76 protein-coding genes (1 of these 76 running past the window's edge) are annotated in these 115,343 nt (G+C 46.2%); 49 read left to right on the top strand and 27 right to left on the bottom strand.

Annotated elements, in window-relative coordinates:
* Positions 1 to 282, bottom strand: the beginning of a protein-coding gene (locus tag HGH91_RS22660; RefSeq protein WP_211092393.1) for a vitamin K epoxide reductase family protein. 1,329 nt of this gene lie to the left of the window's left edge; only the first 282 of its 1,611 coding nucleotides appear in the window; it begins with the start codon at positions 280 to 282; its stop codon lies beyond the left edge, outside the window.
* An 826-nt stretch (positions 283 to 1,108) separates the two neighbouring features.
* Between HGH91_RS22660 and HGH91_RS22655 the strand changes: the two genes are divergently transcribed.
* From HGH91_RS22655 to HGH91_RS22635, 5 genes are read left to right on the top strand one after another with little or no spacing between them, the layout of a single operon-like run.
* Positions 1,109 to 1,261, top strand: a complete 153-nt coding sequence (locus HGH91_RS22655; RefSeq protein WP_168741083.1) for a hypothetical protein — start codon at positions 1,109 to 1,111, stop codon at positions 1,259 to 1,261.
* 9 nt (positions 1,262 to 1,270) lie between these two features.
* Positions 1,271 to 2,422 (top strand): hypothetical protein, encoded by a 1,152-nt coding sequence (locus HGH91_RS22650; RefSeq protein WP_168741082.1) that lies wholly within the window; start codon positions 1,271 to 1,273, stop codon positions 2,420 to 2,422.
* A 1-nt stretch (position 2,423) separates the two neighbouring features.
* Positions 2,424 to 4,205, top strand: a complete 1,782-nt coding sequence (locus tag HGH91_RS22645) for an FAD-dependent oxidoreductase (protein ID WP_168741081.1) — start codon at positions 2,424 to 2,426, stop codon at positions 4,203 to 4,205.
* 2 nt (positions 4,206 to 4,207) lie between these two features.
* Complete coding sequence (locus HGH91_RS22640; RefSeq protein WP_168741080.1) at positions 4,208 to 5,170, top strand: FAD:protein FMN transferase; 963 nt, start codon at positions 4,208 to 4,210, stop codon at positions 5,168 to 5,170.
* 53 nt (positions 5,171 to 5,223) lie between these two features.
* Positions 5,224 to 6,576, top strand: a complete 1,353-nt coding sequence (locus HGH91_RS22635; RefSeq protein ID WP_168741079.1) for a S41 family peptidase — start codon at positions 5,224 to 5,226, stop codon at positions 6,574 to 6,576.
* 102 nt (positions 6,577 to 6,678) lie between these two features.
* Here the strand turns inward: HGH91_RS22635 and HGH91_RS22630 are convergent, their stop codons facing one another.
* The 4 genes from HGH91_RS22630 to HGH91_RS22615 all read right to left on the bottom strand — a co-directional run bounded on the left by HGH91_RS22630 (position 6,679) and on the right by HGH91_RS22615 (position 13,575).
* Entirely contained in the window at positions 6,679 to 8,454 is a 1,776-nt protein-coding gene (locus HGH91_RS22630; protein ID WP_168741078.1) for a RagB/SusD family nutrient uptake outer membrane protein, read from the bottom strand.
* Between the two features lie 26 nt (positions 8,455 to 8,480).
* Positions 8,481 to 11,858: a SusC/RagA family TonB-linked outer membrane protein gene (locus HGH91_RS22625; protein ID WP_168741077.1), complete on the bottom strand. Its 3,378-nt coding sequence runs from the start codon at positions 11,856 to 11,858 to the stop codon at positions 8,481 to 8,483.
* A 79-nt stretch (positions 11,859 to 11,937) separates the two neighbouring features.
* On the bottom strand, positions 11,938 to 12,930 hold the full coding sequence (locus tag HGH91_RS22620; protein ID WP_168741076.1) for a FecR family protein: 993 nt from the start codon (positions 12,928 to 12,930) through the stop codon (positions 11,938 to 11,940).
* 87 nt (positions 12,931 to 13,017) lie between these two features.
* Positions 13,018 to 13,575, bottom strand: coding sequence for an RNA polymerase sigma factor (locus tag HGH91_RS22615; protein ID WP_168741075.1), 558 nt, complete (start codon positions 13,573 to 13,575; stop codon positions 13,018 to 13,020).
* A 358-nt stretch (positions 13,576 to 13,933) separates the two neighbouring features.
* On the opposite strand from HGH91_RS22615, the gene HGH91_RS22610 reads away from it, so the two are divergent.
* Positions 13,934 to 16,735, top strand: a complete 2,802-nt coding sequence (locus HGH91_RS22610) for a glycoside hydrolase family 78 protein (protein ID WP_247651817.1) — start codon at positions 13,934 to 13,936, stop codon at positions 16,733 to 16,735.
* 6 nt (positions 16,736 to 16,741) lie between these two features.
* Here HGH91_RS22610 and HGH91_RS22605 read toward each other — a convergent pair whose 3' ends face one another.
* From HGH91_RS22605 to HGH91_RS22585, 5 genes are all read right to left on the bottom strand, one after another.
* A complete protein-coding gene (locus HGH91_RS22605) occupies positions 16,742 to 17,557 on the bottom strand; it encodes an SDR family oxidoreductase (RefSeq protein WP_168741074.1) in 816 nt (271 codons plus the stop codon).
* 253 nt (positions 17,558 to 17,810) lie between these two features.
* A complete protein-coding gene (locus HGH91_RS22600) occupies positions 17,811 to 18,821 on the bottom strand; it encodes a hypothetical protein (protein WP_168741073.1) in 1,011 nt (336 codons plus the stop codon).
* A gap of 442 nt (positions 18,822 to 19,263) precedes the next feature.
* Positions 19,264 to 21,957 carry a glycoside hydrolase family 2 protein gene (locus HGH91_RS22595; protein ID WP_168741072.1) on the bottom strand — a complete coding sequence of 898 codons (2,694 nt, stop codon included), beginning with the start codon at positions 21,955 to 21,957 and terminating at the stop codon, positions 19,264 to 19,266.
* A 61-nt stretch (positions 21,958 to 22,018) separates the two neighbouring features.
* Positions 22,019 to 23,470: a RagB/SusD family nutrient uptake outer membrane protein gene (locus HGH91_RS22590; RefSeq protein ID WP_168741071.1), complete on the bottom strand. Its 1,452-nt coding sequence runs from the start codon at positions 23,468 to 23,470 to the stop codon at positions 22,019 to 22,021.
* A 30-nt stretch (positions 23,471 to 23,500) separates the two neighbouring features.
* A complete protein-coding gene (locus tag HGH91_RS22585) occupies positions 23,501 to 26,860 on the bottom strand; it encodes a SusC/RagA family TonB-linked outer membrane protein (protein WP_168741070.1) in 3,360 nt (1,119 codons plus the stop codon).
* A 394-nt stretch (positions 26,861 to 27,254) separates the two neighbouring features.
* Between HGH91_RS22585 and HGH91_RS22580 the strand changes: the two genes are divergently transcribed.
* Both HGH91_RS22580 and HGH91_RS22575 read left to right on the top strand, forming a co-directional pair.
* Entirely contained in the window at positions 27,255 to 30,005 is a 2,751-nt protein-coding gene (locus HGH91_RS22580) for an alpha/beta hydrolase family protein (RefSeq protein ID WP_168741069.1), read from the top strand.
* A gap of 100 nt (positions 30,006 to 30,105) precedes the next feature.
* The gene (locus HGH91_RS22575; protein ID WP_168741068.1) at positions 30,106 to 31,020 is read left to right on the top strand and encodes an IS481 family transposase; all 915 of its coding nucleotides are present in this window, start codon (positions 30,106 to 30,108) and stop codon (positions 31,018 to 31,020) included.
* A 201-nt stretch (positions 31,021 to 31,221) separates the two neighbouring features.
* Here HGH91_RS22575 and HGH91_RS22570 read toward each other — a convergent pair whose 3' ends face one another.
* Positions 31,222 to 33,894, bottom strand: coding sequence for a TonB-dependent receptor (locus tag HGH91_RS22570; protein ID WP_168741067.1), 2,673 nt, complete (start codon positions 33,892 to 33,894; stop codon positions 31,222 to 31,224).
* Between the two features lie 520 nt (positions 33,895 to 34,414).
* On the opposite strand from HGH91_RS22570, the gene HGH91_RS22565 reads away from it, so the two are divergent.
* From HGH91_RS22565 to HGH91_RS22555, 3 genes are all read left to right on the top strand, one after another.
* Positions 34,415 to 36,244: a hypothetical protein gene (locus HGH91_RS22565; protein WP_168741066.1), complete on the top strand. Its 1,830-nt coding sequence runs from the start codon at positions 34,415 to 34,417 to the stop codon at positions 36,242 to 36,244.
* Between the two features lie 55 nt (positions 36,245 to 36,299).
* Positions 36,300 to 36,863, top strand: coding sequence for a TlpA family protein disulfide reductase (locus HGH91_RS22560; RefSeq protein WP_168741065.1), 564 nt, complete (start codon positions 36,300 to 36,302; stop codon positions 36,861 to 36,863).
* Between the two features lie 140 nt (positions 36,864 to 37,003).
* A complete protein-coding gene (locus HGH91_RS22555) occupies positions 37,004 to 37,237 on the top strand; it encodes a hypothetical protein (protein WP_168741064.1) in 234 nt (77 codons plus the stop codon).
* Positions 37,238 to 37,498: 261 nt separating this feature from the next.
* Here HGH91_RS22555 and istB read toward each other — a convergent pair whose 3' ends face one another.
* The 3 genes from istB to HGH91_RS22540 form a co-directional block, all read right to left on the bottom strand.
* The gene (gene istB / locus HGH91_RS22550; RefSeq protein WP_247651816.1) at positions 37,499 to 38,212 is read right to left on the bottom strand and encodes an IS21-like element helper ATPase IstB; all 714 of its coding nucleotides are present in this window, start codon (positions 38,210 to 38,212) and stop codon (positions 37,499 to 37,501) included.
* A gap of 47 nt (positions 38,213 to 38,259) precedes the next feature.
* Complete coding sequence (gene istA / locus HGH91_RS22545) at positions 38,260 to 39,810, bottom strand: IS21 family transposase (RefSeq protein WP_168741062.1); 1,551 nt, start codon at positions 39,808 to 39,810, stop codon at positions 38,260 to 38,262.
* A gap of 482 nt (positions 39,811 to 40,292) precedes the next feature.
* Positions 40,293 to 42,899 (bottom strand): alpha/beta hydrolase family protein, encoded by a 2,607-nt coding sequence (locus tag HGH91_RS22540; protein WP_168741061.1) that lies wholly within the window; start codon positions 42,897 to 42,899, stop codon positions 40,293 to 40,295.
* A 366-nt stretch (positions 42,900 to 43,265) separates the two neighbouring features.
* Here HGH91_RS22540 and HGH91_RS22535 point away from each other — a divergent pair, with 366 nt between their 5' ends.
* Positions 43,266 to 43,526, top strand: coding sequence for a hypothetical protein (locus HGH91_RS22535; RefSeq protein ID WP_168741060.1), 261 nt, complete (start codon positions 43,266 to 43,268; stop codon positions 43,524 to 43,526).
* Positions 43,527 to 44,044: 518 nt separating this feature from the next.
* Here the strand turns inward: HGH91_RS22535 and HGH91_RS22530 are convergent.
* Positions 44,045 to 44,272 carry a hypothetical protein gene (locus tag HGH91_RS22530; protein WP_168741059.1) on the bottom strand — a complete coding sequence of 76 codons (228 nt, stop codon included), beginning with the start codon at positions 44,270 to 44,272 and terminating at the stop codon, positions 44,045 to 44,047.
* A gap of 150 nt (positions 44,273 to 44,422) precedes the next feature.
* Between HGH91_RS22530 and HGH91_RS22525 the strand changes: the two genes are divergently transcribed.
* The 10 genes from HGH91_RS22525 (at position 44,423) to HGH91_RS22480 (ending at position 61,138) form a co-directional block, all read left to right on the top strand.
* A complete protein-coding gene (locus HGH91_RS22525; protein WP_168741058.1) occupies positions 44,423 to 44,989 on the top strand; it encodes an RNA polymerase sigma factor in 567 nt (188 codons plus the stop codon).
* A 95-nt stretch (positions 44,990 to 45,084) separates the two neighbouring features.
* Positions 45,085 to 45,975, top strand: a complete 891-nt coding sequence (locus tag HGH91_RS22520; RefSeq protein WP_168741057.1) for a FecR family protein — start codon at positions 45,085 to 45,087, stop codon at positions 45,973 to 45,975.
* A gap of 79 nt (positions 45,976 to 46,054) precedes the next feature.
* A complete protein-coding gene (locus HGH91_RS22515) occupies positions 46,055 to 49,501 on the top strand; it encodes a TonB-dependent receptor domain-containing protein (protein ID WP_168741056.1) in 3,447 nt (1,148 codons plus the stop codon).
* Positions 49,502 to 49,511: 10 nt separating this feature from the next.
* Positions 49,512 to 51,233, top strand: a complete 1,722-nt coding sequence (locus HGH91_RS22510; RefSeq protein ID WP_168741055.1) for a DUF4397 domain-containing protein — start codon at positions 49,512 to 49,514, stop codon at positions 51,231 to 51,233.
* A 7-nt stretch (positions 51,234 to 51,240) separates the two neighbouring features.
* Entirely contained in the window at positions 51,241 to 52,425 is a 1,185-nt protein-coding gene (locus HGH91_RS22505; protein WP_168741054.1) for a DUF4397 domain-containing protein, read from the top strand.
* Positions 52,426 to 52,475: 50 nt separating this feature from the next.
* On the top strand, positions 52,476 to 53,528 hold the full coding sequence (locus HGH91_RS22500; RefSeq protein ID WP_168741053.1) for a fasciclin domain-containing protein: 1,053 nt from the start codon (positions 52,476 to 52,478) through the stop codon (positions 53,526 to 53,528).
* A gap of 11 nt (positions 53,529 to 53,539) precedes the next feature.
* Positions 53,540 to 54,736, top strand: coding sequence for a fasciclin domain-containing protein (locus HGH91_RS22495; protein WP_168741052.1), 1,197 nt, complete (start codon positions 53,540 to 53,542; stop codon positions 54,734 to 54,736).
* A gap of 17 nt (positions 54,737 to 54,753) precedes the next feature.
* Complete coding sequence (locus HGH91_RS22490; RefSeq protein ID WP_168741051.1) at positions 54,754 to 55,731, top strand: fasciclin domain-containing protein; 978 nt, start codon at positions 54,754 to 54,756, stop codon at positions 55,729 to 55,731.
* A gap of 5 nt (positions 55,732 to 55,736) precedes the next feature.
* Positions 55,737 to 58,973, top strand: a complete 3,237-nt coding sequence (locus tag HGH91_RS22485; RefSeq protein WP_168741050.1) for a carboxypeptidase regulatory-like domain-containing protein — start codon at positions 55,737 to 55,739, stop codon at positions 58,971 to 58,973.
* A 20-nt stretch (positions 58,974 to 58,993) separates the two neighbouring features.
* A complete protein-coding gene (locus HGH91_RS22480) occupies positions 58,994 to 61,138 on the top strand; it encodes an IPT/TIG domain-containing protein (RefSeq protein WP_168741049.1) in 2,145 nt (714 codons plus the stop codon).
* A gap of 80 nt (positions 61,139 to 61,218) precedes the next feature.
* On the opposite strand, the gene HGH91_RS22475 is transcribed toward HGH91_RS22480, so the two are convergent.
* The 3 genes from HGH91_RS22475 to HGH91_RS22465 form a co-directional block, all read right to left on the bottom strand.
* Positions 61,219 to 62,685, bottom strand: coding sequence for a RagB/SusD family nutrient uptake outer membrane protein (locus HGH91_RS22475; protein ID WP_168741048.1), 1,467 nt, complete (start codon positions 62,683 to 62,685; stop codon positions 61,219 to 61,221).
* A 25-nt stretch (positions 62,686 to 62,710) separates the two neighbouring features.
* Positions 62,711 to 65,866 (bottom strand): SusC/RagA family TonB-linked outer membrane protein, encoded by a 3,156-nt coding sequence (locus tag HGH91_RS22470; protein ID WP_168741047.1) that lies wholly within the window; start codon positions 65,864 to 65,866, stop codon positions 62,711 to 62,713.
* A gap of 472 nt (positions 65,867 to 66,338) precedes the next feature.
* Positions 66,339 to 66,728 carry a VOC family protein gene (locus tag HGH91_RS22465; RefSeq protein ID WP_168741046.1) on the bottom strand — a complete coding sequence of 130 codons (390 nt, stop codon included), beginning with the start codon at positions 66,726 to 66,728 and terminating at the stop codon, positions 66,339 to 66,341.
* A 132-nt stretch (positions 66,729 to 66,860) separates the two neighbouring features.
* Here HGH91_RS22465 and HGH91_RS22460 point away from each other — a divergent pair, with 132 nt between their 5' ends.
* Positions 66,861 to 68,402 carry a sulfatase gene (locus tag HGH91_RS22460; RefSeq protein ID WP_168741045.1) on the top strand — a complete coding sequence of 514 codons (1,542 nt, stop codon included), beginning with the start codon at positions 66,861 to 66,863 and terminating at the stop codon, positions 68,400 to 68,402.
* A gap of 67 nt (positions 68,403 to 68,469) precedes the next feature.
* On the opposite strand, the gene HGH91_RS22455 is transcribed toward HGH91_RS22460, so the two are convergent.
* Positions 68,470 to 69,672 carry a copper amine oxidase gene (locus tag HGH91_RS22455; protein ID WP_168741044.1) on the bottom strand — a complete coding sequence of 401 codons (1,203 nt, stop codon included), beginning with the start codon at positions 69,670 to 69,672 and terminating at the stop codon, positions 68,470 to 68,472.
* A 90-nt stretch (positions 69,673 to 69,762) separates the two neighbouring features.
* The gene (locus HGH91_RS22450) at positions 69,763 to 70,998 is read right to left on the bottom strand and encodes an ROK family transcriptional regulator (RefSeq protein WP_168741043.1); all 1,236 of its coding nucleotides are present in this window, start codon (positions 70,996 to 70,998) and stop codon (positions 69,763 to 69,765) included.
* Between the two features lie 159 nt (positions 70,999 to 71,157).
* Here HGH91_RS22450 and HGH91_RS22445 point away from each other — a divergent pair, with 159 nt between their 5' ends.
* The 12 genes from HGH91_RS22445 (at position 71,158) to HGH91_RS22390 (ending at position 89,399) form a co-directional block, all read left to right on the top strand.
* Positions 71,158 to 72,372 (top strand): AGE family epimerase/isomerase, encoded by a 1,215-nt coding sequence (locus HGH91_RS22445; RefSeq protein WP_168741042.1) that lies wholly within the window; start codon positions 71,158 to 71,160, stop codon positions 72,370 to 72,372.
* Positions 72,373 to 72,412: 40 nt separating this feature from the next.
* Positions 72,413 to 75,598 carry a SusC/RagA family TonB-linked outer membrane protein gene (locus HGH91_RS22440; protein ID WP_168741041.1) on the top strand — a complete coding sequence of 1,062 codons (3,186 nt, stop codon included), beginning with the start codon at positions 72,413 to 72,415 and terminating at the stop codon, positions 75,596 to 75,598.
* A gap of 18 nt (positions 75,599 to 75,616) precedes the next feature.
* Positions 75,617 to 77,305, top strand: a complete 1,689-nt coding sequence (locus HGH91_RS22435; RefSeq protein WP_168741040.1) for a RagB/SusD family nutrient uptake outer membrane protein — start codon at positions 75,617 to 75,619, stop codon at positions 77,303 to 77,305.
* A 31-nt stretch (positions 77,306 to 77,336) separates the two neighbouring features.
* Positions 77,337 to 79,013, top strand: a complete 1,677-nt coding sequence (locus HGH91_RS22430) for a DUF5018 domain-containing protein (protein ID WP_168741039.1) — start codon at positions 77,337 to 77,339, stop codon at positions 79,011 to 79,013.
* A 56-nt stretch (positions 79,014 to 79,069) separates the two neighbouring features.
* The gene (locus tag HGH91_RS22425; protein ID WP_168741038.1) at positions 79,070 to 80,473 is read left to right on the top strand and encodes a family 10 glycosylhydrolase; all 1,404 of its coding nucleotides are present in this window, start codon (positions 79,070 to 79,072) and stop codon (positions 80,471 to 80,473) included.
* 4 nt (positions 80,474 to 80,477) lie between these two features.
* Positions 80,478 to 81,857, top strand: coding sequence for a DUF5009 domain-containing protein (locus HGH91_RS22420; protein WP_168741037.1), 1,380 nt, complete (start codon positions 80,478 to 80,480; stop codon positions 81,855 to 81,857).
* A gap of 6 nt (positions 81,858 to 81,863) precedes the next feature.
* A complete protein-coding gene (locus HGH91_RS22415; RefSeq protein WP_168741036.1) occupies positions 81,864 to 82,535 on the top strand; it encodes a GDSL-type esterase/lipase family protein in 672 nt (223 codons plus the stop codon).
* A 21-nt stretch (positions 82,536 to 82,556) separates the two neighbouring features.
* Entirely contained in the window at positions 82,557 to 84,473 is a 1,917-nt protein-coding gene (locus HGH91_RS22410; protein WP_168741035.1) for a sodium:solute symporter family protein, read from the top strand.
* A 1-nt stretch (position 84,474) separates the two neighbouring features.
* The gene (locus HGH91_RS22405; RefSeq protein ID WP_168741034.1) at positions 84,475 to 85,143 is read left to right on the top strand and encodes a GDSL-type esterase/lipase family protein; all 669 of its coding nucleotides are present in this window, start codon (positions 84,475 to 84,477) and stop codon (positions 85,141 to 85,143) included.
* The gene (locus tag HGH91_RS22400; RefSeq protein ID WP_168741033.1) at positions 85,144 to 86,076 is read left to right on the top strand and encodes a DUF4434 domain-containing protein; all 933 of its coding nucleotides are present in this window, start codon (positions 85,144 to 85,146) and stop codon (positions 86,074 to 86,076) included.
* A gap of 99 nt (positions 86,077 to 86,175) precedes the next feature.
* Positions 86,176 to 87,477 carry an NRAMP family divalent metal transporter gene (locus HGH91_RS22395; protein WP_247651815.1) on the top strand — a complete coding sequence of 434 codons (1,302 nt, stop codon included), beginning with the start codon at positions 86,176 to 86,178 and terminating at the stop codon, positions 87,475 to 87,477.
* Between the two features lie 116 nt (positions 87,478 to 87,593).
* The gene (locus HGH91_RS22390; RefSeq protein ID WP_168741032.1) at positions 87,594 to 89,399 is read left to right on the top strand and encodes a right-handed parallel beta-helix repeat-containing protein; all 1,806 of its coding nucleotides are present in this window, start codon (positions 87,594 to 87,596) and stop codon (positions 89,397 to 89,399) included.
* Positions 89,400 to 89,407: 8 nt separating this feature from the next.
* Here HGH91_RS22390 and HGH91_RS22385 read toward each other — a convergent pair whose 3' ends face one another.
* Together HGH91_RS22385 and HGH91_RS22380 are read right to left on the bottom strand one after the other, a co-directional pair.
* Positions 89,408 to 90,238 (bottom strand): formylglycine-generating enzyme family protein, encoded by an 831-nt coding sequence (locus HGH91_RS22385; RefSeq protein WP_168741031.1) that lies wholly within the window; start codon positions 90,236 to 90,238, stop codon positions 89,408 to 89,410.
* The gene (locus HGH91_RS22380) at positions 90,213 to 90,938 is read right to left on the bottom strand and encodes a hypothetical protein (protein WP_168741030.1); all 726 of its coding nucleotides are present in this window, start codon (positions 90,936 to 90,938) and stop codon (positions 90,213 to 90,215) included. The genes HGH91_RS22385 and HGH91_RS22380 overlap by 26 nt, the downstream gene beginning before the upstream one ends.
* A gap of 201 nt (positions 90,939 to 91,139) precedes the next feature.
* Here HGH91_RS22380 and HGH91_RS22375 point away from each other — a divergent pair, with 201 nt between their 5' ends.
* The 8 genes from HGH91_RS22375 (at position 91,140) to HGH91_RS22340 (ending at position 97,365) form a co-directional block, all read left to right on the top strand.
* Positions 91,140 to 91,718, top strand: coding sequence for a hypothetical protein (locus HGH91_RS22375; RefSeq protein ID WP_168741029.1), 579 nt, complete (start codon positions 91,140 to 91,142; stop codon positions 91,716 to 91,718).
* Between the two features lie 11 nt (positions 91,719 to 91,729).
* On the top strand, positions 91,730 to 92,680 hold the full coding sequence (locus tag HGH91_RS22370) for a DUF6600 domain-containing protein (protein ID WP_168741028.1): 951 nt from the start codon (positions 91,730 to 91,732) through the stop codon (positions 92,678 to 92,680).
* A gap of 167 nt (positions 92,681 to 92,847) precedes the next feature.
* Entirely contained in the window at positions 92,848 to 93,603 is a 756-nt protein-coding gene (locus tag HGH91_RS22365; protein WP_168741027.1) for an MBL fold metallo-hydrolase, read from the top strand.
* Between the two features lie 18 nt (positions 93,604 to 93,621).
* Positions 93,622 to 94,104 (top strand): DUF5946 family protein, encoded by a 483-nt coding sequence (locus HGH91_RS22360; RefSeq protein WP_168741026.1) that lies wholly within the window; start codon positions 93,622 to 93,624, stop codon positions 94,102 to 94,104.
* A gap of 28 nt (positions 94,105 to 94,132) precedes the next feature.
* On the top strand, positions 94,133 to 94,855 hold the full coding sequence (locus tag HGH91_RS22355; protein ID WP_211092392.1) for a DUF92 domain-containing protein: 723 nt from the start codon (positions 94,133 to 94,135) through the stop codon (positions 94,853 to 94,855).
* Positions 94,856 to 95,069: 214 nt separating this feature from the next.
* The gene (locus HGH91_RS22350) at positions 95,070 to 95,624 is read left to right on the top strand and encodes an SMI1/KNR4 family protein (RefSeq protein WP_168741025.1); all 555 of its coding nucleotides are present in this window, start codon (positions 95,070 to 95,072) and stop codon (positions 95,622 to 95,624) included.
* Between the two features lie 16 nt (positions 95,625 to 95,640).
* Positions 95,641 to 96,222, top strand: a complete 582-nt coding sequence (locus tag HGH91_RS22345) for a Crp/Fnr family transcriptional regulator (RefSeq protein ID WP_168741024.1) — start codon at positions 95,641 to 95,643, stop codon at positions 96,220 to 96,222.
* A 69-nt stretch (positions 96,223 to 96,291) separates the two neighbouring features.
* Positions 96,292 to 97,365, top strand: a complete 1,074-nt coding sequence (locus HGH91_RS22340; RefSeq protein ID WP_168741023.1) for an NADH:flavin oxidoreductase — start codon at positions 96,292 to 96,294, stop codon at positions 97,363 to 97,365.
* An 80-nt stretch (positions 97,366 to 97,445) separates the two neighbouring features.
* On the opposite strand, the gene HGH91_RS22335 is transcribed toward HGH91_RS22340, so the two are convergent.
* The 3 genes from HGH91_RS22335 to HGH91_RS22325 form a co-directional block, all read right to left on the bottom strand.
* On the bottom strand, positions 97,446 to 97,715 hold the full coding sequence (locus HGH91_RS22335) for a hypothetical protein (RefSeq protein ID WP_168741022.1): 270 nt from the start codon (positions 97,713 to 97,715) through the stop codon (positions 97,446 to 97,448).
* Between the two features lie 78 nt (positions 97,716 to 97,793).
* A complete protein-coding gene (locus HGH91_RS22330) occupies positions 97,794 to 98,693 on the bottom strand; it encodes a LysR family transcriptional regulator (RefSeq protein WP_168741021.1) in 900 nt (299 codons plus the stop codon).
* Positions 98,694 to 98,789: 96 nt separating this feature from the next.
* On the bottom strand, positions 98,790 to 99,923 hold the full coding sequence (locus HGH91_RS22325) for a hypothetical protein (protein ID WP_168741020.1): 1,134 nt from the start codon (positions 99,921 to 99,923) through the stop codon (positions 98,790 to 98,792).
* Positions 99,924 to 100,044: 121 nt separating this feature from the next.
* Here HGH91_RS22325 and HGH91_RS22320 point away from each other — a divergent pair, with 121 nt between their 5' ends.
* The 5 genes from HGH91_RS22320 (at position 100,045) to HGH91_RS22300 (ending at position 108,887) form a co-directional block, all read left to right on the top strand.
* Positions 100,045 to 101,337: a hypothetical protein gene (locus HGH91_RS22320; RefSeq protein WP_168741019.1), complete on the top strand. Its 1,293-nt coding sequence runs from the start codon at positions 100,045 to 100,047 to the stop codon at positions 101,335 to 101,337.
* 77 nt (positions 101,338 to 101,414) lie between these two features.
* Complete coding sequence (locus tag HGH91_RS22315; protein WP_168741018.1) at positions 101,415 to 101,798, top strand: hypothetical protein; 384 nt, start codon at positions 101,415 to 101,417, stop codon at positions 101,796 to 101,798.
* A gap of 85 nt (positions 101,799 to 101,883) precedes the next feature.
* Positions 101,884 to 106,248, top strand: a complete 4,365-nt coding sequence (locus tag HGH91_RS22310) for a CusA/CzcA family heavy metal efflux RND transporter (RefSeq protein WP_168741017.1) — start codon at positions 101,884 to 101,886, stop codon at positions 106,246 to 106,248.
* Between the two features lie 19 nt (positions 106,249 to 106,267).
* Complete coding sequence (locus tag HGH91_RS22305) at positions 106,268 to 107,410, top strand: efflux RND transporter periplasmic adaptor subunit (protein WP_211092391.1); 1,143 nt, start codon at positions 106,268 to 106,270, stop codon at positions 107,408 to 107,410.
* Positions 107,411 to 107,471: 61 nt separating this feature from the next.
* Positions 107,472 to 108,887 (top strand): cation diffusion facilitator family transporter, encoded by a 1,416-nt coding sequence (locus tag HGH91_RS22300; RefSeq protein WP_168741016.1) that lies wholly within the window; start codon positions 107,472 to 107,474, stop codon positions 108,885 to 108,887.
* Positions 108,888 to 108,901: 14 nt separating this feature from the next.
* Here HGH91_RS22300 and HGH91_RS22295 read toward each other — a convergent pair whose 3' ends face one another.
* Both HGH91_RS22295 and HGH91_RS22290 read right to left on the bottom strand, forming a co-directional pair.
* Complete coding sequence (locus HGH91_RS22295; protein WP_168741015.1) at positions 108,902 to 110,119, bottom strand: FAD-dependent oxidoreductase; 1,218 nt, start codon at positions 110,117 to 110,119, stop codon at positions 108,902 to 108,904.
* Positions 110,120 to 110,261: 142 nt separating this feature from the next.
* Positions 110,262 to 111,707, bottom strand: coding sequence for an amino acid permease (locus HGH91_RS22290; RefSeq protein WP_168741014.1), 1,446 nt, complete (start codon positions 111,705 to 111,707; stop codon positions 110,262 to 110,264).
* Positions 111,708 to 112,036: 329 nt separating this feature from the next.
* Between HGH91_RS22290 and HGH91_RS22285 the strand changes: the two genes are divergently transcribed.
* Positions 112,037 to 115,204: a TonB-dependent receptor gene (locus HGH91_RS22285; RefSeq protein ID WP_168741013.1), complete on the top strand. Its 3,168-nt coding sequence runs from the start codon at positions 112,037 to 112,039 to the stop codon at positions 115,202 to 115,204.
* Positions 115,205 to 115,343 lie beyond the last annotated feature (139 nt).

Below are 115,343 nucleotides of genomic sequence, written 5' to 3'. Positions count from 1 at the left end.
CACAAGTCTTCCTTTAGTATTCTTGACAATTGTAATGAAATTCTTCTTTTGATTGTTACCTTTTACTATAGTAATAAACGGTAAAGGAATATCATCAATCTTATCTGGATTGAATCTCGCAGTCACATTTTCAACCTTAAAATCATCTAGAAGATCACTCAAGCTTAATAGAGACGGGAAATTTGGGTGCTTCTGTAGTTCTTGCCTGATAGTACTTTTTGTAATTTTAATTTGCGCAATTTTACAGAGTAGCTCAGCAACTCGAATTACATTCGGCTTCACGGGATTAAAAATGCTTACCATAACGAGGACCTAATCATTTGAGTGAACAAATAGGAAATAGAATATCAATATCAAATACAAGTAGTTAAGTGGTAAACTTATCACTTGAATACCGATTGATCAATAATATTTACTGGTAGACTACTGGGTCGATATTTATGACGTGGTTCTTAAATATCACTTCCATACAACAATACCTATGTAGGGTACCATCAACGACGGGTATAAACTGAATTCACTTAGGGTTTTAAGCTACCTTTGGTTAATAATGGAACAAAATCTTTTATGCTACTTAAGCTATTCACAATAATAATATTTTTAAAAATTAAATATAGAGATATTTTTTACAAGATAAAAAACGTGAGATTTCACCTTTGTATTTGAGCAATGCTATCCATGAAAATATTACCTGGCTAATTGCAGGCAGTGCTGGTTTTTGATGAGTCTTGTTAAGAGAGGAATAATTAGGGAAGGAACGGTATGACAACAAGAAGGCCTACAGGCGAACATTCCATCGAAATATTTGCTGTTTGTCGGCTTGAAGCAACGTAATTTGCATCTCCAGTATAATAGTTCGCAGCCGGTAACGTTTATACTGGGAACTAATGTTAGTGGTGATGGTAAATAGAACAAGCCCCAAACTGTTGCCGCCGTCCCGGATAAAGTCGCGGAGGTGATGTTCCCGAAGCAAGTGCGAGGAGACTGGATACGCGTAACAGCTACCGCAGCGGTGCAGGCAATGGCATATTTTTCTTCATCGGAAATGATAACAGGAATAGAATAGTGGCATCGGTGTACAACAGACTTAGTTCCGTGAATACCGCTAATGCCTGCCGTGACCTGGATGAACTATAAAACGGTGACCGTAGCGCCCGGTGCTACCTTCCGGTACAATTTCCCGGAAGGATTTCAGGCCAGGTGGATCCGTTTCAACAGCAACCAGGCGTGTAAAGCCACCGCATGGCTCGACTATCAATAATTACCGGATATGAAGTACCTGTTTGTTTTTCTATTACTCATGATGGGTTATACCGGGTATGCCACAGATTTCCGTATTGATACGGGCAATGTGGACATACTGAAGAATCGTGCCTTGCTACCCGCCGCCGCGAAATGGGAATCGTTTACCATCCGCGAAAATGACACGCTGACGTATACCCTGCAATTAGCGATGGATAAAGCAGGCAGGCCGCTTTACTATTCCAGGAACATATTTACGCCGGTTTGCTATACAGGAGAATGCAAGCCGGTGTATATCAATTTTTACTGGGACCTGTTGGGAAATTATATTCGCTATGATTTGCCCGCGGCACAAATGCTTACCAAGCTGGACCACCGGGAATTTACCTGGCCCGACTATGAAAAGTTGCAGGCGATCCTCGCAAAAGACAATTCGTTGCTGGCTGATTTGCAGATAACAGACCTGATTGTACCCGGTACCGAAAAGCTGACCGATTCGGTGGACGCCCACACCGGCGCTACCTTGAAAACGATTCAGCAGGAAGTGATTTCCGGCGCTGTATACACCTGTTACACCTTATGGCATATTGTGCATGGCCCCGTGGTAGCGGAAATGCAGCGTATTACGGAAGGTTATAACAGCAAGGACCTGCAGCACCGCTTTTTATTGTCCGGTAGCTATGCGTATCAATATTGGGCACTCGATAAGGTGATGGATAAAAACGGTGGGATCACGCCGGGGTTTGAGAAGGATTTACAAGATGTGATAGGCGGTAAAAATATTTTTATTTCCCGGTATATCTTGCAGAAGATAGCTCCGACATTTTTCAATAGCCAACAACGGCAGGACTGGCTATGGGATATATATGCTAATAGCGTATACCCATTTCAGTTAGATATCCTGCGTAAATTGAAAACGGTAAAAATCCGGCCAAAGCTGACCACCCGGATAGCCGGCGCCCTGGCTGATGCCAATGCTACGCAGACTGGTTTGTTATTATCCCTGTTGCAGAGCGCATCTCCCTTACCGGCACCGGCTGTACAACAGCTGGGCAATGTGCTTGAAAAGGCAGCCGGTGACAGGGCGGCCGTCATTGTTTCCTTGTTGCAGCAACAACCCGGAACACCTCAAATCAAAACAATACTGAAAGATTATTTACCTCAATCAAATAACAGATAAGATGAAAAGAATATTCCACGTATGGCTGCTCTGTTGTTGTGTTTTATCCCTGAAGGCGCAGCAGCAAGTGTTTGTAGAAACCGAATCATTTACCGACAGGGGCGGTTGGGTCGTGGACCAGCAATCCTTTGCTGTAATGGGCTCGTCCTACCTGATGGCACATGGTATGGGACGCCCGGTAAAAGATGCATCCACCACGGTTACCTTCCCAGCCAAAGGCAAGTATCGCTTGTGGGTACGCACTAAAGACTGGGCGCCATTTCCCAAAGGCCCCGGTAAGTTCCAGGTGCTGATCAATGATGTAGCCCTGAAACCTGTATTTGGAGAAAGCGGCGATGATACCTGGAAATGGTACGATGGGGGAGAAGTAGCTGTTAACAACGAGCAGGTGAAAATATCCCTGAAAGACCTGACCGGGTTTAATGGCCGCTGCGATGCCCTGTTGTTTACCACGGCGTCTAAATTTACGCCACCCAACGAATCTGTTGCCCTGGCGGCATTCCGGCGTCAGTTGTTACACCTGACCGAAAAGCCAAAAGAAGCGGGTAACTACGACCTGGTGGTAGTAGGTGGCGGTATTGCCGGTACCTGCGCCGCTATTTCCGCTTCCCGCATGGGGCTGAAAGTAGCGTTGATACAAGACCGGCCGGTATTAGGTGGTAACAACAGTTCTGAGGTGAGGGTACACCTGCGGGGAGAAATTGATAAGAACTATTACCCCAAACTGGGAAGAATTGTAAGAGAGATGGACAACGGAGATCCGGGCAACGGCAACCCGGACGGAAGCGAATATGGCGATGACCGGAAAATAGCCATCGTTAAAGCGGAGAAAAATCTCTCCCTTTTCCTGAATACCTATGTGTATAAGGTAGAAAAAGAAGGCGATCATATTACCGCTGTAATCGGGCGGGATATAGGCACCAACCAGGAAAGCCGTTATACCGGTACTTACTTTTCTGATTGTACCGGCGATGGCACCATTGGCTACCTGGCAGGAGCGGAGTTCCGCATGGGGCGCGAAAGCAAAGCGGAGACAGGAGAATCGCTGGCAGCAGAAAAGCCCGACAGCTTTACGCTGGGTACCTCTAACCTCTGGGCCTCCGTGGCGGTAGACAGTGTTACGACCTTCCCGGCTACGCCATGGGCACTGCAGTTTTCCGATGAATACCATATCGACAGTTACCGGGCCGACTGGGAATGGGAAACCGGCTTCGGTAATTTTAATACCATCCGGGATGCAGAGAAAATACGTGACCATAACCTACGCGCCGTGTATGGTAACTGGTCTTATCTCAAAAATAGCAAACCGGAAAAATATGCGAAGCAGCAACTGGCCTGGGTGGCGTATATAGGCGGAAAGCGGGAATCGAGGCGACTCCTGGGCGATCATATCCTAACCCAGATGGATATACAGGAAGGAAAAATGTATCCCGATGGTGCGGTGACTGCCACCTGGACGATAGACCTGCATTTCCCCGATCCCAAGAACAGCAAGTACTTTGAAGGACAGGAATTTTTTGCCGGCACCAAACATATTAGAGTAGCGCCTTACACCATTCCTTACCGCTGCCTGTATTCGCATAATATCAGCAACCTGTTTATGGCAGGGCGTAATATCAGCACTACCCACGTGGCCTTTGGCAGTACCCGTGTAATGCGCACCTGTGGTATGATGGGAGAAGTGGTAGGCTTCGCGGCTTCGATAGCGAAGAAATATCATAGCAGTCCCCGGGACGTATACCAGGAGCACCTGAAGGAATTGATGACCATTTTAACCGAATAGCTATGCCCGGCATCGGTTGGTTGTTATGGATATGGATTGCCGGCATTCATTCGCAGGTGATCAAGCTGGAAGGCAGCGCCCAGGGTACTACCTGGCATGTGATGTATACCGATGCCCGGCAGCGGAATTTCCAGGCGGTAATTGTGCACGCGCTGGAAGATATTGATCAGTGTTTGTCGCATTACCGCCCGGATTCCGAATTGTCGCTCTTTAATAAAACCGGGTCCTGGCAGTACCAGCTGCCCTATTTTTACCCTGTGCTGCAAAAGTCGGCCGAAGTATATGCCGCTACCAATGGGGCTTTCGACCCTACTGTGATGCCCCTCACCGAAGCCTATCGCCAGGGAAAACGCACCCACGCCCCCTGGTGGCAAAAAGCAGATTCGCTATTGCAATATGTAGGTTTTACCAACATCGCTTTTGATGAAGTACAGGTGCACCAGCTCAAAGCGCAGGTGCGCCTGGATTTCGATGGTATTGCCCAGGGCTACAGCGTAGATGTAATAGCCCGCCTGCTGGAGCAGCAGGGAGTTACTGATTATATGGTGGAAATAGGGGGAGAAGTGCGCTGTAAAGGGCTAAAAAACGGCGCTCCATGGACCATTGCCATTGATTACCCACTTGCTACCAACGACCGCCCCATTAAGGTAAGTATGTATAATAAGTCGGCCACCACGGCCGGCAACTACCGCGACTACTACCAGCAACAGGGCAAAACATTTGCGCATATTGTGAACCCTAAAACCGGCTTTTCTACTCCTACTGATTTGTTGAGTGTCACCGTATTTGCCGATGACGCCATTACCGCCGACGCTTATGATACTGCGTTTATGGTGATGGGACTGGCAGCCACACAGCAGTTCCTGGCGCGGCGGAAAGACCTGGATGCCTGCCTGATTTACCGCGATGCCAACGGAAAGCTGGTCGTGTATATGACGCCCGGGTTGAAGCAGTTTGTGAATTAATCAAGTGACAGCGGCTTGCATAACGCCGGACTTTTCTTTGTAAATTGGTGCATATGTTTATCCTGTTGCGATTATATGTCCTATGCTTCCTCCTGGTAATAGTGTTTCCCCTGAAAGCCCAGGTGAGCCATGACCATGAGTATACGATAGCCGAACTAAAAGAAGATTTTCGTTTTGTAAAAAAACAATTGGAAGATACCCATCCTGCCTTATATCGTTATACCTCCCGGAAGACTTTCCGTATCTTTTTTGACAGCCTGTATACCAGCATCCGCGGTCCTATGACGGAGCAGGCTTTTTTGAGCCGGCTGCAGTTGCTGAATGAAAAAATCGCTGATGGGCATACCATGTTTTTGCCCAGCGCTGCCACCATGGCCTATAATAACCGGGAAGGCAGGTTTTTGCCTTTGTTGGTGCGATGCCTGGATAATAAACTATACATCCGGGAAAATAACTCCCCCGATACTTCCCTGCATGCAGGTGATGAAATACTCGCGATCAACCATGTGCCGGCTAGTAAGGTGATGCCGGCGCTCCTGCAACGGCAAATCAGGGACGGCTACAATCAAACTTATCCGCGATGGATACTGGAGCAGTATTTTGCCGCCTATTATAGTTTTGTTTATGGACAGCCTGCGCAGTTTTCCCTGCTTATCCGGCAGGGTTCCGGTGACACGCTGCTACAAACTGTAGGGGCGTTAACGAAAGACAGCATTCGGCGGATGCACCGCCCGCAGCCCGATTCAGCAGGGCAATGGCTGTATCCTGTCATAGAAGCGCCCGCAGGTATCCGGTTAACGACATTACCTTTTATGCGGGAGGTAGCTAACCGGAAGTTAGCATGGCTGAAAATCACCACCTTTGATGCCGATGTATTGAAAGCAACTTACCACCAGGATTACCAGGCGGCTACTGACAGCGTGTTTGCCTTGTTGAAAAAAGAACCCGTAACAGACCTGGTGCTTGACCTGAGAGATAACCAGGGGGGCGACTTTGAGCCTGGGCAATACCTGCTATCCTATTTACTTAAACATCCGCTGACCTATTTACCCGGTGGAAAAGCAACCAAACTGATCACGCCTGTGCCGGGGCACTTTACGGGGAAGCTGTATGTGCTGATGAATGGCGGCACTTTTTCCAGTGCGGCTGTTACGGCTGCTTATTTAAAAGAATGTACCAGTGCGTTATTAATGGGAGAGGAGTCGGGTGGCAACGCTTATGAGATCAGTGGTGATCCTGTGGCTTTGCAGCTGCCGCATACCGGGATTCAGGCATTTATATCTACGACCAATTATGTGATCAGGAAAGGTGATAACCGGGGCCATGGCGTATTTCCGGACAAAGACCTGGGGGAGGTGCAAGGGTCTGCAAATGGGCTTATCAGGCTTATACAAAATGAATTTTAAGCGTTAGCTGATAAGCTGACTAGCTATTGCAGCGAACTATCCAACGGGTTTATGAAGCCCCAGCCAGGTAGTTCGCTACAATAGCTTATACTGTCAGATCCGCTAGTACCCCGGGTTTTGTACTATTTTCGGATTCCGGTCAATTACATCCTGGGGTACCGGGTTGAGATGCATTTTTTGTGTAAATACGTGTGGGTGATTGAGTGGCACTATTTCGTATTTCCATACACCCGCGTTATCGGCGGGCGACGTATTGGTAATTTTCATGGCATGTCTGTCTACATTCATCACTGTATTCGCTGTTTTCAAGCGGATGATATCATAGAACCGCTTGTTTTCAAAACAGAGCTCTACTCTTCTTTCCTGGTAAATGGCCGCCTGCATCTCGGATTTTGACAAGCCGGGAGCCAGGTCTGGCAGGCCTGATCGTTTGCGCACCTGGTTAATGGCATTATATACCGATGCATCAGGGCCGGCTGATTCGTTTTGAGCCTCGGCATAGCCCAGTAGTACTTCGGCATAACGATAGTAAATAAAATTGGCTCCGCTGACGGCGCCGCCACCGGGGCGTACCTGGGGATTGAGCCGTTTTTTGAAATAGTAAGCAGTATTGCTTACGTCATCGGTGCCGAAATCTATCTGGTTTTTAGAAGGATGAACTTTATCGATCCGGGTATAGATGGTATCGGCTTTGTCCATCCAATCCATTTTATAGGGAGCGCCATCATAAACAATCCAGTCATAGAATCTTTTCTCGCGGCCCACATATGGCTGTTGAGGGTTGTAGCCGGAAGCAGGATCGGTAATGGGTTTTCCGTTGGCCATGAAGAACTGGTCAACCAATTCCTGGGTAGGGCAATAGTTGCCCCAGGTATAATAGCTGCCGTTAATCCATACAGGGCCGCCATATTGTTCAAACGAAGATCCCATTGTATTGGCTACTACCTGCCGGTCCCAAATGACTTCTGAATTGTATTCATTGGCTTCATGCCAGATGGCGGCTGTGTTGGGGAATAAGTCGTAGGATTTATTACTTCCGTATTGGTCGATGAATTGTTTAAAAGTGGCAGCGGCGGTAGTCCATCGTTTGCTATCGTAATTATTGTAGCCGGCTACCTGTTGGGGATCGGCGCCAGCGGCAGGTTGTCCTGCATTGAATGCGGGGCTGGCAGCATATAGTTCTACCCATCCTTTCAGTGCGAGGGCGGCGCCCAATGTAGCGCGGCCGGCATCGGCATCACCATGGTTATATTTTACAGAGAGGTAGCCGCCTTTCACAACGGAGTCGAGTTGCGTAGTGATAAAATTCACCGTTTCGGCAAAGGTGTTGCGGGGAGTATATAAGCCTGCACTATCCATAGTTCGTCTGTCGGCGGGCGCAGTAATAATTGGCAGGCCACCTATATGCATCCAGAGCTCACTGTAGAAAAAGGCGCGCAGAAAGCGTGCTTCATCTATTCTTTTATTGAACCAGGCAGGGGAGAAGTTGGCGGCATGGGCTTTTACGTTGACCAGGAAGGTGTTGCACTTACGTATGCTGTTAAATATAGCCGGCCAGTTGGTGAGATCGCCGGAGCCGGTTATACCGCCCCATACCGTATAATCGTTGGATGCCGGCGATATTATTCCTTGTTTCCAGTTATAGGAAGTATAATAAAATCCCGCATCATTGTCATCTGTATAATTATCCAGGTTTTCGGGTTGATTCCAGTAGTTGGGTAGTGTATTGTAGATATCATTCAGAAACAGGTCGGCATTACCTTCTGTGCTCCACTGTGTGGCATCTGTTAATTTGGTTTTATCGGTATTTTCCAGGAATTGTTTATTACAGGAGAGCAGTAATACACTAATGATCAGGAGCCGGAATATATGGGTCATAATATTTTTGTTTTAAGAGAATGAAACTAGAATGTAATGTTCAGGCCAAAGACAAATACTTTCTGATTAGGATAGGCGGTTTCCAGGTCGGTATACCCTACTTCCGGGTCCATAAACTTCAGTTTGCTGAAGGTGAGGAGGTTTTGTCCGGATACATAGCAACGAACGCTCTGCATTTTTGCGGCATTAGCGATGCGTGCTGGTAATGTATATCCAAGTACAGCTGTCTTCAGGCGGAGGTATCCTGTTTTCATCATCCAGAAATCGGAATTCTGGGTATTGTTGGCATAGGGCGACTGATTGGCGCGCGGGTAGCGGGCATCCTGTGTAGTCGGTGTCCAGTGGTCATTAAGATATTCGTAAGACGAATTGCTATTGTTATTGTTGAACGGAACTGTTTGGAAGCCGCGGATATTTAAACCTGCCAATGCAGCGCCCTGGAAGAACAGGCTAAGATCGAATCCTTTCCAGGAGGCGCCGGCAGTAAATCCGTAAGTGATAAATGGATATACCGGGTTGCCGGTTACCACTTCGTCATACGCATCAATTTTACCATCTGGCTTGCCATCCGGGCCACTGATATCGGCATAGCGGATATCGCCGGGATGCAGTACGCCAAATTGGGTAACATTGTACCCATCCTGGCTATCTATGATACCATCGTTATTTTTATCATCGGAGGTGCTAAACAATCCGAGTGAATGATAGCCAAACTGTGTGCCCATTGGCCGGCCGGTTCTTTTACGGTTGGGGTTATTAAAAGTGGCTGCTGTTTCAAACACCTGGATCATTTTGTTTTTGGCATAGCTGAAATTTCCGTTCAGGTTGAGTTGCAGGCCATTGGCGAAACGATGCTGGGTACCTGCAGATATTTCTATCCCACGGTTTTCCATGATGCCCTGGTTTTCATCAGATAAGCCCAGCCCATATTCTACGGGCACCGTAACGGCAGGAGGCAACAACATGCCTGTTCTTTTTTCATGGAAATAGTCGAGCTCCAGTGTGAGCCGCCCTTTCCAGAAGCTGGCATCTAATCCTACATCTGTTTTGGTGGATATTTCCCAGGTAATATTAGGGTTAGCTTCGGTGGTAATCCGGGATCCCTGCACCATTGTGCCGTTGCCGAAGGCGTAGGCGTTGCCATATAAGTTATAGCCATTCAAATACTGGAAAGCGGCGCCGGCGAGATTGCCAGATTTACCCCATGATCCGCGTAACTTCAGGTAATTGAGTATGGAACTACGGTCACGAAGAAAATTTTCTTCCGAGATGATCCAACCGGCTGAAAAGGCGGGAAAATATCCCCAGCGTTTGCCAGGTGCAAAGAAGTAATGTCCGTCATAACGTCCGGATGCCTCAAAGAGATATTTATGATCGTAGATATATCCAACGCGGTATACGAAACCCAATTGACTTCCACTCACAGAGGAGCCATTATTATCGAAATCATTTTTGTTGGAACTGCCCATGCTCAGTTCATCGGTGTTAATGGCAAAATTATTACGCCGGGCCGAGAAACCGGTAGAGTCGTTTCTACGGGCTTCTGCTACCAATAATCCGCTGAAATCATGTTTGCCGAAAGTATTATGATAATTCAGGTATCCCTGGTAGGTGAAGTATTGATTTTTAGCATATTCCTGGTTTAGCCACGTATAGGCGGCTGCATTTCCTTCAGAGGTAGAAATCTGTTTCGTATAGGTGTACGGGGTAGTAGCCGTATTTTGCGCGTAAAAATAAAAAGGGGTATGCCATCCTTTTATCGTAAACTCATTGGGATCGTAACTGAAAGTACCTTTGATACTAAGCCCTTTTATAAAAGGCAGTTGTTGCTCTACCGCGATGGTTGTTAACAGGGAGTTAGCATCCCGGTGGGAGTACCCGGCATTTAGGATACCCACCGGTGAATTACCGGCAAACTCGCCCCATAGCCCATTGCTATAGTAAAGATTGGTAATGGGTATCAGTTTGTAGGCACTGCGGAATAGCTGACCCGGCGTAGTAGCGGCATCCACGCTGTTGGTATTTTGTACGGCGCCTATGAGCGACAAGGTAACGTTGGTGGTAGCGGTGGCATTGATTTCCATATTAACGTTATAGTCATAGCGTTTATATTTTACAGGATCGAACATACCATTCTGTTGCAGGTAGCCCATACTGGCAAAGTATCGCATTACTTTGCTGCCTCCGCTAAGCTGCAGGTTATAGTTTTGTACGGGAGCCTGCATATGAACCAGGTCTTTCGTATTGCTGATGGGATATTTATCGGGATCTTTAGCATGGAGGTCGGCGTAGTTGTTGATAAGATCCTGGGCAAAAGGTTGTTGGGTACCATTTGGATTTTCGTTCAGGTATGCCTCATTACGCAGACGCATATAATCTTGCGCATTTAGCATTTTGGGGTAATAGGTAGGAGTTTGCCAGCCATAATAGCTGTTGAGGGAAAGCGTAGGCACGCCGGTTTGCCCTCTTTTGGTGGTGATCAGTATAACGCCATTGGCGCCGCCGAGGCCATAAGGAGCTACCGCTGCGGCATCTTTCAGCACGGTAACAGAAGCAATGGAGGTGGGAGCCACTTCATTGATATTGTTGCGGATAATGCCATCAACAACAATTAAGGGGGAGTTATTCCCTGTAGTAGCGATGCCCCGGATGTGGATATCAGGGTTGTCTTTGCCTGGCTGACCTCCATTAGGCCGCATGCTTACGCCGGAAATATTTCCTGCCAGGGAATTGGATATATTGGCCACCGGAGATTTAGCCAGTTCCTTTCCCTGCACTGCGGCTACCGCGGCCGTAGAAGAAGTTTTCTTCTGTGTGCCATAACCCACTACTACCACTTCATTCAGGCCGCTGGCGCTTTCTTTCAGGGTAATGGTGAGTGGTCCGTTATGGTTACCGCTGACTTCCTGCTGCTCGTAGCCAACATAGCTGAAAATAAGGACTGCACCAGGAGTGGCTGGTAATTCGAAATGGCCGCTTTCGTTGGTGACGGTGCCGATGGTAGTTCCTTTTACTTTTACGGATACGCCGATCAGGGGATCGCCTTTTTCATTCTTTACTGTACCTGTTATTTTGTCGGCATTTACTGTATTTGTCCTTATTACGATGGCATTATTGTTCAGCATTGTATAGCCCAGGTCGGTACCCTGGAGGGCTGTAGCCAATAGCTGTGGCACTGTAGCATTTTCCACATGTAAGGATACCGAAGTTTGATCTGGAAGCAGATCATCGTTGTAAATAAGACGGCAGCGGCTTTTTTCCTGGATAGTTTTCAATACCGTTTTGATACTGGCTTTTTCCAGGGAGATGGTTATTTTTTCCTGCGACCATGCCGTGGCATAACCCTGGGTGCAGGCCAGCACAAGAAGCGTGATGGCTACTTTTAGCAATAGCTTTGTTTTCATAACATGGAATTAATAAGTGGTTGATGTAATAAAACGGGCGTTATAATACGTTAGATCATTGTAGATTTAGTTAAACAGGTCATTTGTCTATCCATACTTCCCTGTTATGTACCTGGAAGGTAAAGGATCGGGATAACTGCAAGGCTTTCAATGTTTCTTCTATCGGTTCTGTGTCTATAATGCCGGAGAACTTTAACTGCATCAGCGATGGATGGGCGAAATGTATGGATACGCCATACCATTGTTCCATCTGCTGTGCAAGGGTTGCAAATGATTCGTTGTCAAATACGAGCTTGTTGTTGAGCCACAACAAGTCGGTTGCCTTTCCACTGCTGTCTTTTTGCGCGAAGGAGCGCACTATATTGGTACTGGCAGTAGCGGCTGGTACAATGATTTTTTCATTTGGCAGTAACTCCACCGCTTTCCCGGGTTGATGGGGGAAAGACACGGCTATTTTCCCGCTGATTAGGGTCGTCGAAATAATGCTATCAGTCGCGTACGCCTTTACATTAAAGGATGTGCCCAATACCGTAATATTCATACGGCTGGTATGAATAACAAATGGGTGGGCGGCATGTCCTGCCACTTCAAAGAACGCCTCCCCGGTCAGTGTTACTTCCCTGTTTTTTTTCCCGAACTGGCGGTCGTCGTATACTAACCGGCTATGATGGTTAAGACATACCTTGCTGCCGTCGGGTAATGTCAGGCTGAGTTTACCCGTGCCGGCTTCACTGATTTGTTGCCGTGGGGAGTAAACATACGGCATCATGATCTTCCAGGCAATCCAGCCTATGACCACGATGATTGCAGCAGCCGCAGCCAGCCTGCGCGGGGAACGCCAGGCGAAGGAATGACGCACCCGGATGTTGACACGATTCCATATACGTTGATGCACTACCGGATGAGCCGGCATTGCGTCAGTAGGCAATTCCCATATGGATGTGGCCAGCGTTTTCAGTACTGCTGCATCCGGATGCGCTGCGATCAGTGCATCCAACGCGGCCAGTTCTTCAGCGGTGATTTCGCCGCTGGCGTATTTGCCCAGTAAAATCCATATGATGTTGTCACTCATTTTTAAAAACTTTGTTATCAGCATCCGGCGCCGGAGTATAAGACAACAAAAAAAGCAGTATACCCCCAAAAGCACCTGGATTTTTTTTTAGAAAGGGTTGCCGACATGTTGTGCTTTTATCCTGAGTAGTTTTTTCAGGGCGATACCTACCTGGTTTTCTACTGTTTTTATAGATATGTCTAAAAGGGCGGCCACTTCGCGGTATTTTAAACCGTCTTCTTTTACCAGCTTAAATATCAGGCGACACTGTGGGGGTAGCTCATTGATGGCTATGTAAATCTGCTGCATGGCTTCATGGCCGATCAGCAGGTCTTCAGGGGTATCGCCTGCCGGCGGTGCTGGTAGTATAGTGTCATCCAGCTGCGATGTTTTATGTGGTGCGTATTTGCGGAGATAATTGAGTGCAATATTACGGGTTGTTGCATAGAGGTACCATTTCAGGTTTTGTACCTGGTCAAGGTGTTGTCTTTTTTGCCATACCTGGATGAACACATCTGCTACAACTTCTTCAGCCATTTCTCTTGTATGTATTATAGCCAGGGCCAGGTGGAACAGGGATGGGCTAAAGTGGTCATACAATTTTTTCAATGCAGGCGTATCACCGGTATGTATTCCATGTTGCCATTCGGAGATCTCATCGTGCATGAAAGTAAAAATACCCAAATTATGGGTAAATGCAAGTGAATAAATTAAGTGTCTTTAAGACATAATATGTATGGTTGCAGACTATTATCGATACAGTATTTATAATGAATAAAGATGTGCTGATAGCCATGCATATTTTAACAGCGCATTTGCTACCCGAATGCTGTATTGCTGCATTGGTGCTGTTGGGCCTCGTTGGGGTGTTTTTTTTCTGTGTATGGCTACCCAGGGTAAAATATCCCTGAAAATTTTATATATTAATCTTAACGGAGGAGGTAACCGAACTGACCTTTTAATAAAGTAATCGAGGCTATAGTGAACATGGAACCTTAAACCTTTGATCAAATATCACCCTATTATGATGCTAAAATTCCGCTTCACACTGTGTTTGTTTTTCATCACCACCCTTGTTATGGCCCAGGAGGTAACGGTACAGCACCTGCAATGCCAGTACCGGGATAACCCCATTGGCATCGATGCGCTGCATCCGGCGTTGAGCTGGCAGCTGGCGGGTAATGGCAGCAATATCAGTCAAACCGCTTACCGCGTACTGGTGGCAGATAAGCCGGAATTGCTCCGCAGAAATAAAGGGAATATCTGGGATTCGAAGAAGGTAAACAGCCACGAATCATTGCAGATCCGGTATGAAGGCAAAGCGTTGCGTGCCGCTACCACCTATTACTGGAAAGTAATGGTATGGGACGAACATGCAAAAGCTTCTGACTGGAGCGAGCCTGCGCAATGGTACACGGGCCTGTTGCAGGCGGGCGACTGGAAAAATGCGCAATGGATAGGCTATGAGCAAATGCCGGAACAGGAGCGCATTGTGCCGGCTATTACCGACGACAGCGATCCTAAATATCGACAACGAAAAGATATACTGCCCTTACTCAGAAAGGAATTTACCCTTCGTAAACCCCTGGAAAGGGCCACGGTGTTTATCTGTGGCCTGGGGCAGTTTGATCTCCATATTAATGGTAAAAAGGTAGGGGATCATTTTTTGGATCCGGGTTGGACAAAATATGATCAGCACGCGCTCTATGTTACCTTCGATGTTACTTCACAGCTGCAGCCGGGCGCCAATGCGCTGGGCGTAATGCTGGGGAATGGATTTTTTTATGTGCCGGGTGAAAGGTATCGTAAGCTGACCGGCGCCTTCGGCTATCCCCAGCTGCGGTGTAGGGTATTGTTGCAATACAAGGATGGGAGTGCAGACGATATAGTAAGCGATCCTTCATGGAAAGCGGCTCCGGGGCCTATTACTTTTTCCAGTATTTATGGCGGAGAAGATTACAATGCTACCCTGGAACAAACAGGCTGGGATCAGCCGGGGTTCAGCGATGCGTTGTGGCGGAATGCGGTAGTGGTGGCTGGCCCGCCGGTATTGAATGCCCAGGGAGCATTCCCGTTAAAGATATTCGATCGCTTTGAGCCGGTGAAAGTTACCCGGCTTGCGTCGGGCACCTGGCTGTATGACCTGGGCCAAAATGCATCCGGCATTCCTGCCATCTCTGTAAAGGGGAAAAAAGGGGCGGTGATAAAGATTATCCCTGCAGAACTGCTTAGCGAGGTAGGGCTGGCGGATCAACGGGCGGTAGGCGGACCGGTATACTTTAATTATACGTTGAAGGGAGAAGGTACAGAGTCGTGGCAGCCGCAATTTATGTACTATGGCTTCCGCTACCTCCAAATAGAAGGTGCCGTGCCGGAGGGCAAAGCCAATGTAGCAGATCTGCCTGTACTCACTGCCGTACATGGCTTACATACCCGTAACGCAGCGCCAACGATCGGGCAGTTCAGCTGTTCTAACGATTTGTTCAACAGAACATTTAAACTGATTGACTGGGCCATTCGCAGTAATACGGCCAGTGTTTTTACCGATTGCCCGCACCGGGAGAAGCTGGGTTGGCTGGAAGAGGCGCACCTGGTGGGCAGTTCCATTCGTTATAACTATGATATCGCCGCACTTTGCCGCAAAGTAGTACGGGACATGATACACGCACAAACGCCGGAGGGGTTGGTACCTGATATTGCGCCTGAGTATGTGCATTTCGATGAGGGATTCCGCGACTCGCCGGAATGGGGGAGTAATGCGGTGATTTTGCCTTATTATATCTATCAGTGGTATGGTGATCAGTCGGTGCTAACGGAGAGTTATGATATGATGACCCGTTACGTTGCCTACCTGGAGAAGAAGTCGGATCATCACCTGTTGAGTCACGGTTTGGGCGACTGGTACGATATCGGTCCGAAGTTTCCGGGGGAAGCGCAGCTAACGCCAAAGGCAGTAACGGCAACGGCTATGTACTATTATGACCTGAGTATCCTGGCCAGGGTGGCGGGTATTTTAGGTAAGCAGGACGACAGGCAGCATTACCTGGCATTGGGAGAAGCGGTGAAGGAGGCATACAACAAGGCCTTCTTTAACGATAGCACGCATCAATATGCGAGCGGAAGCCAGACCGCCAACGCCATGTCGGTATACATGCAGCTGGTGCCGCCGGAACATAAAGCAGCCGTGGTGGAAAATATAGTAGCAGATGTACGCCGGCATAACAACGGCATTACTGCGGGCGATATCGGTTATCGGTATTTATTGCGGGTATTGGATGATGAGGGACGTTCGGATATTATTTACGATATGAACAGCCGGTCGGACGTACCGGGCTATGGTTTGCAGCTGGCCAAGGGAGCTACGGCGTTAACAGAGTCGTGGCAGGGTTACCGTGATGCGTCCAATAATCATTTTATGCTGGGGCACCTGATGGAATGGTTTTACAGTGGGCTGGCGGGCATAAGGCCGGCGCCGGGTAGTATAGCATTTCACGATATTGTGATCCGTCCGGAGCCCGTGGGCGATGTTACGATGGCGAAGGCTAGTTATTCATCTCCCTATGGTACTATTGGCAGCAGCTGGACAAAAGAAAGTGATCATTTTTCGCTGGAAGTGGAGATTCCTGCCAATACACGGGCGACTATTTACCTGCCTGCCAGTTCTACTTCCGATATTACGGTAAATGGAAAAGTGGTGAATGTGGCTAGTGGGTATAAAGACGGGCGTTATGTGATGGAAACGGGTTCCGGTAAGTACCTATTCCAGGTAGTGGATACGCCCCCGGCGAATTCATCGGCGGGAACGTATGCCGGGATCATTCATTGATGTTGTTTACAGGAACAGGTCTTTTTGCAGTTTACCTCCGGGAACTACCGCATATTTATCAAAATTGGTGATGCCTGCCTGTTGCAATACCGCTTCATCGATCAGTGTTTGACCGGTGTAGGTAGCGGGTTGTTGCAGGATGTATTCCACAGCGTCGGCGAGGATGTCGGGGGTGCGGCTTCTGTTGATCAGCGCTTCTCCGCCGAGCAGGTTTTTTACCGCGGCCGTGGCGATAGTGGTAGCAGGCCAGAGCGCGTTGGAGGCTATCTGGTAGGGAGCTAATTCTGCTGCCCAGCCCATGGCCAGCATGCTCATGTTGTATTTGCTGATGGTATAGGCCACATGGGGGCCAAACCATCTTGGGTCGAGGTTTACGGGAGGGGAGAGGGTGAGCAGGTGTGGTTGTTTTCCTTTTTTCAGGTAGGGGATACAGTGTTGCGTTACCAGGAAGGTACCGCGCACATTGATATCATACATCAGGTCGAATCTTTTGGCGGGGGTTTGTTCGGTGTTGGTGAGCTGGATAGCGGAGGCGTTGTTGATCAGCACATCGATGCCCCCGAAGGTGGCGACAGCTTTTTCCACAGCCTGGGCGATCTGTGCTTCTTCGCGGATATCTACCTGTACGGCGAGGGCTTTACCGCCGGCGGCTTCCACTTCTTCAGCGGTGGAGTAGATGGTGCCCCCGAGCCGTGGATCTTCTTCTACGCTTTTGGCGGCGATGACGATATTGGCGCCTTTGCTGGCCAGTTGTAATGCAATGGCTTTGCCGATGCCCCGGCTGGCGCCTGTGATGAAGATAGTACGTTGTTGAAAAGACATAAAATAACCCTTACATTTTGCGGTGGAAAGAAAAGGAATTTACGAAATCTCTTCCGGTTCGCAAAAGAAGGGTTTAGTTTGTACACACAGCAGGGAAAAAAATAACCCTTACATTCCGCGATGAAAAAGGGGTCTGGTGGGATCTTTTCCAGGTCGCAGACGAAGGGTTATTTTGAGGGATCGAAAACCGCGAAGCCAAGACTAGCTTCGCACAAAACAACCATATCTGTACTGAAGCTTATGTCGGTGTCCTTCATTGGGCATTACGAACCGCAATATAGGAGCAGTCGAAATATGCCTCGAATTTCTTTATGAATTTATCGGTATCTCTCATACCGATGGCGTTAGCGATGATGTTAGGTTCTGCTTTGGTGTTGACAATCAGTTTGAACGCCTGGTACATTTTACATTGAAAGTGGAATTGTTCCGCGGAGATGAAGCAGGTAGCTTCAAAGGCGGCTTTCAGCTCTCTGGCATTAACATCCAGGATATACGCCATTTTAGCGCTGTTAAATTCTTCTCCTACATTTTCTTTCAGGAATTTAACCGCATGGGGTACTGCCTCCATTATTTCGGGGGCAAACTTCGGACTGGGTAAATGAGATACCTTGTCTTGGTTGGCGAAGTTAATGAACAGGTCGAGACAGCTGCGATACAGGAACTTATCTGCCAGCATTTCAATATACCGGCATCCACAGATCTGCTGAATAATTTCAAAGCAAACCTTGTTGATTTTATACGGGCGATCGTGCAGCGGTCCGCTACCTCCAGTGAGTTCTTTTTGTGTTAACTGCGCCAGTTCCGGGTGTTTAGTGGACAGCTTAGAAAACACATGCGGCAGTACGTTGATATGAAAGCTGAATAGGGTATCGCCTCTTTTCATGGGCGCCTCATGGAAGGCGGCATCCAGTTTAAAGAGGTTGACTTCCTTGCCGCTTAATTTATAGGGGCCGTTATCCGTTATTTCCGCCATCACATCGCTGCCAGCCATAAAGTGGAGGGCAATGACCGGTTTAGTGGTAACGGGTAACAGGGTGATGTTTTCCATGGCGAATACTTCGTGTGTCCATAGAGAGAAAGGTCCCAGTCGAACGGACTGACAAAGCATATCGAAGTCATAGTCGTGCGTATAAAACACGCTGGCTGCTGGAATAACTAAGTTTCTGTATTCTTCGGGAATTGTTTCAATCGGGGTATAGTCGGTATCATCTGTCTCAATCCGGAGTACTTTTCCGGGCCATCTAAGGTGGTTAGGAATTTTCATAAGTTTGAAATTTTTTAATTAGATGATTGGTCGAATGTTTGAAGCCACAGTTAACAAAAGGGTCGGAGGATAATAACAAACTGTCAGCGTCATTTTTTTTGAATTTTATGATTTATTTAAATTTCAAAAAAGTGTGTCTTTTAATGGTACACCTAAAACCCTATTTGTTTTCGAGATGTGCCGGACATATTTACATATATATTATACACTGCTTAAGAATTAGTTGTACTAATTCTTCCTGTTTCTTTTCTGCGGCTATCCTCATCTTGAACAAACTCACATAATAAATACACCGGTCAAATTCATAACGTACCATAGTTTTAAAATTTTTTTTGAGATTTTTGAAAAAAGGGGTCACCAATAGGAATATTAGTGACGATTCATAAGAATGACAAGGGGTGTAAACCAACCACCCACTTGTACCGCGTTGTTTACCCAAAGCTCAATTATTTGGAGGCCAGGTTGGCTGGCCGGCTTTCATTTTTTGAAGGGTTTCGGCGAAGGTTTTTTCATTAGGAGTTCCTTTGATCATATTTAATGCTTTTTCCTCCCATTTAATTGCTTCTTTCGATTGATTAGTTCTATGTAATAATTGTGCGTAGGTATCGTATGCTTCAGCAGAATTGTCCAGATTCTCTATTGCATATTTCATTACATCTCTGGCAAATTTTAGTACTTCTGGGTCAGATACATGTTCATATAGAACCCAAGTGACGTTGTTTAATGAGTAGCCGGTTGGATGGGTAAGAGCTCGTTTAAAATACAACACGTAATATTTGCCAAAATTCTTCCAGTCACTTGACTCAAAACCATAATATATCATCCGCCTTCCTAAAACATATTCTTCTCCCAAATTGCCATATTTGATACGCACTCTTTGTTGGATTTCGTCCCAATTGGGATTCGACCTATATATTGGAGCTATGTTTTCGGCATCAATTACTTTTTCAATCTTTCGTATTGCGCTATTTTTTCCTAACTTAGTATCCACTAATTCTGGTTTATCCCGGCAAATAATGAACCCTCTGTCCTTATCCGTCCTAGCTGTTTGAAGTAAGAAAATTAGATTTTCCTTTGAATAAGGATCTGCTAGTATATCGAAGTAATCATTTCCAATAATGCAAGCATTATTCTGATCTTTTTTACGTAGTGCCATTAAGACTAATCTTCTTAGAAGAGAGGAATCCCTTCCTCCATTTTTGTATTCTGCCAATAATTCTTCATATTTATTATCATTGTCGCTTGTGTCGATATTCATAACCACAGATAAACTAGAATCCGATGTAAATCCGCCTGATTGATTGACTAGTTTTTTATTAATATCTCTTATTTCGCTAACTGGAATTTTAATAATTGCTCTATCGTATGTAAGCAAGCCATTTTCCTCCCCTTCTACATCAAATGGTTGGGTATAGATAGAAGCACTTAATCCTACTCTTTCCAGATCCCTAAGTTTCTCCATCATATGTGTATATCTCTTTTTTAACTCGCCGGGATTCACTTGTACATATCCCCATCCCTGTATATCATTCCATTCATGATTGGGAACTGATACGCCGACGCCACCAAATTCGCCAAGAACTCTTGCTTGGTTAGGCTGTGCTACTGGAATTCTCGGATTTGGGTAAGAATGAACATCCGCAATATCACTATGTATCCATGGCGTTTCTGAAGGTTCTCGTAATTCGTCATTTACGAATAATAGTTCTCCAGAATGAGCATTTAAGATTCGGCTAGTATCGTATTTTTTAACCCAGTCAGTTAATCTTTGTTGATCATATGCCCCCCATCGTTCATTGAAAAGTACCCAGGTGACAATTGATGGATGGTTATGTAATTGATCCATAGTTTCTCGTATCTCTTTTTCAAAAATGGCTCGTGAGCCATCGGGGAGGTTATATGGTGGATTTACAAAGTCTTGCCAGACGAGAACGCCAATTTTGTCCGCATAATAGTACCATCGTTCAGGCTCGATCTTAATATGTTTTCTAATTGTGTTGAATCCAAGCGACTTTATAGCTTTTATATCGAAGGAAAGCGCATCATCGGTTGGCGCGGTGTATAATCCATCCGGCCAGAATCCCTGATCTAAAACGCCTAAATTATAAGTATACTTATTGTTAAGGAAAATTCGATCCATCCCTTTGTCATCCTTCTGAATATTAATTTTACGCATGCCAAAGTAGCTCTTTACCAAGTCCAATGGACTACCATTTGCTGTAAGTTGTACGGAAAGATCATATAAGAAAGGATCGTCTGGAGACCATAATCTAGCGTTGGGGATATTAATAGTCGTATTTCCCTGATTCTTGATTATTGGGACGGCTACAGTATTAATAATTTTATCATTTGATAATACTTTGATCTCTAGTTTACAGTTTTTTGCATCTCCTTGGGTGACGATGTCTAGATGGAGTGATTTCTGGTCTATATCCGGGGTAGCTTTTAGATAAGTAATATGAGTAGATGAAACTGTTTCCATCCATACAGTTTGCCAGATTCCGCTTGAAGGTGTATAATATATATTCTGTGGATGCAATGCTTGTTTCCCATGCGGATTGGGTCCTTGGTCGGTTGGATCATATACTTTAACAAGAATTTCATTGTTACCAGGTAATAAAAAATCTGTTATATCAAAGCCGAAACTTTGATACCCCCCACTATGCTGCCCAACTTTTTTCCCATTTATAAAGACACTTGCTAGCCAATCGACAGCGCCAAAATTGAGCAAAATTCTATTTTCATTATTTACAACTGGGCAAGGAATAATCTTTCGGTACCACAGCCTTTTGTCTGGATCAAGTTGTTTTTGTACACCGGAAAGGGCCGACTCAATAGGAAAAGGAACTAGGATCGTGCCTTCAAATGAATTTGGCATTTCGACTGAAGAGTCAGTAATACAGTAGTCCCAAGGTCCATTTAGATTTATCCAGCTATTTCGCTGTAGTTGAGGACGTGGATATTCTTTTAATACATTCATTGGGCTTACATCCTTTGCCCAACGAGTTGCCATGCGAATTGGCTTTGTTTGATAATTTACTGTTATTATATTATTGTCAATATTTTTTTTTATTTGTGCCAAACAAGGTGTTAACGATAATGTTGAAAGCGCAAATAGACTGAGTTTCAGTTTCATTAGTTATTGTTAAGTGATGATTGAATTGAGAGATACATATATCATTAAAGGATTTGATGGTTTAGTATCCTGGATTTTGTATGATATTTCCATCAGCTAGGATATCTAGTGGGGGAATTGGATATAACTGCCAGTTTGAGCTCCAGGTTCCTCCTTTTATTGGGGTGACAATAGCCATTATAGAATCCACAGTTTGAAGCCTTTTCATATCAAGCCACCTATGTCCCCATTCGGTAAATAGTTCTAGTTGTCGCTGATGGTATATTTCAGATAGGATTTGGACAGAATTATTAGTTTTGAAATCTTCAAGCCACGCCCTTTTTCTAATGACGTTAATGTCATCCAGGGACCCTTGAAGATTGTTTTGTTGTGCTCGTGCCTCTGCTCGTATAAGGAATTGTTCTCCCAGCCGCAGCACTGTGTGGTATTCAGTCAAGGGCGCATTTATACTGTCGGATTTGTATTTATTTGCATAATAGTATGTTTGTCCTGATATATCTATACTATTTATCCATCTATTTTTCCGTTGATCATTATCTTCAAAACTATTGACAATCTGATTGCTGAGATATACAGGCTTGAGGAATGATAAGCCGGTCGAATGAAGTACATAAGTTTTTGCATCTTCAGTATTTGATGCAATGTTTACGGGCTGTAATTGCCAGATTGCTTCCCAGTTATTACTTAGGAATACATTGTTTAACGAATCGAGGTGATACACTGAGGAGTTATTGATTATTTCAGTTGCCTGATCTTCTGCTGATTTCCACTTGTGTGTGTATAGGTAGCATCTAGATAATAAGGCAATGGCAGCCCATTTATTTGGCCTAACTCTCTCAGTGGTCTTGCCGGTAAGAGCCGAATTTAGATAGTCGCCTGATAATAGCGACTTGGCATCGTTGAGATCTGAAATAATTTGAGCCCAGACGTCGGATTTCGCAGAGCGGACAAGAACGTTGTTAACTGTATAATTGGTACTGAGAACCAAGGGGACGTCGCCATATAAGTTTACTAGATAGAAGTAAAAGAATGCCCTCATAAACTTGGCTTCTCCTAATAATTGATTTTTCACACTTTCTGATAGTTCAGTTGCCTTAGGTACATTTTCAATTACTGAGTTTACGGTGAATAACTTTGGATATATATTAACCCATATACTATTAGCAGATCCCATGGACGACGCAATTATCTTATTTTGGTAATATGCTTCTAGATCAGGATTATTTGCGCCCGAGTAAAGAGTTAGTTCATCTCCTGACAGGCCTGTAAAGAAGCCAATAGAAGTAAGGTCTCCAATTGTTATTGCAGAGCTGCTCATTTGGGTATATATTCCAGTTAATAACGCGGCCGCAGTTTGGCTGTTAGTGAATACATTTTCTCCACTTATACTTGTTGTTGGATTGTCTACTTTAATAAGCTTCTTACAACTGATTTCAAATAGACAAATTATAAGAGCAAGAAGTACTATGGCAGTTTTGGTAAGAGTTTGCGTGATAGAGAGTATAATCTGCATAAATATGTATTTTATGGCAAAGAGTACAAATCAAAGTATAATTTGAGCGCCAAAAGTGATTACCCGGAGCGGAGGAAGGGAAATAGTGGGAGTCTCAGGATCAAAGCCCGGGTATTTTGTAATAGTGAATAGGTTTTGCCCTTGTATAAATACCTTGGCACTTTGTAGGTGAATTGCATCCTTCCATTTACTGGGCAATTCCCATGAAATAAATATATTTTTTAGTTTTATATATGATGCGTCAACCCAGGCGGCGTTACTATTTCCTATGAATGACAGATTTTTGCTACCATCCGCGCTGAATGCTTGATGCGTTGCTTTGTCGCCTTCTTTTTGCCACCTATCCAATACAAGCGTTGATTGATTGCCTCGTCCGTAGTTTCCATTCCCTGGATATACGTAGCCGTTAATTCCATATGTTACGACATCGTATGCCGTTTTTTTGTAGAACTGAAAGAGAAAATTGACTGAGAATCCTTTGTAATTAACTGTATTTTGTAAACCTCCGTAGAATTTCGGATCTGAGTTCACAATAACGGTTTTGTCAGTCGGGTCTGATGGTTGGTAGGTAAGGTTACCTTTCGAATCTCGAAACTCATAAAGACCCGTTGTGTCGTTTAATCCAGCATAGTTAAATACTTGTTGCATGGATAACGGTTGACCCACTTTGATGAAATTATAGTGATCAGATCCGAAGTAGGACAACAGTTGATTTTTAGGTATCGTAAGATTAATACTCGTTGTCCAAAGGAGGTTTTTGTTTTTGATGTTCGTTGAACTAATTGTAAATTCCCACCCTTTATTTTGTACTACTGCCGGAAGATTTCTTGTTACACTTGTAAACCCGGTGATTATTGGAAGCCTGAAATCTAGTAGCTGATTGGAAGATCGATTTCTATTATAATTTGCCGTGAATAACATTCGGTCTTTTAATATCCCTAGTTCCAAACCGAATTGAAGTTTCTTGGTTTCTTCCCACTGTAAATATGGATTAGTCAATCGTATTGCTGTTAACCCGAGCGAATTCTGGTAAGAATTTCCAGAAACGGTTTGTGATTGATATAAATCCAAGAACAGATAATCCGAAATTTGATCGTTTCCGGTTGTGCCATAGCTGCCTCTGATTTTACCAAAACTGAAGAATGGAAATATTCGTTGGATAAATGGCTCTTGTGTAAAAATCCAAGCGGCGCCAATAGCTCCGAAGTTATGGAATTGACTGGCTGGACCAAACCTCGAGCTTCCATCCCTCCTTGCAGTTAAGTTGACGATGTACTTATCAAGCCAATTATAGTTTATTCTAATATAAATCGCATTGTATTTATACACAGTATTTATTGTTGTCCCTTGCAGGCTAGTAGCAGATGCCAAGTCTTCAATTGCCAGGTCATTGTTGAAGCCATAAGCAAGTATATTTTTTTGATTGCTATTTTGTTGTGAAATAGTCGTCCCCAATACGGTATTTAGTTGTCCCCTGTTTATAGGCCGTTTGTATTCAATTCGAGGATCTATTAGCCACGAATTGATACTATTTGTCAGAAATTGACTATATCTGTTATTGTTAAATAAAACAAGGTATTCTGGGGCTTTATTGGATAAAGGACTCACCAATAGCTCGTTTGTCGACATATTGTTATAGCCAACAGCGTTGATAAGGTTGAGGCCGGGAATAATCTCATAGCTGAGAACCATATTACTGGTTAGATTGTTTGTTTTATTTGTGCTTTTAATTCCAAGAGGTGCAATTGGATTGAAGAAAAAGGTTGTAGAGCCATTTACGTTTGGTTGCCAATTAAAGCTGCCGTCGGGTTTATAAGGATTGGGAGCATTGGGAGCTGTCCAAACGGCAGCTGGTGTTAAATCCGTAGCAGGAAGTTTATTGTTGTCAAAGAGATAAGAAGCAGATAACTGTAACTTGAATTTTTGATTTGTAGAAGTACTGTTTATATTAAAATGTAATGATCCTTTTGTGTCAGTAAACCTTCCTGGCATTACAGTATTTTGTTTATTATATCCTGTGCCTACCAGAAATTGTGTTTGCTTGGTTCCACCTGAGACGCTTGTCTGGATATCAGTGAACTGAGCTGGGTGGCCAATTAAGTACTTTTGCCAATTTGTGTTCCTTGTTGTATCCCAATCTCCATTTAGATCCCAATCATATGCAGAAGGGGTTGTTCCATCATTTTTTAATGCCTCGCGACGCATTGCAAGATAGTCTTTGGTGTTGAGCATATTTATCATGTGTCCAATCTCGCTCCAGCCAGTTTGAACTGTAGCATTGGTTCTTACTTCTCCAACTTTTCCTTTTTTCGTTGTAATGAGTATTGCTCCGTTAGCTGCCCTTGACCCGTAAATAGCTGTAGCATCCGCATCTTTTAATATCTCTATGCTTTCAATATCTGCAAGGTTTATATAGTTTAGGGGGTTACCTGTAATGCCGGGTATTCCAGAGGTTCCAGCACTTTGATTGTTTGTCGGTAACAGTTGGGAAATGTAGGGCACACCATCAATTACATAGAACGGGTCATTTCCATTTCGTAGGCTATTTACACCTTGGATTCTGACCGTAACCCCAGATCCAGGCAGGCCGGAGGCTTGTTGGATCTCAACGCCAGCGACTCTTCCTTGTAGGGCAAGTAAAGCATCGCCGACTGGTTGTTTTTCTATTTCATTACCTTTTATGCTGGTTATGTTTCCTGTGTTTAGCTTTTTAGTTGTACTTCCATATGCAATAACTACCTTCTCATCCAAAATGGTGGTGTAAGATTTTAGATGAATTAGTACATTCTTGTTTGTAATGAGGAATTGCGTTGATTCAAATCCTATAGAAGTAATAATTAATGTGTTGCCTACCTCAACATCGCCCATTTTGAAGCTCCCATCTGGATTTGTAATAGCACCTCGCTTGGTATCTTTAAGCCTGACAACAGCTCCTGGAATTGGATTTCCAGCCATGTCTATAATTTTTCCTGATAGTTGAAAGGATGTAGAAATCGTATCAGGTATATTTACAGGCGAGGGAATGAGATTGTTTATATACGATTTCTTAAATATCAGTACGCTTTGATCATTTATTTTGAAAGATAGATTTTCGGAATCATTTAGAAGGAATTTCATGACTTCCGGCAGGTCAGTTTGTTTAAAATTTACACTAATTTTCTTGTCTTCGCTAAGGGAAGTTTCGTGTGTGTTGTTATTTATAATAAGCCCAGTTTGTTGATATATTTCTTTGAATACAGTTTTTAATGGAACATTGGTCGCAGAAAGGGTTATCTTATGTACCTGCCTTTTGGCATTGCCAAATGTCGATTGCGAATTAATCGTTATTAAAATGAGTATGACTATTGTTATTGATCGCCCTATTAACTTACATTTTGTTGAACTTGCCATAAGATGACTTTTTATTCGGGTACATGATTTTAGTTGATATTTATAATACCCCTAGCGCAGCTAGGAGGTACCACTATTTAACTATATATAGTAGCAGTGGTTATTTATAGCCGCTTTATAGTACCTTTTCCTTTTGGCGTGTGTATTCAATATATCTTAAGGATGTATATATATTGATAGATACTGTTAATAGATAGCAGTACTTGTTGTTAAATTGAATGGTTGACTGACTAGATATATGCATCTTATTTTTGGATCTGTCAATGCATATACCTAGCGGCTTAGATAATAATCTCATTATTCATTTTATTCATTGAGGCGATAAATTCAATGAACGGAATGATAAGTAATTATTAAGCTAACTATGGTTATTAAGAGATTAATTACAAGAAGAATGAAATCACTTTTCTGCTTTGTTTTGCTTTGCTGTCTTTGCATGAGTTCTTATTGTCAGGAGCCGGATTCTGCAAAGAATGTTTCGAATGTATTGGCGTCAAATGCCTATAGGGAGTGGACATCTGTGGCTAATGGAGCTATTACAAATAATGGTCTGTATGTTTCATATTTTATCGATAATCAGCCTATCGGACACCGTACACTTGTATTGAAGAGATATGATGGGAGTTGGGAATATCAAGTGCCATTTGTCCAAAGCGTACAATTTACTCCAGATAGCAAAGCAGCCATATTTGTGCAGAATGGAGATTCTTTGTGTATAGTTAAGCTGGGCAATTCTCAAATTGAGCTAGTTGATCGCACAGAGTCGTTTGAAGGTCCGATGGATGGTGGTGGTAAATGGGGAGTCTATAGAAGGCGTATTGGCAATGAACTAATTGTTTGGAATTTTATTTCCAATGAGAAGGAAGTCTATAGGTCAGTAGACAAGTTTGTTATGAGTGAAAGTGGCCGCCAATTAATAATGAATAGAGTAGATACGCTCAATGGGAATGTCGAACAAAGTCTTATTCTTGTTGATTTTTTGAGTAAGAAAGTGACTGTCTTGTGGACAGGAAATCAGCATGTGGATCGAATCTTGGTTGACAGAAATGGAACACAAATTGTTTTTTTAGTTTCAGAAATGAAAGAAACTCGAAAGTCCATTTTTTGCTGTAGGGTAAACTTGGGAGCACCTTTTGTTCTCGTGAACGATTCTTCTCTTATAGCAGAAAGAGGAGTGAAATTGGATTATTTATCTGCAATGAGTGAGGATGGAAGGTATGTTTTCTTTTATGTGAAGGAAAAAGATATTGAAATGGAAAGGACGAAAATCCAGTCAAATGTTGTTGTGTGGAGCTATCTGGATGTAAAATTGCAACCCCAACAGATGGAGGAAAGTACAAGTGTACCAGCGTATGATGCAGTTTGTAATATTAATAATCGCGAAGTAACAATTCTGATTGATAGGAATGAAAATGTTATTGCGAAAAATAAAGGTAACAATGTCTTTTTGATCCTGCATTCGCCTCAAAGCGCTAATCTGGCTGAGGCTTATTGGAATATTGCAGCTCAGAAGACTTATTGGATTAAGTCATTAATGAAAGGCGAAAAATACGAATTGAATATTAACGGGAACGACATGGTATGGCTTTCCCCGGAGGGAAAGTATGTAATATACTATGATCGTGCCAATGAGAATTATTATAGTTATGATATAGCCTCTCATATTTATAGAAATATTACAGGTAACATTGCTGCTTCTTGGATAAATTATGATGACGATGAAAATTGTGCAAATGCAAGGGGAATTGCTACTTGGACAAAAAATGATAAGACGGTATTGATTTATGACAGATTTGATATATGGGAAGTTGATCCGACAGGTTCCAGAAGAGCGATTAACCTCACTAAAGGCTTTGGATATAAGGAAAAGGTAGTTTTGTCATTGGGGCTTTCTCAGTATTTAGATAGTGCAATAACGATACCCGATTATTTAATTCTTAATGGATTTAATACTACTACCAAGGAGAATGGATTTCTAAAAGAAGAACGAAATAGTCGATCTCTGGAAATCCTTTCTATGGGGAACTATATATATCAAATTATAGGTAATCGCTGGATGTTTTCAAATGGTGTTTATCCTATTAAGGCAAAATGTCGTGATAGGTACCTTTTAACAAGAATGAGCGCTACTGAATCTCCTAATTATTTTTATACTGTAGACTTTAGGACATTTAATGGAGTTAGTAAGGTCTACCCGGAAAGGAATTATAATTGGTATACAACTGAGTTGCATAAATGGAAGAAAAGTAATGGTACATATACTGAAGGCATACTTTATAAGCCGAGGGATTTTGATTCAACAAAGAAATACCCCGTTATTCTTTATTACTATGAGCGAAATTCTTTTGCATTGAATTTATACTTGATGCCTGATGACCTTTGGCATAATCTTCAAATGAACATTCCAACTGTGGTCAGTAATGGCTATCTGGTGCTTGCTTTAGATATTGATTATGTAAAGGGCACGCCAATGCAGGGAACTCTAGAAACGGCAGTTTCGGCGGTGAGATATCTATCGACATTATCATTTGTAAATAGTGGGAAAATAGGACTATCTGGAGCAAGTTTTGGTGGTTCTCAAACCAATTATCTTGTCACACATACCAATTTGTTTGCAGCAGCGTCTTCCGCTAGTGGTTTTTGCGATTTGATAAGTGCTTATAATAGTGTAACTCAAGGTGGAATGAGCTTTCAGAATTATTTTGAATCGGATTTGCATCAGGGCAGAATGGGAGGATCTTTGTGGGAAGTGCCGGGTGCCTATATTAAAAATTCTGCAATTTTTAATGCCGATAAGGTTAATACTCCAGTGTTACTAATGCATGGTACCCATGATGGTATTGTTCCGTTTTCCCAGAGTATTGAGTTTTTTACTGCATTGAGGCGGTTGGGGAAGAAGGTTTGGTTGTTGGAGTATACCGATGGGGGACATGGTATATTTGGGGCTTCAGCGGAAGATTATCGTATAAGGATGTTGCAATTTTTTGATCATTATTTAAAGGATTTACGTGCACCGAAATGGATGACGCGAAGTTCTTTAAATGAAAGGAATGACGATAAAGGTGGCTACGAGCTAGATTATAAGAGTTCTACTCCCGGAAGAGGCCTTTTGAGAGACTCTTTTCCAGCGTCGTATAGACGATAAGGAATTTTCCGAATATACTAATTTGGAATAGTTGTTTTCTTATTTATGGAAATCATGACTTTGGTTGACAGTTTTTATCTTGTCAATCAAATGTCTATATATGAGCCCAAAGGAACTATCAGATATTCGTAGAAAGCTTAGAATAATTCAACATGGACAAGAGTCCGGGAATGTATCAAAAACCTGTCGATACTTTGGTATATCCAGGGAAACCTACTATAAATGGAAGAAGGACTATGAAAATGAAGGCGAAAGCGCCTTAATTAATAGTAAACCCTGTCCTGAAAATCCGAAGCTACGTATTGCAGCTGATATTGAAGCTCAGATTATACACTTAAGAACCACTTACCATTTAGGGCAGTTGCGAATATCATGGTACATGAAACGTTATCATGATATTGCTGTTTCTCCTGCGGGAGTATACAATGTTCTTAAAAGAAACGGGCTGAATAAATTGCCACAAAATCAGCGAAAAAGGTCCATGGAACAATTTAAAAGATACGAAAAACAGGTGCCGGGACATAGAATCCAGGTTGATGTTAAATTTTTGTCTTTTACTGATAAGTCCTCTGGGAAAGAGGTTAAGCGCTTCCAATATACGGCAATTGATGACGCAACAAGAGCGCGGGCATTGAAAATATATAACAAGCATAATCAAAGCTGTGCAATTCAATTTGTAGACTATATACGGAGTAAATTTCCATTCCGGATTCATACTATCCAAACCGATAACGGACATGAATTTCAGGCGCAATTTCATTGGCATTGCGAAGATTTGGGCATTCGGCATGTGTACATCAAAAAAGCCAGCCCACATTTAAACGGCAAAGTAGAGCGGTCCCATTTGACCGATCAACAAGAGTTTTACCAGCTGCTTGACTACACAGACGACATTGACATCAATAAGAAGCTGCAGGAGTGGGAGAACTTCTATAACTGCCATAGGCCCAATGCTGCACTGAAGGGCAAAACGCCCTACGAAATACTTAGAGAACGGCTGCAGTCTAAAACGTAGCCATTGTTTGAAATCCCTGCCGGGATGGGGTAAGGGGAATGGCGCGGCAGCAGCGCCTTCCCCTTAAAAAAGATTTAAAATCCAGTTCAAAATGTATATTTGCTCTGTCAACCGTAGTCCGAGTATTCACATCTTATTTTTATTTTATTAATACTTATTAAGATGTCAATGTTTCTTTGTTTTTAAATAGGTTTTCAATACTTATTTTCTTTTCCCTTTCCCAAAGAAGTATGAGAACTTTAGAATGATTAATCTTTTCTGAACATTTGATCGGGTATCCTCTACATAGTTTTCACCTACTTGGCGCATAATGTCGCTATTTTGATTTAGTAAATCCAATACTCCAAGTTTTATGACACCTTGTTGGTTTGAGAATAGAAATTTTGAGATAGAGGCATTTATTTTGAGATTTCTAAAGTTGTATTCACTAGATTGCCCGTTGGATATAATATAGCTTATAAAGCCATTAACCACAACTCCGAAAGGAAGGTTGATATTTCCATTGAATATGAATGAGTAGTTAAAGTATTGGTTGTTGTTCTGTCTACTATTCGAGTATCCGACGCTGTTATAGCCAAGGGCTGCGGAAATATAGAAATCTAATGATTTGTTGTAAAGATATTCATATTTAACTGATTGATTTATAGTTAGATTTTTGTAGTATCCCTTATCTCCATTCACAAAGTTGATATCTTTTCCAACTCTGCAATTCGTGACAGTACTGAATACTGCTTTTTTTCCAGTTGTTGGGATACTTGTTGTTATATTTAAGCCAAAGTTGTGAGCTCCTGTAGCGTTCAGTGGCTGAATGATTTGGCGGCCCGATGAGTCCGAGGAAGTGCCATTAATGATTTGATCTTTGCTGAAATTTCCGTCAATTGATATGGAAGTAAACCTCATATTATTGGGATTGAAATTATCATAGGATAGCGTTATGTTGTCTAATTGTTCGGGCTTCAATGATGGATTTCCTAGTTTTATATATAGTAAGTTAGTGTTATCCTGTATAGGTTGGAGACTGTTCAATGATGGGAATTTTGGATTCCTTTTATAAATAAAATGGACTGTTTTGCTATTAGTGAGGGAGTAATTAAAAGTAAGTCCTGGTAAGAGGCTTGTACTTTTAATTTGGGTATTGGGAGTTAGTTGTATATCATTGTTTGAAATCTCACTTAGAAGAATTGCGAATGAAAATGTGAAATCATATTTTTTCTTTTGGATATGCCAAGCAGCCTTGATATATTTCTGGAATGATATTGTATTGAAATTATTTCCCAGGCTGTCAATTGGATTGTCTATAACGTGGCTTGCAGCATTATATCCGTATACTTTTTTGGTTAGCGGAGACAGATTGTAGTCACTTGCTAGTTTCAGTTGTATTGTACTGCTTTTATACAGAGGGAGGTCATAGTCAATTGAAAAGAATAGCCGTTCAGTTTTTCTATTAACGAAGTTATTTTGCTTAATTGTATCGGATGTTGATTCATTGTTAGTTTGTCTAAGAACGTTTTGCGTGAGGTTATTTGTATTTTCCTTACCAGAAGATCCTGAGTATCCGACTAGTATACTCAATGGATTATTTTTTTTTTGAAATATTTTTTCAAATTTTAAGGTGCTATTAATGCTTTCGCTGTTTCTTTTTGTGGAAATATTCATTGTGCCGCTATTTGCTGCCTGATCTGGGGTACTATATGAGCTGTAAATATTTTCCAGGGCACTTGATTCGGTCGACTGAAGTAAATTTGTATTGAAGTATATGGATTGCGTTGAGTCTATTTTATATCTAAAGTTGATGTTTATTGAGTTTGTTGTGCTTGATGAGGTGTTGTTGATCTGCTGATCGTAAAAATAGTTTGAATTATTTGTGAATGTCTCTCTTGCACTTTTTTGTGCTAAGCTATTTTGTTTGTCTTTCATTAAATAGGATATATCTGCTGATATTTTTGCATTTATGTACTTATTGTAGTTTATACCAACGTTCTTATTGGATTCTTTTCCGATAAGATTGCTGCCCATTCCCTCAAGGGCGCCGTTCATATTGTCGCCATTAAGAACTGCTAATAGCTGCTGCGAATTGGTGAATTTACTCAAATTCAATTTTGTGCCAAAATTCTTATCTGTACTGACACCAATCGTTGTTTCACCAGATAATAAGTTTTGTTTGTTTTCTTTTATCGTTAGATTAATTGTTTTTATTTTTTTTCCGTCACTTGTGATTGCCAGATCGCCGGTGTTGGGCTCTTTGCTAATTAGTTGTATTTTGTCTATTAGATCTGCCTGTAGATTTTTAGTTACTAGATTTATATCTCCACCGTCGAATAGTGGCCGTCCATTAATAAATATTGACTTAACTACTTCCCCATTTAACCTGATAGTTCCATCGTTATCTATTTGCACTCCTGGTATTTTTTTTAATAATTCCTCAAGCGAAGAGTTTGTTCTTGTTTTGAAGTAACTCGCGGCAAACTCGATAGTGTCTTTCCTGATATTTAATGGGCTTTTAGTTTCTATTATTTCCACAGGCGCAAGCGTTAATCCAGTTTTTTTTAATATAATAGATCCAATGTCGATGGTATTGATGTTTAATAGTTCTGTTAAGGGATACATTAAAGTTTCATAGCCTAAGTATTTTATGTACAGTATATATCTGTCGCGTTTGATATTAGGGAAAGAGAAATTTCCATTCTTATCACTAAATGTCAAATCTGCCTGGCTTGAGTCTTTCATGTGTAAACAATATATCGTTGCTGATGATAGGGGAAGGTGACTTTGGCTGTCAAATATTCTTCCTTGTATAGCACCTGTTACGGATGCTTGGCCCCGAGCCCGGGTGATGGATAGAAGCATAAGAAACAGGAGAAGTATTCTCTTCATATTGCGGGTTTTCCTATTTCTGCAAATTGAGGTAATTAATTGCATTAGTATTGCAGTTGGATGCTAATGACCGATTTATATTTTTTAGAGAAATTATGCGAGTGTGTGTGTATTGCAGTGGAGCGTAGTAATTTTGAATTCTAAGGAATAAATGTTTTGAAAGTTGTTGTTTCAAGAATTGAAATTCAAATGTAACCTCTGCTAGAGTATGATGAACCCTCAAAATTATAAGAAAATGCCTACAGATATATTTTTGTCTTTTTCTCTTTCAGATATTATAGGTGCGTGAGCGTTATGGTATGCCCTGTTTATAATCGTATCAGAATGTAGATAATATAATTGATAGAGATCTATATTATAGATACTATACAGTTCATTGTTGGTATAATGGTATCGTAATGTCATTTTTGCTCTGATATAGCAAAATGATGGCCATGTAAAGAGTATTAGGCATGCCGCATATATTGTATCATAATTTCTCTTGTATTTCAATGCCGTAATTGTATAAAATTGTAATTTAATGATGCGTTACTCACCGGTTTCTGGAATCAGTATAAATAGAATTATTAAATTATTATTTGGAAGCGTATTCAGTGTGGATATGCATAAGAATAGGATTAGAAAATCGGCAACGAATGAAGGATCTTCAAATGAGTTTGTGAAGGAAAGGAACGATGGTCACGCGAGCACTACTGGATATGATGATAGGAGTTACAATTGTCATGGTATTCGACCAGGAAGGATGGATGGAAATAGCAAGGATTCATGTGCATACATGATTGGAGGTATTGATTCAGATGCTATAACATCACTTGAAAGTAATTATACGCAGCAACGAAAGGAGAAGGATATACTGGGGGATTCATACCCCAACTTGTTTAGTTTTGTATTTAAGAATCCGGCAAATAGATGGTTTGTATGGACTTTATTTTTTGCAATTTTAATTCAATTTGGCTTGTTTAAGTATTTTTATCCATACGCCAGTTTTATTAGTGGAGATTCGTATGTCTATTTGGAGACAGCTTACCATAATTACTCAATTAATACTTATCCGATTGGATATTCAAAGTTTTTGCGTCTGATAAGTGTTTTTACAAAATCGGATACAATATTTGTTGGATTGCAATATATTCTAGTTGAAATTGCAGCACTATCATTAGTTTTTACTATTTTTTATTTCTACAACTTGAGTAGAATAGCTAAAATAGTTTTGTTTTCCTTTATGCTGTTTAATCCGGTTTTTTTATATCTCGCCAACTATGTATCAAGCGACGCTTTTTTCCTTTTTCTTAGTTTGGTTTGGTTTACCATGTTGATATGGACATTGAATCGTCCGACTAATAGCGTCATAATTATTAGCTCATTCATTCTTTTTATTGCGTTCACTGTTAGATATAATGCATTATTTTATCCTTTCATCAGCGTTTTGGTATTGATTCTGAGTAAAAGAAAGATTCTAATTAGTTTGCTTTCGTTTACTATAAGTATTTCACTTATCTGCGTTTTTATCAATATAACTGCTGACAAATATAAAGAGGTAAGTGGGCATCGCCAATTTACGCCATTTTCAGGATGGCAGATGGCAAATAATGCGCTATATGCCTATCGATATGTAGATAGTTCGCAGCGCAAGAGGGTGCCGAAGAGGTTGGAAATGATTGACAATATCGTGCGCCATTACTTTGATACAACGAGAGATATAACAAAGCACCCCGAAGAGACAATGTTAGCGAGTACAGTTTACATGTGGGACCCTGCTTCTCCTCTAACAGTTTATATGCAGCACCAGTTTAAGAGGGATTCTGCTGTATCAGCGCTTAAGAAATGGGCGACGGTTGCTCCAATGATGGGAGATTATGGAAATTATTTAATTCGAACTTATCCTAAAGAGTATTTAAGATACTATCTAGTCCCAAACGCGATAAAGTATTATGCCCCTCCAGTTGAATTTTTGGATCACTATAATATGGGGATCGACTCCGTTATAATGATTGCAAAGGTTTGGTTTGATTACAAGAGTAATAAAGTTATGACCAGATTTAAGAATTTTGAAGTTAATGTTCTTGACTTTTACCCAATTCTTGCCGGTGTAATAAATGTTACGTTGTTGTTGAGCATAATTAGTTTTTTTGTTTTGAGAGGGTATAGATATTTTCCTGAATTAAAGAAAGGAATACTGCTAGTTAGTGCTACTTGGCTGATTAATTTTGGATTTAGTGTTTTGGCATCACCGGTTGCCCTACGTTTTCAGTTGTTTCCAATACTTGTTTCACTGAGCTTTACAATTGTACTCATAGATCATTTATTAAAGTTAGCTAATAGGGTAGAGCAGAGGGAGCATGATATTTAATAGATCCATTATACTAGATTAATTTCACTTTAGAGTTAATGGTATATAAATTTTTATGAAGAAGAAGGAATTGATATTACTTTCATTAAGCTTGTTGCTCGGTGGACTTTTGTATGCCGGTGCTTGTAAGATATTGGGATTTCCAATACTTGGTAATTCGAGGAAGTTAGTATATAGATATCCGGTGAAGACTGGACATGAGGGTGAAAAGCTACCGTCTTTTGCGCTTTTGCTTTCTGATAGCCTTACATATATAAATACTTCTGATAGTCCGTTTAATAAACCCACGGTATTCTTTTATTTTTCTCCGGATTGCCCTTTCTGTAGGAGGGAAATGACAGAAATTATAAAAGGTATGGACCGTTTGAAGGATGTTCAGTTTTACCTAATTACGCCTTTATCCTTCAGGGGAATGAGGGAGTTTTATCATGAGTTTAGCGTTAATAGATTTCCAAATATAGTCGTTGGCCTGGACTATAAGTTTGGTTTTTCCCACTATTTCAACACCCAAAATGTACCATACATTGCTGTTTATCCGGCCAACAGAAAGTTATCGGCAGCTTTTCTTGGAGAGGTAGGTATCGACCAGATAATAGACCTTGCTGAACTGCTTAAATAGATTATTGCGCAATAGGCGGCTGATGGGAATCTTGCAAGCGAAGTCAGCCTAAACAATGGGGGAGCCGAAAGCCATTATAAATGAGTAGGCATTTTTAATAATGTAAAGTTTAGCTTTTTGAATAAAAAGCATCTATCATTATGAAACAAGCAAAATATGCATTAACAGCTATCGCTGTTTTGGCTGTAATTGGTGGAGCATTAGCGTTTAAAGCTCGTATCGGAACTAATGTTTTCTATACAGAAAAAGATGGCGCTTGCATTCAATCCACTACTTTGCCATATCAAACTGCTGCATCTGGTTTCACCGTTAAGCTTTCTACAGGTCGCACTCTGAGTCCTTGCCCAACTATTACTGTTCAGCAGCTTCCTTAATGAAGTAAAATAATTTGAACGGGTCGAAGTCACGTTTATCTCAATGGTAACTGGTTTTTGAATTCGTTTTGATTATTAAGATTTGAACTATAGAGGCTGCATCATTTCTGGTGCAGCCTTATTTCGTCGATGCGTAGTTTGTCTTGTAGCAGTGAGTCATTGTAAATTCTGGTCATGTTGACCTATGTCTCTGGGATGTTGACCCACCTGCGAAGCAGGCAATAAGAGTAAGAGCTTTATGCGGGATAAAAATACGATGTGTTATTGATTGTCTGACGTTTTTTTTCTTCTCATTGATTCTCCCTTTAGTTCAATGCGGTGTGCATTGGCTGTCAGTCTGTCAAGGATAGCATCAGCGAGTGTAGGGTCATTAATGTATTCATGCCATTTGGCGACAGGTAGTTGTGAGGTAACAATGATGCTCTTCTTTCCATACCGGTCTTCCAGTAATTGCAGCAATGTAAGACGTATCTCTTGTGTCATAGGGGCCAGACCAAAGTCATCCAGGATGATCAGTGTTTGGCGTTCCAGATGATTGAGTAGTTTAATGTAAGAACCATCAAGTTTTGATAGTGTCACTTTTTCAATAAGACGATTCATATTCAGGTAAGCCGTTTTATATCCCTGCAGGCAAGCCTGATGCCCTAAGGCACAGGCCAGGTGGCTTTTTCCACAGCCAGTCGCACCGGTAATTAATATATTCTCACCTTGTTGAAGGTAACGCCCTTCCCCCATGGTCGCTAGTTGTTGCCTGGTTAGATTCCGCTTCGGACTGCATTCTATTTGTTCGATAGTTGCCGGCAGACGCAGTTTTGCCAGCTTCAGGTAATAGGCTGTTTTTTCATTTGCCCGGTTCTGTTCTTCTGACTGTAACAGGTAAGCGACCAGATCATGGCCTTCCAGTTGCTGGTTCATAGGAAGATCTAATTGAGAACGGTAAGCCTGGTACATACCCTGAAGGCGAAGTTGTTGCATTTGCTGAAGTGTTTGTGTTGTGTTCATTGTTGTTTATTGTTTAGTGATTATTGATAATGATCTTTACCCCTGATATTATCATGGATAGGTATTGAGGATATATCAGGTGGAGGTGCTGATTTATCCATCCCTCTTTCAAGAATATTCTTAATCAGGGTATAATTGACACGGCTGCCTGTCAATGCCCGTTTGCAGGCTGATTCCAGCCTGTCTGTACCATACTTCTTTTGAAGCATTAACATACCAAAACAAGCCTTATAGTTTTGTTCGATATAGATACTGTTCTCCAGCATCAGTGTAACTGCCTGATGAGTTGAGGTACCAATGCGTGATGCCTGCATCAAAAGATCATCGCGGTTCCAGCCTTTAATCTGTTGCATTCGCTGATGATGAGGTGGCATATGTTCCGCCAGGGTAGTATATGCTTTATTGTGACCGTCTCTCAGATGTAGTGCAATACGCTCATGGTCCAGGTATACTTCTACTACCCGTTGATCATAGAGTACTTTGACTTTCTTACCCACATGCAGATAAGGAACACTGTAATAACGGTGGTCTTCTGAGAGTTGTACGTGATAGTTACGCTGGACTGTAAGCTGCGCCACTTTTTTAGAGCTAAATGGTTCCGATGGTAAAGGTTTGAGATGAGACTGTTCCTGTTGTTCAAAATAGTACCAGCGAATATAAGGAGTACTTTTATAGGGCTTATTATTGAGTAGCAACAGCTGCTCTTGCATAGCTGTATTGAGCGTCTGAAGACTGGTAAACTCCCTTTTTCTTAACGGGCCATATACATGATTATAGACAATGTTTACGGCCTTTTCTACCATGGCTTTATCGCGCGGACTATAAGGACGGGTAGCACTGAAGGTTGTTGTATAATGTTCGCTGAGCTGCCCGCAGATATCAGTAAATACAGGTTCGTAACGGTTCGGTTGTGTTACCGCTGTTCTTAGATTGTCACACAGAATAGTCGCTGGTACTCCTCCGTAAAATAACAACATTGCATTGATACAATGGACAAAGTCTGCTGTTTGCTGGGTATGTACTGCCATGCAAAAGATAAGTCCACTAAAGGGCAGGATAGCAATGAATACCTCACATTCAATCTGCTCTCCGGTAGATAGATCAACATAATGTTGCTTCTTGCCGGCAAAATCAATCATGATCATGTCTGCAGCCGAATACTCCATATGCATCGTCACATCCAGTTTTTTCAGGTATTGATTCAGATGGTGGCAGTAATGACTGTAAGCATATCCATCCGGATGCTGTTGTAAATATTCCTGCCAGAGCAACTGGCGGGTAACCCCAACTTTTCCTAATTCACCTTGCGCATATTTAAAATGGATGGCCAATTGCTCTAAACGATGCATGTCATGGACCACGCTATCATTACGATAAGCTTTCTCAGCAAGTGTTTTGTTATCTGGACTATCCTGATCTTCTACAGAATTGCTTGTAAGCAGGGATAAGTATTTGCGTACACTATTGCGACTAATACCTAAACGGCGTGCCATCTCTCGTATCCCAACCCCGTCTTTCTCAAGTTGTAAAAGCTGTTTTAATTGTTCCATTGCTATAGGCGTTTGTGCCATGCTCCTATATTTTTAAGGAGCAAATGATAGCAAAAAGCCCTTACTAATGATTACCTGCAGGTGGGTCAATATGCCAGAATGACAATCTTATTATATTCCGGATAAAATAAACCAGGGTGGGTCAACATCCCAGAATCAATTTTTTAGGTGCTTACCAAAAATAATAATCAAGGTGGGTCAACATCCCAGAATGGTGGGTCAACATAAATCAGAGAAGTGGGTCAACATGCTTCAGAATCTACAAGTCATGGCATGTTTATGGAAATTACTACCTGAAAAATTAGGCGTAAGCACTTGTTGGGGAGAGAGTATCGGACCCAATTTCTTGCGATATATTGACCGTTTTCCGTTGTTATTACGTGGGCGAATTGATTTTGGGGACTATTTAATGGCCTTTAATGTATAGTATAAGTATTTAAAGTACTTCAGTCGAACGCGATTGATACGATATGTGAAAGGGGCGTTGGGCGGTTTGGGGCGTACTATTCCAGAGTATTTGACATCCATTCGGGCGCACTCCCATTTTGTAGATAATAGTCAAAGAACTGTTTCATTTTTTTGCTGAAATCTATTTCATCATCTCCCACTAATCCATGGTTTCCTTTGTAGATTAGCATCCATGTTTTTTTCCCTAATTTTCTAAGCGCAACAAAGAGCTCCATGATATTTTGTATATTACAGAGAGCATCGTTTCTTGTATGCATTAGTAATAAAGGTGTTTTAATTTCATTCGCATTTATAACTGCTGAATTTTTAATGTATATATCGGGTTTATCCCAGAGAGTTCCTCCTACGCGAAATTGTCCGGATTCGAACATTCCCTGCATACTACCTCCAAATCCATTTAGAGTATTATATCCACTTATCCAGTTTGCAATGCCAGAGGTAGAGCATGCGGCTGCAAATAAATTACTGTGAGCTATAAGGTAGTTGGTTTGTATAGCGCCCCAGCTACAGCCTTGAATTCCCACTTTTGTTTGATCTATGAATTGTAAACCTGCAGCATAGTGAACTGCGGATATTATCGCGTCGTAAGCACCCTGCATCGGGTCTCCAATATTGTAGTATATGTCTGGACAGAATATCAGGTATCCATTGCTAACATAATAGGGGATATTAATTCCACACCCTCCTTCTAGCGCCTTTGGAGTGATATAGGCATTTAAACAGTCTGTTTTTTTTTCATAATGATTGATGATGATGGGATACTTTTTTGAAGAGTCGAAATTTTCTGGTTTGTAAAGGATTCCACATAGTCGTTTTCGGTCTAATGATATCCAGCTGTGTAGTTCTGTTGTATACCAGATAAATTCTTTCTCAGGATGCTGGTCGCTTATTCTTTTGAATAATTTGAAATCAGTTGTGACAAAGTAGTTGGGTGCTTCTTTTGCGCTCATTCTTCGTATAATGTATTCTTTTGAATGCAGTGCCTTTATGGGCGAGAAACTAGCATTCGAAGGAATGTATGGGTTGTCAGTTATATCATATAGATACGGCCCCATTGTTAATAGCTCCGGGTCCCCGTTTTTTTGAAGTCGTTTTTTAAAGAATCCGTTATATTTTGTATTAACGTTGAAGGCTGATAAAATTAATGATTCATTTCTTAATAGCGGTCTATTTGAGTACTCTGCTAGAGATAAGAAGAAGATTATATTATGTTTCGTGCCATACCCGTTTGTTAAATTTATTGGCGCGTTCTTGCGAGTTGGATCAATCTTCCATATATCCCGTTGTCCATATATGAGTACACGTTCATCGTTTTCTTCCCAACCGCCAATATATCTGCCGTAGCTATCTGTATTCGGATTTTTTTCCCATTTTTCATTGATGTTGATGGTAATGTTTCTTTCAATTCCTGATGATACCTCATAGGCGAAATATTGGTGTGCTGCTGTGTTGAAATAGACGATATATTTACCCATTGGGGATATTTCGACTATCGTATTTTGGGTGATATTATTTAATTTAAGTACGTTTTCTTCATTAAGGAATTTGAGATACCAAGAATAATTACCGGATTCATTCCAGCGGACCTCGTCTCCCGATGTCGGGTTGTGTTGAGTTCTAATTAGAATTATTGAATCTTCTAAGATCGGCGTAAATAGCCTGCTGGATTTGTCATCTATGCGTACAATCTTTTTATCTGATAATCTAATTGCAATTGTCGATATTATGATTTTATTTGTAGATAAACTCGGTGTTTCCATTTCGTTGTCGGAGTAATGCCATACATTTACTGATGTCTTGTTTAAATCCTTTAGATTTTTTTTTTGTTCTATTAGCTTAGCAAATAAATAGTTTCCATGGCTATTGAATTTTTCAATGCGTAAGTGCTTAGCACTATCGTCTATGGACAGTTTTATTTGAATAGCAGAATCCATTGTCGATTTAAAGTACCATATCTGGTTTTGAGCCGCTCCTGATAGAAAACATAATTGCTCTTCCTTACTGTCTAGTGTAATATTGTTCATTTCAGTTCCTTCCCATATTTTTTTCTGTTTTTTTTTATTAACGTCGGTTATTATCAGAGAATTTTGGGTGCCATTTTTTTTATATAGCAAGATTTCAGATTTGTGTTCATGATGCAGAAGGAAAATGTTTTTTGCAAGAAAAGTGGATATCTTACTTGTTTGCATATTTATTAGAATGGATCGATTGGTTGGGATTTTTGAAGTGGCGCATACATATATTCCGTTTATTTTGAATGACGATACATTTGAGATGTAAATAATTGATTTTTCTCCTAAGGTAGAGAGACATAGGCTATCGTGTGAGTTTATCCATACGGCTTTTTTACTGTTATAGGAGAATGCGTAGCTGCTGCTAATTGATGATTGAAGCCTCCATTGGTTTGTTTTAGATGATAATTTGAGTATTCGCTCATTCTCATTGCCAGAACTGAATATATATCCATTATATTTCCCATTGTTGCTGATTTGGGCAGAAGCAACCCATGGCCACCTATTGTAGTTTTTAGGTGTCAGTGGAGGTTTGGTAATACCCCCGGAATCTAGTAAGTGCCTATTTTGTAGATATTGTGTTGGCTGTAGCATCCAGGGGACGATGAGAGTTGTGAGGAAGTAATTCATTGGTAATATCGCTATAAGGTATAGTAATTGGGTAGTAGCAAATTTGCGAATTATTGGTGCTATTAATTAGCGGTTGTTTTTTGTTCGAAAAAGTAATGTAGTTTCATTGCAGGATGTATGTGTAACTTCAACTAGGAGAGAGCTGTCAATTGGTATATGTATTTTTTGGAATTAGGTATTGGTTGTACGATGTTAAGTAAATGGTTAACAGCCGGCACTGCTTATAGCAGATTGGTTGAAAAGAATGCACAAATTCTATCTTCTTCGAACAATTGGCTAAAGACAAAAATTGGATGGAATAAGTGCGTCGTATTAATATACATTAAAAAATAAGATTTAGCTTTTTAATGAAAAAGCGAAACGACTATGAAACGAGCAAAAATTGCATTGACTTTGATTATTCTTATGGGAATTACCGGAGGTGCTCTAGCTTACAAGGCTTCGAGGGTTGGTTCATATTTTTTTACTGAAAAGGTTGTTATTATAGGTGGGCAAGGTACAACTGTGTGTACTGTTGCAACTATGTTGCCTTATACGACCACCCCTCTTGGACCTCTGACAATACGCGCATCGACACAATCCACTTACGGTCCTTGTACCGTTTTGGAAGTTGATTTTTTCCTATGAGTAAAATTTGTGGTGCTTAGCAGTGGATCCTTACAAGTATTGATGTTTTGAATTCCCTTTATGAACCTTTAAATTATTTAGGGTGAAATTTTCACGGAGATAGTTTTTACATAGGAAACTATCTCTGTGATTTTAATAATAGATTTGACGGATATATTTAATTGATTTATTTATGTTATTGATAAATTTTGAGAAGAAATTCGAAAGGGGTAAATGAGTTTTTTTAAACTTTGAGCTGATATTAAAATATGGAAAGGGGGAAGTTTGATTTTTCCAACGATTAGTTTGAATAGAATAGGGATATCCGCCGAGTCATTTAACAACTAATATGTAAAAGGTTTCTGTCTGAAGCCCTGACAAGCTCACAAACTCAAGTGCGGCTCCTATAAATAAATGGATTTATAAGGGATATTAAATGCTTGGGTAATTGTCAATTGCATTTAGTGACAAGCAGAGGTAGTTTTAGAAAATTTGATTCGCTTTATGTAGTACTAGCCTAATTAAAGACCTTTTACGGATTATTGCCCCACTACCACATACTCCCGACACTCCCCCTCCTCCTTCGCCAACTTCACCCTTTCCCCCTGCAAACACCCCGTATCCGGCACCACACTATAATAAAGAACCGTCTTCACCGTACAAGCACCTCCCTCATACGCCGGCTTGTAGAAGTATACCGGCCGGAAGGCGGCTGCTGCTATCGCCGCCAGGCCGGTTATTGCAAGTAAAACACAGGCTTTTCTCATAGCCCGAAGTTAAGCCAAGGAGCTGCATTCGGAATGCGGCGGTGAGGGAATTCCAGTTTAAGATGGGAAAACAAAAAAGATAACACTAACTTAAAACCCCGTCCCCGTCAAATCGACTATTTTGCCGTGCATTTGTTCAACACCACTCCCATGCAATCCAGTGAAGATACAGCGTTGCTTAGTCTTATCCGTGCCGGCGATCAGAAGGCTTTCGAAACTTGCTTTAACCGTCACTGGCCGGCGTTGTATGCTTTTGCGATGAAGATACTGGCGTCGGCTGATGATGCGAAGGATGTGGTACAAACAGTCTATATCTCTTTATGGTCGCGGCGGGAGCGTATGCAGGTACGGGGCTCGCTGGAGAGTTACCTGATGCAGGCGGTACGTTTTCAGTCGCTGAAGAAGTTGCAGGAGATCATGAACCGGCCGGAGGAGCTGGACCGGGTACAGGAATATATTTTGCCGGTATTAAATAATATCTGGGAGAAGATGGGGGAGGCGGATATTTTCCGGGAGATAGATGAGCAGTTAACCACTTTACCGGAAAAAACGAGGACGATCTTCCTGTTGAGCCGCCGGCAGCAATTGTCGATACCGGAAATTGCGCAGCGGTTAAATCTCTCTGAAAAAACAGTCCGTAATCAGCTGCATCTGGCGCTGAAGGCTTTGCGGCATCATATTGCTGTGGCGATGTTATTGGCGGATATTCTCAGTTAATAATTCCTTAACACACATCGTCGGGACAAACACCCCTTTGCCGGGAACATATCTATAGAAGAATGTTCCGGATGAATATCTCACAGTTTAGAAAAATGGTTGATAATTACCTTGCGGGAAATGCTTCCCGTAAGGAGGCCGCATTGCTACAGCAATGGCTAGATGAAGCCTGGCGGGAAAAGCAAGCGCCGGAAGATGCGGAAGTACAGCGGCTCCTGGTGCTGGATGAGCTGCGGCAGGCGATGCGGCCGAAGTCGTACCGTATGTACTGGATCGGCGCCGCGGCAGCGAGTGTACTGCTGTTGGTTACGGCGGGCAGGTATCGCTACGAGCTGCAGGACTGGATAGATCCTGTGCCTATGCAAACGGTGACGGCGTTTAAATACCAGGTAAAGAAAGTGATGCTGCCGGATAGCTCGCTGGTGGTGCTCAATGGCGGTACTACCATGAAATATCCTAAATTTTTCCGGGGACCTAAGCGCGAAGTAGATATCAATGGAACAGCATTCTTCGATGTGAAACCGGAGCTGCAACCGTTTAATATTAAAGGACCGCACTTACAGGTAAAGGTATTGGGTACTTCTTTCGTGGTAACCGACAGTGCTGGTATTCCTACGTCGAAGGTAAGCGTAAAGAGCGGGAGAGTGGCGGTAACGGCGGAAACGGTGACCCGGCAATTGGGCGCTAATGAGGAGCTGGTATTCGATCAGGCGCAGCAACAAATTAAAATATATACACAGCAGGAACCCAATATATCATGGACCAGCAAGAAGCTGATGTTTAATGAATCGTTGCTGTCGGCAGTTTTTGGGGAGATAGAAAAAATGTACGGAGTGAAGATCAGTTGTGCTGCTGCCACGGCAAATACCCGGTTTACGGGGGCTTTCGAAGAAACCGACAGCCTGGATGATATCCTGAAGATAATCGCATTGTCATACCGCTTAAGCATTCATAAAAACGGGAACAATAACATTCTGATAAAGTAACACAACACTTACGATCAACAGTAGATTAAATCATTGCATCGCAATGGTAATGGCTATTCTTTTTTAAATCTTAAAACGAATGAAGGAAAAATTTTTACACAGTTGTATGTGGCTCCTGTTGTGCTTTACACTGCCTGTGATGGCGCAGGTAAATGTATTGCAGCAGAAGATCAGCATCAATTTCAGGAATGAAGGCATCACCAGGTGTTTCAGCCTGCTGCAGGCGAAGGGCGGGGTCACCTTCTTCTATAACCCCGCGGATATCAAAATGCTGGATAAAAAGTTTACGGCCGACCTGAACAACAAAACCGTGGCGGAAGTGATTACCTTCCTGCTGAAAGATACCGGCCTGGAATATGAAGCGGTAGACGGCCGTAAAGTGGTGATCCGAAAAATTGTGATCAAAGCGCCTGCCACAGCGCCCCGCAAACGCACTATCAGCGGGCTGGTGACCGACGCTGCCAAAAATAGCCCGGTAGCCCGTGCGGAAATCATGGCGCAAAGCTCTGGGAGCGTGGTAACTGCCGATGAATCGGGCCGCTTTTCTATCGAAGTAAAAGATACCACCGATGTACTGGTGGTATACTATGTAGGATATGCCACTAAAATGGTGAAAGCCGGTAGCCTGCCGGTAATTGCCATCCAGCTGAAGCAAGATAGCAAAACCCTCGGCGCAGTACAGGTAGATGCCCGCCGGCGCGCTAACACGGAAGCCATGCTGCTCAACGACCGGAAGAACTCCGCCATGATCTCCGATGGTATCTCTGCACAGAACATCGAAAAAACAGCCAGCATCACTACCACGCAAGCCTTACAACGTGTATCCGGTGTAACCGTTACCGACGATAAATATGTGGCTATCCGCGGCCTCGGCGACCGCAGTGTGATCGGGCAGCTGAATGGTATCCGGCTCGCTTCTTCCGATCCCGACAGGAGCACCATCCCGCTCGACCTGGTGCCTGCCGGCCTGCTGGATAACATCACCATCTACAAAACCACTACCTCTGATAAACCTGCTGATGCTGCCGCCGGTATCGTGGAGCTGAAAACGAAATCAGTTCCCGACCGGCAAACCCTGAGCATTACCATCCAATCCGGTACGAACAGCCGCACAGGCAATTGGGTAAATAGTTTTTATAACGCCGACATGGGGTTTCTCGGGCAGAAAGTAAAAGAAAAATCGCTGTCCAATGAGTTCCAGCAGCTGTCTGCGCAGTACCCGGGGGGCTTGGGAGATATCCAGCGCAAAATAGCTGCCAGCCGCAATGATCCTGCATTGCTGGCAGAGGCCAACCGCATCAACCGCATCATGCACAGCTTCGATCCGGTACTCACTACTAAATATAAAAAGGCGCCGCTAAACCAGATCTATTCTATCACGTACGGCAACAACTATACGGTTTTTAAGAAACACCAGGTAGGACTCATAGCCGGCGCCAACTATTACAGCCGCACCAACGACATCCATGATGGACAACTGACCCAGTATAGTGTATACCAGGGCGTACTCACGGGCAACCCGGCATTGTATAGTCCCCGTGTTATTCCGAATTACATCACCCCTAATAATATCAACCTGGGGAAGTATCTCAACTACAAGGAAAACACGGGTACGCAAACACTCAACTATGGATTTTTGGGTGGTTTAACTTACCGCTTTAGCCCTCAGCACGAAATAAGTATGCAGTACCTGGGCAGTCGTGGTGCGGAAACAAAAGCGTCTAACCTGTACGGCGCCTACGAATATACCGGCTTGCCCGGAAAAGTATACAACCTGGTATATTCTCTCCGCCAAAGCTACCGTACCCTCAATACTTTCAACTTACAGGGTGAACATAAACTCTCTAAAAAAGAGTATTCACCGAAGTTGAGCTATAACCTGGCTACTTCTTCCTCTACCCAGGAAGATCCGGATTACCGTTTCGTGAACCTGGCCGATTACCGCATCAATGGCGGCTCTACTTATCCCGGACCGGTAGATGCTCCCAGCACTACGCCGCCGATACTGTATTCCCCCAGCCTGTACTCCCTGGTGTCGGGGTATGTAAATGGATATGGCCCCTATGGCGTTATCCAGGCCGATCCGAATGGTCGCCGTTTCCGCCACCTGAAAGAAGATAACTACAACTATAAAGCCGATCTGACCCTGCCTTTTAAAGTGGCTAACAAACGCCAGGAATTTAAAACCGGGGTCAACTACCTGCACCGTAGGAGAACATTTGCAGAAAATGTGCTCTTCCTGCCAGGGTCCAATTATTCCAGCAGTGGGCCTTTGCCACTTTATGAAGTAAACGGTAACCTCGACCAGCTGGTGGGTTACGATCGTATTGGTATCCGTCCTCCTTCCGCCTATAATGAAGAAGGGGCGCCACGCTCCGGGGGCTTTCTATACAATATTCAAAAATCGCCCAATAACTATAAAGGCTACTACGAAACCCGCGCTTTCTACGGTATGCTCGATCTGCACCTCACGGAGCAACTGCGTTTTACCGGCGGGGTACGTTTTGAGATGACAGACATACAGGCCGCCGTGGATACTTCAAACGTATTCCTCGACCCCTCCATTACTACCAAAGACGCCAGTGGTAATACGGTAAACCTGGTATACACCGAACCTAACTCTATTTATAAAACTGACTATACACCTTTCTACTCTGCTAACCTGACCTATACACTGAATAAGAACATGAATTTTCGCCTCGGCTACAATACTACGCTGGCAAGACCGGAACTGAGAGAACTTACTAATGTGTTCGATTTCGATCCGTTCCAGTTTGCCCTCGTAGTGGGTAACCCGAAGCTAAAAAATCAAAAAACCACCAACTACGATTTTCGCTGGGAATGGTTCCCTGCTCCTGGTGAGGTAATATCTGCTTCCGTTTTTTATAAGGAGATAGATAACCAGTTAACGAAAGTGTTTAAACAAAATTCATCCGGACTGAATGCGCGTTTTCCGGAATTTCCCGCCATCGAATTTCAGAATGATCCTAACAAAGGAAAGGTATATGGTATAGAGCTGGAAGTGGTGAAGAACCTGGGTATTATCTCCGGTGCGCTGAAGAATTTTGGTTTGGGATCTAACTTGCTGCTGGCCCAGAGCGAAATTAAGAAAACTAAAGAGAGATTGGAATCTTCCAGGGCTATCGATCGCCGGGCTCCTGAAAACAGTCCCCTGTTTGAACAGGCGCCTTACTCCATGAACATCTTTTTAAACTACAACAATCGTAAAACAGGCACCGATATCACATCTACTTTCAACATGGTAGGAGAACGCCTGATCCAGGTAAACCTCGATGGTACGCCGGATCTGTATTCCAGGCCCAATCCTGTGCTGGATATCGTGTTTTCCCAGCAGCTGCTGAAACGCCTGCAATTAAAAGGATTTGCTAAAAATATCCTGGACCAGCCAGTGCAGGAGGTATATGCGAATCCGGGTACCGGCGGAAATTTTTATGGAAAGAAATATATACGGAGAAGTTTCTACCGCGGAACAGAGTTTATGCTGGGATTGACTTTCAACCTGTAAAAATGGAATGATGAAAACGAACATTACTTATATACTCGTGGCAGCTGCCTGGTTGTTCAGTGGCTGTACCAAGAAGCTGGATTATACCTACGACAACCGGATCAACCAGCAACCAATAACACCATCAACAATACGCCTGGTGAACCTCTGCGGCGCCACAGAATTAACGATCAATGGCCAGGCACTCACGAGTTTTACCGCACCGGATCGTGATGGGTATTATGGTCCTGATCAAACCAAAGGTACCCGCTGGTTCCCTGAAAATGGACGCATGGGCACTACCTACACCGTGCCCCGCGCATTTGTGGATAAAAATGGATGGGCAGATAGCATCCTGTTCAGTTCTTTATCCGCTAAGGTAAACATGCCGCCCACACGTCCTTTCTGGGCCAAAGATGATGACAACAATCCGAAGGATTACTACTTCGTACGCTACCGGCCCAATGCTGCCGGTTATGAAGACTCGCTCTTCGCCATACCCAGGGGCATTTCCCCGGCCGCGGATCCGGCTGCCTGTAAGGTACGGTTCCTGAATCTCAGCAGCATTGCCGGTCCCAACACAGTGCCAGGTGTATACCGCAGCGGCGCCATGTCGGTGGCATTCGCAGATGGTACGCTGATTACAGGCCTGTCGAATGTGGCGCCCGGCACATACTCTGACTATATTTCCCTGCCCTATGGCACCTACCAGCTGAAAGTACTGGCGGCAGATGGAAAAGAAGTGCCCGGCAACGGTTCGCTCAACACCCTCAACCCCAGCACCGGCACCCTCATGGACCAGTTTGGAGATATTGGATTAGGTAACTACAAAGATACCTGGCTCTCTTACGCGCCTATAAAAACGTTCCAACCAGGCGGCGTTTACACTATTGTTGTCGCCATGAACTGGGATGCAAAAGTACCTACCGGCAACCCTAATGGTGAAACAATGGCCGTGGAAGTCAATACCTTCCGCATCATCGCAGATATTACCGAACCACTCAATAATACCTATGCCCGTATGCAGGGTGTAAATGTACTTCCCGGTAAAAAAATCAGCTGGACAATGGATGGGCAACCTATGGGAAATACGCTGCCATTCAGCGGCCAGACCGATTATAGCGCCTATGTAACGGGCATGCATATACTGAAAGCCATGGATGAAAATAAACAGGTGCTTGCAGAAACACAGGTAGCATTACAGCCGGCCGATAACCTCACCGCCTGGCTCTATCCCCGTAAAGACGGTAGCCCGGCTATCTCACTGGTGGCAAATAACCTCAGCGGCCGCTTTTACAATGGCAATGCTACCGACAATGGGGCTTACAGTATCTGGAAAGATGGATTCCCGTTCTGGATACGTTGCATGAATTTCTGCCCCGACCTGGATGAAATGACCTTTACGGCTGATAACGGCCTTCCTTTCCGCGGTGCCAGCTACCAGGCCACCGATGCCGCTTCTCAGCACCTGCTTCTGGGCAAGCCGGTGGCCGACAATCCCTACGTTATTCTCAACCTGAACTTTTCCAATTCCATGCTGGCTTATGCCTCCCGTCCCGGTGTTACCCCCGGCGACTGGATACGTAGTATCCCGGTGTTGAATAGCCGCGCCTTTATAGCCCGGCCGGAGCTATATAAAACGCCTTCCCTGCCCCGCAGCGAACCAGGCGTATACACCGTAGCACTGGTGGGCAGCACTGCCGCCAATGCGCCGGAAAAAGCGAGGATGATCATTGTGAAACATAACAAATGAGCCGACCATGAATAAGAGATACTATATATTTTTGCTGCTTCCCCTGTTAGGACTGTTGGGAAGTTGCCGCAAAACAGAATACGCCAGCATCCAATCGCCTGCTTACTTACGGGTATTCAACTGCCTGGACTATACCGCTTCGCTCGATAATAAGGATGCGCCGCAGCCTTTCCTGACCTTCATGATAGATCCGGCTACCGATGAAAACGGTATACCGGTAAGTGCCGCTGTTACCGGCGACTTCCTCGATCACCGCGACGACTGGGCCATGCCTTACCCCGATGCCGCCAGTAACGTTATCTGGCAAAAGGAGTTTCCCGGCACCAAACGGGTACTGGCAGCACCGGTACTCAACGGTTATGATCTTTCCAGCTGGGCACAGGTGCCTTCGGGCAAACACCGGGTGATATTCCGTACCCGACCGCTGAATAATACGCCGTATTTCGAGCTCGATAAACAAGATCGTGGAGTAACGCTGATCGATACTACGATCGATCTTACCGCAGGTGAAGTATACACCATGCATGCCCTGGTAGCAGAATACGCCTCGAAGCAGGCTATGATGTACCTGCGCAATGAAACATTCCCCAAACAGCCATTTGCGGATGACCAGGTATATGTGAATTGCTATAACCTCAGCGCAAAAGGTTTCTTTGAGCTGTCTGCGAATACGGTTACCAACGAGGTACTCACCAGTACGAAGCTGAGAGACACCATGAACGTGTATTATACACTGGCCAGGCGTGGAGCTTTCAATGCCGTGGTGCCAATGCCGGGATATAAAGGAATTCCTATGGGACAGATTTACCGGTCGCTCGAATCTAAAGTAGCGCCCTATTTTAGCTTCCCCTTATTTGCAGATAGCAGCAGTAATAAAATCTTCACCGGTAATATGATGCAGCAATTCAGTTTCTATGCCACCGGCTTTTCCCCTGAAAATATGGTCTTTCCCGACTTCCTGGCAGTAGGCGCCTACTCCAGCCTGTTATTGGGCGATTTCGGCGACAATCCGAATAGAAGCAGCTACTATCCATTCCTGGTACGGGCCGATTTACGTACAGGCCTGATCGTGAGTATACACTCCGGTACCAATAATCCCAGGTCTTTTGCTACGGTGAATACGATTGAATACATCAATCGCCGGTTTTATGTAACAACGGTACAGCGCAAATACGCACCACCGGTTTACTAACTTTTTATTACATCGATATGTTGAATATAGCCATCATAAAACGAATTACGATGACAGTACTGCTGCTTACCCTGGTAGCAGGCTGTCGCAAGGATAATCTCCTGCCGCCACTCGATACTACCAAGGTGCCAAGGTCTATGGGCGTGTTCATAGAAAATAACTATGACCTGAGCCTGCTCCATGCAGCCTTAAAGAAAACAGGTTTGCTGGATACCCTGAAAGCGGGTGGCCCCTTTACCCTGTTTGCCCCGGATAACGCGGCCTTCAACGGAAAAGGAATTGCTACGGTAGCGGATATTGAAAACATGAACACGGACAGCCTTCGTGCCATGATGCGTTACCACATTATCCGCAACCGTTATTTTATCAGCAGTTTTCCCTTGCAGATGGACACGAAGTATGTTACCCTGGCAGGAGAAAACCTGTATATCACCGCCGATAAAGGTAATTTCGCTGCCGAAGCGCGCAATTTCTTTGTCAACGGCGCCTTTGTCCAGCTGGAATCCAAACGCAACATCGCCCTGGCAAATGGAGTAATACATATTATCAGCAGACCACTGGAATATAACGCTTTTACCGTGCAGGATTATATCGCCCGGGATACCAGTCTCACCCTGTTTGTAGCGGCAATGAAGCGGTTTAATTTATGGGATGGATTTAAAACCAAAAATCCGCTCACCATATTCGCCCCGGTCAACAGCGCTTTCAGTAAATATGGGATTACGGCGGAAACCATTGCTGCCATGAATCCTGCAGCATATAACCCGCTCTGTTTTGGCGTATATCCATTGTCTATGCGTCCTATGCACGTCTTTTCTACCGATGGTTATGTACTCTCGCATACCAATGTATTTGGCGCCGGAAGCATCATACTGGAGCCGTACAGCGTTTCTCCCAGCTATGATTATAACTGGAATGGGAATATAGAAACAGCAGGGGTGTTTATTAATCGCCGCCAGGGTATCGACTGGATAGCCAATCCCCAGGGCGCTTTCCGGCTCAACTACTGGGGGGGCCGTGGTAACGCAGATCACTTGTGTGCCAATGGTATTGTGCACGTAATAGACGACCTGATTTTCAACCCGGATTTAATGAAGCAATAAATAGGAAGAAAATGAAATTACCGATATATTTATTATTACTGTTATTGTTGGGGGTTTCCGCCTGCCGTAAACAAGACCTGGAACCGGAACCCATAGGCGAACCCGTGGCGCCGCCGCCCGGACCGGATAAAACCTGGCAGCAATTATTGGAAACATCTCCCTATAGCTATTTCCGGGAAGCATGGAAACATTCCGGTATGGATGCTATGCTGAAACAAAATGGCTCCGCTTATTTTACTTTGCTGGTACCAGAAGACAAAGCGTTTGAAACTGCCGGCTGGACCCTGGATAAAATTAAGCATGCAGATGCCGCCACACTCAATGACCTGCTGTCGCTTTATGTGCTGCCTACCCACTTGTCGCCGGCAGATCTGTCGGCTGCCACGGTCAGCACGGCGGCGCCCACGCTATCCAGCCGTCCCCTGGACATTCCGGAATGGTATGCTAATTACCTCGATTTCCAGTTCCTCGCTAAACACGGAGATAGCTTGATGGTAAATGGAATCGGCCAGTCCAAATTAACACAAGCCCTGGCAGGCACTAACGGCGTCATTTATCCGATGGCGCATTGTATCAGCAAACCACAGCAAACCATGTGGGATTACCTGCGGCAGGAACCACGGTTTAGCCTGTACGTAGCTGCACTGCGTATCAGTGACAGCCTTTATCAGTCTGCCGGGATATATATCAGCCCGATGCCATTGCTGAAATCATCTTCTTCCTATATACAGTTTACGTTGTATGCACCGAGTAATGATGCATTTATAAAAAACGGTTTTAGCAACGAAGACGATATCCTGAACTACTGCCTGCGTTCCTGGCCACTGCCGGATCCGCAATACGATGAGAATATGTTTTACCAGCAGCCGGTTACAGCGATGGATACTATCCTGAACGCTCATGGCGGTGGCTTAGCCAATGCAGGGCAATTAGCTAACACGCCTGGCGGATACGGGCCAAGAGTAGGTCCCGTGTTTTTTGCGAATGACCTGACAGACTATGCCGCCCAACTCAGCGGACTGAAAGTACAGGAAGGACAGATGTACCAGGGACCACCGGTCATCATTAACCTGTCATTTATCAATAACAACGGACAACCTGGTATCAGGCGGCTGGGCACCAACCATCCCTATACGGCTATCAAACAGGCAAACATCCGGGTGATCAATGGGGTCATTCATGAAGTGAGCGATCTGTTCATACCATAAATAATAAACTAACGTCTATGAATATACGCATATACGCCGCATTGATGATATTACTACTGGCCGCTTGTACAAAAGAGAAGGACACGGTCGTAAACGATGAAGAGATCAATCGACTGACTTACATTATTGATGATAATAAATTCAATTTCTCTTCCTTCAGCACCGCGCTGGGCAGAACCAGCTACCGGGTGCAACTCACCCAACCCGGACCTTTTACCGTATTGGTACCGGATAATAACGCCTTTAACAAGGCAGGATATCCTGATAACCAGTCGGTGCTCAAACAGAGCGGCGCTATCCTTAATAACCTGGTATCCTATCATATCGTGAACGGTATATGGGAACTGAATAAGCTGCCGTTTAAATTCAACCAGGAAATTACTGCCATCACCGGCGCTAAAATGTATGTCACCCGCTGGGTAAAAGGTGCCGACACCGTGCTTACCATCAACGGTAGCCCGGTACTGGCTTATAATCTCTCCGCCAGTAATGGGCTCATACAGGTATTGAATAATGTGCTGCAACCATTGGTGCATCAAACTCTGTCGGATGCTATCTCATCAGATACTACCCTCACTTTCCTCAACGTAGCGTTGCAACAGGCAGGAATGAAGGACCTGTTGAATGACAATGCCAGCTATACCGTTTTTGCGCCCTCGAACCAGGCCTTCCGCCAGGCTGGCTTTTCATCGATAGATAGTATTAACAACACCAGCGCACAGGCGCTTCGCCAGCTATTATTATACCACCTGTTCAGCGGCCGGAAGTTTGTGTACGATTATATCCTCACCACCGGCATATCTGACCAGTCTGAACAGGCCATGCAAAATGGAAATAATGTAACGGTTACGCTGTTGAAATCCGGTGTAAAGTATACGGGCATCAACCTGAAAGGCCCCGGTAATAAAACTGCCGCAGCTGTCGTAACACCCAATGTACTGGCCGGCAATGGCGTACTGCATATCATAGACCAGGTATTAAAAGAAAACCAGTAATTGTGATGAATAAAATTCTATACATAACCTATTTTTTGCTGTTCCTGCTCTGTACAGGTCAACGGCTGAAAGCACAGGAAACTAATGGTACCCTGAGCGGGAAAATTACCGGCGATAAAAACGAACCGCTCATCGGCGTAACCGTAGTAGCCATACATGAGCCTTCCGGAACAAAGTATGGCATTGCTACCGGTACCGATGGCCGCTACTATCTGCCCGGTATGCGCATTGGCGGCCCCTATACGGTAACCGTTACCATGATGGGGATGCAACCGCAAAAACGGGAGCAACTCAATATCCGCCTGGGAGAGCCCATACAACTGAATTTCGTATTGACGGTAGCCGGGAAGGAATTATCCGCTGTAACGGTGAAGGGTACAAAAAAAGGCGCCGCGGCAAATACTTATGGCGCAGGACAAAATATCAGCCGCACCCAGCTCGCCAATATGCCCACCATCTCCCGCAGTTTGCAGGATATGACTAAAATGGTGCCCCAGGCCACGAAAGACAATTCCTTTGCCGGTACCAACTTCCGCTATAACAACGTGACCATCGATGGCGCTATCAACAACGACGCCATCGGCTTCAGCCCCTCTATGGGCGGTATCACCGGTTCTTCCGGCATGCCCGGCTCCAGTACACGTACCAACGCCGTATCGCTCGATGCGATTGAAGATATGCAGGTATACCTGGCGCCCTACGATGTAAAGATCGGTAACTTCACCGGCGGTAGTATCAACGCGGTTACCCGCAGCGGTAGCAACGCCGTAACCGGCTCGGTATATGGATTTGGTCGCAATGCCAGCCTTACCGGCAAAAGCCCGCTGGGTAAGATGAACAGCGACTTCCAAGACTACCAGGCAGGCGCCAGGGTAGGCTTTCCCATCATCAAAAACAAGTTGTTTTTCTTTACCAACGAGGAAATCACTTCGCGGCAAGACCCGGTACAGTTACTCGTAGGTCAACCAGAAACGGCAAACATCCTGAGCGTAAAAGATGCGGAGGATATCCGTCAAAGTACGCTCGACCGCTATGGCAAAAGCTTCGACCCCGGTACCGCCGGCAACTACACCGCCTATTCCCGCTCGCAGAAATTCTTTAACCGTGTAGACTGGAATATTAACGACAAGCACCAGTTGTCGCTGCGCAACAATACCATTACATCCAGGGCCATCAACATGGACCGCGATCAGCAAGACTTCCGCTTTACCAGTATGGCCTACCAGCAGGTGAATAACCAAACGTCTACCGTGATGGAATTGAAGTCCAGGTTTAATGCGCACTGGTCCAATAGTTTTATCGTAGGATATAGCCTGGTGCACGACAAACGTAACCCGGAATCAGATCCTACCTTGCCACAAGTGCAGATTGCAGGCCGTACGCCTGGTACCACCATCTATTTAGGTACCGACCGCGAGGCCAGTATCTTCGATATGAAGCAGCGTACGGTAGAGATCTCCAATAACCTCACCTGGCGTAAAGGTAAACACACGGTGTTGTTGGGTACCCACAATGAATTATACCGGATTAACTACGGCTTTGTGAATGCCTGGAACGGCCGCGTGGACTACCTCAGCATTGAAGACTACCTCGCTAACAACCCTTACCGGGTAAGGGGTAGCTACAATTACACCAACAACAGCCGCGAATATATACTGGCGCATCCGGAAGCAAGATTTTCTGTGAATATGCATAGCGTGTACGCTCAGGACGAAATCCAGGTAAACGATAAACTGAAAGTGATCCCGGGGCTGAGAGCAGACTACACCTGGCTGCCGCAAAAGCCTTTGCTGAGCGAAAAAACACAAACCGCCTATACAGATAATTTCTTTGGTAACACTTACACCTATACGCCGTTGAACCGTATCAACAACAGCTATTTAGGTAAAGTACAGCTGTCGCCCCGCCTGGGCTTCCGCTTCGACTGGAAAGGTGATCAGCGCCTGATCCTCCGTGGTGGTACCGGTTTATTTACCGGCCGTATTCCTTTCGCCTGGATTGCATACGCTTATTACAACAACGGTGTGAATTACGGTTCGTTCGATCAGAAGGCCGATACCAAGGTGTTTGTTCCCGGTAGCGACCCGCTGAAACCCAACCCCAATGGCATCGCACAATTTATTGAGCAGAATGGCGCCTTAATGAATAATGCCAATGCAGGTAAAACACAGGTAGATGTGCTGGACAATAAGTTTGTAATGCCGCAGGTATGGCGTAGTAGTGTTGGCCTGGATTATACCAGCCTGGCAGGATTTAAATATACGGTGGAAGCCATGTATACCAAAACGCTGAAAGATGTATTGTTCCAGCAGGTAAATATCAAAGATGATCCTAAATATTATCCATACGATAAAGACCGTCAACAACCGATATATAGTGGTACCGTTGATCCCCGGTTTTCCAATGCCTATGAGCTAAGCAATACGGGCAAGGGCTACCGCTATAGCTTTACCGGTAGCGTAAGCCGTAGTTTCCCTTCCGGCGTACAGGCGTCACTGGCTTATACTTACGGTGGATCTAAAGATGTGTCTAATGGTATACGCAACTCTATGGAAAGCAACTGGCAGCTGAACCAGGCATTGAATCCTAATAACCCTGGACTGGCATGGTCTAACTTTGATATCCGTCATCGTATAGTGGGCAACGTTACCTATAATAAAGCATGGAATAGCAGCTGGATCAGCACCCTGACCTTATTTGCGAGCGCGCAATCCGGTAGCCCGTTTTCCTATGGTATTGTGAATAACAGTATACAGGGGTTACCACAGCAGGTAAGCCTGGTGTATATTCCTCAAGTGGAAGAAGCGGTCAATTTCTTCCGGGATAAAGGTATTTCCGCGCAGGAACAGGCCAATGCCTTTAATGCGTATATCGACAGCGACAAATACCTGCGCAGCCGCCGCGGTCAGTTCACCGAACGTAATGCCGGCCGCACCCCCTGGAATATACAAGCTGATCTGCACTTTGCACAGGAATATCATTTCGGAGGAAAGCAATACCTGACATTTACCATCGATGTGGTCAATCTCACACACCTGGTAAACAGTGAGTGGGGCCTGTCTTATTTTTCTCCCAATACCTTTAACTCTACCGCCAGTACCGGGTTAACGCCGGTATTTCCTGCCAGTCAAAATACTGGTGGATACCCCGTGTATACCTTCCAGCACCCGGGCAAACCTTATTCCATTGACTTCCTCAACTCCCGGGCGCAGGTACAGCTGGGAATGCGGTATTCTTTTTAATCATGGTTAATATACAAGTAATGAAAAAATATGTATCCCTGCTGCTCATCATCGGTATCGTGATGACTGCCTGCAGGAAGGACCGGAACGCTACCAATGTAGCCGTGAATGTAAAAGATTTCTGGCCCAACAGCGGGAATGCAGGTACCATCGTTACCCTGCAGGGACAAGGGCTTACCAAAGATGTAACCGTACGTTTTAACGGTACAGAAGCCAAAGTAGTGGATGCGCGCGACTCGGTGATGACTGTGCTGGCACCGGCCACCGGTACTTCCGGCGCGCTGAGCGTACAATCGGGCGACCGCAAACAGGAATTGGGTGCTTATACTTACCAGGCACTGAGCTTGCATCGCATTAGCCCGGCTAACGGCGCCGCAGGCACGAACGTAAGTATTTATGGAGCAGGTTTCAGCAGCCTGACCGCCCCGGCTAAGGTAACCGTAAATGGAAAAGATGCTATTATCACCGGCGCTACAGATACCCTGTTGGTGGCCACCGTGCCGGAAGGCGCCGGCACCGGTAAGATAGCTGTCACCGTTGATGGTAAACAGGTAACAGGACCCGATTTCATATTCCAGCATATCAGCGCTATCAAGCCATTGAAGGGAGGCGTCGGCACAGAAGTAACTATTACCGGGGAAGGATTTAACACCGGCGCCGGCAACGAGGTTACTTTCAATGGTGCGGCCGCCAAAGTACTCAATGCTGCCGCAGGCAAGCTGGTAGTGGTAGCACCGGAAGGCGTGGCTACCGGGCCTGTAGCGGTAACGATCAACGGGCAGAAAACGGTGGGCAACGTATTTACTGTTGTTCCTAAACCGCTGATCAGCACCGTGGCGCCATTGAGTGCGCCAGCGGGCATACCGGTAACTATTTCCGGTAACTACTTCAGTACATTAACAGACGAGGTAACCGTATCATTCAATGGTATCCCCGCCGTGGTAACCAGTACCAGTGATAAGCAAATAAGCGTGAAAGTGCCGGTAGGCGCAGGCTCTGGTAAAATGCAGGTACGCGTAAACGGGCAATTGTCTGATGGCCCGCTCTTTAAAGAACAGGCATTGGGCATTACGCAGCTATTACCCAACAACGGCCTGGCGGGCACCGAAGTAATTGTAAAAGGTATAGGCTTTAGCACCAATGCTACCGATAATACAGTTGCCTTTAACGGTATAACCGTTCCCGTGATAGCGGCTACCGACACCACGTTACGTGTAATCGCTCCCGTTGGGCTGAACACCGGCGCGGTAACCGTAAAGGTAGGGACGCTGGATGCCACGGGGCCTCAGTTCAGCAGGGCAGGAGTGGTAACCCTGGCTGGCGGCCCATCTCTCAACCTCTTTACCTTCCCTACAGGTATAGCGGTAAATAGCAAAGGAACTGTTTTTGTATCGGACGGAAATGTGATTAAAAAGGTGGCGGCTGATGGAACGGTGAGCATCTTTGTTGGCCGGGCGGATGGTAGTGCCGGTAATGTAAATGGCACTGGTACAAATGCGGCGTTTAGCTATGTAACCAGCCTGGTGGTGGATGCAAAGGATAACCTTTATGCGATCGACCAGTTTAATAGCCAGGTGCGTAAAATCACCCCTGCAGGCGACGTAACCACTTTTACCAAAACAGCGTTTACGCCCACAGGTATCGGCATGAGCAAATCAGGTACTATTTACCTGGGGGCGCAATATGGCGGCGTGAAAATGGTAGATGGTTTCGGTAATATCACCCCGTTAGGTGGCTATGAATCACCCGGAATGGCGATCGCAGTAAATGATGCTGGCACGGTATTCTTTGCCGGTGGCTGGGATTACCCGGTAATATTCAGTATTGCGGGAGGTGTGAAAACAACCTATGCGGGTACCCAATTCGGTACTGCCGACGGACCGCTGCGCAGCGCTGCTTTCTCTAACCCTATCGGTATCGTCAGGGATGCCAATACAGGACTCATGTATGTGGCCGATAACTATGCGATCCGCATGTTGACCGACGACCAGGTGATCCGGGTAGCTGGTTGGAAAGGAGGCACGCAGTTAGTAACAGGATTTGATGATGGACCGTTGAGTGCAGCTACTTTCTCTGATATTACAGCTATTTGTACCGACGCAGCAGGTAACGTGTATGTGGCAGAGCGGGGAAATAAAGCCGTGAGGAAGATATTCTTCAAATAAACAGGGCACTATAAAAATGAAGAATGGCAGACGTAGAAACGTCTGCCATTGTCTTTTTATGAGGATGTTAAGGAAAACTACTAGTATCCTTCGTTTTGTTTCATATTAGGATTACGATCCACTTCTGCAAAAGGCAGGGGGAAGATGGTATACTTACCATTCCAGGCCTGGGCAGCTAAACCTGCGTGTGCAGGAATGTCGCGGTGCGTTCTCTGGAAGTCAAATACACCCTGTCCTTCAAAAGCCAGTTCGATACGGCGTTCTGTGAGGATGTTGGTGATCAGGTCAGCAGCGGTAGCTGGCGCCAGCGGAGTAGCAGATGCTCTTACTCTCACCTGGTTCAGCAGCTTGATCGCTTCCGGATCGGCCGCTGCAGTATTCAAACGCGCTAATGCTTCTGCTTTGATCAGCATCACTTCCGCCAGGCGCAGTACCGGTACCCATGCATCGAATGCAGAGGTGCCGAAGAACTTTGCTGTATAGAAAGTAGTATCTTTTTTATCTGAGCTTAGCACGATATTGTAAAGTGATTTACCTCTCAGGTCTGTCTTTACATCGAAATTAGGCAGGCCGAGATAGTCTCTGCTGATAGAAATATCTGCTCTTCCCTTGGCGCCGTAGTGTTGTCCCAGGGCGTTGTTGGTATTAGGGTTGTCGGCGCTGTTCATCGCCACAGAGAAGATCCTTTCTTTGGAAGTCTGGTAGTTGGCCGAAGCAAATACAGTCACCGGGTTTTCCAATGCATAACCTGCAGACGATAACAGTACGCTGTCTGCCAGGTCTCTTGCTTTGGCCCAGTTACCCTGGTATAAATAGATACGGGCCAGCAGAGCTTGTGCAGCGCCTTTGGTAGCCCTGGCATGATCATAGAATCCGTCGCCGGTTTTGACAGGAAGTACATTAGCAGCTTCTGTCAGCTCCTTGATCATGTTGTCATATATTTCCTTCACGGAATTACGTGGTACCTTGTTTTTAGGATCCAATGCTTCTGCACCATCCTTCGGGGCGGTGAGGATCAACGGTACACCCGGTTGTGATGCATCGCTGGAGAAGGTATAGGTTTGTGCATAGATATTTACCAGGTAGAAGTAAGCCAGTGAACGGATAAACTTGGATTCTGCATAGTATTGTGCTGCGTTTTCCGGGCTTACCTTGCTTTCATTTTCTTTTAATTTCTGTGAGAAGAAATTGGTTTCGTTGATGGTTCTGTAACCACCGGACCAGCAGTTGAAAGCAGTGGTGCTGTTAGACAGCATATCGAAGGTTGCCACGTTGGGGAAATAGGAAGCTTTGTTTGCATCCAGCCCGCGCTGATCCACATAGATCAATACACGGCCCCCGAAAAATTCCAGGTTTTGCAGGGCATCATACATCCCAACAGCCGATTTCGCAATTCTTTCCGGGGTGCTGAAAGCTGCATTCGGATCCAGTTTGGCGTAAGGCGACTGGTCATTTACTTTGGAACAGGAAAAAACTACCGTGGAGGCCAGTGCTACGGCTCCGATAGACAGCTTTTTTGTAAAGTTTGATTTATTCTTATGAGTCATAACATTTTTTTTTAATCACTAACAATTAGAAGCCAACATTTAAACCAAGGGTAAATATCCTGGGCAATGGCACTGCTCTGGCATCCACGCCATAGTTGATGTTGCTGTCGCGGTTGGTGTTTACTTCCGGATCGGTGCCTTTATATTTTGTGATCACGAACGCATTCTGTACCAGTCCATATACACGGAGACTGTTAACACCCAGTTTTTGCTTGATACCAGGGAAAGTATATCCCAGGCTGATTTCGCGGGCTCTCAGAAAATCACCTTTTTCCAGCCACCGGGTAGATGCCTGTGTGATAACGGTGTTGCCCAGAAACAGTTTAGGTACATCAGTGTTTTTGTTGTCGGGTGTCCACCTGTCTTTGATCTCTTCCATGTTGTTGGTAAAGAGGTTGCTCATACCACCCGCTCTGGCAGCGTTGTACAGGTAGTTGCCACCGCTGTATTGCAGGAAGATGCTTAGGTCTATGCCCTTGTAGCTAAAGGTATTGTTCAACCCACCGTAGAAGGTAGGGTAACCGGATTTGTCCATGTACTGGGCATCATTGGAAGTGATGGGATTCATCGGTTTGCTACCATCAGGAGTAGTCCACCTGTTGGCTACGCCAGGACCAGGATTGTACATTACCAGTTCGTTGTTGGCATTGTAGTACATCGGGAATCCATTTTCAGGATTTACACCACCCCATTTAATCAGGCGGAATACACCCAATGGTCTGCCCACGCTGGCCCTGTTATTACCCCTGGTAATGTCAGTTCCATCTGCTGTGTGCGTAACGACGTTCTTGATAAACGTAATGTTGAAGCTGGTATTCCAACTGAAATCTTTGGTGTGGATGTTACTGGTATTGATGGTTAACTCCTGGCCTGTGTTTCTCATCGAACCGATGTTGGTGGTCAGGATAGATCCTGGTGTATTGTTAATATGATCCCATGGTGTACCAACGGTAGCCAGGATAGGAGCATCCAGGATCAGGTTATCAATATTATTCCGGAAGTAGTCAAAAGTAACGGTAATCCTGTTTTTCAGGAAGCTGGCGTCCAGTCCAAAGTCCAGGTTTTTAGAAGTTTCCCATTTCAGGTTGGGGTCACCCACCTGGTACAGGGAGAAGCCGTTGGCATCAGCATAGTTACCGCCGCCATACAGGGTTCTATAAGCATAGGCCTTGATGTTGGAATTACCTACCATGCCATAGCTGGCGCGGAGCTTCAGGTCGTTTACAAAACTGATATTGCCCTTGAAGAAATTTTCTTCAGATATTCTCCATCCGGCAGATACACCCGGGAAATAACCCCGGCGGTTGTTGATACCGAAATCTGAGTAGGCATCTGCTCTCAGGGTCGCATCAACGTAATATTTGGAACCGTAGTTATAACCGATTTTACCGAAGTAAGAATCGAATGCATTTGATCTATTATCACCACCGGTATAGCTGTTATCGGTACCGGCATACAGACCATCGTATATTTCCTTAAAGTAAGAATCTGCCAGGTTAGCCTGCCCGGTATATAATTGCCGGGTTTGCGCATATTGAGATTCTATACCTACGGTAGCATTGATAAAATGCACTTTATTAAAACTCTTCGTATAGGTGGCGTAGTTAGTCCAGCTCCACTGGTTTTGCCTGAGCAGGTTTTCCTGTACCAGGCCATTCAGGTTAAAACCGTTGCCAGACAGTAATGGACCGCTGTATTGATCTTCAAAGTTCTGGATGAAATCAACACCAAAGCGGGAAGTGATTTTTAAGCCGGCGATAGGTTCAACTTCTACATACGCAGAAGATAAAAGACGGGTAGAGGTATTATCATTTCTACCCATTGTTAACCCTGCGAGCGGGTGGAAGAAGCGGCTGGCGCGGGTGGCGGCGCTGATAGTGTTATTACCATCGCCTAGGTCTCCGTTCACAGTCGTTTTGATATACAGGTCGCCGTTTTTATCATATACCGGTACGTTAGGCATAGCGCCGTAAGCAGAAACTGTAGCCCCTGCCAGGTAAGTATCGGACAGCACCCCGTTGTTCAGTGCTTTGGATGCATAGAGGGATACGCCTGATTTCAACCATGTTTTAGGTGTAACGTCGAGGTTTACACGCATACCACCCCTGCGCATGCGGTTGCTAAGGATGATACCCTGCTGATCAGAATATTCACCGGAAGCATAAAATTTAGCTTTCTCTGTGCCACCGCTCAGGGATAACTGGTGGCTGTGTATAACGCCTGTACGGAATACTTCTTTTAACCAGTCAGTGCGATCTGGTTTACCATCGCCATTTACATCAATATCTTTGGCAATAATAGGCGCTGTTTGTCCGGCTGGTGTTGCGTTGGCCGCTTTCTCATTTTGTATGACGTTGAAATCGTCGCCATTCAGCAATTTAGGCAGTTTACCTGCTTTGCTCCAGCCTACATAACCATTGTAGTTCACAGAAACAACACCTGCTTTACCTCTTTTGGTGGTGATGATGATCACGCCGGCAGCTGCCCTGGAACCATATAAAGCGGTAGCGGCTGCATCTTTCAGTACGTCTACTGATGCAATGTCGTTCGGGTTGATGTCGGACAGCGGGTTGTAACGGGTACCGTTACCACTGTTGAAGGTGTTTAAGTTGGTATTGATGTTCATGGGTATACCATCCACTACGATCAATGGCTGGCTGCTGTTGCTGATAGAACTCACCCCCCGGATACGGATGTTAACCACATCGCCCAGTACGCCAGAACCGGTGCTGATGCTCACCCCGGCAGCACGGCCGGTTAAAGCCTGGTCGAAGCTGGTGGTAGGGCGTTCGTTAATGAGTGTGCCCGATACGGCAGTTACAGAAGAAGTAACATCCTTTCTTTTTAATTCACCGTAACCGGTTACCAGCACTTCATTCAATATTTTGTTGCTGCCCGCCAACGTTACATTCACCTTGGAGCGGCTGCCAATTTTTTCTTCCTTTGTTTCATAGCCTACAAAGGAAAATACCAGGCTGCCGGCGCCATCTGCCTGGATAGAAAACTTACCATCAGGTCCAGATACTACACCTGTTTTAGATCCCTTGATCAATACAGATACGCCGGGAAGCACCTGTCCATCTGCGGCATCGGTTACCCTGCCTGTAATCGTTCGAGTTTGGGCAAAAGCATGCACCATACCAATGGCCAGTAAGAGCCACAGTAGTAAACCTTTTTTCATACGGTTTAGATTGGGTTTATATGATTGAAAAAAAACTTTCCGGCTTATCAGTTGAAAGGATAGGAATCCTGACAATATGATAAATCCATGATCATAAAGCAAATATTTAACGTGAATGCCGGCGCGAAAACGTATGAGGAAGACTGAGTCACCAGGGTGACAAACATGAATAATGATGTTGCTACATTACATTATATGCATAGGCTTTCCTGTTGCGGGCTGGGCCGGTTGTAAACAATAGTAAAAACACACACTACAGCTAGTAGTATCAGATTTTGTTATGCCATTTCCTTTTTTATGATTTCAGATTTCGGACATTTATTCTCTAAGCAAAAACTAATTAACAGTACGTTGTTGATAGGTTCTCCTGACCTTGTTAAAGGTTTCCATTCAATAACAATGCAAGGATGATCTCATTAGCGTGTTAAAAATATGTTGTTTTTTTAATAAAAAAAATTTTCTGACGTTTGTTTTATTGCAGTATATAGTTACTCACTTCCAACAGGTTTCCATCCGGATCGCGGAAATAAACAGAACGGATTTTTCCGGTAGCGCCCGTACGTTCTACAATTCCTCCTTCAAGCACCGGTATATTATTATCTTGTAGCTCCTGTAATACATTTTCTACCGGTGTAGACGCGATGAAGCAAAGATCAGCAGCGCCCATTGTAGGGAAAGTGGCCATGGGCGTAATCTCCCGGCCCTTCTCATGGAGATTTATTTTTTGCTGGCCAAAGCGCAATGCTTTACGGTTGTCGCCAAAGGTGATGATCTGCATGCCTAATATTTTCGCGTAGAAATCACAGGTAGCAGATAAACTTTTTACCGTGATGACCAGGTGATCCAGGTGCGTAATTATCATGTGCGTAAATTTGAAAAGTGGATATTATCTTTGGAGTAGCTCCTTCCTGCAAATATAAATTGGTTTTTGGGGAAAGGGGATCGATTAAAAGGCGCCTATCGCGCCAACAGTGAACTAATTGAAAAAGACGTTATGAAGAAAGTTTATTTACTCACAGCGTGGCTGTTTGTCGGCTATTTACTCACTGTCCGGGCCCAGCTGAAAAAATCACCCAACATCATCTTTTTCCTGGTAGACGACATGGGATGGCAGGATACTTCTGTCCCTTTCTGGGACAGTATTACTCCCGCCAACCGTAAATTTCATACACCTAATATGGGACGGCTTTGCCGGGTGGGCACTAAGTTTACCAATGCCTATGCACATTCAGTTTGCACGCCTTCCCGGGTAAGCCTGATGACCGGCATGAACGTGGCCCGGCACCGCGTGAGTAACTGGACCTCCTTAAAGAATAAGGCAGTAGATGGAGCCGATAGCCTGCTCACCATTCCCGACTGGAATGTAAATGGGATATCACCCTTACCAGGACAGGAAAGAAGCGTATATGCCACCCCGCTACCCGAGTTGCTGAAGCAGCATGGATACTATACCATTCAATGTGGAAAAGCGCATTTCGGTGCGTATCAGACGGTGGGCGCCGATCCGCTCAACCTGGGATTTGTGAAAAACATAGGCGGCAGCGCCGGAGGGCATCCCGCCTCTTACCTGGCGGAAGATGATTTTGGCCGGGTGCCGGGTAAATTCATTCTCCAGGCCGAAATGCCGGGGCTCGACAAATACCGTAAGCATCATTCCTTCCTCACGGAAGACCTGACCCAGGAAGCCATACTGGCTATGGATACGGCGCAGATGAAGCAACAACCCTTCTTCCTGTATATGGCGCATTACGCCGTGCACCTGCCTTATAATGCCGACGATCGCTTTATTCAACGCTACCTGGACATGGGATTGCCCAAACCGGAAGCCGCGTACGCGGCCCTGGTGGAGGGTATGGACCAGAGTTTGGGTGAGCTGATGGATTACCTGGAACAACATCGTCTCAAGGACAATACCATCATTGTATTCATGTCCGACAATGGGGGCTTTTCCCACGCTCCCCGCCAGGGAGCCCCTAATACGCAGAACTACCCGCTGCGGGGCGGTAAAGGCTCCCTGTACGAAGGCGGCGTAAGGGAACCGATGATCGTGCGCTGGAATGGCGTTACCACACCCGGGTCTATAAATAGCCAGTATATGATCATGGAAGATTTCTATCCTACTATCCTGGAATGGGCCGGTATCAAATCGTATAAAACCGTGCAAACCATTGATGGACGCAGTATCGTACCATTCCTCAAAAATCCCGCGTTGCGGGATACTACCCGGGCACTGGTATGGAACTTCCCCAACGACTGGACCGGCGGCGCGCTGGGCGACGATAATGCCTGGTTAACCGCCATCCGGCAGGGTAAATGGAAACTGGTGTATCGCGAAAAACAGCAACGTTTGGAGTTGTATAACCTGGAAGAAGATATCCATGAAGCGCATAATGTAGCTGCGGAATATCCTCATAAAACCCGGGAACTGGCTGTACTGCTAACCCAACAGCTGAAGCAGCGCAAGGGGCAAATGCCGCTGTATAAGGCTACCGGCAAGCCGGTGCCTTACCCGGATACGTTGGTATCGACGCATTAAGTGAACAACAAAAAAAGTTGCAGTCGTTTTCGGCTGCAACTTTTTGGTATATAGTAAAGCGGAAGGATTATTTCAGGTCAACCGGCACCAGTACCAGCGGTGTTGGTAAACAGGAAGCTCCCGGAGGGGAGTAGGTGAAATGTACTTTCTGAACGCCACCGCCGGCGGGAGGCGTAAATACCTGGATGAGGATGGCTTCGGGCGCTTTGGTGGTTACCAATTGGTTGCTGGGCAATTGTATCACGCCTTCTTTAAATTTGCCGCCACTTACTACCATGGTGTTGGCCATACCGCCACACCATTGGCCATTGTCGCCCCGTGGGTTCCAGGTCATGAGCGCCAGTGCTTTCCCATCGGTGCTTTTCCATGACAGCTCTATATTGTAGAAGATGCCGTAGTTACCGTCCAGGCTTTTCAGTTCGCCGGTAGTGGCTTCTTTTCCGATTACCCAGGGATCTTTTTCGCCGTCGGCTACCAGTACTTGTGTCAGACCATTTTTGGTGTCGAGCGTATCTTTTACGATGATGCGATAGTTGCTGATGCCGTAGGTACCGCGGCCGGCGCCTGCATATTGTTTGGTGGCAAGGGCATTTTTTACACGGGCAGCAGCTACGGTAGCCGGCGTTTTCAGGTCGGTTTGTACGATGCTGATTTCACCGGGCTGGTCAATCACAAATTCATAGAAGCCGTGCACTAGTTCATCATACTTTACCACTGCCTTATCCTGTTTAGGATCCAGGCAGATGGAGGCGCCGGGCTTTACTTCACGGGCTACAGTTTCCGGCTGCGATTGAAAGAAGTCGGCCAGTCCCTGTTTGCCTGCAAAGAAGTAATTCGTGGTCGGCTTCTGGGAGGAATATTTCAGCATGCGGATATGCATGGGTTGGCTGCCGGTATTTTTAATCACGGCGGCTATTTTACGATCCATTTTTTCCGGTTCCTGCACGCCGTTTACGTTGTACAGGTATAATCTTACCGATCCGGGTTGCACGGGTTCTCTCAGGGCCACGCCTTCGGGTACACGAATATATTCCGGGTCATCTGAGATCAGGAACTGGGGGCCAGGTAATACAATTTTCTGGTAGGGGAGTGCCGGTATCTGTTCACTGAGTAAGCCGGGTACCTGCATGGTATGCCCCTGCGGCGTATTTTTAATGACATTGTTCAAAGCGGCAGTCACCTGCTGCGCGTGTGCCAGGTAGCCGGTTACCAGGGCACAACTCAATAACAAAGCTTTTTTTCCGGTGGTTGATATACTCGTCTTTAACATGCGGGAATTTGTTGCGATGAATAGTTAATATTATTATTAATCGAAACAAACTTAATAAAATAATTTAAAAAATAATGACCGCTGATGTAATTATTTATTAAAAGACAGGAGATTGTGTCGTGCAATCAGGCAACCACCAATAATACCGGCTTTTTCGTGCAGTTTGGACATACGCAGCTGGGTATCGTTATTCACCAGGCTAAGCGAATATTTATTGAGGGCACTGCGGATGGGCAGGCGTATATAGTCGCCCGTTTCAGCCAGGGTACCGCCAATGATCACCAGTTCCGGGTTAAAGAGATTGATCAGCACGGAAATACCGCGGCCTATTTTTTCGCCCAGTTCCGCAATCAGTTCTATACAGAGTACATCTTCACTCATGGTAGCCTGTATAATGTCGGATACGCGCAGGTTTTCCGGCATTTTCTTTTGGTGCAAAAGGCTAGAGGTATGGCCTTGCTCTATTCTTTCCTTGAACATGCGGATCAGCGCCTGCCCGGAGGCTTCCGTTTCCAGGCAACCCTTTTTACCACAGTGGCAAATCAGTTCGTTGGAAAAAATGGGAATATGGCCAAACTCGCCACTGAAGCCGGATTTACCCCGGTATATCTTCCCGTCTATCATAATACCCAACCCGATACCATAGTCCAGGTTGAGAAACAATACATTCTTTTCGTCGTGTACGGTGCCGTTGTAAAACTCCCCATAGGCCATCGCCCTGGAATCGTTTTCCACAAAAGTTTTGATGCCGATGGCGTTTTCCACGATCTGGCTCAGGGGCTCTTCATTGAAGTGGAAATAGCTGTAACTATAACCTTTTTCGCTGTTGATGCGCCCGGAGAGATTCAGGCAGGCCGCAAAGATCTTCTTCTTATCTACTGTTACATTATTAATGAACTGCAGGATAATCTGGATCAGGTCGTGAAACGATTCGGGGGTATTGGCCAGGGTAAAGGGCACCCGCATTTCCGAGGTCACCAGCTCCTTTTTAAAGTCGAGCAACCCAATGTTCACGTAGAAATTCTTAATATCTACGCCAATAAAAAATCCGGATTCCGCTACCAGGCCATACATGCTGGCCCTGCGCCCACCTTTGGAGTCGTCTTTCCCGTAATCTTTCACGATGCCGTCGCTGACCAGTTCATTAATGAGACTGGTGGTTTTGGGTACACTGATGTTTAAGGCAAGGGTTAAGTCAGTAATGGTGCTGTTGCCTGCCTGGTCCAGATGGTCGATAATGGCTCTCTTCAGGGATTTGTTCTTGTAGGCCACTCCGGCCAGGGTTTCTTCTGAAAAAATTTCAAATATGCTTTCCTGGGTTGTCATGCAATAAGTGTGATATTTTTCTTTAAAAGTACTATTTAATTAATAAAGTTAACAAAGTTGTCTTGAAACGTCATTAATTAATAAAATTATTTAGTATTGATTGTTTGGTAATTAAATTAATTATAAATTGTCCTCTGTAAATAAAATAATTTAAAAAGGATGCAACCAAAAGTAGCCGATCAGCCACAACCAGGGGAACAAACACCAGCCGCGTTAGATAAAGCCTATTATGCCGCACTGTATAAAGACGAATTGCTCGACAATATTTTGCCGTTTTGGGTGCAGCATAGCAAAGATGAAAAATACGGCGGCTACTTCACCTGTCTGAATCGCGATGGCAGCGTATTCGACACCGATAAATTTATGTGGCTGCAGGGCCGCGAAGTATGGTGCTTCAGCCATATGTTCAATAAAATAGCACCCCGCCAGGAATGGCTCGACATGGCCCTTCACGGCGCCGCGTTTATGGAAAAATATGGCCGCGATGAAAATGGTAACTGGTACTTCTCCCTCAACCAACAAGGCAAACCCCTGGTACAAGCCTATAATATCTTCAGCGACTGCTTCGCCGCCATGGGATTTGCCTCACTCGACAAAGCAGCACCCAGCGACCGCTTTAAGGAAATAGCGCTCACTACTTTTGATAACATCCTCCGCCGCCAGGAAAATTCCAAAGGCAGCTATAATAAAGCTTACCCGGGAACCAGGCCCCTCAAGAGCTTCAGCTTACCCATGATCCTGTGTAACCTGTCGCTCGAAATGGAACACCTCCTCGGCGCCGACAAAGTATCTGCCTTTATCCCTACTGTACTCCACGAAGTAATGGACGTATTTTATCAACCGGATAAAAAACTCATCGTAGAAAACGTATTTGCCAACGGCCATTTCTCCGATAGCTTCGATGGCCGCCTCGTCAATCCCGGCCACGGTATTGAAGCCATGTGGTTTATCATGGACCTGGCCCGCCGCCTGCAGGATCCTACACTCCTGCGCAAAGCATGTGATATTATGCTCTATACCCTGGAATATGGATGGGATCAGCAATACGGCGGCATCCTCTATTTTAAAGACATCCTCGGCCACCCGCCACAGCAACTGGAATGGGACCAGAAGCTCTGGTGGGTACACGTAGAAGCACTCATCGCGCTGGCCAAAGGATACGTGTTTACCGGCGACAAACGCTGCGCCGAATGGTTCCTTAAAGTGCACGACTATACCTGGCAACATTTCCGCGACGCAGCATATGGTGAATGGTTCGGCTACCTGGATCGCCAGGGACAGGTATTACTTCCGCTGAAAGGCGGCAAATGGAAAGGCGCTTTCCACGTTCCACGCGCCCTCTACCAGGTGTATTCCACCTTCGAAAAACAATAACAGACAATAATGCTTTTATCCTTCCTGTAAATTAAAAGTTATGAGTAAACCAAATCTAAATGTGCTTATGTGGCGCACACTGATGCTGATGATAGCCTTTATCATGCAGCATACACTGGCGATAGCACAAAACAAAAATGTAACAGGCACCGTCAGAGACGAAAAAGGTAACGCCCTCCCGGGCGCTACCATCCTGGTAAAAGGCACTAAAAAAGGAATGGTGTCCGGCATCGATGGGACCTTCAGTCTCAATGCCGGCGATGCCCCGGTAACGGTAGTTATTTCTATGACTGGCTTTTCCCCGCTCACGGTAACGGCTACACCGGGAATTGCCTTTAATGCGGTATTAAAAGAGAATGCAAAAGAACTGAATGAAGTAATGGTAGTGGGTTATGGCACCCAGAAGAAATCATCCCTCACCGGTAGTGTGGCGCAGATTTCTTCCGCCGAGCTAAAGAAAACACCCGCCATGAACCTTACCAATATGCTGGCAGGCCGCCTGCCAGGATTGGTAGCTACCCAAACTTCCGGTCGCCCGGGATTTGACGACGCCTCGCTCCTCATCCGCGGACAAGGCACCTACAACAACAACAGCCCGGTAGTGATTGTAGACGGGGTACAGCGCTCTTTCGCCAACCTGGACCCTTCTGAGGTGGAAAGTATCTCCATCCTCAAAGATGCAGCGGCAGCGGCTACCTATGGCGTACAAGGCGCCAACGGCGTGATACTCGTCACCACCAAAAGAGGTAACTCCGGAAAGCCCATTGTATCTTACGATGGAGAAGTGACCCGCACCGCCTTCACCCGATTCCCCAAATTCCTCGACGGACCAGATTATATGTACTGGTTCAAAAAAGGAGAACAAATGGATAACGATTACCTCACCGCTACCAGCGGCGATCCTATCCCTTATACTTATTCCGATGCACAGATAGCCGCATTGCGTAATGGTACCAACAAAGATCCTTTCCTCGGCAACACCGACTGGACCGGCATGCTCACCGGGCGCAAAACAATGGCACAACACCATAGCGTTAGCGTGAGAGGAGGTACTGATAAGGTGAGATATTTTTCCAATGCCAGTTACCTGAACCAGGAAGGGGTGGTAAAAGGGTCTGATTACAAACGATACAACGTACGCACCAACCTCGATGCTACCATCAGCAAAGTGTTTTCCGTAGCGCTGGATCTGGGCGCCCGCCAGGAAACCCGCAACAGTACCGGTATCCCAGCCGATGACGGCGAATACATGAACCCCTTTTACCAGGCGGTAAGAACTTTACCCAACATACCGGCTACCTACAACGGGGTACCCACGGCTACCCGTTCCAACTCGGGCTTCGTAAATCCCATCGCTGCGATCGATAACTCCGGCTGGCAACGGTATGTAACCAGCACCTTCCAGGGCGCTATGACCTTTACCGCACATATACCTTATGTAAAAGGACTGGACCTGAAACTGATGACCGCCTACGATAAATCTTTCCAGGAATTCCGGGGATGGACAGAACCCTATAACCTCATGGTAAGAGAACAGGGCGCCTCCGGCTGGTACTGGAATCCATCTACCCCTCCGGGCATCAATATCAACACCATCCGTCAATCACAGGCCAACAATTCCCGTCAAACTTTCCAGCCAAGTATTAACTATAGCACGGAAATAGGCAGCCATAGCATCAAGGCACTGGCGCTGTATGAATATTCACAGACAGATAGAAATGGTTTCTCTGCCGGCGGCGCCAACCTGCCGCTCACAGAGCTGAAGGAAATTGATTTCCGCGATCAGGACAATAAATACATTGTACAGCCTACCGGCAACAGCGGTACCAATGCCCGTGCCGGCCTGGTAACAAGAATCAACTACGCCTATAAAAATAAATACCTGCTGGAACTGGTATCCCGCTATGATGGATCGCTTTATTTCCCTACGTATAACCGTTGGGGTTTCTTCCCCGCTGCTTCCGCCGCCTGGGTACTGAGTGAAGAAAATTTCTTCAGTCAGCTGAAAGATAAAGTGGACTTCCTGAAGCTGAGAGCCTCTTACGGTAAACTGGGTAACGACCAGGGGATCGGCGATTATCAATATCTCCAGACATTTTCCCTGTCAGCCAACCCCGTGGTGGTCATCGGTGATAAATCCGTTTCCGGCATCTACTCCGGTGCTATTCCCAATGCCAACCTTACCTGGGAAAAAGCGTATAATACCAACGTAGGTATAGACGCAACCCTCTTCCACGGCGGGCTGAGCGTGTCGGCCGATTATTTCTACAAACTCACCAAAGATATTCTCGACGTGCAAGGCAACCTGTTCCCGCCCTCCATGGGTAGCTACTACCCGGCAGTGGTAAACCGCGGCATGGCCGATATCAGGGGATTTGACCTGCAATTGACACATCGTCATAAAGTAAATAACAAGTTTGATTACGCAATTACCGGTAACCTCAACTGGTCGCGCAATAAAATACTGGTGAAGAACGATCCCGATGGATTGCCCGCCTGGCAGAGAAGCCCCGGCAGGAGCATCGGTGAAAAGAGAGGCTTTATTTCCGAAGGCCTGTTCCAGAGCTGGGATGAAGTAAACAACTGGGCCTCTTCTCCCAGTGGTGGCGCTGCGCCGGGATTCATCAAATACCGCGATATCAATGGCGATGGTAAAATTACTACCGATGACATTACGTATATGGGTCGCAGTAATATACCACAACTCATGTATGGCCTGAACCTGGAACTGCGTTATGGCATCTTCGATTTCTCCGCCCTGATCCAGGGCGCTGGTTTGAGAGATGTATCACTGGGTGGGGAATATGAAGGTTCGTCCGGCACCTGGGGCGTGAATGATAACACACCATTTACCCGTCCGTTTTATGGCGGTGGCAACAGTCCTTACTACCTGGTAGAACAGGCCTGGACCCCCGATAATCCGAATGCACGTTATCCCCGCTTAACAGCTGACCGGGCAGGTTTCCCGAACCACAACGGCTGGGCTAACTCACAGTGGGTAAGAAACGGCGCTTATGTGCGGCTCAAGTCCGCCCAGCTGGGGGTGACCTTACCGGCTTCCGTGCTGAGAGCCCTGAACGTGGAAAAATGCCGCTTTTACCTGGCAGGCTTCAACCTCCTCACCTTCGATCACCTGAAGTACATGGATCCTGAAATGCCTAACGCCAATAACGGCTTCTATCCTCAGCAACAGATGATGTCTTTCGGCGCTAACCTTACTTTCTAAACGGAAAAGCTATTACTTATGACCACATTACGCACTCATATAAAAACGGCCTTACTGCTGCTCGCGCTGGCAGGCAGCGTACAGTCCTGCAAGCTGGATGGTATGCCCGGTGATCGCTACACCGATGCAGCTATCTGGAAAAATGCCGCCAACGTAGACCTGTACATGTACGGCATGTACGATCAGTTTAAGACCTATGCTTTCGGTCAGTTTCCCATCGGCTATAGCAACGCTACCGATGCATTTACCGATATCGAAAAATATACTTCCAATTCCATGGGGAATGGAACAGTGAACAGGCTGGCTTATAATCCCGGGCAGGTGAATGCGGCTTCACCCAGCATTTCTGTCTGGGAGAACGCCTACAACAATATCCGCCGCATCAACGAGTTCCTGAACGGGATGCAGCTATATAGCAAACTCACCGATCAGCAAAAGGTGCAGTTCGAAGCAGAAGCCCGCTACCTGCGCGCTTACAACTACTTCTGGCTGGCGCGTATCAACGGGAGCGTGATCATCATGGATAAACTCCCTGCTGATAAAAATCACCCCCGCTCCAGCGAAGATGACGTGTGGAACTTTATCGCCACAGACCTCAATTTCGCTGCACAACATTTACCGAAGGAATGGCCTGCGGCACAGAAGGGAAGAGCTTCCCAGGGCGCCGCTTATGGGCTGCTATCACGGGCATGGCTATACGCCGCATCGGTAGCGGAGTATGACAACAAACAATTTAATAAAGACCCGCTCACCGGTGTTCCTTCTGCTAAGAAAACGGAGTACTATCAACACGCGGCAGATGCTGCTGCGGCGGTGATCGGACTAGGTATCTACGACCTGGAAACAGATTATGCCAAGGCATTTCTGAACAACAACAGCAAAGAATCCATCTTTGCCGTGTATTACCAGCGCCCGGGCGTTACGCATCAGCTGGACTTCTTCTTCTCTCCCCCGGCAGATGTAGCTGGCGGCGGCGGTACCGGCGTACCTACAGCCGAGCTGGTGAATGAATATGAAATGGCAGATGGCCGTAAATTTTCCTGGTCAGAAGCCGATATGAAAGCTAATCCATATACGGGCAGGGAGCCCCGGTTCTATGCTTCCGTTATTTATAACGGCGCCTCCTGGAAAGGCAGAACCATCAATACTACACCCGAAGATGATAAGGAAGGTTATATCGATTTCAAAGTAAAAAGCGATCCGTTTAAAACGGTAACCGGCTACTACCAACGTAAAATGCTGGATGAAACCAACACTGATATCCTGGTGCTCAATAGCAACCAGCCCTGGGTAGAAATGCGCTATGCAGAAATATTACTGATACATGCGGAAGCATTGACCAAACTGGGCAAAATAGCAGAAGCCAAAAACTCCCTGGATAAGGTAAGGTCCCGGGTAGGCCTGCCTGGTACACCGGCTGTTACCCCCGAAGCTATGATGGCCGCCATTGAACACGAACGTAAAGTGGAACTGGCCTTTGAAGGTCACCGCTATTGGGACCTGCGCCGCTGGCGTAAAGCGCATATCGTATTAAACAATGTGCGTTTCCACGGGCATAAGGTAACGTCCAATGGTAACGGCTTCGACTATACGGAAGTAGACTGCGACAAGGAAAACCGTTATTTCCCGACCTCCTTCTACTACATGCCGATCACACAAGCCGAAATCGTGACCAACCAGGCAATGAAACAAATTCAGGGCTGGTAACCAGCTATGCGTAACAATAAATGATTTGTACATGCGAAATATATATCAAGTACCTGCAATCATCATGGGGTTAGGCATGGCGCTCGCCGCCTGCCACAAGCCGGAACCCATCTTTCCAAAAGAAGACAGCAAGCCGCAGTCGATCTGGCTGGAATTGCCCGGTGTAAAAGACGCCACCTTTGAACCGGTATACAATGCCACCAAAGACAGCGCCTTTATCGAAGTGCCTTATTTCTACCCGGTAGAATCAGATAACGAAACGGATATCCACAAATTGATATTACGTGCCAACCTGCCGCTGGACGCCGTAATGCGCCCTGCTATCGGCACATTGATGGATATGTCTAAACCCATTAACCTGGAAATAACCGGCGGTACCGGCCAGAAAAGTAAGCTGGTGGTAGTAGCGAAAAAAGTAGGAGATGTGAGTGTGAAGAAAGCCACCATGCATTACCTGCTGGATGGCGCCGACACAGAGGTGGAAGCCGTGATAAAAGATAATGACGTGATCTTTTATGTACTGCCTGGGGTAGATGTATCGAAGGCACAGGTGAGCGTAACGGTCAACAGTCACTCTACCGCATCCATTGCCGATGGCGCTACGGTGAATCTTTCCAACCCCGTACCCTTTACGGTAAAAAGTATAGACGGCATCGTAAAACAGTATACACTAAAAGTAATGCCGCCGGTGAAGAAACCTTACGGTATTGGTATTACCCGCAAGCTGTTTGTGAAGCTGGGCGCAGCTTCCGGTGGTGGCGGTATCAGCACCAACTATACCGAAACCAGTATGGCCGTGAGCGGCGACTACCTGGTAGTGGTGAGCAATACCAACCCGTCGAAATTGCGGCTGTTTAACCGCACTACGGGCAACTATGTACAGGATATGCCGTTGCCGGTTAGCAATTTCTATTCCTTCCAGATGCAGAACGATTCTATGGGAGCATTGGTAGGCGCCAGCTTTGCCCCCCTGAACGATAAGTTTACCCTGTACCGCTGGAAAAGTGCTACCGACCCGGCGCCGGAAAAAATCCTGGAGTGGAGCAATAACACCGCCTGGGCAGGCGTAGGCCGCCGGGTACGTATATACGGAGACCTGTATAAAGATGCAGTGATCTATGCAACGGCCTCTCAAACCGCAGACATCTACAAATGGCGTATCCACAATGGTAAAATTGTGAATGCTGCCAACACGCCGGATGTGAATGCAGCGCCGGTGGTGGCTACTTACAAGGGCACTGATAACGTGGGTTACCTGGCAGATGCATTGCCTACAGGGGCATCTTTCTCCAGTACCTATTTCATGAACTATGGCAGTGAAATAGCCATGGTAAATGGAGGCAGCAACGCCCGTATCGCCGCTTTCAATACTGATGCTGCCGGCTATATTTTCCACGCGCCTTCAGTGTACTTCAACTTCAACGGCGCCAGCTACCTGGCCTTTGTGAAGTACAACTCCTGGAGTCTCAACAACGGCAATATCGCGCTGTTCGACGTCACCGATCCGGCGGCGGTGAGCATGTCGCCCGCCAACCCGGCCTATGGTGCATTCAACGTATTTAACTCCGAGTCTATTGGCGGCGCAGCCGACAATGGCAACGGTACCGGTGATGTGTGCGTGTCTTTTGCGCCCGACAGGTCCAGCGCCTACATTTATATGTTGCTGACCAATGTGGGTATCATCGGATATGAACTGACCACCTATTAATCACCCTGTCCGGAGCATAGCGCATCCTATGCTCCGGTTTTTAAAAGCACTGCCTCATGAAAAAAATACAACTCATTCCTGCGCTGTTGCTGCTGTTGCTGGCCATAGCCGGATGTAAGAAAAATAATAACACCACGCCTGTCGTAGACCCTGATGAGGGCACCGATACCCTGGTAACGCCCGGGGGGAAAAAGGAAGCGATTGTGTGGATAGATTTGAATGCCAACGTATTTGGTACCTATGGCCGGTTTAACGATACACCGGCTATCCGTAAAACACTGGATACATTACAGCAGATTGGTATCACGGCACTGGTGGTAGATGTAAAAGAATCTTCCGGGCATACGGTGTTTCCCAGCGCCTATACCAGCAAAGTAGCCAGCCACAATGGGAAGTCGCTGCCCGCTGGTGTCGACTACCTCGACTTTATGGTGAAAACCGCCAGGGAAAGGAAGATGAAAGTGTATGCCTCCGTGATGACTTTCGTAGAGGGAGATAACGATACCAAAACCGGCGCCGTTTTCGAAGATGCTGCGTTCAAAAATAAATACCAGGCTATCGTATGCGACGCCAGCGGTAAACGGGTACCTATCACGGAAACGGGCCGCCCCGGCTTTGTGAACCCTGCTTATCCTGAAGTGCAGGACCGCATTATCAATATCCTGAAGGAGATCGTTACTAAATATCCCGTAGATGGCGTTATCCTCGACTATGCCCGCTACGCCAACATCGATGCAGATTTTTCTGACTATAGCAAAACACAGTTTGTACAATACCTGAAAGACGTGTTCAATGACCAGAACGCCAATTTCATGAGTTTCCCAACAGACATCGTTTCTTCCTGGAAACAGGAAAACGGGCAAACCACGCCCGCTGCTACGGGCAAATATTACAAACGCTGGCTGGCCTATCGCATGAGTGTGATCTACAACTTTGTGAAGAAAGCACATGCCGCGATCAAGGCTACCCGTGCAGACGCCCTGTTTGGCGCTTATGTGGGCGGCTGGTATGGCGATTATTACCCGGTTGGTGTTAACTGGGCCAGTCAGAAATATGATCCGTTCAATGATCCCGTGCTCCGTATGGACTGGGCCTATCCGCAAACCAAAGATTACGGCTATGCCGACGAGCTGGGACTGCTGATGACGGGTAACTATTATGCGCAGATCATGCTGGCAGACAACCCTGCTACTGCCGGATTAACCTATAACTGGTGGAGCCTGGAAGGTTCCCTGAATGGCGGCCGTTATGTGACCAAAGGCAAAGTGCCGCTGGTAGGTAGTATCGACGCCGGTAATACCGTGTGGAACAATAAATCCGATATCCGTAAAGCAATTAAACTGATCCTGTCTAAAACTTCCGGTGTCATGATCTTTGACCTGGTACATTTATACGCGCCGCAATACAATCATATGGGCGTGCCATTGTGGGACGAAGTAAAGGCCGGCTTACAGCCATAGATCTATGAAGCAACGTAATCAGAGCCTGGATGCTTTAAGAGGGTTGGCCATTTTCGGAATGGTGCTGGCAGGCAGTATTGCCTTCGGGATACTGCCTGCCTGGATGTATCATGCGCAGGAACCGCCTCCTGCACATCAGTTCAATCCGCAGCTGCCCGGTATCAGTTGGGTAGACCTCGTATTTCCGTTCTTCCTGTTCAGCATGGGCGCTGCCATTCCCTTATCTCTCAAAAAAAGGATACAGGAAAAAGCAGGCTTTCCCGCCATAGCAGGACTGGCGGTGAAACGTTACCTGCTGCTGGTGTTCTTTGCCCTCTTTTCCCGGCAAATGGCCCACGCGGCGCCGGGTGCTATGGGGTATGGAGTTGCCATCCTGGCTTTTGGGCTGCTATTTATTTTGTTCTTCCAATCGCCTGCTGGTAGCCGCTTATGGCGTATCCTCAAAGGAGTAGCGGTATTGGTTACGGCGGTGTTGTTATATGTGTTGCCTTTTGACGACAACAAAGGATTTTCACTAAACAACAGTGACATTATTATCCTGATATTGGCCAATGTATCCTTTGCTGGTATTTGCTGGTGGTATATTACGAGGAATCATCCGCTGTGGCGACTGGCATTATTGCCTTTGCTGGCGGGTATTTACCTGAGCGGAACGCAGCCGGGTAACTGGTGTTATACCTGGCTTCACTGGTCGCCGCTTCCCTGGATGTACCAGGCAGGCTTCCTGAAATATCTGTTTATCCTGTTGCCCGGCACACTGGCCGGCGACTGGATGCTGCAATATGGCGCAGCCACCAAAGCGCCGGATGCCGGCGAGATAGTCCGGATAAGGCTGGCTGGTAATTTTGCAGCGGCCATACTGATAGGCAATGTATGCCTGTTGTTTGGCCGGTATACTACCATTAACCTGGTGGCTACGCTGGCTGGATTGCTGCTCTGCTACCTGGCCGTGGCAAGTCTCCGCCGGGAACATTTTCAGTTATTGTATCTTTTTTTGCAAACGGGTGCTTATCTTGTTGTACTGGGCCTGTGCTTTGAATCATTTGAGGGCGGCATAAAGAAAGATCCCGCCACGTTTAGCTATTACTTTGTTACTACCGGCCTTGCCTTCCTGGTATTAATTATCCTGTACGCATTGCAATACAGCAGGGTAGGGCAAATCATCATCCATTACCTGTCTGTTGCCGGCCGTAATCCAATGGTGGCCTATGTTGCGGGCAACCTGTTGTTATTACCGCTGTTGCAGCTCACCGGTGTTATCCATTTTTTTGACGCCATGGGGCAGCAGGCAGCTACCGGTGTGTTAAGAGGATTTTTGTTTACTGGTTTGGTTACCGCCCTTGCCGCCTGGTTTACCCGCCGGCAATGGTATTGGAAAACATAAAACGATATGACATTAAAAAGTATTCCTTTGTTGCTACTGGGATGTATAGGCGGTATAATACCGCTGCTGGCGCAGGATTCCAGCTATCATAATTATTTGTACGACAGCCGTACGGCTTACTTCCGTCAATTGCCGGTAGCTAAAAAGCCGGTAATATTTTTTGGAGATAGTATTACGCAGTGGGGCGACTGGTGCGAGTTCCTGGGGAAGGCCAACATCCTGAACAGGGGGATTGCCGGCGATAATACCAATGGTTTGCTGGCCCGGGTAGATGAAGTGATCCGGCATCGTCCATTGAAGTTGTTTATCCTCGTGGGTACCAATGATCTCAACAAGCATATGCCGGCAGCATCTATTGTGGCTACCTATCGCCGCATTATCAGCGCCGTGCAGGCGGCTTCTCCCGGTACCCGCATTTTTGTACAAAGTGTATTACCTATCAATAACCAGCTGATAGGACGCCAGTACTATACCGGCACTAACGAACAAATTATTGCGCTTAATGCAGGGCTCAAAGAGATGGCGAACAGCTTGCAGCTAACCTTTGTAAACGTTTATGATGCGCTGCTCGATAACACCGGGCAAATGGATGCCCGCTATACATACGATGGGCTGCATCTTTCCGGGGAAGGCTACCTGAAATGGGTACAGGTGCTGAAACAACAACGATTAATTTAATTCATTTATCAATAGCAGAACATGAATCTCTCGTCGATAGACATTGTGATCATCTTTCTTTATCTGGCCGTTATTGTGGGGCTTGGATTCTGGATATCAAAGAAAGCTTCCAAAAATATTCAATCTTATTTTTTGGGAGATAATAATATCAAATGGTACTGGTTGGGATTCAGCAATAGCAGCGGGATGTTTGATGTAAGCGGCACGGCCTTTTATGTGGCGCTGCTCTTTGTATATGGTTTCAAAGCGGCGTGGCTGCCATGGCTATGGCCTATCTGGAACCAGATTTTTGTAATGGTATTTTTGGCCATCTGGATCAGGCGAAGTAATGCCATGACCGGCGCCGACTGGATCATCAAACGATTTGGCGATGACCGGGGAGGCCGGCTGGCACACATTATCGTGGTGCTTTTTGCTATCGTAAGCGTAATCGGGTTTATAGGATACGTATTTGTAGGCATTGGCAAATTCAGCGCTACCATTTTGCCCTGGGACCTGTCGAATCCTTTGCTGAGCAGTCAGCAAACATACGCGGTGATCATTGTAGCGCTGACTACTTTGTACACCGTAAAAGGAGGGATGTATAGTGTGGTAGCCACAGAAGTGCTGCAATATGGTATTTTGCTGGTGAGTTGTGTACTGGTGGTAACTTACGCCGTACATGATGTAAACTACACTGAGTTGCATCATCGCTTACCGGAGGGGTGGAATAATTTCTGGCCATCCTGGAAGCTGGATGTCAACTGGAGCAATTCTTTTCCACAGGCCAACCAGAAAGTGGCGGAAGATGGATTTACCTGGTTTGGTGCGCTGGTAATGATGATGATTGCCAAAGGCGTATTTTCGAGTCTCGCGGGCCCCGTGCCCGGCTTTGATATGCAACGCATTCTCAGTGCCAAGAAACCCAAAGAGGCGGCTATGCTCACCGGCTTTACCAACCTGGTATTGTATATCCCCTTGTTTATGATGGTGAGCGCGTTGACGCTGATTGGTATTAACTATTTCATGCCTGTATTGCAGGCGCAGCAAAAGCCCGACTTTGAAGTGATATTGAGTAAAGTGGTGGGCGGTTATCTGCCTGCCGGCGTAAGAGGCGTAGTGCTGGCTGGTTTGCTGGCTTCTTTTATGAGTACATTTTCCGCTTTCGTGAATGCGGCCCCTGCTTATTTAGTAAATGATTTTTATAAAAAGTATTTTAAGCCCAACGAGGCGCCTTCCCATTATGTGAAGTGGAGTTATGTTACTTCTATCGCGGTAATCCTTACGGGCTGCATCTTTGGTTTGTTTGCCAATTCGCTCAGCTCCCTCACCTTGTGGATTTCTTCGGCGCTTTATGGCGGCTATGCCGCGGCCAATGTGCTGAAATGGATATGGTGGCGATTCAATGGCTATGGCTATTTTTCGGGCATGCTCACCGGGCTTATTTCCGCCACCTTCGTACCTAAGCTCATGGGATTACTGGCCACGGCCTATTTCCCGCAGTACGCCGATTTATTTGGGAGCGGTATCGGTACGTTAATTTCTTTCTTCATCATCCTGGCATTTTCTATGACAGGCAGTGTGCTGGGTTGTTTACTCACGCCTGCTCCCAGTCAGCAGGTGCTCACCAGCTTTTACGCCAACACCCGTCCCTGGGGCTGGTGGAAGCCGGTAGCCCGCTGGGTCAGGGCCGCAGATCCCGGCTTTGTACCTAACCGGCAGCTCAAATGGGATATCCTCAATATACTGATAGGCATTTGCTGGCAAATGAGTATGGTGATTATGCCGATCTGTTTTGTTTTTGGTTATTTTGAGAAAGGCTTCCTGGCCATGGGTGTATGGTTGGTTTGCATGGTGGTGCTGAAGTTTACCTGGTACGACCGTCTGCATATCACCGCCGCAGAAGATACGAATACTGTTCATCCTGTAGCCGCTACTGTAGCTATTGAAACGGAATAATATGATGAAACGCATGATATTGGCAGCGGGGCTGCTGCTGCCGCTGAGTGCCGCCGCCCAGTACGACAGTACTTATGGCAGCACTTATTACCGGCAAAAGGTAACGCAGTTTAACCTGATCCCTGATACGGAGGCTGGCGAAATTATTTTCCTGGGAGATAGTATTACAGATATCGCAGAATGGGCAGATCTGTTTAAAAACTGTAAGATCAAGAACCGGGGTATCAGCGGCGATATGACCGCGGGTATTTTGAACCGGTTGTCGGAAGTCACGCGCCGTAAGCCTTCCCGCATCTTCCTCATGATCGGTATCAACGACCTGGCCAATGGCGTACCCGATAGTGTGATTATCAGCAACTATGCGAAGATCGTGGATCGTATCCGCCGGGAGTCGCCCGCCACCAAGCTATATGTACAAAGCATCCTGCCTACCAACGATCAGTTTACGGAGTTTGCCCGGCATCAGCACAAGGAAGCACAAATTGCCGCTATTAACCAGCAGCTGGAACGCATGGCGGTACAACGGGGATACACCTACGTAAATTTGCACGATGCCCTGTGCGATAGTGAAGGAAAGCTGAGTACCGATTATACCAACGATGGACTGCATTTAAAAGGCGCCGGGTACCTGGTCTGGAAAAGTATACTGCAACGAAAAAAATATTTATAAATGAAAATTACCGGCACTTTCTTAGATGAGATCAGCCACGATATCCCGCATCAGAACTGGGGTAGGGCAGAATGGCGGAAAGATTTTGAGCATATGAAAGCCATCGGCATCGACACTGTTATCCTGATTCGTAGCGGTTATCGTAAATTTCTGACCTATCCCTCCCGCTACCTTATAAAGGAATTCGGCGCTTATGAGCCACCGGTCGACCTGGTAAAGATGTACCTGGAACTGGCCGATGAAATGGATATGCAGTTTTATTTCGGGCTGTATGATAGTGGCAAATATTGGGACACCGGCGACATGTATCATGAAATTGACAGCAACCGCTTTGTGATAGACGAAGTGTGGAAAACGTATGGTCATCATAAAAGTTTTAAAGGCTGGTATCTCAGTATGGAGATCAGCCGCAAAACCAAAGGCGCCGCTACCGCATTCCGCACGCTGGGCCTGCAATGCAAGGAAGTGAGTAACGGGCTGCCTACATTGATATCGCCCTGGATAGATGGGAAAAAAGCTGTAATGGCGGCGTCTGCCGGTCTCACCAAGGCAGATGCGGTATCGTTGCAGGAACATGAAAAAGAGTGGAGCGAAATCTTCGATGGCATCCGCGGTGCGGTGGATGCCGTTGCTTTCCAGGATGGACATATCGATTACCATGAACTGGAAGACTTTTTCCGGGTAAATAAAATGATGGCAGACCGTTATGGACTGCAATGCTGGACCAATGCTGAAAGTTTTGACCGGGACATGCCCATCAAATTTTTCCCCATCAAATTTGAAAAACTGCGACTTAAGCTGGAAGCAGCCAGGAAAGCCGGTTATGATAAGGCGATCACTTTTGAATTTTCACACTTTATGAGTCCCCAGTCGGCCTACCTGCAGGCGGGACACTTGTACAACCGGTACAAGGAATATATGCACACGTTCTGAGGGGAACGGTTGTTAAAACGGGGCTGATCCACCTGGATCGGCCTTTGTTTTTTATACCCCATGTGAATGCGCTGTTTTATGTTTAAATTTGGGCAACTTTTGAAATCCTTATTTGACTGGTACATGCGCAAAAAATTTGCTGACACACTCATAGGCAGATTCCTTAAAAAATTAGGTCCGGGGCTGATTACCGGCGCCAGTGATGACGATCCTTCCGGCATAGCCACCTATTCACAGGCCGGCGCACAATTTGGATTGGCTACACTGTGGACGGCGCTGCTCAGCTTTCCGCTGATGGCTGCAGTACAGGGCATGTGCGCCCGTATCGGTATCGTCACTTCCCAGGGGTTAACGGTTACCTTAAAACAATATTATCCCCGCCCGGTATTATACCTGATGCTGTTGTTCAGCTTTCCGGCTATTACGCTTAATGTAGGCGCTGATATACAGGGAATGGGCGCGGTATGTCATATGATGGTGCCCACCGTGCCGGTATGGGTATTTTGCGTGGCTATTACCGCCCTGATGATGTTTATGATCATCCGGTATTCTTATCAGAAAATTGCCATGATCCTGAAATGGCTCTGTGTATCGCTATTCCTGTACCTGGTAGTGCCTTTCCTCCTGCAGCTCAACTGGATGGACATTTTGAAGCACACCTTTATCCCCGATATACAATGGAATAATGATTATCTCTCCATCATTGTCGCCATTTTAGGGACCACCATTTCTCCTTACCTGTTTTTCTGGCAAACCACCATGGAAGCGGAAGAGCAGGAGCATAGCGGTAATGGGAAGAACGGAGCGCAGGGCATATGGGTAGATAAACGGATGTTGAAAGACATGAGAACAGATGTGAATGCTGGTATGTTGTTTTCCAACATCGTGATGTTCTTCATTATCCTTACTACGGGCAGTGTATTATTTTCTGCAGGAATCAACCAGGTGGAAACTGTAGACCAGGCGGCCAAAGCGCTGGAACCCCTGGTTGGCAAACTAGCTTCCCTGATGTTTACCCTGGGGGTGCTGGGCACCGGGTTGCTGGCTATTCCCGTACTTACGGGTTCGCAGTCTTATATGCTGGCGGAAACCCTGGGCTGGGAAGAAGGCCTGGACAAAACATTCGCGGAAGCCAAATCGTTTTATATCTCTATCATCATCTCCCTCCTGGTAGGGTTATCACTCGATTTCCTGGGCGTTAGTCCCATGAAGGCTTTGCTCTATACTGCCGTTGTATATGGGCTAACGGCTCCTGTGATGATTGCTATGATTATGCATATCGGCAACAATAAAAAAATCATGAAGGAATATACCAACTCCTGGTTTTCCAACCTCCTGGGGGCACTCACGCTCGTGCTGATGACGGCTGCCGCTGCGGCTTTGATTTATTCTCTCTTTTAGGAGGATGAAAATAGTATTTGTTTTGGGGAGAAAAGGATTAGGAGTGATTCACTTTATGCTGTTTATTGTATCTCCATATAATAAAGTACTTCTGAACAGTCAATGAAGATAAATACATGAATCGCTTTTCCGCTTTGATCATCGTTCCGGCCCTGCTGTTGTCGCTCACAGTAGCCAGCCAGCAGCGCATATCCGTGAATATGCCACCCAACACTTTTAAAGATGCTACGGTGAAAGTACAGGAAGCCATTGCCGCCTGTAGAAATATTCCCGGCGCCGTACTGGAATTCCAGCCCGGTCGCTATGATTTTTATCCCGACAGTGCCGTAAAGAAAACGTACTTTATTTCCAATACTTCCGATGAAGAGGAAGTGCCCGACAAGATAAAAACCATCGGATTGTTTTTTGAGAACTTTAAGGGGCTCACCATCGAGGGGCATGGCGCTTCGCTGGTATTTCACGGGAAGATGATCACCTGGTTGTTTGATCATTGTGAAGATATCAGGTTGCGCAATATCAGTGTAAACGCAGAACGTCCTTCCATGTCAGAAATGACGCTGCGAACAGTTACACCACAACAGGTAACCGCTGTTATTCACCGGGATTCCAGGTTTGCCATTCTCGATGAGCGACTGGAATGGTATGGGGAGAAATGGAAACTGCAGCAGTTCCACGCGGTATTGGCAGACACTGCGAAAGGTATGTATACTTACTCGTCCTGGAGTCCTTTTTATAAAAGCAAAGCTGTGCTGCTGGCGCCGGGTGTGGTACAGTTTACCGGCGACTTTTCCTCATTCAAAGGGGTGCCGGGTAATATCTTAACTGTCAGGGATGGTATCCGTGACCAGGTAGGCGCCTTTATGCAACATTGCCGCAACATACAGCTGGAAAATATCAATATGCATTATATGCATGGCCTGGGCATTGTAGCGCAGTTTTGTGAAAATCTTCATTATAGCGGTGTACGGATTATGCCGGCTTCCCACAGTGGAAGGGCCATGGCTTCCTTTGCGGATGGTATGCACTTCTCCGGTTGTAAAGGCGATATCACCATTACCGGGGCCCACTTTAAGGGCTTGCATGATGACCCGGTAAACGTGCATGGCACGCATCTGCAAATCGCTGAAAAAATATCATCGCGGGTATTGAAGCTGCGTTTTATGCACCACCAAACCTATGGCTTCGCTGCCTTCTTTGCCGGCGACAGCATAATGCTGGTACATAGCGCTGCCCTGCAGGGGTATGGCATGGCTAAAGTAGCAGATGCCAAAATGTTATCGCCACGTGAAATGGAAGTCACGCTCGACAAGGACGTACCGGCTGCCACCCGCATTGGCGACTGCCTCGAGAATATTACCTGGACACCGTCGGTGACAATACGAAATAGTATTTTTGAAGGCGTCAATACCCGTGGATTACTGGTAACTACCCGCAAGAAGGTAGTGATTGCCGACAACACATTTTACCGCACCGGTATGCATGCGATCCTGATCGCCGATGACGCCAGCAGCTGGTACGAATCGGGGCCTGTACAGGATGTATCCATTACGGGTAATACTTTTGAAGGAGTGGGGTATAACCAGTCGCCGGACAATTACGTCATTGCCATTGCGCCGGAAAATCATGAACTGGTGCCAGGATATATGGTACACCGGAATATCCGTATCACTGACAATACCTTTAAATTATACGACTACCCGGTGTTGACCGCCAGGAGTACCGGCCATCTTATCTTCCGCAATAACCGCTTTACCTGGATGAAAGATTACTTGCCGGCAGGAGCGGAGCGGGCAGCGTTTAAGCTCACCGCCTGTGAAAAGGTGACGATCAGCGATAATGAATCCAGCCTGCCTTTTAAGCCGGAGGTGCAGCTGGAACAAATGTCGCGTAAGGAATTGCGTACCGACCTAACGGTAAAGTAACTACGTAGTTAGCGGGCATCTTTCGCCACCCGGAAGCCCTGGTTGCTGAAAGATGCCCGTTTATTTACCCGCCCTATATCCACAGAGTTAAAGAACGAACAGGACGCCGCGCTGCACCACCAGGAGCCGCCGCGGGCATGCGCCAGCGACGGTTTTTCATCGGGGCGTACTTTCCCGCTGCAAAATTCAAATACATTTCCATATACATCATACAACCCCCAGGCATTGGGCTCGAAACTGCCCACCGGCGAGGTATACATAAATCCGTCTGAGCTGTCGGCCTGCAGGTGATCCTTTGCCCGCCAGATATTGGCATAGCGGCCAATATCCGTTTGTTGTCTCCCGAAAAAATAATCGGTGGCAGCACCCGCGCGGGACGCTATTTCCCACTCTTCCAACGTAGGAAGCCGCACACCAGCCCATTCACAATAGACCTGTGCATCGTGGTAGCTGATGCAGGTAACCGGGTGATTCATTTTGTGGTCGATACCGCCGGCACTCACGCCGTTGGGGGAACGCCAACAGGCGCTGCTATCGTTATGCCATTCAAATTCTGCCAGTCCAGGTACAAATACCAGCGCATCATGGCGTTGCTCCGCATCGGTAACATAACCCGTAGCCTTCACAAACGCCATAAACTCCTCGTTGGTAGTTTCACAGCCGGCAATGTAAAAGGAGTCAACGTTTGCCAGCCGCCGTGGATTCAGGGTATGTTGTTGCTTCCCTATCCAGTACCGGCCTTTGGCCACCAATATATACCCGCAACGCCATTGTGCGGCGCAGGTATATACGCTGACCAGCAGCAGCGCTGTACTAATGGTTCTTAGGAAGCGTATCATAAAAGCTTTTTGCCCGCTGGATAATCAGCTCTTCGTTGGCGGTATTTAAAGTGAGCGCCGCCCGGTAACTGCTTTCGTAGTCGGTGCTGGCATATAATTTTTTAAAGGAGGCGGAGGACATAAAAGGTCCGTATTCATTCTTTTTCATCAGTAACATCAATACGGTCAGTATATCATGATCCTTATGATCGCGGTTGTATACACTGATCAGCAGAGGAATCATCTCACGGGCATTGACATCTGCAATGGCTTTTTTATAGTTAATGCCTATGCGGTTGGTTCTGCCGATCGATTCGGTCATCAGGGCTATCACAGAGTCGCGGTTGGCCTGGAAGAAATTGCCCTGGCGCTCGCTCCAGCTGAAATCGCCGAAAGCGTCCGGCAGCTGCCCGAAAATCTTTTTCTGTAAGTCGGGGTCCGGCGGTATCGCATCGCAGTTCTGGCTATAGGTTTCCGCGTGGATCATGTGATAGGTGAACTTTTCCCGCAGCGACAACGCCAGGTAGTCTTTTTGAGCGATAGGCAGGTTTTCATTTTCGTCTGAGGGAACATTTTTGATAAGGGCCAGCACTTTCTCCAATCCGTAAGGAGGCCGGGTTATTTTCTGGCGGTATTTTTCATAGGATTCATTGGAGTTTTCCTGGGCAAAGCTATGTTGGTACAAGGTTACCAGGACAAGGAGGGCGATCACTTTTTTCATACAGTACTTAAAAATTTTGCGGGAAGTTAAAACAGCGCGGAGGAATTGCCAAACATCGGCTGCCAGCCCCGGCCATTTTGTGGAGCAGCACCCCTATTTTTAACATATAATTTCGAACCTCCGTCGTAGACTGTTGTTACTCCATATAGACCATTTACCCGCGACTGCACTGCCTATTGTGAATGTTTAAATTATCCTGGTATGAAAAAAGTAATCATGCTCCTCGCCTTCACAGCAGTCACCTGCTCCGTTTATGCGCAGTCCAGCACCTTTGCCATGTCCGGGTCCCGCAAAGAAGCCCGTAAAGAACGCCACGAGCGCAAAATAACCCTGAGAGAGCTTAAAAGCTCCGAGGTCAGTTTTCAGTCAAAACAGGCGTTCGACCGGGATTTTGACCATACCACCAACATGGTTTGGACCCACGACGTGTATTTCGACAAGGTATCTTTTCTTAATGAGAAAGGTATGCCCATGTCGGCTTATTACGACTACGATGCCAAGCTGGTAGGTACTACTGCCCCGGCAAAGTTTACTGATTTACCGGTAGCGGCGCAGAAAGATATCGCAAAGCATTTTTCGAATTACGAGAAGGCGCCGGTCGTCTTTTTTGATGATAACGAAGCTAATGAAACGGATATGATCCTTTACGGAATGCAGTTTGAAGACGCTGATAATTATTTTATAGAACTGAAGGATAAAAAGAATCAACCGGTTGTATTGAGAGTAGATATGCTCGGAAATGTAGAGTTTTTTGCAGAAATGAGTGACATTAAATTTTGAAAGGTTATACCATGTTCAACAAAACGATGTGGATATTGCTGTTAGTTGGTTTCCTGGTAAACAGCTGTGCTACCACGCATAGTATGGATCAGCTCCAGGGGCCGGCCAACGGCAATATTACCTACCAGACCTTTTACGACGATTTATCGCCTTATGGTACCTGGATGGACTATCCTGGCTACGGGAATGTATGGAGCCCGAACGCAGATGATGATTTCAGGCCCTATGCCAGCAATGGGTATTGGGACTATAGCGACGAAGGCTGGGCGTGGATGTCTGATTATAGCTGGGGGTGGGCGCCGTTTCACTATGGCCGCTGGCTGTATGACAATGCGTATGGCTGGTTATGGGTGCCCGGTTATGTTTGGTCGCCCGCATGGGTTACCTGGGGATCGCTGGATGGCAGCTATTGCTGGGCGCCCCTCATGCCCGATGTAAACGCTGGGGCGCAATTTGGCGCCTGGCGTCCGCACGACTTCTATTGGAATGTTTGTCCCCGGGAACACATTTATGATCATAACCTGGGCCGCGTTCTCCAACGGCCGGGATCGGTAACTAATATCTCCGGCCGGGTTACTATCATCAATAACTTTGGTAGTACCAGCATGCATAATCAATATTATTCCAGGGGGCCTGCTGCCAACGAAGTAGCGCAATATACCCATCGCACGGTAATGCCAGTGCCTATCAGACCGGTCAACACCGCTAACCTGGTAAAACACGAAGGCAATGAAATGCATGTCTATCGTCCGCAGGTAATGCGCCCGGGCGATGGAGGTACCGGCAGGGTAACAGCGCCACGGCCACGGGAATTCAGGCAGGCGCAGCAAAATGTGGCCAGGCCGGTACGGATCGATGATAACTGGCCTACTGCCCGTCCACCCGAACAACGGATGAATGTACAGCAATTGCCCGTAAACAGGGTAGGTGGCGGCGGTAGCCGCGTAGGGGGAAGGCATTAGTAAAAAGCCGAAAACAGGAGGCACGCAAAGGAGCTAAGAAGCAAAGCAGCAAAGGCATTTTGTCAAAACATAAGCTGTTAAGGAGCTTATAAATTTCTTTGTTGCTTTGCTTCTTAGCTCCTTTGCGTGCCTCTTTTTACTTAAATTTATAGACACAATCTTTTTTTATGAAGCGTACTATCCTCTCTTTATGTTTTTTATTGGTTACTGCCATCGTATATGCCCAGCGCATTAAACCGGATGTAGTCAACACCGCAGCCGGGTCGTTAACCATTCAGCCCATTGAACACGCCAGCCTGGTATTACAGGCTAGCGGCAAAACGATTTATATAGACCCGGTAGGCGGCGCCGGAAAATACCAGGGCCTGGCAGCGCCAGATCTGATCCTGGTAACAGATATACACGGCGACCATTTTGATCCGGCTACCCTCACCGCCATCCGTACTCCCAATACCATCCTGGTAGTGCCGGCAGCAGTGGCGGAGAAACTACCGGAAGCCGATAAAAAAGGCGTGGTGATCATGAAAAATGGCGATCAGCAAACCGAAGCCGGTTTTGCCATTACCACCCTGCCTATGTATAACCTGCCTGAGAGTCCCACCGCCATGCATACCAAAGGCAGGGGAAATGGTTACGTACTCACCATTGGTAAAAAACAGGTATATATCTCCGGAGATACACAAGGCATCCCTGAAATGCGTAGCCTGAAAAATATCGACATAGCCTTTGTATGCATGAACCTGCCCTATACTATGGATGTACCCGAGGCAGCAGATGCGGTATTGGCATTCAAACCAAAAATCGTATATCCATATCACTATCGCGGCAAGAACGGTTTGAGTGATGTGAACCAGTTTAAAAAACTCGTTGATGCGGGCAACAAGCATATCGATGTGCGGTTGCGCGACTGGTACGCGAAATAAACCATTAATCCATGTAGCATGAGTAAAATCATTTGCCCCGGCTGCCTGCTGCAGCTCGCAGACGCCCAGCTGGCGCCATCCGACAGGTACAATGCTTCCGGCGAATGCGAAGATCTTTTCAACGAACTGTCTATTCGCACCTTTGCAATGAAGCACCCGGATTTCCGTCACCAGCTGGCAGTAGATGCCTATGGCGCTCAGCATGCCGGCGGCGTGTCTAAACCGATGACCACCGCCTACGCACTGATAGGGCTGTACCTGGCACTGGAGCATGGTTTTACCGGGAGGCAGGTGCAACATGTACACAGCATTATCGTGAAGCAAACCTGGGAACAGCTAACGCCCCCGGCTACACCGGCGGGTATAACAGTACAGGATGCACTGAAAGCGCCGGGTGGAGACGAGCTATATGCTGCGATGCAAAAATGGGCCCGGGCAGTATGGGATAGCTGGGCGCCTTACCACAACTGGGTAAAGGAAAAAGCAACTCCCTATATTTAAAAGAAACATTTGTATAGTTTTGCATCCCATGATGCAACTCACTTCTTTACCAGAACTGGCTATTGCGGCGATAATCATTATTATCGTCGCATTTCTTTGTGTAAAAAAAGGAAAGCTTACCGGCCCCGCCGCCGTTACCGCCGCCATACTGGGTATGTGCGTTGCCCTCGGCATCGGCTACGGAGGGTTATTACTGTTAGGTACTTTCTTTATCACCGGTGTGGCAGCTACCGGGCATAAAAAAGGGCTGAAAACCGCGCCGGGAGAACAACATGCAGAAAAGCGAACCGCCGGGCAGGTATTTGCCAATGGAGGCGTAGCCGGCATAGCAGCCCTGCTCGCACTTTTATACCCCGACCACGAACGTTTATTTATACTGATGGCAGCAGGGAGTTTAGCAGCAGCTACTGCAGATACCGTATCATCTGAACTGGGAACGGTATATGGCCGCAACTTCCGGAATATACTCACCTTCAAAAAAGAGGCAAAGGGATTAGATGGGGTGATCAGCCTGGAAGGCACGCTGTTGGGCGCTGCAGGCGCATTATTATTGGCCGTGTTATACTGGTTTTTTTTTGGAGGATATAGCCGCGCGTTGTTGGTGCTGATAGGCGGCATACTGGGTAATGTGGTTGATTCCTTGCTGGGAGCCACGTTGGAACGTAAACAGGTAATAGGAAATAATACGGTCAATTTTTTGAATACGCTATCAGGAGGATTGATAGCAGCAGCGGTATATTTAGTTTTTTAGTGTATTTGTTAGCGTGGTACCAGGGAATCCTATAATTTTTTCATTTTCACAGAGTTTGATGAAATGTTAGGAAAACTTCCAGGATCAGTTGTTCGAATGTAGATATGCCCGGCGGCCAGGGGGGCGATATCTGGTACAGCGAATGGCAATCAATTGTTTTATGCTTTCAGCTGCCTGTATCGTATATTTGACGCTATTAAACCCACTTTCATTTATGCAGGAACAACTGGCATTACTGGAGCAATACCTGGAGGCGCAACGCCCTGATCTCCTGGCCGATCTGAATCCAGCCCTGACACCCGGAGATATCAAAGCGCTCGAACAAAAGTACAACTGCGTAATACCCGCGCCGGTGGCCGCTTTATACCAGTGGAGAAATGGACAGTCATTTAAGAGCTTCGACGCGTTTGTAAATAATTCTACTTTTGTTCCGCTGGAAGATGCCATGGATACCATGGTGGAACTAACGGGGATGATAGGAACTGACTTTCAAATAGACAACTGGTGGCATGCCGGCTGGTGGCCTTTGTTTCACAACGGTGGCGGCGATTATATCTGCTACGATGCGCATGGATTATTTACCGGGCAGGCGGGACAACTACTGGAGTTCTGGCATGCCGACAACGACCGTCCCGTGATAGCACCCGACCTGGTGTCGCTGATCGCCGCGCTGAACCAGTATTATGCCGCAGCGCCTTCTGATAATGAAGATGAGTTTTTTGAAATAACGTCGCCGGCAGGTTATCCTAAAAAGTTCCGGGTAAAGTAATATTTAATCATTTTTGATGAGCCAGTTGCTGATTAGCACTATTGCACAACACGTATCATTAACCGCGGAAGAACAGCAACGTATTCCCTCCTTTTTTGAATCGTTGCCCGTTCGCCGCCACCAATTCCTGTTGCGGGAAGGGGAGGTATGCCGGTACGAATTTTTCATAGAGAAAGGCTGCTGCCGTCAATATGAAACAGATAGTACCGGTAAGGAAAATGTATTGCAATTCAGTATAGAAGGGTGGTGGATAACAGACCTGGATAGCCTGTTGACCGGAACGCCTTCCCGGTTTAATATAGATGTGTTGGAACCAGGTGTGGTGTGGCAGATCAGCAAGTCGCAGCTGGAATTATTATTTAATGAGATACCGGCGGTAGAGCGTTATTACCGCATCATTTCCCAGCGCGCTTATGCGGCCCTGCAGCGAAGAATATTATGGTTACAGAAACCTGCGCTGGAAAGATACCAGGCATTTGTAGCAGCTTATCCTTTCTTTGAAACCCGGCTACCCCAGCACCAGGTGGCCGCCTACCTGGGTATTACCCGCGAATCGCTGAGCCGCTTGCGGAATAAAATAGCCAAAACTTCCAGGTAACCCCCATTTATTATCATTTGTCATTGTGGAGGGAGCGGGCATCGCTCAAATTTGCTTAAAAAAGCAAATATGACCACACATCCTATTTTAGCAGCATTCGACCATGCTTTGTTACCGGCAAAGAACAGAACGGTAGTAGCGCCTATGAGTCGCGCCAGTGCTACCTTACAGGGAGTGCCTACTGACGTTATGCAAGCCTATTACGAAAAATTTGCCGCCGGCGGCTTCGGGATCATTATCACAGAAGGATTATATACCGATGCCCTGGCCAGCCAGGCATATCCTCACCAGCCGGGAATAATAACACCGGCGCAGATAGCCGGCTGGCGGGCTATTGCCGGGGTCGTAAAGGCACAGGGCAGTATATTTATTGCACAACTGATGCATGCAGGTGCATTGTCCCAGCATTTGATGCATACCCTGGCTCCTTCGGCAGTACAGCCTATGGGGAAAAAGTTAGCATCCTATGGTGGTGGCGATGGCCCTTTCCCCCTGCCGGCGGCTATGACAACAGCCGATATACAGGCAGCGATAGCAGGTTACGTACAATCGGCCGAAAATGCCCTGGTGGCGGGGTTTCAAGGAGTGGAAATACATGCGGCCAACGGCTACCTGCTGGACCAGTTTTTAACAGACTATACCAATCTCCGGGAGGATGAATATGGTGGAAGTATCCGGCATCGTTTCCGGGTCATCGCAGCCATTATTGAAGGGATACGGGCCAAAGTGCCAGCCGGTTTTATTATCGGGTTGCGGTTGTCGGAAGGCAAGGTAAATAACGGCAGTTATCGCTGGCCCGGCGGCGTAGAAACGGCTACCAGCCTACTGGCAGAAGTGAAACAGGCATCGGTCGACTATGTGCATATTTCAGGGGAAGGAAGCACCTGGGAAAAGCTGGTGTATGATGATCAGCTGTCACTCACCACTATCGCTAAACGAATGGTAGATCGTCCGGTGGTGGCCAATGGTGGGTTGCACAACCTGGAGGTGGCGAGGCGGGTACTGGAAGAAGGTCATGCCGATTTTATTTCCCTGGGCCATGCAGCGCTGGCTAATCCTGATTGGCCTGCGCGTGTGCGGGAAGGTCTGGCATTTACTGATTTTGAAAGAGACATGGCAACGCCGTTTCCGCCGTTACAGTAATTTGCTGCTGATTGGGGTTACGGGGGATGTTTGGAGGAAAAGGATGGGGAAGAAAGAAGCCGCTAACGGCTTCCTTTCTTTTATTCGCCGTTAGCTAACATTTCCATTTCCAGTAATTTGCTGCCACCTGCAAAATCGGCTGCAGCATCAGGGCATAAAATAGAGCCTAAGGATGCCATCATACGTTGTGCTACCAGGTCGATATCTTCTGTAGTGGTGGCTAAAAAGGGAGCCTGGCTTTTCAGCCGCTGCAACAGCGTATTCTTTTGCTGTACAGAAATATCTACCAGCTGATTAATCCTTTCGACTGCCACTTTGTATAACTCGTCGTAATAAAAAAGCATATTCATATAAAGGAATATTTTGTACTCCTCAAATGTAGGGTTATGACTATAATCTTAGCTATATGAAAATATTATGACCTATAATTAATAATTATAAATGGATTTGGCGAGTTTAATGAAACGCCGGTTCAGATCACTGGTTTCACCTTTGCGTTGTATAAAGTAAAAGCTGCGCTCTATCCGCAGCCCCTCAAATGAAAGAATGGTAAGTTCCCCGTGTTGCAGCTCTTTAGCGATGGAGCGGGTAGATAGAAATCCGACGCAACCAGACTCGAGCAGGAAATTTTTCAACGCTTCGGTACCACCCAGCCGCACTTTGATTTTTAAGTCGGTAAGCCGGATACGACTTTTCCATAGCCCTGTTTTAATAGCTTCCAGGGTACCGCTGCCTCGTTCGCGTATGGCCACCGGCATTTGCAGTATATCTTTCAGTGCATAGGTTTTTTTCTTTGCCAGCGGGTTTTGGCGACTGCATACGGCTACTATCTGGTCTTTAAGAAAAGGTTGGTAAGTGATATTACTCGACCGTCCTTTTTCTTCAGTCACCCCAATATTAATTTCCTTATCCAGTAATGCCTGCAAAACAATTTCGCTGTTGCGGTTCAGCAATGAAATATCCACCAGCGGGTATTCCCGGTGAAACGCCGACATTACCTTGGGCAGGATATACAGCGCGGCAGTGGTACTGGCGCCCAGGTTCAGCATACCGGTGGCCTGCTGCTGATCATGTATCACCGAAATATCAAACTCTGTTTCCTGCTGTATATGCTTCACCGTCAGTAAGCGGCTGTACAACAGCTGTCCCGCTTCTGTTAACTCTATCTGTAATCCTTTCCGTTCAAACAGTTTCGTTTTATACTGCTCTTCGAGTCCTTTGATATGCGTGCTCACCGCAGGTTGGGAAATAAACAATGCCTGACTGGCTTTTGAAAAGCTTTTCTGATGGGCTACTTCCATAAATACCAGGTGTCGGTTGGATAGCATGATGGGCTTATTTTATTCTAAAATAAGCATTTTATCGGGCCTCCGGCAGATATATCCCACAACAGCTCCATCATCGATGGAGCTGTTGTACGAAACTTATTTCTCAAATAACAGGCGCTCAAACCGGTCTACCTGCGCTATAATTCCCCAACCATAAAAATCATTGAACACGGCTATCATCACTTCGTTATCTCCCTCAACGAGCGGCAGATCAAACGAGGTATTGTCCACCGAACACCGCCCTGCCGGCTCTTTCATGATAGGAGAACCATAGGTATTCTTGCCTACATACACATATTTGCCGTTCAGGAATACCCATACATTATCGCTGAAGCCCAGCTTCAGCTTGCGGGTTTGTGCTACGGCGGAATGAATATTGGTTTTCAGCCACACAATGCGGCGGTTGCGGTCCCGCTGCCCGCCCAGCTGCCGGGTCAGGTTAATCAGCCCATTTCTTTCAGCCCATATCGGTTTCCAGGTGGCATCTTTTCCTGGCGCGTTGGAGTAATTATAATCTGTCAGCGTGGTTACCACCTCCGGTACACTCGCCAGCCAGCGGCGGATATAACGGGGATCATTGTCGGTGATATCAGCCAGTGGCTCGGGGGAAAGCCCTCCTGTTTGACCGGGTTGTACTACCAGGTTGGAAATAATGACCTGGCCACTGAAAGCTAACGCGCCATGCCATACATTGCCTTCCAGTTGGGGAATATCGAGCACAGGCCGGGTAGTATCGTTTACAAATACCTGCATACGCTTACCCGATATTACCAGCTTTACATGATTCCATTGATCCCGCTGGAACCACGCCGCAGTTTGATACTGGGGCAGCATATCCCAGAGATTTATCCCGTCTATATACGGTGTATATTGTACCGCCTCGCCATTGCCTGATAAGGCGGTGCGGAAATAAAAACATTCGTTTTCCTGCTGGCTGCTCCGCCGGAAATAAAAGGACGTAAAATACGGATCCACTGGTTCGATATCGTAGGAGATGGTCCCGTCTCTGAAATCCAGGTTTTTTAATACGGCGGTATCCGGACTGTTTAATATCTTCATAGCGGGTACCGATTTATACGTAGAAAAATCGACAGTACCAGGCTTGAAATTCCAGTGATCCGGTTGTAATGCTACCTGGATAGTGGTAGGAGGAGTTGTTTTCCCGTTACGCTGCGCAAACATACCTAATGGCAATAACAGCAATAAAAACGAAATACTTGTCTTTGTCATGACCTGCGTTTTTGTGTTGAATGGTTAGGCCGGCAAGTTGAATAATCCGTTCTTTAAACCCGGTTCAAGCACCTGGCAGGTTGGTGCAAGTTCGTGCAAGTAGATAATTAGCTATTATTAAATGAACAACAGTTTTGAAATAAAATACATATTAAAGTGCCTGGAGTTGGTGGAAGCCCGTTTAAACTGGGGAGCCAGCAGCGAATGGACTACCTATGATTTCGAAAAGCTGAGTGATATCATTGCGGAAACTACCGGGGTAACCCTTAGCATTACCACCCTGAAACGTCTTTGGGGAAAGCTCAAGTACAACAATATTCCCGCGGTGACCACGCTGAATACCCTGGCCCAATTTGCCGGTTACAACAGCTGGCGGGAGTTTAAACAACAGGTATCGCTACACCCGGTGGTGGATATACCGCAGGGTAGCGGGGAAGCAACCGTATTACCGCCGGTCCGCAAAGTGTTTTCACGCCGCTGGATGCTGGGCGTAATGGGCGTCTTGCCCCTGGTCCTCATTGGGTACCTGTTACTGTCGTCCAACAAGAAGCCCGGAAAACCGCTTAACCCGGCGGCCTTTCAGTTCAGCAGCAATAAAATCATGTCTACCGGCGTGCCCAACTCAGTGATTTTTCATTATAACGCCCTGGCGGCAGGTGTTGCCGACTCGGTGTTTATTTCCCAGTCTTGGGATACCTCCCGCAAAGTGGCGGTGCCACGCCAGGAAAATACCCGTTCTTCCATTTATTATGCACCTGGTTATTACCGTGCCAAGCTGATGGTGAACAAACAGATTGTAAAAGAGCACGACCTCATGATCGCCTCCGATGGCTGGCTGGCCATGTTGGAAGCGGGGCCGGGGACTCCCTACTATTTTAAGAAAACAGACATCGAAAAGGATAGCGGCGTAGCGGTGAACAAAGCGCTGCTGGCTACTTCCGGCATACAGGTACTGCCCACGCCACCGGCGTTGCGCTTTTTTAATGTACGCGACATGGGCGACCTCGACAACTACAACTTTACGTTTGAGACCACGCTGAAGAGTGATTTTAAAGAAGGGACCGCCGCCTGTCAACGGATACAGGTGCTCATTCTCTGTAAAAATGACCTGGTCTTTATCCCGCTCTGTGCCAAAGGCTGCGTAGGAGAGTTGTCGCTCTATGCGGCAGGTACTACGGTAAACAGCCAATCGGCCGACTTATCAGGACTAGGTTGCACCCCCGAAGAGTGGACAACGCTGAAAGTATCCGCTGTGGATGGGAAAATGCAGGTGTGGGTAAACGGTAAGGCCGCCGCCAGCCTTACTATGGCGCATGCGCCAACTGGTATCGTGGGCCTCCAGTACCGCTTTAATGGTACTGGCGCCATTAAAGACACCCGCTTCACATGGCATGGGAAAACGATAGTTTTTTAAACGGGTATATCTCTCCCTGACTGCGCTTATCAAAAATAATCAACCAGTCCGGTCAGAATTTTTATCTTTGTGCCCTGGTGAAAAGAATAGCGGCATACATATTATTATTTATCTTCTTTTTACACAACACAGGTTTCGATCAGTTGTTGAGGATACCTATGCTGGTAGTGCATTATAAAGAGCACCAGCAGCGCAATCACCAGCTCAGCATCACCGACTTCCTCTGTATTCATTACTTGCTGCCGGACGATGGAGATAATGATGACGACCGGGACATGCAGCTGCCGTATAAAACAATAGACGTCAACCTGCTCCATCATGCCTTTGTTCCCCTGGCTAAATCGATCACGGTAAACAGGCAATCGCAGCATATGCCTATTGCCATTAATTATCCCGTACTCAGGGACTATCACCTTCCCGAACCAGCACTGTCCTCACTTTTCCGGCCTCCACGGGCATAAGCCTTTTACATCCGTTGATAGTTTTCTGCCTGTATAACAGGCAGGGATACACGTTTTTATTTCCTTTTGAATTAATGAAGAAGACATGCTAAATAAGATCATTAGCTTTTCTGTAAAGAATAAGCTGATTGTAGGACTATTTGTATTGGCTTTAATGGGTTGGGGTACTTACGAGGTCACCCGTTTACCGATTGATGCCGTACCGGATATTACAGACAACCAGGTACAGGTGATAACGGTGTCGCCCGCCTTAGGAGCGCCCGATGTAGAGCGTTTGATCACATTCCCCATAGAACAGGCCTGCAGCAATATTCCCGGGCTGAAACAAATCCGGAGTTTCTCCCGCTTCGGGCTGTCGCTGGTAACGATTGTATTCAACGATGAAACAGATGTGTACTGGGCGCGTCAGCAGATCAGCGAGCGTTTGCAACAGGTGCAGCAAGAGATCCCGGCGGGTGTAGGTGCTCCGGCAATGGCGCCGGTAACGACCGGGTTGGGCGAAATATATCAATATGTTGTGCGGCCAAAACCAGGCTATGAAGACAAATACGGGCCTATGGAACTGCGTACCCTGCAGGACTGGGTAGTGCGCCGGCAGCTGCTGGGCACCCCCGGCGTAGCGGATGTAAGCAGTTTCGGGGGACAACTCAAGCAATATGAAATTGCCGTAAAGCCCGGACAGCTGAAAGCCCATAACATTACAGTGGGTGACGTTTTCGATGCCCTGGAAAAGAATAACCAGAATACCGGTGGCGCCTACATTGAAAAAGGCCCTACCGTATTGTATATACGAAGCGAAGGACTCACACAAAGCATCGCCGATATCGAAAAAATTGTAGTGAAAACGCTGGACAACGGCATGCCGGTGCTGGTACGCGATGTAGCCACGGTACAACTGGGCGCCGCCACCCGCTATGGGGCTATGTGCTACAACGATAAAGGAGAAGTAGCGGGCGCCGTAGTGATGATGCTGAAAGGAGAAAACTCATCTGCCATTATCAAAAGGGTAAAGGAAAAGATAGCCGAAATTCAACATTCCCTGCCGGAAGGCGTGGTGATTGAACCTTTCCTGGACCGCACCAAAATGGTGAATCACGCCATCAGCACCGTGGAAACTAACCTGGTGGAAGGTGCGCTGATCGTAGTGTTTGTGCTGGTGTTTTTCCTGGGCAACCTGCGGGCCGGCTTAATAGTATCTTCTGTGATCCCGCTGTCAATGTTATTTGCCGTTATCCTCATGAATAAATTTGGCGTGGGCGGCAACCTGATGAGCCTCGGGGCCATCGACTTCGGGCTGATCGTAGATGGTACAGTGATCGTGGTAGAAGCTATTCTCCATCGCTTTGCACACTCCAAACATTTTAAGGATATCGGCGTGGTGAACCAGGACACGATGGATACAGAAGTAAATGCCGCTACCGGTACCATGATCAAATCGGCCGTGTTCAGCCAGATCATTATTCTCATCGTATACATTCCTATTTTATCCTTACAGGGTATAGAAGGAAAGATGTTTAAGCCCATGGCCTTTACCGTGGCTTTCGCCATCCTCGGCGCTTTCCTGTTGTCGGTTACCTATGTGCCGATGATGAGCGCTTTATTTCTCAACAAAAAAATCAATCATAAAGATACGCTGGCAGATCGCATGATGACCTGGCTCCAGAAAAGCTACCAGCCTTTGCTGACCCGCGTGATGAACTTTCCCAAAATGCTGATAGCAGGCACCCTGGCACTGTTTGCCGTTGCCGTATTGATCCTGGGAGGAATGGGAGGGGAGTTTATCCCACAACTGGAAGAGGGGGATTTCGCGGTAGACACCCGCCTGCTGACAGGGAGCAACCTGCATACCACGGTAAAGGAAACGCAGAAAGCCGCCAGCATCTTACTCAATAAATTTCCGGAAGTTGAAAAGGTAGTTACCAAAATAGGTAGCGCCGAAATCCCTACCGACCCTATGCCGCTGGAAGCCAGCGATATGATGGTGATATTGAAGGACAAGAAAAAATGGACCTCTGCGCGCTCCTTCGATGAGCTATCGGAAAAGATGAGCAAGGAGCTCGCTGTGCTCCCCGGTCTCAGCGTAGGTTTCCAGTTCCCCGTACAAATGCGCTTCAATGAACTTATGACCGGCGCCCGCCAGGATGTGGTATGTAAAATTTTTGGAGAAGACCTGGACACGCTGGCCCTTTATGCCAACAAACTGGGCGACGTGATACGAACGGTAGATGGCGCCATCAACCTCTACGTGGAAACGGTTACGGGTATGCCGCAGGTAGTTATCCACTACAACCGGGATGCTATGGCCCGCTATGGATTGAATGTGAGCGATGTAAACCGCGTAGTCAATACCGCCTTCGCCGGCCAGAGCGCAGGGCTGGTATATGAAGGGGAGAAGCGCTTTGACATGGTAGTACGATTGGCAGATGAGGAACGTCAACATTTATCAGATGTACAACACCTGTTGATTCCCGCCCGGAATGGGATACAAATTCCCCTGGAACAGGTAGCCTCCGTAGAAGAAATAGAAGGCCCCAACCAGATACAGCGCGAAAATACCCGCCGGAGAATTATCGTAGGCTTCAACGTCACCGGCAGAGATGTACAGACCATTGTAACAGAACTACAACAAAAGGTGGCGGCACAGGTAAAACTACCACCTGCTTATCATATCGTGTATGGCGGCGCTTTTGAGAACCTTACGGCAGCCAAACAACGTTTATCCGTGGTAGTGCCCATTGCCTTGCTGATGATATTTATGCTCTTATATTTTGCATTTAATTCTGTGAAACAGGGACTGCTGATTTATACCGCCATCCCACTGTCGGCCATTGGAGGAATCCTGGCCCTCTGGATGAGAGGAATGCCCTTCAGTATTTCTGCAGGCGTTGGTTTTATCGCACTCTTCGGCGTGGCTGTATTGAATGGCATCTTACTGGTATCGGAATTTAACCGCCTGAGAAAAGAAGGAGAAGACGATGTGAGGAAAATAGTGATACACGGCACCAGGTCAAAACTGCGTGCTGTATTGATGACCGCGCTGGTACCTTCGCTGGGCTTTATTCCCATGGCATTGAGCAACGGCGCAGGCGCCGAAGTGCAGAAACCACTGGCCACTGTGGTAATTGGCGGATTAATTATTTCTACGATGTTAACATTATTTGTGTTGCCCGTATTTTATATCCTTTTTGAGAAAGGATTTAAATATTTCAAACCAGGTAAAGTTATGGCAACGGTTATCCTGCTTTGTTTGCTGGCTTCGCCAGCCCTGGTGCAGGCCCAGCAGAAGATAACCCTGCCGGAGGCCATTCAGCTGGCCACCAAAAATAACCTGAACGTACAGGCGTCGAGGTTAGGAGAGCAATACTATCGCTCGCTGAAGAAGAGCCACCTCGACTTCGACAAAACCAACCTCGGGATAGAGTATGGTAAAATAAACAGCGTGGCCAACGACAACCGGTTCACGGTATCACAGGGCATACAATTTCCTACGGTATATAAACATCAGCGCAGTATTAATAATACCAATATTGCCCTGAGCCAAACACATACCCGTCAACAGGAAAATGAGCTCGTCGCACAGGTGAAACAATCCTTTTACACGCTCTTGCTACTGCATGAGAAAGAGCTGTTGTTGCGGGAAGCAGACAGCATCTACCAGGTTTTTTTACAAAAAACGGCGCTGCGTTTTAAGACCGGCGATGTGGATATCCTGGAGAAATCGACCGCGGAAAATCAGCGGATACAGATCGCCAACCAGCTACTGTCGCTGAAAACAGATGAAGCCGTGGTAATGAACCAATTCAGGTGGCTGTTAAATACCCCTGATGCGGTGATACCTGTCAGTGATAGTTTAATATATCGCCTGCCGACGTTGCCGGATACGGGCGCGGTTGTCAATACGCCCGCACTCGCCCTGCGCCGGCAACTGTTAGAGCGCAGCATCCAGGAAAATAAACTGGAGAAAAGCCGTTTGCTGCCTACGCTCAACCTGGGTTATAACAATATGAGTATTATCGGCTATCAGCGGGTAGGCAATGAAGAGAAATATTTCGGTGGCGGCGACCGGTTTTCTTCGGTAAGCGCAGGCGTTGGTATCCCGATATTTAACACCGGGCAGCGTTCCCGGATTAAGGCCTCCCAGGTATTTATCCGGCAGCAACAACAGGAGTTGCAGGCCACCCGCCAGCAGTTGGGAACGGAACTACAAAACGCAGTACAGGTATATGCGCGCAACCTGCAACTGCTGGACGTGTATCGCACCACTTTATTGAATAATGCCAACCTGGTCATTACCAACGCCGGGAAACGCATGGTCAGCGGGGAAATTGGCTATCTTGAATGGGTGATACTCATTAACCAGGCCCTCGAAATGCGTAGCAACTATTTCGCTGTGATAGAACAGTTGAACAACGCCGCATTTACAGTAGAAAAATTGAGTGGTATTAATTAAAATTTTTTAATCCGGAGTCATGAAAAAAATAACGTTATTAGTATATATTTTTGGGATAATATTATTGTCCTGCAAGGAAAAGAAAGCACCGGAACAAACGGCCGGCAACAAGGCTGCCACCACGGTAACTGCCGAAAGTAACGAGGTACAACTTACACCGGAGCAGCTGAAAGCGGCCGGCCTGGAAATCCAGCCCGTTGCTACCCGCGACATGTACACCGTGCTGAAGGTAAATGGTGTAGTAGATGTACCTCCGCAAAATATTGTATCCGTGAGTATGCCCATGGGAGGTTACCTGAAAAGCATGCAGCTGCTTCCGGGAATGCAGGTAGGCAAAGGACAGGTGATGGCTGTATTGGAAGACCCGCAATATATACAGCTGCAACAGGATTACCTCGTCGCTAAAAGTAAATTACGTTACCTGGAGGCCGACTTCATCCGGCAGAAAGAGCTGAATGAGTCCAAAGCCAATAGCGATAAGGTATTTCAGCAGGTAAGAAGTGAATACGAAGCACAGAAAGTGTTGCTGAGCGCTTTGAGAGAAAAGCTACAACTGATCAATATTCATCCGGATAAGTTAACAGATGGTAATATCACCCGGAGTGTGGCCATTTATGCGCCTATCAGCGGGTATGTATCCAGGGTGAATGCCAACCCGGGGAAATATGTAGGTCCTACCGATGTGTTGTTTGAGCTGATTAATCCGGCAGACCTGCACCTCAGCCTGACCGTATTTGAGAAGGACCTTGCCAGCCTGGCGCCGGGACAGAAAGTGGTTTGCTATGCCAACGATAACGGGGAGAAATATGCGGCCACCATCCATCTGATCACCCGCAATATTAATGAAAACAGGGCAGGAGAGGTACATTGTCACTTTGAGAAGTATGATAAGCGTTTACTGCCGGGCATGTTTATGAATGCAGAGATAGCACTGAACAACGCATCTGTAAGCGCTTTGCCCAACGATGCCGTGGTGAAGTGGAAGAACAAAACATATGTTTTTGTGGCAACCGGGGCTGGCAAATTTACGATGATACCTGTAGAAACCGGTACCAGCAATGACGGCTATACGGAAATTAAGACGGTGATGGCAGATAAGAAAATTGTTACCCGCAACGCTTATACGTTGTTGATGAAGATGAAGAATAGCGAAGAAGAATAGGGAATATCGTGTTTTTGTTCCTGAATATAAAATACAGACATTTGTCATTTAAATCACTCATATGGTTAATGAGGTAGTATCACGAGAGAATCCTGTTCAAAGCAAAAGTAAAATCACTACTATTTCTATCATAGCCAGCGGCGGTTTGGCGGCGCTCAAGTTTGTGGTGGGCATACTTACCGGTAGTTTGGGATTGATAGCAGAAGGAGTACACTCGTTGCTGGATTTGTTATCTACCTTAGTCACCTTTGTGGCCGTTCGGGTGGCGGCCAAACCTCCGGATGCCAACCATCCCTACGGGCATGAAAGGGCAGAATCGCTGGGCGCCCTGGCAGGTATGACGCTGTTGGGCGCTACGGCTATCATCATCGGTTATCATGCCATCGTGAAAATTATCTGGGAGCCGGGTGCACCGAAAGTAACGATCTGGTCGTTTTCCATCATCATTGTCAGTATCGTAGTCGACTTCATGCGGGTACAAACATTGAAACGGGCGGCTAAACACTATCAAAGCCAGGCCCTGGCTTCAGATGCAGAACACTTTAGTAACGACATGCTGGGATCTGCGGCTGTATTGCTGGGCCTACTGTTTATCTATATGGCGAAATACCTGCCACTGCCCGTTTGGCTGGTGGAACGTGCCGACGCGTTTGCCGCGTTGGGCGTGGTAGCCATTGCCTTTAAATCGGTATGGCATATCGGCGCAGAAGCCATCAAATCGCTGATGGACGACATACCGGAAGACCTGATGCCCCGCCTGCAGGAAACGGTGGAAAAAATACCAGGCGTAGTACCGGGAGCGGTCACCATCAAAACCCGCTTCGTGGGCAATAAAGCGTATGTAGAGGCCACCGTAGGCACCCTGAGAAGCCTCACCTTTGAAAAAGCGCATGAACTTACAGAAACTATCGAACAGGCTATCCGCGAAGACCTGGATGGCGCTGCCGAAATTATTGTACACGCAGAACCCATTCATACTACCGATGAGCCCTATAGTATTACCGTTCGCTCGGTGGCGGCCCGACTCGACCTGCGTATTCATAACCTGAACCTCTACCTCGTGGCCAATGAAATGCGGATAGAACTGGACCTGGAAGTGCTGGATAACCTTACGCTACAAGAAGCCCATACCAAATCTGAATTGTTGGAAACAGCGCTGCAGCAGGAGTTTGCCCTGCCGGTGAAAGTGGCGGTACATATTGAACCCAGGAATGAAATGCCCCGCTCTTCCATCCGTCATATTCCTTCCCTGGAAAAGGTAAGACTGGCCCTGGCCGATCTCACAGAATATCAACATGTGGATATCGACGAAGTACTGCTTACAGACGAAGGCCTGGTGGTGACGCTGATTATGACCCTGCCGGGAGATACTTCCCTCGCCAGTACCCATACGATTATGTATGACCTGGAACGGGCACTGAAACTGAAAGTACCCGATATTATCAGGGTGCATATTGACCCTGAGCCAGAGAAATAAACTGCTACGCTGCATTAGGCACGTTGCCTGGTTTCCCAGTCAATGCGATACTGGTATACCCAATCCTGGCCTTTGATGCCAAACAGGCGAAGGAAAATGCTCATCATGAAGTTGCGGATTTTTGCCTGGAATGGACTTACTGCTTGTTTACCGGCGCCGCGTCTTCTTCCTTCTGCCACAATTTTTTCTACACGGGGTTTGCGGTCTTGTTCAAATTGGGTAAATACCTGCTCATAGTCGCCGTTGCCATCGCGTAGTAATTTAGCCAGGTACATGCTATCTTCCAGGGCCATGGACGCACCCTGGCCGGAGTTGGGACTTACTGCATGGGCCGCATCGCCAATCAGCAACACCCGGTCTTTATGCCAGGTGGGCAACGATTGTATATCGCTGATATTTTGCTTGATAGGTCTTTCCGTATGTTCAATAAGTGTAGAGATGGGCGCGTGAAAGTCTTTGTAGATGGCCAGCATTTCGGCTTTTACACTATCCGGCGACAACTGCCTCAGGGCTTGCTCGCTCATTGGTTCGGTAGCATAGAGGTTAGACCACCACATGGCATATTCGTTGTCCGTTGCGCAATAGCCAAAGAACCCTTTGGCGCCAAAGGTAAAATTGAGACTGCGTAGTTCCCGGCTGGTGATTTCGGGCAGGTTACTGATCTTGGCAAAGCCGCCTACGCCTACTACGTTTACAAATGCCGGTTGTGGGCCATCGGGTAAAATAATGCTGCGGGTACGGGACCGGATGCCATCTGCGCCAATCAATATATCGCCGCTGTCGCTGCTGCCATCTTCAAAGCGGGCTTTTACACCGGTAGGATATTGGTCTATGTCGGTAAGCCGCTTATTGTATTGTATGGAAATGCCGGCAGCTTTGGCGGCCTGTGCCAGCACATCGTGGAGATCAGCCCTGGACATACTCACGCCAGGCTGTCCATATTTAGTGATATTACCATAAGGAATGGAGGCTAAAATTTTTCCATGTTCATCGCGAAAACAATGCTGCATAGTAACAGCGCCGCGGGAAATAATATCATTAGCCAGTCCCAGCGCCGCGAGTATATTCATGCCGTTGGGCGCAATGTTTAAACCGCCGCCCGCCGCTTCCCGGGGTGGATAAGCTTCATAAACGGTGCTGCCAATACCGGCTTTGTGGAGGAACAGCGCAAGGCTAAGTCCGCCGATACCGCCGCCAATGATAAGTACGTGAGGAGGATGATTGCTGGTCATTGTAATGGAATTTTGTACAGCAAAACTAGCCGTACGGCATTCCCTGATCAACAACCGTTAGGTAAGGCAACAGGGATCACCGGTGAGTGAAATGTTTTTGACGGTGAAAATTTTCACCGGTCGTCACTCACCGGCGCTATATTTAATTGGCCATTGCCTTCTTTTGTGCCTGTTTTTTTACCAGCCAGTAGCAGCCATATAAAAACAGCAGCCAGCCAGGAATCAGCTCTACCGGCAGTTTCATACCAGTAAGCCACATCAGGCATAAAATACCTACCAGGAACAACAAGCAGATGTAGTTAGACAGGGGATAGATAAAAGAAGGGAATTTCGTACGAACCTGCTCCACTTTCTTCCGCTGTTTGAATTTCAGGTGTACTACACTAATCATCAGCCAGTTGATCATCAGCGATGATACTACCAGCGACATCAACACTTCCAGCGCCTGGTCGGGAATGAGCTTATTGATCACGATACAGATGGCGACAAAAAGTCCCGATACAATGATAGCCACCACCGGTACATGGTTCCTATTTAGTTTAGAGAGAAAAGCCGGCGCGTTGCCTTGCTTTGACAGTCCATATAACATCCTGCTATTACTATATACACAGCTGTTGTATACCGACAATGCCGCTGTTAATACAATCAGGTTCAGTACATTGGCAATCAGGCTGGTGAAGTAGATTGTATGCCCGAAGAGCTGGAACTGGAAGCCTTTCAGGCTTTCAAACACCATCACGAACGGGCTACTTTTAGTGGTAATATTTTTCCAGGGCGATAATGCAAATAAAATAACCAGGGCGCCCACATAAAAAATCAGGATACGGTAAATAACCTGGTTGGTAGCTTTGGGAATAGTCTTTTCAGGTTTGTCGGCTTCGGCAGCGGTAATACCAATTAATTCCAATCCCCCGAAAGAGAACATGATCAGCGTAATGGCTGCAAACAATCCCTGGAAACCGCCTTTCCCGTCAGACTCCAGCAACCCTTTTGGGAAAAAGCCGCCATCGTTCCAGAGGTTATTGATACTGGCCTGGGAACCTCCGCTGCCGCTGATCAGCAGGTAAGTACCGAAACCAATCATGGCGATGATAGCTACTACCTTTACAATGGAAAACCAAAACTCTGCTTCTCCGTATACCTTTACAGAACTCAGGTTGAGGGCATTGATGGCCACAAAAAAGAACAGGCTGGAAGTCCATAAGGGAATTTCCGGCCACCAGAAATGTACATACACACCAATGGCAGTTAACTCCGACATGCTTACCAGGATATAGAGCATCCAGTAATTCCACCCGGAGGCAAAGCCTGCGAAGGTGCCCCAATATTTATAAGCAAAATGACTAAAACTTCCGGAAACCGGTTCTTCTACGACCATCTCTCCCAGCTGGCGCATAATAAAGAAAGCGATGATCCCTGCCAGGGCATAGCCCAGGATAACGGAAGGTCCTGCCAGTACTGCGGCCGGGCCTATCCCCAGGAATAAACCGGTACCTATGGCACCGCCCAGGGCAATCAGCTGAATATGTCTGTTTTCCAGGCCTCTTTTAAGCCCCTGTTCTGTTTTTTTCTCGGTTGTTGGTTCCAATGTTGTTGTGCTGGTAAAGGTTGCAAATTTGAGGTAATTTCAGCAAAAGTTGCGCTCTTGTATTTGTTTTGGCTGCATGACGACTAATGGTTGATATTCCCCGTTTACCGGAAAAGTAAGAAAAATATATGAATCAGTCTTTAGGTCACCCTTAAAACACCCTATTATGGATAATTTTTCCCCCCTCGAAGGAAAGATATCGTGAAATCACCCCTTATCAGCCAGTAGTACTCACTTAGCCCAGTTTTATCAATTTGTGAACTTTTCATGAACCAGGAACAACCTTTATCTATCCATCTATTTTTGCACCCGTAAAACTACCATTCTTTATGAAGAAGTATGCACACTTATTCAATTACACTACACTACTCCTGCTGTCCATTTTTTTATCCGCCGTGCAGGCCATGGGCCAGTCGACCGGATCCGGTATTACCGGGTTTGTATACGACGATGCTAAAACGGCTATCGAGGGGGCCAACATACAAGTGAGAAATACCGGTACCGGCTTTATGACCGCAACGGCATCCGACCGGAAAGGCTACTTCTCTTTCAGAGACTTACCCGTAGGTACTTATGATATCACCGTTTCCTTCCTGGGGCTGCAAACGACGCTGCTGAAAAGCAATGTGCTTAACCTGGGCGACCGCCTGGTATTACACAGCATTGTGCTCAGCCGCAACGCTAAAACCCTGCAGGAAGTGTCGGTGAAATCCAACAGCTTTAATAATAGTGTGGACCGCCTCGGTACCGGAACCGCCATCACCGGTAAAGTGATGCAGAAAATTCCGCTCGCCTCCCGCAACTATACCGATCTGATGACCTTATCTCCTTTGTCTAACGGTACCTCCCTGGCAGGCGCCAAAGCTGGTGGTACAGGCTATATGCTGGACGGTGTGAGCAATCGTCGCGCTACTTTCGGTGGCGTTACGGATGCTGCATTTTCTATCTCCTCTGAAACGATCCGCGAGTTTGAAGTATCTACCAACTCCTATGATGTGGCCAATGGCCGCGGTTCCGGCGGTGTGGTAAAAGCCATTACTAAATCAGGAACCAACCAGTTTTCAGGTTCTGTCTGGAGCTACTATGGCGCCAACGACCTCGCTGCCAAAAAAGATGTGAATGGCAACCGTCTCACTACTAAATATGAGATCTTCCAGGGTGGCGCCCTATTCAGTGGCCCCATCATTAAAGACAAATTACACTTCCTCGTATCTTACGATCAATACCAGAATACGATCCCATTCCGGGCTTACGACTTCGGCTTTTCTGCGCCCACCCAGGCACAGGCAGAAAAGAACCTGAACATCACCAAGGCCAACCTCGACAGGATCGTGTCTATCATGGAAAAGAAATTCGGATTCCCAGTAGGACCTGAGTATGGCGCGATTAATATCACCCAGTCTACCAAAAATGCCTTTGCGAAAATCGACTGGAACATCAATCGCCGCAACCTACTCACCCTGAAGTATAACTATCTCCACTTCACCGATCCTAATAAACTGAAGTCAAACGGGGTACTGTCTACAGAATATACCGGCGTGGAAGAAGATCATGGCGTAATGCTGGGCCTCCGCACTGAGTTCTCCGAAAAATCATACAATGAACTGAAAGTAAACTACAGCACCTACCGGAAATTCCTCCATTTCCTGTACAACCGCGTACCGGAGGGCTTTGTAAACGTTACCTCTACGTTCAGTGATGGCACCACGGGTACTACCACCGTGGCCTTCGGTAACCAGAACTGGGTACCGGAAACCGATGCCTCCAACGTGGTACAACTGTTAGACTATTTCCATTATAAGAAAGGCAACCTTAACTTCCTGTTCGGTACCGATAATAACATCAACTTCATCGGCGACCGCCTTTCCCACGATCAACAGGGACAGTTCTACTACGCCAGCATCGACGATATGGATAATAACAACCCTTATCGCTTTAACCGGAAGATACCACTGAATGGTAACAACCCCGCGGTGAATGTACCATTGATTCAGCTGGGTGTATTTGCACAAATGGAAACCAACCTGCGGCCCAACCTTAATTTAACGGTGGGTCTGCGTTGGGATGGTAACATCATTGCCGGTAAACCAACCTTCAATGAACTGCTGTATAAAGACCTGGGCGTAAGAACAGACGTAGTGCCTTTTGACGCCAAAAATATACAACCCCGCGTAAACCTCATCTGGGACGTAAACAACAATGGACAAGATGTGGTGAAATGGGGCGCTGGTTTATTTGCCTCTGAACTCACCACCCAACCGTTGACTTTTGCACATATCGATAATGGTGTAGACTTCCGCCAGGTAGATATCCGCAGCAATGTACCGGTACCCGACTGGCAGGCTTACCAGAAAGATTTCAGCAAGGTGCCGGGAGTAGACTACTACCATTCTTTGCCTACCACGCAACCCGCTACAGTGCTGGTATTGGACAAACACCTGAAAATACCGCTCACGTTTAAAACAAACCTGAGCTACTATCACTACTTCAATAGCTGGTTCCGCATGGGCGCCAATCTCTATTACAATACTACCTGGAATAACTTTTACCTGTACGACCTGAACCTGAAGCGCAACCCGGAATTTACTACCAACGAGGGACGAGCGGTATATGTGCCTGCCAGCACGCTGAACAACAGCACTTCTACCAGCTATCTGCCGGTACTGGCTAACTCCAGGATATCGTCCAACTTTAACCAGGTAAGGTATTTTACCAACACCAACTGGGCCTCCAAATACCTGGGCGCAATGATCGAAGCGGCCGTGCAATTGCGTAAAGATGGTTATTTCAGCTTATCCTATGCAAGGGGTAAAGCCACTGGTACACCTCCATACGACAACGGTGATCCACGTAACGCCAACTTCGCAGTAGGCCCTAACTATTCGGATTATAGCAGCTATGGCAAGAACTGGTACAGCGATGGCGACCAGCCTCATAAAATAGTAGCGCTGTTACTCAGTCCAAGTTTCTGGGGCTTTAGCGTGAGCTCTTCCTTCCAGGCCTATCAGAACGCCCGCTACTCCGTGTATGTGAATAAAGATGTGATCGGTGAGAGCAATGATGGTACTAACCTGGCATATATTTTTGATCCGAACGATGCTAAAACTCCTGCCAACATACGCACTGATATGCAAACCTTACTGGATAAAACCAGCCCTGAGTATCGCAAATTCCTGACCAGCAACTTTGGGAAATTTGCGCCTTACAACGGTGGTGTACAGCCTTGGCGCGCACAATGGAACTTAAGCGTGATGAAAGATGTGAAGCTGTATAAAACACATAAATTATCTTTCCGCGGAGATATCTTCAATGTGCTGAACCTGTTGAACTATAAATGGGGCGGCTATACGCAGATTATTAACACCAACCTGTATACTGTAACAGGTTTTGACCAGGCTACCAATTCATTTACCTATAAGGTAAATACCAATGCAGGTACCCGTCAGAAAACTGCTTCCTATTTCCAGGTGCAGTTTGGTATGAAGTATTCGTTCTGAAAAATCTGGATAAAAAGAGGGCGTCTCAAAAATAATTGAGGCGCTCTTTTAGTTTTTAGGCACAACTAAGCTCATTATGAGATAATTTATTCCAAAATGCAATTTTTGATGCAGTATTAATTGTTGGATTGTTGTATAA

The organism is Chitinophaga eiseniae, assembly GCF_012641265.1.
GTDB lineage: Bacteria > Bacteroidota > Bacteroidia > Chitinophagales > Chitinophagaceae > Chitinophaga > Chitinophaga eiseniae_A.
Note: the sequence above shows the minus strand (reverse complement) of the source record. Positions and strands in the feature narration are given on the sequence as shown.

Coding starts and splice junctions, on each gene's coding strand:
- HGH91_RS22380 (WP_168741030.1), bottom strand. CDS start 90,938: ATGAAAAAAGTGATCGCCCTCCTTGTCCTGGTAACCTTGTACCAACAT.
- HGH91_RS22490 (WP_168741051.1), top strand. CDS start 54,754: ATGAATATACGCATATACGCCGCATTGATGATATTACTACTGGCCGCT.
- HGH91_RS22620 (WP_168741076.1), bottom strand. CDS start 12,930: ATGAGTGACAACATCATATGGATTTTACTGGGCAAATACGCCAGCGGC.
- HGH91_RS22580 (WP_168741069.1), top strand. CDS start 27,255: ATGAAATCACTTTTCTGCTTTGTTTTGCTTTGCTGTCTTTGCATGAGT.
- HGH91_RS22590 (WP_168741071.1), bottom strand. CDS start 23,470: ATGCAGATTATACTCTCTATCACGCAAACTCTTACCAAAACTGCCATA.
- HGH91_RS22390 (WP_168741032.1), top strand. CDS start 87,594: ATGAATCGCTTTTCCGCTTTGATCATCGTTCCGGCCCTGCTGTTGTCG.
- HGH91_RS22370 (WP_168741028.1), top strand. CDS start 91,730: ATGTTCAACAAAACGATGTGGATATTGCTGTTAGTTGGTTTCCTGGTA.
- HGH91_RS22305 (WP_211092391.1), top strand. CDS start 106,268: ATGAAAAAAATAACGTTATTAGTATATATTTTTGGGATAATATTATTG.
- HGH91_RS22525 (WP_168741058.1), top strand. CDS start 44,423: ATGCAATCCAGTGAAGATACAGCGTTGCTTAGTCTTATCCGTGCCGGC.
- HGH91_RS22365 (WP_168741027.1), top strand. CDS start 92,848: ATGAAGCGTACTATCCTCTCTTTATGTTTTTTATTGGTTACTGCCATC.
- HGH91_RS22310 (WP_168741017.1), top strand. CDS start 101,884: ATGCTAAATAAGATCATTAGCTTTTCTGTAAAGAATAAGCTGATTGTA.
- HGH91_RS22560 (WP_168741065.1), top strand. CDS start 36,300: ATGAAGAAGAAGGAATTGATATTACTTTCATTAAGCTTGTTGCTCGGT.
- HGH91_RS22345 (WP_168741024.1), top strand. CDS start 95,641: ATGAGCCAGTTGCTGATTAGCACTATTGCACAACACGTATCATTAACC.
- HGH91_RS22415 (WP_168741036.1), top strand. CDS start 81,864: ATGACATTAAAAAGTATTCCTTTGTTGCTACTGGGATGTATAGGCGGT.
- HGH91_RS22435 (WP_168741040.1), top strand. CDS start 75,617: ATGACCACATTACGCACTCATATAAAAACGGCCTTACTGCTGCTCGCG.
- HGH91_RS22650 (WP_168741082.1), top strand. CDS start 1,271: ATGAAGTACCTGTTTGTTTTTCTATTACTCATGATGGGTTATACCGGG.
- HGH91_RS22540 (WP_168741061.1), bottom strand. CDS start 42,899: ATGAATTACTTCCTCACAACTCTCATCGTCCCCTGGATGCTACAGCCA.
- HGH91_RS22475 (WP_168741048.1), bottom strand. CDS start 62,685: ATGACTCATAAGAATAAATCAAACTTTACAAAAAAGCTGTCTATCGGA.
- HGH91_RS22605 (WP_168741074.1), bottom strand. CDS start 17,557: ATGTCTTTTCAACAACGTACTATCTTCATCACAGGCGCCAGCCGGGGC.
- istB (WP_247651816.1), bottom strand. CDS start 38,212: ATGCAACAACTTCGCCTTCAGGGTATGTACCAGGCTTACCGTTCTCAA.
- HGH91_RS22645 (WP_168741081.1), top strand. CDS start 2,424: ATGAAAAGAATATTCCACGTATGGCTGCTCTGTTGTTGTGTTTTATCC.
- HGH91_RS22610 (WP_247651817.1), top strand. CDS start 13,934: ATGATGCTAAAATTCCGCTTCACACTGTGTTTGTTTTTCATCACCACC.
- HGH91_RS22635 (WP_168741079.1), top strand. CDS start 5,224: ATGTTTATCCTGTTGCGATTATATGTCCTATGCTTCCTCCTGGTAATA.
- HGH91_RS22495 (WP_168741052.1), top strand. CDS start 53,540: ATGAAATTACCGATATATTTATTATTACTGTTATTGTTGGGGGTTTCC.
- HGH91_RS22445 (WP_168741042.1), top strand. CDS start 71,158: ATGCAACCAAAAGTAGCCGATCAGCCACAACCAGGGGAACAAACACCA.
- HGH91_RS22375 (WP_168741029.1), top strand. CDS start 91,140: ATGAAAAAAGTAATCATGCTCCTCGCCTTCACAGCAGTCACCTGCTCC.
- HGH91_RS22615 (WP_168741075.1), bottom strand. CDS start 13,575: ATGCACGATGAGATCTCCGAATGGCAACATGGAATACATACCGGTGAT.
- HGH91_RS22575 (WP_168741068.1), top strand. CDS start 30,106: ATGAGCCCAAAGGAACTATCAGATATTCGTAGAAAGCTTAGAATAATT.
- HGH91_RS22510 (WP_168741055.1), top strand. CDS start 49,512: ATGAAAACGAACATTACTTATATACTCGTGGCAGCTGCCTGGTTGTTC.
- HGH91_RS22585 (WP_168741070.1), bottom strand. CDS start 26,860: ATGGCAAGTTCAACAAAATGTAAGTTAATAGGGCGATCAATAACAATA.
- HGH91_RS22400 (WP_168741033.1), top strand. CDS start 85,144: ATGAAAATTACCGGCACTTTCTTAGATGAGATCAGCCACGATATCCCG.
- HGH91_RS22410 (WP_168741035.1), top strand. CDS start 82,557: ATGAATCTCTCGTCGATAGACATTGTGATCATCTTTCTTTATCTGGCC.
- HGH91_RS22330 (WP_168741021.1), bottom strand. CDS start 98,693: ATGCTATCCAACCGACACCTGGTATTTATGGAAGTAGCCCATCAGAAA.
- HGH91_RS22655 (WP_168741083.1), top strand. CDS start 1,109: ATGCCTGCCGTGACCTGGATGAACTATAAAACGGTGACCGTAGCGCCC.
- HGH91_RS22430 (WP_168741039.1), top strand. CDS start 77,337: ATGCGAAATATATATCAAGTACCTGCAATCATCATGGGGTTAGGCATG.
- HGH91_RS22385 (WP_168741031.1), bottom strand. CDS start 90,238: ATGATACGCTTCCTAAGAACCATTAGTACAGCGCTGCTGCTGGTCAGC.
- HGH91_RS22450 (WP_168741043.1), bottom strand. CDS start 70,998: ATGACAACCCAGGAAAGCATATTTGAAATTTTTTCAGAAGAAACCCTG.
- HGH91_RS22480 (WP_168741049.1), top strand. CDS start 58,994: ATGAAAAAATATGTATCCCTGCTGCTCATCATCGGTATCGTGATGACT.
- HGH91_RS22515 (WP_168741056.1), top strand. CDS start 46,055: ATGAAGGAAAAATTTTTACACAGTTGTATGTGGCTCCTGTTGTGCTTT.
- HGH91_RS22340 (WP_168741023.1), top strand. CDS start 96,292: ATGACCACACATCCTATTTTAGCAGCATTCGACCATGCTTTGTTACCG.
- HGH91_RS22465 (WP_168741046.1), bottom strand. CDS start 66,728: ATGATAATTACGCACCTGGATCACCTGGTCATCACGGTAAAAAGTTTA.
- HGH91_RS22355 (WP_211092392.1), top strand. CDS start 94,133: ATGATGCAACTCACTTCTTTACCAGAACTGGCTATTGCGGCGATAATC.
- HGH91_RS22320 (WP_168741019.1), top strand. CDS start 100,045: ATGAACAACAGTTTTGAAATAAAATACATATTAAAGTGCCTGGAGTTG.
- HGH91_RS22625 (WP_168741077.1), bottom strand. CDS start 11,858: ATGAAAACAAAGCTATTGCTAAAAGTAGCCATCACGCTTCTTGTGCTG.
- HGH91_RS22360 (WP_168741026.1), top strand. CDS start 93,622: ATGAGTAAAATCATTTGCCCCGGCTGCCTGCTGCAGCTCGCAGACGCC.
- HGH91_RS22425 (WP_168741038.1), top strand. CDS start 79,070: ATGAAAAAAATACAACTCATTCCTGCGCTGTTGCTGCTGTTGCTGGCC.
- HGH91_RS22485 (WP_168741050.1), top strand. CDS start 55,737: ATGAATAAAATTCTATACATAACCTATTTTTTGCTGTTCCTGCTCTGT.
- HGH91_RS22470 (WP_168741047.1), bottom strand. CDS start 65,866: ATGAAAAAAGGTTTACTACTGTGGCTCTTACTGGCCATTGGTATGGTG.
- HGH91_RS22440 (WP_168741041.1), top strand. CDS start 72,413: ATGAGTAAACCAAATCTAAATGTGCTTATGTGGCGCACACTGATGCTG.
- HGH91_RS22455 (WP_168741044.1), bottom strand. CDS start 69,672: ATGTTAAAGACGAGTATATCAACCACCGGAAAAAAAGCTTTGTTATTG.
- HGH91_RS22565 (WP_168741066.1), top strand. CDS start 34,415: ATGATGCGTTACTCACCGGTTTCTGGAATCAGTATAAATAGAATTATT.
- HGH91_RS22420 (WP_168741037.1), top strand. CDS start 80,478: ATGAAGCAACGTAATCAGAGCCTGGATGCTTTAAGAGGGTTGGCCATT.
- HGH91_RS22350 (WP_168741025.1), top strand. CDS start 95,070: ATGCAGGAACAACTGGCATTACTGGAGCAATACCTGGAGGCGCAACGC.
- HGH91_RS22285 (WP_168741013.1), top strand. CDS start 112,037: ATGAAGAAGTATGCACACTTATTCAATTACACTACACTACTCCTGCTG.
- HGH91_RS22595 (WP_168741072.1), bottom strand. CDS start 21,957: ATGAAACTGAAACTCAGTCTATTTGCGCTTTCAACATTATCGTTAACA.
- HGH91_RS22640 (WP_168741080.1), top strand. CDS start 4,208: ATGCCCGGCATCGGTTGGTTGTTATGGATATGGATTGCCGGCATTCAT.
- HGH91_RS22505 (WP_168741054.1), top strand. CDS start 51,241: ATGAATAAGAGATACTATATATTTTTGCTGCTTCCCCTGTTAGGACTG.
- HGH91_RS22335 (WP_168741022.1), bottom strand. CDS start 97,715: ATGAATATGCTTTTTTATTACGACGAGTTATACAAAGTGGCAGTCGAA.
- HGH91_RS22325 (WP_168741020.1), bottom strand. CDS start 99,923: ATGACAAAGACAAGTATTTCGTTTTTATTGCTGTTATTGCCATTAGGT.
- HGH91_RS22530 (WP_168741059.1), bottom strand. CDS start 44,272: ATGAGAAAAGCCTGTGTTTTACTTGCAATAACCGGCCTGGCGGCGATA.
- HGH91_RS22630 (WP_168741078.1), bottom strand. CDS start 8,454: ATGACCCATATATTCCGGCTCCTGATCATTAGTGTATTACTGCTCTCC.
- HGH91_RS22295 (WP_168741015.1), bottom strand. CDS start 110,119: ATGACCAGCAATCATCCTCCTCACGTACTTATCATTGGCGGCGGTATC.
- HGH91_RS22555 (WP_168741064.1), top strand. CDS start 37,004: ATGAAACAAGCAAAATATGCATTAACAGCTATCGCTGTTTTGGCTGTA.
- HGH91_RS22460 (WP_168741045.1), top strand. CDS start 66,861: ATGAAGAAAGTTTATTTACTCACAGCGTGGCTGTTTGTCGGCTATTTA.
- HGH91_RS22600 (WP_168741073.1), bottom strand. CDS start 18,821: ATGAAAATTCCTAACCACCTTAGATGGCCCGGAAAAGTACTCCGGATT.
- istA (WP_168741062.1), bottom strand. CDS start 39,810: ATGGCACAAACGCCTATAGCAATGGAACAATTAAAACAGCTTTTACAA.
- HGH91_RS22500 (WP_168741053.1), top strand. CDS start 52,476: ATGACAGTACTGCTGCTTACCCTGGTAGCAGGCTGTCGCAAGGATAAT.
- HGH91_RS22405 (WP_168741034.1), top strand. CDS start 84,475: ATGATGAAACGCATGATATTGGCAGCGGGGCTGCTGCTGCCGCTGAGT.
- HGH91_RS22570 (WP_168741067.1), bottom strand. CDS start 33,894: ATGAAGAGAATACTTCTCCTGTTTCTTATGCTTCTATCCATCACCCGG.
- HGH91_RS22300 (WP_168741016.1), top strand. CDS start 107,472: ATGGTTAATGAGGTAGTATCACGAGAGAATCCTGTTCAAAGCAAAAGT.
- HGH91_RS22535 (WP_168741060.1), top strand. CDS start 43,266: ATGAAACGAGCAAAAATTGCATTGACTTTGATTATTCTTATGGGAATT.
- HGH91_RS22520 (WP_168741057.1), top strand. CDS start 45,085: ATGGTTGATAATTACCTTGCGGGAAATGCTTCCCGTAAGGAGGCCGCA.